Origin of the sequence: Azonexus sp. R2A61 (assembly GCF_021401135.1) — a bacterium.
Classification (GTDB): domain Bacteria; phylum Pseudomonadota; class Gammaproteobacteria; order Burkholderiales; family Rhodocyclaceae; genus Azonexus.
Genome location: NZ_JACBFO010000005.1, coordinates 1 through 115,343, shown reverse-complemented (window position 1 = coordinate 115,343; position 115,343 = coordinate 1). Strand labels below are relative to the sequence as shown.

Annotated in this window: 111 protein-coding genes, 2 tRNA genes and 1 other RNA gene (1 of these 114 running past the window's edge); 44 read left to right on the top strand and 70 right to left on the bottom strand. The window is 62.3% G+C overall.

The features are described from left to right. The 5 genes from tpiA to rlmE form a co-directional block, all read right to left on the bottom strand. Positions 1-365, bottom strand: the 5' portion of a protein-coding gene (tpiA, locus tag L0962_RS15965; protein WP_234087466.1) for a triose-phosphate isomerase. It extends 385 nt beyond the left edge of the window; 365 of the gene's 750 nt are visible here — the first part of the coding sequence; it begins with the start codon at positions 363-365; its stop codon lies off the left edge, out of view. 68 nt (positions 366-433) lie between these two features. Beyond that, a complete protein-coding gene (gene glmM, locus L0962_RS15960; protein WP_234087465.1) occupies positions 434-1,792 on the bottom strand; it encodes a phosphoglucosamine mutase in 1,359 nt (452 codons plus the stop codon). Positions 1,793-1,794: 2 nt separating this feature from the next. Further along, positions 1,795-2,628, bottom strand: a complete 834-nt coding sequence (folP, locus tag L0962_RS15955) for a dihydropteroate synthase (RefSeq protein ID WP_234087464.1) — start codon at positions 2,626-2,628, stop codon at positions 1,795-1,797. A 49-nt stretch (positions 2,629-2,677) separates the two neighbouring features. Further along, positions 2,678-4,558, bottom strand: coding sequence for an ATP-dependent zinc metalloprotease FtsH (gene ftsH / locus L0962_RS15950; protein WP_301332270.1), 1,881 nt, complete (start codon positions 4,556-4,558; stop codon positions 2,678-2,680). 56 nt (positions 4,559-4,614) lie between these two features. Then, positions 4,615-5,232 carry a 23S rRNA (uridine(2552)-2'-O)-methyltransferase RlmE gene (rlmE, locus tag L0962_RS15945; RefSeq protein WP_234087463.1) on the bottom strand — a complete coding sequence of 206 codons (618 nt, stop codon included), beginning with the start codon at positions 5,230-5,232 and terminating at the stop codon, positions 4,615-4,617. A gap of 35 nt (positions 5,233-5,267) precedes the next feature. Here rlmE and L0962_RS15940 point away from each other — a divergent pair, with 35 nt between their 5' ends. Continuing rightward, on the top strand, positions 5,268-5,621 hold the full coding sequence (locus L0962_RS15940) for a YhbY family RNA-binding protein (protein WP_234087462.1): 354 nt from the start codon (positions 5,268-5,270) through the stop codon (positions 5,619-5,621). Here the strand turns inward: L0962_RS15940 and L0962_RS15935 are convergent, their stop codons facing one another. The 7 genes from L0962_RS15935 to L0962_RS15905 form a co-directional block, all read right to left on the bottom strand. Further along, the gene (locus L0962_RS15935) at positions 5,622-6,083 is read right to left on the bottom strand and encodes a DUF4149 domain-containing protein (RefSeq protein WP_234087461.1); all 462 of its coding nucleotides are present in this window, start codon (positions 6,081-6,083) and stop codon (positions 5,622-5,624) included. Positions 6,084-6,087: 4 nt separating this feature from the next. Further along, entirely contained in the window at positions 6,088-6,564 is a 477-nt protein-coding gene (gene greA, locus L0962_RS15930) for a transcription elongation factor GreA (protein WP_234087460.1), read from the bottom strand. 64 nt (positions 6,565-6,628) lie between these two features. Further along, complete coding sequence (carB, locus tag L0962_RS15925) at positions 6,629-9,835, bottom strand: carbamoyl-phosphate synthase large subunit (RefSeq protein ID WP_234087459.1); 3,207 nt, start codon at positions 9,833-9,835, stop codon at positions 6,629-6,631. 21 nt (positions 9,836-9,856) lie between these two features. Further along, positions 9,857-11,011, bottom strand: coding sequence for a glutamine-hydrolyzing carbamoyl-phosphate synthase small subunit (gene carA, locus L0962_RS15920; RefSeq protein ID WP_234087585.1), 1,155 nt, complete (start codon positions 11,009-11,011; stop codon positions 9,857-9,859). A 126-nt stretch (positions 11,012-11,137) separates the two neighbouring features. Continuing rightward, a complete protein-coding gene (locus L0962_RS15915; protein WP_234087458.1) occupies positions 11,138-13,699 on the bottom strand; it encodes a PAS domain-containing hybrid sensor histidine kinase/response regulator in 2,562 nt (853 codons plus the stop codon). 6 nt (positions 13,700-13,705) lie between these two features. Further along, a complete protein-coding gene (dapB, locus tag L0962_RS15910) occupies positions 13,706-14,512 on the bottom strand; it encodes a 4-hydroxy-tetrahydrodipicolinate reductase (protein WP_234087457.1) in 807 nt (268 codons plus the stop codon). A gap of 2 nt (positions 14,513-14,514) precedes the next feature. Continuing rightward, complete coding sequence (locus L0962_RS15905) at positions 14,515-14,937, bottom strand: outer membrane protein assembly factor BamE (RefSeq protein WP_234087456.1); 423 nt, start codon at positions 14,935-14,937, stop codon at positions 14,515-14,517. Positions 14,938-15,088: 151 nt separating this feature from the next. Here L0962_RS15905 and fur point away from each other — a divergent pair, with 151 nt between their 5' ends. Together fur and L0962_RS15895 are read left to right on the top strand one after the other, a co-directional pair. Beyond that, positions 15,089-15,544, top strand: a complete 456-nt coding sequence (gene fur, locus L0962_RS15900; protein WP_234087455.1) for a ferric iron uptake transcriptional regulator — start codon at positions 15,089-15,091, stop codon at positions 15,542-15,544. 6 nt (positions 15,545-15,550) lie between these two features. Further along, complete coding sequence (locus tag L0962_RS15895) at positions 15,551-16,156, top strand: TMEM165/GDT1 family protein (protein WP_234087454.1); 606 nt, start codon at positions 15,551-15,553, stop codon at positions 16,154-16,156. Between the two features lie 3 nt (positions 16,157-16,159). Here L0962_RS15895 and recN read toward each other — a convergent pair whose 3' ends face one another. Next, a complete protein-coding gene (gene recN, locus L0962_RS15890) occupies positions 16,160-17,818 on the bottom strand; it encodes a DNA repair protein RecN (RefSeq protein ID WP_234087453.1) in 1,659 nt (552 codons plus the stop codon). Then, positions 17,818-18,735, bottom strand: a complete 918-nt coding sequence (locus tag L0962_RS15885; protein ID WP_234087452.1) for an NAD kinase — start codon at positions 18,733-18,735, stop codon at positions 17,818-17,820. Before L0962_RS15885 ends, recN begins: the two co-directional genes overlap by 1 nt. Before the next feature lie 47 nt (positions 18,736-18,782). Here L0962_RS15885 and hrcA point away from each other — a divergent pair, with 47 nt between their 5' ends. From hrcA to L0962_RS15860, 5 genes are read left to right on the top strand one after another with little or no spacing between them, the layout of a single operon-like run. After that, complete coding sequence (hrcA, locus tag L0962_RS15880; RefSeq protein WP_234087451.1) at positions 18,783-19,811, top strand: heat-inducible transcriptional repressor HrcA; 1,029 nt, start codon at positions 18,783-18,785, stop codon at positions 19,809-19,811. Continuing rightward, entirely contained in the window at positions 19,811-20,914 is a 1,104-nt protein-coding gene (gene hemH, locus L0962_RS15875; RefSeq protein ID WP_234087450.1) for a ferrochelatase, read from the top strand. Before hrcA ends, hemH begins: the two co-directional genes overlap by 1 nt. Positions 20,915-20,968: 54 nt before the next feature. After that, complete coding sequence (gene trxC, locus L0962_RS15870; RefSeq protein ID WP_234087449.1) at positions 20,969-21,412, top strand: thioredoxin TrxC; 444 nt, start codon at positions 20,969-20,971, stop codon at positions 21,410-21,412. Between the two features lie 57 nt (positions 21,413-21,469). Then, positions 21,470-22,534, top strand: a complete 1,065-nt coding sequence (locus tag L0962_RS15865) for a VCBS repeat-containing protein (RefSeq protein WP_234087448.1) — start codon at positions 21,470-21,472, stop codon at positions 22,532-22,534. Between the two features lie 35 nt (positions 22,535-22,569). After that, positions 22,570-24,189 carry a methyl-accepting chemotaxis protein gene (locus tag L0962_RS15860; protein ID WP_234087447.1) on the top strand — a complete coding sequence of 540 codons (1,620 nt, stop codon included), beginning with the start codon at positions 22,570-22,572 and terminating at the stop codon, positions 24,187-24,189. A 64-nt stretch (positions 24,190-24,253) separates the two neighbouring features. Here L0962_RS15860 and L0962_RS15855 read toward each other — a convergent pair whose 3' ends face one another. Then, on the bottom strand, positions 24,254-25,621 hold the full coding sequence (locus L0962_RS15855) for a protein kinase (RefSeq protein ID WP_234087446.1): 1,368 nt from the start codon (positions 25,619-25,621) through the stop codon (positions 24,254-24,256). A gap of 138 nt (positions 25,622-25,759) precedes the next feature. Between L0962_RS15855 and grpE the strand changes: the two genes are divergently transcribed. The 5 genes from grpE (at position 25,760) to L0962_RS15830 (ending at position 31,966) form a co-directional block, all read left to right on the top strand. Continuing rightward, the gene (gene grpE, locus L0962_RS15850; protein ID WP_234087445.1) at positions 25,760-26,317 is read left to right on the top strand and encodes a nucleotide exchange factor GrpE; all 558 of its coding nucleotides are present in this window, start codon (positions 25,760-25,762) and stop codon (positions 26,315-26,317) included. Between the two features lie 106 nt (positions 26,318-26,423). Next, positions 26,424-28,358, top strand: coding sequence for a molecular chaperone DnaK (dnaK, locus tag L0962_RS15845; RefSeq protein ID WP_234087444.1), 1,935 nt, complete (start codon positions 26,424-26,426; stop codon positions 28,356-28,358). 68 nt (positions 28,359-28,426) lie between these two features. After that, positions 28,427-29,563 (top strand): hypothetical protein, encoded by a 1,137-nt coding sequence (locus tag L0962_RS15840; protein WP_234087443.1) that lies wholly within the window; start codon positions 28,427-28,429, stop codon positions 29,561-29,563. 27 nt (positions 29,564-29,590) lie between these two features. Further along, positions 29,591-30,727 carry a molecular chaperone DnaJ gene (gene dnaJ / locus L0962_RS15835; RefSeq protein WP_234087442.1) on the top strand — a complete coding sequence of 379 codons (1,137 nt, stop codon included), beginning with the start codon at positions 29,591-29,593 and terminating at the stop codon, positions 30,725-30,727. 96 nt (positions 30,728-30,823) lie between these two features. Further along, positions 30,824-31,966 carry an ABC transporter substrate-binding protein gene (locus L0962_RS15830; RefSeq protein WP_234087441.1) on the top strand — a complete coding sequence of 381 codons (1,143 nt, stop codon included), beginning with the start codon at positions 30,824-30,826 and terminating at the stop codon, positions 31,964-31,966. A 61-nt stretch (positions 31,967-32,027) separates the two neighbouring features. Here L0962_RS15830 and cysS read toward each other — a convergent pair whose 3' ends face one another. Then, entirely contained in the window at positions 32,028-33,395 is a 1,368-nt protein-coding gene (cysS, locus tag L0962_RS15825) for a cysteine--tRNA ligase (RefSeq protein WP_234087440.1), read from the bottom strand. 101 nt (positions 33,396-33,496) lie between these two features. Here cysS and L0962_RS15820 point away from each other — a divergent pair, with 101 nt between their 5' ends. The 11 genes from L0962_RS15820 to L0962_RS15770 all read left to right on the top strand — a co-directional run bounded on the left by L0962_RS15820 (position 33,497) and on the right by L0962_RS15770 (position 45,976). Next, complete coding sequence (locus L0962_RS15820; protein ID WP_234087439.1) at positions 33,497-34,582, top strand: tetratricopeptide repeat protein; 1,086 nt, start codon at positions 33,497-33,499, stop codon at positions 34,580-34,582. Continuing rightward, a complete protein-coding gene (locus tag L0962_RS15815; RefSeq protein ID WP_234087438.1) occupies positions 34,582-35,889 on the top strand; it encodes a murein L,D-transpeptidase family protein in 1,308 nt (435 codons plus the stop codon). The genes L0962_RS15820 and L0962_RS15815 overlap by 1 nt, the downstream gene beginning before the upstream one ends. Then, a complete protein-coding gene (locus tag L0962_RS15810; protein ID WP_301332268.1) occupies positions 35,886-36,452 on the top strand; it encodes a peptidylprolyl isomerase in 567 nt (188 codons plus the stop codon). The genes L0962_RS15815 and L0962_RS15810 overlap by 4 nt, the downstream gene beginning before the upstream one ends. A gap of 12 nt (positions 36,453-36,464) precedes the next feature. Further along, on the top strand, positions 36,465-36,962 hold the full coding sequence (locus L0962_RS15805) for a peptidylprolyl isomerase (protein ID WP_234087437.1): 498 nt from the start codon (positions 36,465-36,467) through the stop codon (positions 36,960-36,962). After that, the gene (locus tag L0962_RS15800) at positions 36,959-37,690 is read left to right on the top strand and encodes a UDP-2,3-diacylglucosamine diphosphatase (RefSeq protein ID WP_255680877.1); all 732 of its coding nucleotides are present in this window, start codon (positions 36,959-36,961) and stop codon (positions 37,688-37,690) included. Before L0962_RS15805 ends, L0962_RS15800 begins: the two co-directional genes overlap by 4 nt. Before the next feature lie 4 nt (positions 37,691-37,694). Continuing rightward, complete coding sequence (recQ, locus tag L0962_RS15795) at positions 37,695-39,536, top strand: DNA helicase RecQ (RefSeq protein ID WP_234087435.1); 1,842 nt, start codon at positions 37,695-37,697, stop codon at positions 39,534-39,536. Positions 39,537-39,841: 305 nt separating this feature from the next. Then, positions 39,842-40,723, top strand: a complete 882-nt coding sequence (locus L0962_RS15790; protein ID WP_234087434.1) for an AraC family transcriptional regulator — start codon at positions 39,842-39,844, stop codon at positions 40,721-40,723. A gap of 236 nt (positions 40,724-40,959) precedes the next feature. Next, complete coding sequence (locus tag L0962_RS15785) at positions 40,960-41,919, top strand: DmsE family decaheme c-type cytochrome (protein ID WP_234087433.1); 960 nt, start codon at positions 40,960-40,962, stop codon at positions 41,917-41,919. Between the two features lie 17 nt (positions 41,920-41,936). Further along, a complete protein-coding gene (locus L0962_RS15780; RefSeq protein WP_234087432.1) occupies positions 41,937-44,657 on the top strand; it encodes an MtrB/PioB family decaheme-associated outer membrane protein in 2,721 nt (906 codons plus the stop codon). A gap of 16 nt (positions 44,658-44,673) precedes the next feature. Next, positions 44,674-45,276, top strand: coding sequence for a c-type cytochrome (locus L0962_RS15775; RefSeq protein WP_234087431.1), 603 nt, complete (start codon positions 44,674-44,676; stop codon positions 45,274-45,276). Between the two features lie 16 nt (positions 45,277-45,292). Then, complete coding sequence (locus L0962_RS15770; RefSeq protein ID WP_234087430.1) at positions 45,293-45,976, top strand: c-type cytochrome; 684 nt, start codon at positions 45,293-45,295, stop codon at positions 45,974-45,976. Between the two features lie 77 nt (positions 45,977-46,053). On the opposite strand, the gene L0962_RS15765 is transcribed toward L0962_RS15770, so the two are convergent. Then, complete coding sequence (locus tag L0962_RS15765) at positions 46,054-47,349, bottom strand: DEAD/DEAH box helicase (RefSeq protein WP_234087429.1); 1,296 nt, start codon at positions 47,347-47,349, stop codon at positions 46,054-46,056. A 193-nt stretch (positions 47,350-47,542) separates the two neighbouring features. Between L0962_RS15765 and L0962_RS15760 the strand changes: the two genes are divergently transcribed. Then, positions 47,543-48,634: an ABC transporter substrate-binding protein gene (locus L0962_RS15760; protein WP_234087428.1), complete on the top strand. Its 1,092-nt coding sequence runs from the start codon at positions 47,543-47,545 to the stop codon at positions 48,632-48,634. Here L0962_RS15760 and L0962_RS15755 read toward each other — a convergent pair whose 3' ends face one another. The 14 genes from L0962_RS15755 to L0962_RS15690 form a co-directional block, all read right to left on the bottom strand. Further along, entirely contained in the window at positions 48,635-49,822 is a 1,188-nt protein-coding gene (locus L0962_RS15755) for an O-succinylhomoserine sulfhydrylase (RefSeq protein ID WP_234087427.1), read from the bottom strand. Positions 49,823-49,826: 4 nt separating this feature from the next. Beyond that, positions 49,827-51,365 carry an amidophosphoribosyltransferase gene (gene purF / locus L0962_RS15750; protein WP_234087426.1) on the bottom strand — a complete coding sequence of 513 codons (1,539 nt, stop codon included), beginning with the start codon at positions 51,363-51,365 and terminating at the stop codon, positions 49,827-49,829. Between the two features lie 13 nt (positions 51,366-51,378). Further along, complete coding sequence (locus tag L0962_RS15745; protein ID WP_234087425.1) at positions 51,379-51,870, bottom strand: CvpA family protein; 492 nt, start codon at positions 51,868-51,870, stop codon at positions 51,379-51,381. Then, positions 51,867-52,658, bottom strand: a complete 792-nt coding sequence (locus tag L0962_RS15740; protein WP_234087424.1) for an SPOR domain-containing protein — start codon at positions 52,656-52,658, stop codon at positions 51,867-51,869. The genes L0962_RS15745 and L0962_RS15740 overlap by 4 nt, the downstream gene beginning before the upstream one ends. A 5-nt stretch (positions 52,659-52,663) precedes the next feature. Beyond that, positions 52,664-53,986, bottom strand: coding sequence for a bifunctional tetrahydrofolate synthase/dihydrofolate synthase (gene folC, locus L0962_RS15735; RefSeq protein ID WP_234087423.1), 1,323 nt, complete (start codon positions 53,984-53,986; stop codon positions 52,664-52,666). Continuing rightward, positions 53,983-54,852: an acetyl-CoA carboxylase, carboxyltransferase subunit beta gene (accD, locus tag L0962_RS15730; RefSeq protein WP_234087422.1), complete on the bottom strand. Its 870-nt coding sequence runs from the start codon at positions 54,850-54,852 to the stop codon at positions 53,983-53,985. The genes folC and accD overlap by 4 nt, the downstream gene beginning before the upstream one ends. Next, the gene (trpA, locus tag L0962_RS15725; RefSeq protein ID WP_234087421.1) at positions 54,849-55,655 is read right to left on the bottom strand and encodes a tryptophan synthase subunit alpha; all 807 of its coding nucleotides are present in this window, start codon (positions 55,653-55,655) and stop codon (positions 54,849-54,851) included. Before trpA ends, accD begins: the two co-directional genes overlap by 4 nt. Then, complete coding sequence (gene trpB / locus L0962_RS15720; RefSeq protein WP_234087420.1) at positions 55,655-56,860, bottom strand: tryptophan synthase subunit beta; 1,206 nt, start codon at positions 56,858-56,860, stop codon at positions 55,655-55,657. The genes trpA and trpB overlap by 1 nt, the downstream gene beginning before the upstream one ends. 131 nt (positions 56,861-56,991) lie before the next feature. Beyond that, the gene (locus tag L0962_RS15715) at positions 56,992-57,714 is read right to left on the bottom strand and encodes a phosphoribosylanthranilate isomerase (protein ID WP_255680876.1); all 723 of its coding nucleotides are present in this window, start codon (positions 57,712-57,714) and stop codon (positions 56,992-56,994) included. Next, positions 57,698-58,486: a tRNA pseudouridine(38-40) synthase TruA gene (gene truA / locus L0962_RS15710; protein WP_234087418.1), complete on the bottom strand. Its 789-nt coding sequence runs from the start codon at positions 58,484-58,486 to the stop codon at positions 57,698-57,700. The genes L0962_RS15715 and truA overlap by 17 nt, the downstream gene beginning before the upstream one ends. Next, positions 58,483-59,076, bottom strand: a complete 594-nt coding sequence (locus tag L0962_RS15705; protein ID WP_234087417.1) for a CbiQ family ECF transporter T component — start codon at positions 59,074-59,076, stop codon at positions 58,483-58,485. Before L0962_RS15705 ends, truA begins: the two co-directional genes overlap by 4 nt. 63 nt (positions 59,077-59,139) lie before the next feature. Further along, positions 59,140-62,241, bottom strand: coding sequence for a FimV/HubP family polar landmark protein (locus tag L0962_RS15700; protein WP_234087416.1), 3,102 nt, complete (start codon positions 62,239-62,241; stop codon positions 59,140-59,142). A 42-nt stretch (positions 62,242-62,283) separates the two neighbouring features. Beyond that, positions 62,284-62,631, bottom strand: a complete 348-nt coding sequence (locus tag L0962_RS15695; protein ID WP_234087415.1) for a helix-turn-helix domain-containing protein — start codon at positions 62,629-62,631, stop codon at positions 62,284-62,286. Between the two features lie 115 nt (positions 62,632-62,746). Then, positions 62,747-62,968, bottom strand: a complete 222-nt coding sequence (locus tag L0962_RS15690) for a hypothetical protein (RefSeq protein WP_234087414.1) — start codon at positions 62,966-62,968, stop codon at positions 62,747-62,749. A 173-nt stretch (positions 62,969-63,141) separates the two neighbouring features. Between L0962_RS15690 and L0962_RS15685 the strand changes: the two genes are divergently transcribed. The 7 genes from L0962_RS15685 to L0962_RS15655 all read left to right on the top strand — a co-directional run bounded on the left by L0962_RS15685 (position 63,142) and on the right by L0962_RS15655 (position 68,524). Next, on the top strand, positions 63,142-63,438 hold the full coding sequence (locus tag L0962_RS15685; RefSeq protein ID WP_234087413.1) for a G5P family DNA-binding protein: 297 nt from the start codon (positions 63,142-63,144) through the stop codon (positions 63,436-63,438). Further along, on the top strand, positions 63,438-63,596 hold the full coding sequence (locus L0962_RS15680) for a hypothetical protein (protein ID WP_234087412.1): 159 nt from the start codon (positions 63,438-63,440) through the stop codon (positions 63,594-63,596). Before L0962_RS15685 ends, L0962_RS15680 begins: the two co-directional genes overlap by 1 nt. After that, complete coding sequence (locus L0962_RS15675; RefSeq protein WP_234087411.1) at positions 63,593-64,825, top strand: phage/plasmid replication protein, II/X family; 1,233 nt, start codon at positions 63,593-63,595, stop codon at positions 64,823-64,825. The genes L0962_RS15680 and L0962_RS15675 overlap by 4 nt, the downstream gene beginning before the upstream one ends. Beyond that, positions 64,825-65,052, top strand: coding sequence for a hypothetical protein (locus L0962_RS15670; RefSeq protein ID WP_234087410.1), 228 nt, complete (start codon positions 64,825-64,827; stop codon positions 65,050-65,052). Before L0962_RS15675 ends, L0962_RS15670 begins: the two co-directional genes overlap by 1 nt. Positions 65,053-65,547: 495 nt before the next feature. After that, on the top strand, positions 65,548-67,089 hold the full coding sequence (locus L0962_RS15665; protein WP_234087409.1) for a hypothetical protein: 1,542 nt from the start codon (positions 65,548-65,550) through the stop codon (positions 67,087-67,089). Continuing rightward, positions 67,089-67,421, top strand: coding sequence for a DUF2523 family protein (locus L0962_RS15660; protein ID WP_234087408.1), 333 nt, complete (start codon positions 67,089-67,091; stop codon positions 67,419-67,421). The genes L0962_RS15665 and L0962_RS15660 overlap by 1 nt, the downstream gene beginning before the upstream one ends. Next, positions 67,418-68,524, top strand: coding sequence for a zonular occludens toxin domain-containing protein (locus L0962_RS15655; RefSeq protein ID WP_234087407.1), 1,107 nt, complete (start codon positions 67,418-67,420; stop codon positions 68,522-68,524). Before L0962_RS15660 ends, L0962_RS15655 begins: the two co-directional genes overlap by 4 nt. Before the next feature lie 9 nt (positions 68,525-68,533). Here L0962_RS15655 and L0962_RS15650 read toward each other — a convergent pair whose 3' ends face one another. After that, positions 68,534-68,767 (bottom strand): hypothetical protein, encoded by a 234-nt coding sequence (locus tag L0962_RS15650; RefSeq protein ID WP_234087406.1) that lies wholly within the window; start codon positions 68,765-68,767, stop codon positions 68,534-68,536. Between the two features lie 455 nt (positions 68,768-69,222). Between L0962_RS15650 and L0962_RS15645 the strand changes: the two genes are divergently transcribed. Continuing rightward, entirely contained in the window at positions 69,223-70,113 is an 891-nt protein-coding gene (locus tag L0962_RS15645) for a site-specific integrase (RefSeq protein WP_234087405.1), read from the top strand. 99 nt (positions 70,114-70,212) lie between these two features. On the opposite strand, the gene asd is transcribed toward L0962_RS15645, so the two are convergent. From asd to L0962_RS15600, 9 genes are all read right to left on the bottom strand, one after another. After that, positions 70,213-71,346, bottom strand: coding sequence for an aspartate-semialdehyde dehydrogenase (asd, locus tag L0962_RS15640; RefSeq protein WP_234087404.1), 1,134 nt, complete (start codon positions 71,344-71,346; stop codon positions 70,213-70,215). 49 nt (positions 71,347-71,395) lie between these two features. Next, positions 71,396-72,451 (bottom strand): 3-isopropylmalate dehydrogenase, encoded by a 1,056-nt coding sequence (gene leuB / locus L0962_RS15635; RefSeq protein ID WP_234087403.1) that lies wholly within the window; start codon positions 72,449-72,451, stop codon positions 71,396-71,398. A gap of 9 nt (positions 72,452-72,460) precedes the next feature. After that, positions 72,461-73,102 (bottom strand): 3-isopropylmalate dehydratase small subunit, encoded by a 642-nt coding sequence (leuD, locus tag L0962_RS15630; protein ID WP_234087402.1) that lies wholly within the window; start codon positions 73,100-73,102, stop codon positions 72,461-72,463. Continuing rightward, complete coding sequence (locus L0962_RS15625; protein ID WP_234087401.1) at positions 73,103-73,315, bottom strand: entericidin EcnAB; 213 nt, start codon at positions 73,313-73,315, stop codon at positions 73,103-73,105. Positions 73,316-73,331: 16 nt separating this feature from the next. Beyond that, positions 73,332-74,738 (bottom strand): 3-isopropylmalate dehydratase large subunit, encoded by a 1,407-nt coding sequence (leuC, locus tag L0962_RS15620; protein WP_234087400.1) that lies wholly within the window; start codon positions 74,736-74,738, stop codon positions 73,332-73,334. Positions 74,739-74,797: 59 nt separating this feature from the next. Further along, entirely contained in the window at positions 74,798-75,955 is a 1,158-nt protein-coding gene (locus L0962_RS15615; protein ID WP_234087399.1) for an MFS transporter, read from the bottom strand. A gap of 34 nt (positions 75,956-75,989) precedes the next feature. After that, entirely contained in the window at positions 75,990-76,253 is a 264-nt protein-coding gene (locus tag L0962_RS15610) for a YdcH family protein (RefSeq protein ID WP_234087398.1), read from the bottom strand. Positions 76,254-76,296: 43 nt separating this feature from the next. Continuing rightward, on the bottom strand, positions 76,297-77,403 hold the full coding sequence (gene aroC / locus L0962_RS15605) for a chorismate synthase (RefSeq protein ID WP_234087397.1): 1,107 nt from the start codon (positions 77,401-77,403) through the stop codon (positions 76,297-76,299). Between the two features lie 71 nt (positions 77,404-77,474). Further along, positions 77,475-77,921 carry a CBS domain-containing protein gene (locus L0962_RS15600; RefSeq protein WP_234087396.1) on the bottom strand — a complete coding sequence of 149 codons (447 nt, stop codon included), beginning with the start codon at positions 77,919-77,921 and terminating at the stop codon, positions 77,475-77,477. Between the two features lie 234 nt (positions 77,922-78,155). On the opposite strand from L0962_RS15600, the gene L0962_RS15595 reads away from it, so the two are divergent. Continuing rightward, positions 78,156-78,461 carry a DNA-binding transcriptional regulator gene (locus L0962_RS15595; RefSeq protein WP_234087395.1) on the top strand — a complete coding sequence of 102 codons (306 nt, stop codon included), beginning with the start codon at positions 78,156-78,158 and terminating at the stop codon, positions 78,459-78,461. Between the two features lie 39 nt (positions 78,462-78,500). Here the strand turns inward: L0962_RS15595 and L0962_RS15590 are convergent, their stop codons facing one another. After that, the gene (locus L0962_RS15590; protein ID WP_234087394.1) at positions 78,501-79,337 is read right to left on the bottom strand and encodes a radical SAM protein; all 837 of its coding nucleotides are present in this window, start codon (positions 79,335-79,337) and stop codon (positions 78,501-78,503) included. 43 nt (positions 79,338-79,380) lie between these two features. Between L0962_RS15590 and queD the strand changes: the two genes are divergently transcribed. Both queD and L0962_RS15580 read left to right on the top strand, forming a co-directional pair. Further along, complete coding sequence (gene queD / locus L0962_RS15585) at positions 79,381-79,833, top strand: 6-carboxytetrahydropterin synthase QueD (RefSeq protein WP_234087393.1); 453 nt, start codon at positions 79,381-79,383, stop codon at positions 79,831-79,833. Continuing rightward, on the top strand, positions 79,830-80,981 hold the full coding sequence (locus L0962_RS15580; protein ID WP_234087392.1) for a patatin-like phospholipase family protein: 1,152 nt from the start codon (positions 79,830-79,832) through the stop codon (positions 80,979-80,981). The genes queD and L0962_RS15580 overlap by 4 nt, the downstream gene beginning before the upstream one ends. Before the next feature lie 3 nt (positions 80,982-80,984). On the opposite strand, the gene L0962_RS15575 is transcribed toward L0962_RS15580, so the two are convergent. Next, a tRNA-Ser gene (locus L0962_RS15575) sits at positions 80,985-81,072 on the bottom strand. Between the two features lie 110 nt (positions 81,073-81,182). On the opposite strand from L0962_RS15575, the gene L0962_RS15570 reads away from it, so the two are divergent. Continuing rightward, on the top strand, positions 81,183-81,875 hold the full coding sequence (locus tag L0962_RS15570; protein WP_234087391.1) for a Bax inhibitor-1/YccA family protein: 693 nt from the start codon (positions 81,183-81,185) through the stop codon (positions 81,873-81,875). A 43-nt stretch (positions 81,876-81,918) separates the two neighbouring features. Here L0962_RS15570 and rlmD read toward each other — a convergent pair whose 3' ends face one another. Further along, positions 81,919-83,217 (bottom strand): 23S rRNA (uracil(1939)-C(5))-methyltransferase RlmD, encoded by a 1,299-nt coding sequence (gene rlmD / locus L0962_RS15565; RefSeq protein ID WP_234087390.1) that lies wholly within the window; start codon positions 83,215-83,217, stop codon positions 81,919-81,921. 51 nt (positions 83,218-83,268) lie between these two features. Between rlmD and L0962_RS15560 the strand changes: the two genes are divergently transcribed. Together L0962_RS15560 and L0962_RS15555 are read left to right on the top strand one after the other, a co-directional pair. Then, positions 83,269-83,742: a hypothetical protein gene (locus L0962_RS15560; protein ID WP_234087389.1), complete on the top strand. Its 474-nt coding sequence runs from the start codon at positions 83,269-83,271 to the stop codon at positions 83,740-83,742. 127 nt (positions 83,743-83,869) lie between these two features. After that, positions 83,870-84,118, top strand: a complete 249-nt coding sequence (locus L0962_RS15555) for a hypothetical protein (protein ID WP_234087388.1) — start codon at positions 83,870-83,872, stop codon at positions 84,116-84,118. 161 nt (positions 84,119-84,279) lie between these two features. On the opposite strand, the gene bamC is transcribed toward L0962_RS15555, so the two are convergent. The 5 genes from bamC to L0962_RS15530 form a co-directional block, all read right to left on the bottom strand. Further along, on the bottom strand, positions 84,280-85,422 hold the full coding sequence (gene bamC / locus L0962_RS15550) for an outer membrane protein assembly factor BamC (protein ID WP_234087387.1): 1,143 nt from the start codon (positions 85,420-85,422) through the stop codon (positions 84,280-84,282). Between the two features lie 13 nt (positions 85,423-85,435). Continuing rightward, a complete protein-coding gene (gene dapA, locus L0962_RS15545; protein WP_234087386.1) occupies positions 85,436-86,314 on the bottom strand; it encodes a 4-hydroxy-tetrahydrodipicolinate synthase in 879 nt (292 codons plus the stop codon). 80 nt (positions 86,315-86,394) lie between these two features. Beyond that, positions 86,395-87,324, bottom strand: a complete 930-nt coding sequence (tilS, locus tag L0962_RS15540; protein WP_234087385.1) for a tRNA lysidine(34) synthetase TilS — start codon at positions 87,322-87,324, stop codon at positions 86,395-86,397. 4 nt (positions 87,325-87,328) lie between these two features. After that, a complete protein-coding gene (locus L0962_RS15535) occupies positions 87,329-88,297 on the bottom strand; it encodes an acetyl-CoA carboxylase carboxyltransferase subunit alpha (RefSeq protein ID WP_234087384.1) in 969 nt (322 codons plus the stop codon). 60 nt (positions 88,298-88,357) lie between these two features. After that, positions 88,358-88,975, bottom strand: a complete 618-nt coding sequence (locus L0962_RS15530; RefSeq protein ID WP_234087383.1) for a DNA-3-methyladenine glycosylase — start codon at positions 88,973-88,975, stop codon at positions 88,358-88,360. A gap of 126 nt (positions 88,976-89,101) precedes the next feature. Here L0962_RS15530 and L0962_RS15525 point away from each other — a divergent pair, with 126 nt between their 5' ends. Further along, positions 89,102-90,259, top strand: coding sequence for an EAL and HDOD domain-containing protein (locus L0962_RS15525; RefSeq protein WP_234087382.1), 1,158 nt, complete (start codon positions 89,102-89,104; stop codon positions 90,257-90,259). A gap of 1 nt (position 90,260) precedes the next feature. Here L0962_RS15525 and L0962_RS15520 read toward each other — a convergent pair whose 3' ends face one another. Then, positions 90,261-90,902, bottom strand: coding sequence for an MBL fold metallo-hydrolase (locus L0962_RS15520; protein WP_234087381.1), 642 nt, complete (start codon positions 90,900-90,902; stop codon positions 90,261-90,263). Positions 90,903-91,027: 125 nt separating this feature from the next. Here L0962_RS15520 and L0962_RS15515 point away from each other — a divergent pair, with 125 nt between their 5' ends. Continuing rightward, on the top strand, positions 91,028-91,879 hold the full coding sequence (locus L0962_RS15515; protein WP_234087380.1) for an HDOD domain-containing protein: 852 nt from the start codon (positions 91,028-91,030) through the stop codon (positions 91,877-91,879). 7 nt (positions 91,880-91,886) lie between these two features. Here the strand turns inward: L0962_RS15515 and L0962_RS15510 are convergent, their stop codons facing one another. Further along, positions 91,887-93,809 carry an ATP-binding cassette domain-containing protein gene (locus tag L0962_RS15510; RefSeq protein ID WP_234087379.1) on the bottom strand — a complete coding sequence of 641 codons (1,923 nt, stop codon included), beginning with the start codon at positions 93,807-93,809 and terminating at the stop codon, positions 91,887-91,889. A gap of 61 nt (positions 93,810-93,870) precedes the next feature. After that, positions 93,871-95,913, bottom strand: coding sequence for a methyl-accepting chemotaxis protein (locus L0962_RS15505; protein WP_234087378.1), 2,043 nt, complete (start codon positions 95,911-95,913; stop codon positions 93,871-93,873). Between the two features lie 95 nt (positions 95,914-96,008). Here L0962_RS15505 and L0962_RS15500 point away from each other — a divergent pair. The 3 genes from L0962_RS15500 to L0962_RS15490 all read left to right on the top strand — a co-directional run bounded on the left by L0962_RS15500 (position 96,009) and on the right by L0962_RS15490 (position 97,243). Then, positions 96,009-96,083, top strand: a tRNA-Arg gene (locus L0962_RS15500). A 4-nt stretch (positions 96,084-96,087) separates the two neighbouring features. Beyond that, positions 96,088-96,852, top strand: coding sequence for a fused MFS/spermidine synthase (locus L0962_RS15495; protein WP_234087377.1), 765 nt, complete (start codon positions 96,088-96,090; stop codon positions 96,850-96,852). Positions 96,853-96,985: 133 nt separating this feature from the next. Then, positions 96,986-97,243, top strand: coding sequence for a hypothetical protein (locus tag L0962_RS15490; RefSeq protein WP_234087376.1), 258 nt, complete (start codon positions 96,986-96,988; stop codon positions 97,241-97,243). A gap of 75 nt (positions 97,244-97,318) precedes the next feature. On the opposite strand, the gene L0962_RS15485 is transcribed toward L0962_RS15490, so the two are convergent. From L0962_RS15485 to ffs, 18 genes are all read right to left on the bottom strand, one after another. Next, entirely contained in the window at positions 97,319-98,119 is an 801-nt protein-coding gene (locus tag L0962_RS15485) for an ABC transporter ATP-binding protein (RefSeq protein ID WP_234087375.1), read from the bottom strand. A 10-nt stretch (positions 98,120-98,129) separates the two neighbouring features. Then, positions 98,130-99,065, bottom strand: a complete 936-nt coding sequence (gene ntrB, locus L0962_RS15480) for a nitrate ABC transporter permease (RefSeq protein WP_234087374.1) — start codon at positions 99,063-99,065, stop codon at positions 98,130-98,132. A gap of 25 nt (positions 99,066-99,090) precedes the next feature. After that, positions 99,091-100,272, bottom strand: a complete 1,182-nt coding sequence (locus L0962_RS15475) for a CmpA/NrtA family ABC transporter substrate-binding protein (protein WP_234087373.1) — start codon at positions 100,270-100,272, stop codon at positions 99,091-99,093. Between the two features lie 402 nt (positions 100,273-100,674). Next, positions 100,675-101,250, bottom strand: a complete 576-nt coding sequence (locus L0962_RS15470) for an ANTAR domain-containing response regulator (protein WP_234087372.1) — start codon at positions 101,248-101,250, stop codon at positions 100,675-100,677. 8 nt (positions 101,251-101,258) lie between these two features. Further along, the gene (locus tag L0962_RS15465) at positions 101,259-101,639 is read right to left on the bottom strand and encodes a sirohydrochlorin chelatase (protein WP_234087371.1); all 381 of its coding nucleotides are present in this window, start codon (positions 101,637-101,639) and stop codon (positions 101,259-101,261) included. Positions 101,640-101,742: 103 nt separating this feature from the next. Then, positions 101,743-102,054 (bottom strand): nitrite reductase small subunit NirD, encoded by a 312-nt coding sequence (gene nirD, locus L0962_RS15460; RefSeq protein ID WP_234087370.1) that lies wholly within the window; start codon positions 102,052-102,054, stop codon positions 101,743-101,745. A 26-nt stretch (positions 102,055-102,080) separates the two neighbouring features. After that, positions 102,081-104,549, bottom strand: coding sequence for a nitrite reductase large subunit NirB (gene nirB / locus L0962_RS15455; protein ID WP_234087369.1), 2,469 nt, complete (start codon positions 104,547-104,549; stop codon positions 102,081-102,083). 231 nt (positions 104,550-104,780) lie between these two features. Beyond that, on the bottom strand, positions 104,781-105,770 hold the full coding sequence (gene ybiB, locus L0962_RS15450) for a DNA-binding protein YbiB (protein ID WP_234087368.1): 990 nt from the start codon (positions 105,768-105,770) through the stop codon (positions 104,781-104,783). An 18-nt stretch (positions 105,771-105,788) separates the two neighbouring features. After that, a complete protein-coding gene (locus L0962_RS15445; RefSeq protein WP_234087367.1) occupies positions 105,789-108,512 on the bottom strand; it encodes a nitrate reductase in 2,724 nt (907 codons plus the stop codon). A 127-nt stretch (positions 108,513-108,639) separates the two neighbouring features. Then, positions 108,640-109,068: a ClpXP protease specificity-enhancing factor gene (locus tag L0962_RS15440; RefSeq protein WP_234087366.1), complete on the bottom strand. Its 429-nt coding sequence runs from the start codon at positions 109,066-109,068 to the stop codon at positions 108,640-108,642. A gap of 3 nt (positions 109,069-109,071) precedes the next feature. Then, entirely contained in the window at positions 109,072-109,668 is a 597-nt protein-coding gene (locus L0962_RS15435) for a glutathione S-transferase N-terminal domain-containing protein (RefSeq protein ID WP_234087365.1), read from the bottom strand. Between the two features lie 82 nt (positions 109,669-109,750). Further along, the gene (locus L0962_RS15430; protein ID WP_234087364.1) at positions 109,751-110,470 is read right to left on the bottom strand and encodes a cytochrome c1; all 720 of its coding nucleotides are present in this window, start codon (positions 110,468-110,470) and stop codon (positions 109,751-109,753) included. 14 nt (positions 110,471-110,484) lie between these two features. Beyond that, positions 110,485-111,786, bottom strand: a complete 1,302-nt coding sequence (locus L0962_RS15425; protein WP_234087363.1) for a cytochrome b N-terminal domain-containing protein — start codon at positions 111,784-111,786, stop codon at positions 110,485-110,487. Position 111,787: 1 nt separating this feature from the next. After that, positions 111,788-112,384, bottom strand: coding sequence for a ubiquinol-cytochrome c reductase iron-sulfur subunit (gene petA / locus L0962_RS15420; protein ID WP_234087362.1), 597 nt, complete (start codon positions 112,382-112,384; stop codon positions 111,788-111,790). Between the two features lie 87 nt (positions 112,385-112,471). Next, positions 112,472-113,071 (bottom strand): recombination mediator RecR, encoded by a 600-nt coding sequence (gene recR / locus L0962_RS15415; RefSeq protein WP_234087361.1) that lies wholly within the window; start codon positions 113,069-113,071, stop codon positions 112,472-112,474. Positions 113,072-113,078: 7 nt separating this feature from the next. Then, the gene (locus L0962_RS15410; protein WP_234087360.1) at positions 113,079-113,402 is read right to left on the bottom strand and encodes a YbaB/EbfC family nucleoid-associated protein; all 324 of its coding nucleotides are present in this window, start codon (positions 113,400-113,402) and stop codon (positions 113,079-113,081) included. Between the two features lie 12 nt (positions 113,403-113,414). Continuing rightward, positions 113,415-115,016, bottom strand: coding sequence for a DNA polymerase III subunit gamma/tau (gene dnaX, locus L0962_RS15405; RefSeq protein ID WP_234087359.1), 1,602 nt, complete (start codon positions 115,014-115,016; stop codon positions 113,415-113,417). 23 nt (positions 115,017-115,039) lie between these two features. Further along, an RNA gene (ffs, locus tag L0962_RS15400) (signal recognition particle sRNA small type) lies at positions 115,040-115,138 on the bottom strand. Positions 115,139-115,343: the final 205 nt, after the last annotated feature.

Genomic DNA, 115,343 nt, shown 5'->3' with positions numbered 1-115,343 from the left:
GGTATCAGCGCCGAGTCCACCAAGGCCCGAAACTTGGCAGCGACCCTTGCATCGTCATCGCCATAGAGACTACGCCGCTCCGAATGCCCGACCAATACATAGCGACAACCGAACTCGGCCAGCATTGCCGCTGAGACTTCGCCTGTGTAAGCACCAACCGCAAATTCGCTGACGTGCTGCGCCCCCAGCATTACCCGGCTCGACTGGAGAAGCTCTGCCACCTGAGCCAGATAGGGAAAAGGCGGGCAGACGACAACATCGCAGGAGACATCGCCAAGCCCGGCCAGCACATCAAGCAGCAATTGCCGATTTGCAGCAATGCTCCCATGCATTTTCCAGTTTCCCGCAACGATCTTACGGCGCATGCCCGGTGCTTCCGTTAGCCAAAACCACGGGATTATATCGGTCGCTGGTTTTCATGGTCAATCAACGTTCACCCTGCGGTGATTGCAGAGCGAACCGCACTGGCGATTGCCTCGGCCGCCTGCTGGACATCCTCCGCGGATTCACCCTCAACCATCACCCGTAGCAATGGCTCAGTACCGGACGGACGAAGCAGGACCCGCCCCCTGCCGGCAAGGTCCGCTTCGACTTTGTCGACCACCTGCGCAATCTCCCTGTTTTCACGCCACGGGAAGCCTCTGACGATAGGTACATTGATCAACTTCTGCGGATACAACACCAATTCGCCCAACAGATCTGCCAATGAGCCCCCCGACTCCCTGAGCGCGGCAAGCACCTGCAGGGCGGCCACAATACCGTCTCCGGTGCTGTGGCGATCGAGGGCAAGGATGTGGCCGGAATTCTCTCCGCCGTACAGCCAGCCTTTCTGCTGCAGCATCTCGACAACGTAGCGGTCACCGACGGCCGCCCGCGCAAACGGTACGCCGATCGCAGCCAATCCGTGTTCCAGCGCCAGATTGCTCATCAAGGTACCGACCACACCGGAAACCGGCGCATGGCGGGCACGTGAGCGGACGATCGCATAAAGCAACTGATCTCCGTCATACAAGCCCCCCTCCGAATCGACCATCTGCAGGCGATCGGCGTCGCCATCAAGCGCCACCCCGAGATCGGCACAGTGTGCGACCACCGCTTCACGCAAGGCTGCCGGCGCCGTTGCGCCAAAACCGGCATTGATGTTCAGGCCGTTCGGCTGGGCCCCGATAGCGACAACATCGGCCCCCAGTTCGTGAAAGACATCGGCGGCAATGTGATAGGCCGCTCCATGTGCCGAATCGACGACAATTTTGAGGCCGCGCAAATCAAAATCGTTAGGGAAGGTACTTTTACAGAACTCGATGTAACGACCGCGCGCATCATCGATCCGCCGGGCACGACCAATGGCCTCCGGCGGCACACAGTCCATCGGCGCATCGATTCCAGTCTCGATCGCGGCCTCGACCTCATCCGGCAACTTGGTTCCCGCTGCCGAGAAAAACTTGATCCCGTTATCCTGATACGGATTGTGCGAAGCAGAAATCACGATTCCCGCCTGCAACCGTAAAGCGCGCGTCAGATAAGCAACCGCCGGTGTTGGCATCGGACCGACCAGGCACACGTCGACACCGGCTGCAGCAAACCCGGCTTCCAGGGCGGACTCCAGCATGTAGCCTGAAACCCGCGTGTCTTTTCCAATCAACACGGTCGGCCGCTCGCCAGCCGGCATCAAACAGCGCTGCGCCAGCACACGCCCTGCCGAGTAGCCAAGACGCATCACAAAATCCGGCGTGATTGGCGCCTCACCGACCCGCCCACGAACGCCATCGGTACCGAAATATTTTCTCCCCATCGTCAATCTCCTTGTTCTATTGCCGACCACACCGCCAGTGCGTCCCGCGTTGCCGCCACATCATGAACGCGCAGGATGGCAGCCCCCTTCATCGCAGCCAGCAAGGCAGCGGAGACACTGGCAACCTGACGGCATTCAACAGGCTGGCCGGTAATCTGCCCGAGCATGGTCTTGCGCGACACCCCGACCAGCAACGGCAAGCCGCACCAGATATCTGCGGTCAACGCGCGAAACAACGCAATATTGTGCTCCAGCGTCTTGCCAAAACCGAACCCCGGATCGACCAGCAGACGATCGCGAGCGATTCCCGCCTGTCGGCAGCGATCAACGACACTCCCCAGAAAGCTGCTGACCTCGGCCACCACATCGCCATAAGCCGGCGAGGACTGCATTGTTCCGGGCCGCCCCTGCATGTGCATCACGCACACGGCACAATCACTATCAATCACAGCATCCACAGCCCCCGGCTCGGTCAAGGCGCAGATGTCATTGATCATCGCGGCGCCAGCCTTGATAGCGGCCCGCATGACACGGGGCTTGTAGGTATCGACCGAGACCGGCACGCCCCAGCGGGTAACTTCCGCCAGTACCGGTATCAAGCGCCGCAACTCTTCGTCTTCGGGGGTCGGAATCGCCCCGGGACGAGAGGACTCGGCGCCGATGTCAAGAATCTCGGCGCCTTCCTTCAATTGTTCCTCGGCATGGGCTATCGCTCTGGCGACATCCGTCGCCAGACCATCACCGGAAAACGAATCCGGGGTCAGATTGACGATACCCATCAGTAGCGGACGACTCAGCTCGAGTTCGTAACCAGCGCAGCGCAGAACAGGGGGCATGAAATGAAAACCGGGAGCAGAAGCCCCCGGAAAATGAATCGGTATTGGATCAGGCCGTCGCTGGTGCGCTGGGTTCGGCGCCCGAGGCACTATCGGAAGGCGGCGGCGAAATCGAGGAAGGCGACGGCTTCGGCGGCCTCGGCGGCTTGCCGGCCATGATGTCATCGATCTGCTCGGCGTCGATGGTTTCCCACTCGAGCAACGCCTTGGTCATCGCCTCGACCTTGTCCCTGTTTTCATCCAGCAGGCGGCGGGCCAGCCCGTACTGTTCATCGAGAATACGGCTGATTTCCGCATCGACCTTCTGCATCGTCGCTTCCGAGACATTCTTGTGTTGGGTCACAGAGCGGCCGAGAAATACCTCACCCTCGTTTTCGCCGTACACCATCACACCAAGTTCCGACATCCCGTAACGCGTCACCATGTCACGCGCCATCGAAGTCGCACGCTCGAAGTCGTTCGACGCCCCCGTGGTCATCTGATTCATGAACAGTTCTTCGGCAATACGTCCACCGAAGAGAACAGCAATGCGCGACAGCAGGTACTGCTTGTCGTAAGCGTAACGATCCTGTTCCGGCAATTGCATGGTCAGCCCCAGGGCGCGACCACGCGGAATAATCGTGACCTTATGTACCGGATCGGACTTCGGCACCAGCTTGGCCACGACGGCATGGCCGGACTCGTGGTAGGCCGTGTTCATCTTCTCTTCTTCGGTCATCACCATGCTGCGACGCTCTGCGCCCATCATGATCTTGTCCTTGGCCATCTCGAAGTCGTCCATGTCCACCAGACGCTTGTTCCGACGGGCAGCAAACAACGCGGCTTCGTTGACCAGGTTGGCCAGATCCGCGCCGGAGAAGCCCGGGGTACCACGCGCGATCACATCAGCCTTGACGTCCCCGGCAATGGGCACCTTGCGCATATGCACCTTGAGAATTTCCTCACGACCGCGGATGTCCGGCAACGGCACGACGACCTGACGGTCGAAGCGGCCCGGACGCAGCAGCGCCGGATCGAGGATATCCGGACGGTTGGTGGCGGCGATGACGATGATGCCGGTGTGGCCTTCGAAGCCATCCATCTCGACCAGCAGCTGATTCAAGGTCTGTTCGCGTTCGTCGTTGCCACCACCCAGGCCTGCGCCGCGATGGCGACCGACGGCGTCGATTTCATCGATGAAGATGATGCACGGCGCATGCTTCTTGGCGTTTTCGAACATGTCGCGGACACGCGCCGCACCGACACCGACGAACATTTCCACGAAATCGGAGCCAGAGATCGAAAAGAACGGCACCTTGGCCTCGCCGGCAATTGCCTTGGCCAGCAGGGTCTTGCCGGTCCCCGGGTTGCCGACCATCAGCACGCCTTTGGGAATGCGGCCACCGAGTTTCTGGAATTTGGAGGGATCGCGCAGAAAGTCGACCAACTCCTGGACTTCTTCCTTGGCCTCGTCGCAACCGGCAACGTCGGCAAACGTCAGGTTGTTCTGGTTTTCGTCCATCATCCGGGCCCGCGACTTGCCGAACGAGAAAGCCCCGCCCTTGCCGCCGCCCTGCATCTGGCGCATGAAGAAGACCCAGACACCGATCAGCAGCAGCATCGGGAACCAGCTGACGAAGATGTTCATCAGGAAGGACGGTTCTTCTTCCGGCTTGGCCTCGACCTTGACGCCATTCTTCAGCAGGTCCGAAACCAGCCACAGATCGGGCGGCGCGTAGGTCGTCATGCGCCGGCCTTCGGTCGTCGTCGCCTTCAGCGTACGACCTTCCATGACCACCTTGGTGATCTTGCCTTGCTTGACCTCGTCGAGGAACTGGGAATACTCGACGGAGCCGGGAGCGACCTGCCGGGAATTGAACTGATTGAAGATCGTCATCAGCACCAGGCCAATGACCATCCAGATCGCGAGATTTTTGAACATGTTGTTCAAGCGGGCTCTCCTTTGACTGCGTCGAGCGACAAAAATGCCATTCTAAACAAAATCGGTCAGCGCAAGTTGCGACCGAGCAGGTAAATCTCGGGACTGCGGTCACGCGAGGCGTCCGGCTTGCGTACCGCAACCGTCCTGAAGGTCTCGCGCATCGCCTTGACGAAGCTTTCGTAATCGCTGCCCTGAAAAACTTTGACCAGAAAAGCGCCATCCGGTTTCAAATGCGCCCGCGAAAACTCCAGTCCAAGCTCGGCCAGATGCATCACACGCGCCTGATCGACCAAGGGCACACCGGACATATTGGGGGCCATGTCCGACATTACAAGCCCCACCCGGCGATCGCCGAGGAGCGCTTCGAGCTGTTCGAGCACATCGTCTTCGCGGAAATCCCCCTGGATGAAATGCACACCGTGGATCGGCGCCATCTCCAGCAGATCGAGCGCGAACACCAAACCCTCGCTCCCCACCCGCTCTACCGCAACCTGCGACCAGCCGCCGGGGGTTGCGCCAAGGTCGACGACCACTTCACCGCGCCTGAGCAGTTTGTCCTTGTCGTCGATCTCCATCAGTTTGAACGCGGCGCGTGAGCGCCAGCCTTCTTTTCTGGCAAGCTGGACGTAAGGATCGTTCACATGTTCCCGCATCCATGCCTTGCTGGTTCTGGTTCGCTTCATTCTTCGGTAAAATGCCGTTTTTGAAAGGTTTTTAAATGCCGCAACTGAATTCCGCCCAGGTCCGCGAACTGCGCGCCCAGGCCCATGGTCTGAATCCCGTCGTTTCGATTTCGGAGAATGGTCTCACCGATGCCGTCCTGCGGGAAATCGATCTGTCGCTCAAGGCGCACGAACTGATCAAGATTCGTGTTTATGGCGACAGTCGCGATGACCGCCTGGCCTACCTCGAGCGCATCTGCCAGGAACTCGACGCCGCGCCGGTCCAGCACATCGGCAAATTGCTGGTCGTATTCCGGGAAAATCCCGAAAAAGCTGCGGTCGACCGCAAGAATGCACAAAAACCCCGGGCCGCCGGACCGCGGCGTACCAAGCGCAGCTTCCAGGGCTGATCAGCGCAGCCCGCGCCCGCTCCAGATCACCAGCCACAAACCCAGCAGGCTCTGCACCAGGTAGAGCACGCTGGACACGCCGTGCCAGGTGGCGAAGCGGTCGCGCAGAACGCTCTCCATGACCTCGCGCGGCAAGGCCTGCAATTTCAGTTGCTCCATCAGCGGCTGGATGCCGAACAACTGGACGGCCGCCATCGCCGCCATGACCAGCGCCAGCCAGAACACCGCACGCTTGAGGAAGGCCGCCCCCCAACGTCCGACCAGGAACACCGCCAAATAAGCGGCGGCGCCCAGACCGATCCAGCCGATCAGCGTAAACAGGCGTCCGGCCATCTGGCCGGCCAGTTGCCGGTCACCGAGATGGGCAAACAGCACCGGCGCCACGAGGTAACCGACGACCCACAGGCCGCCGACCCAGAGGGTGATGGCAATCAGATAAAGGGCTTCGGCGACGCGACGCATCGGCTCACTCGTAACGAACGTCGATGATTTCGTACTCACGCATCCCGCCCGGCGCCTGAACCTGAGCGATGTCACCGGCGTACTTGCCGATCAGCGCGCGAGCGACCGGCGAATTGACCGAAATCTTGCCGACCTTGATGTCAGCCTCGTCTTCGCCGACGATCTGGTACGTCACGGTATCGCCGGAATCCTGATCCTCCATCTCGACCGTGGCGCCAAAAACGCAGCGACCATCGGCATCGAGCAGTTTCGGATCGATGATCTGGGCATTCGACAACTTGCCTTCGACCTCCTGGATGCGCCCTTCGATGAAGCCTTGGCGCTCCTTGGCGGCATCGTATTCGGCGTTTTCGGAGAGATCGCCGTGCGAACGCGCTTCGGCGATCGCCGCGATGACGCTCGGACGGTCGACCGTCTTCAGGCGATGCAATTCCTCGCGCAGCTTCTCGGCACCGATTACGGTCAACGGAATTTTGTTCATGGTTTTCCTGCCAAAGGAAAACCGCCGGTGCCCGAGCGGGGCAACCCGGCGGTTCGGGTTGGTCTTAGTGCAACTGTGCGTGCAGCGCCTGGATCGGATATACCACGAGTCCACCCAGATGGCGAATGCCTTCGGCGGCCGCTTCGGCACCCCAGATCGTCGTGTACATCGTCACCCGGGCCTGCAGGCCGGAGGTCCGGATCGAACGCGAGTCGTTGATCGCCCCGCGCTTTTCCTCGACGGTGTTGATGATCAGCGCAATCTCGTTGTTCTTGATCATGTCGACGATGTGCGGACGCCCTTCGGTCACCTTGTTGACCGGCTGCACCGGCAGGCCAGCCGCCTCGATGGCGTGCGCAGTACCGCGCGTGGCGACCAGCTGGAAGCCGGCTTCGTGCAGGTGACGGGCGATCTCGACCGCCTTCTGCTTGTCGCTGTCCTTGACCGACAGGAAGACCTTGCCTGAAACCGGGAGCTTGACGCCAGCGGCCAGCTGCGACTTGACGAAGGCTTCGGCGAAGGTCGTGCCAACGCCCATGACTTCGCCGGTCGACTTCATTTCCGGGCCAAGAATGGTGTCGACCCCGGGGAACTTGACGAAGGGGAAGACGGCTTCCTTGACCGAGTAGTAAGGCGGCACGACTTCCTTGGTGATGCCCTGGGCCTTCAGGCTCTGACCGGCCATGCAGCGGGCAGCGATCTTGGCCAGCTGCAGCCCGGTCGCCTTGGAGACGTAAGGCACGGTACGCGAGGCGCGCGGATTGACTTCGAGCACGTAGACGTCGTTGTCCTTGATCGCGAACTGCACGTTCATCAGACCGCAGACGTTGAGCGCCTTGGCCATCAGCTTGGTCTGGCGGCGCAGTTCGTCCTGGACGGCGGCCGACAGCGAGTACGGCGGCAGCGAGCAGGCCGAATCGCCAGAGTGCACGCCAGCCTGTTCGATGTGTTCCATGACGCCGCCGATGATCACTTCCTCGCCATCGGACAGCGCATCGACGTCACATTCGACGGCGTCGTTCAGGAAGCGGTCGAGCAGCACCGGCGAATCGTTGGAGACCTTGACCGCTTCGCGCATGTAGCGCTCGAGGTCCTTCTGCTCATGGACGATTTCCATGGCCCGGCCGCCGAGCACGTAGGACGGACGGACGACCAGCGGATAGCCGATTTCCTGCGCCAGACGCAGTGCATCTTCCTCGGTGCGGGCGGTACGGTTGGGCGGCTGCTTCAAGCCGAGGTCGTGCAGCAGCTTCTGGAAGCGCTCACGGTCTTCGGCGATGTCGATCGATTCCGGCGTCGTGCCGATGATCGGCACGCCATTGGCTTCCAGCGCCAGCGCCAGCTTGAGCGGGGTCTGGCCGCCGTACTGGACGATGACGCCGACCGGCTTCTCGATGGCGCAGATTTCCAGCACGTCTTCCAGCGTCAGTGGCTCGAAGTACAGGCGATCCGAGGTGTCGTAGTCGGTGGACACCGTTTCCGGGTTGCAGTTGACCATGATCGTCTCGTACCCGTCTTCGCGCATCGCCATCGCGGCATGCACGCAACAGTAATCGAACTCGATGCCCTGGCCGATGCGGTTCGGACCGCCGCCCAGGACCATGATCTTCTTCTTGTCGGTCGGCTGCGCTTCGCACTCCTCGTCGTAAGTCGAGTAGAGGTAGGCGGTGCCGGTCGAAAACTCGGCAGCGCAGGTGTCGACGCGCTTGTACACCGGACGCACGCCAAGGGCGTGGCGGCGGGCGCGGAATTCGGACTCGCTGGTCTTCAAGAGGTAGGCCAGACGACGATCGGCAAAGCCCTTCTGCTTCAGGAAGCGCAGCTCTTCGGCGGTCAACGACGAAAATTCGCGTTTTTCCACGGCCAGTTCGAGATCGACGATCTCCTTGATCTGGGTGAGGAACCACGGATCGATCTTGGTCAGTTCGAAGACGCGCTCGACCGACATGCCGATGCCGAAGGCGTCGGCGACGTACCACAGGCGATCCGGCGACGGACGGGCGAGTTGCTCGTCGATGGTTTCCGGATCGACCGACTTCAGGTTGAAGCCATCGACACCGACTTCCAGACCGCGCAGGGCTTTCTGCAGCGATTCCTGGAAGGTGCGGCCCATGGCCATCACTTCGCCGACCGACTTCATCTGCGTGGTCAGCGTCGAATCGGCCTGCGGGAACTTCTCGAAGGCGAAACGCGGCACCTTGGTGACGACGTAGTCGATCGACGGCTCGAACGACGCCGGCGTCTTGCCGCCGGTGATGTCGTTGGCCAGCTCGTCGAGCGTGTAGCCGACGGCCAGCTTGGCGGCGATCTTGGCGATCGGAAAGCCGGTGGCCTTGGAGGCCAGCGCCGAGGAACGCGAGACGCGCGGGTTCATTTCGATAACGATGCAGCGACCATCCTTCGGATTGATCGAGAACTGCACGTTGGAACCACCGGTATCGACGCCGATTTCGCGCAGCACGGCGATCGAGGCGTTGCGCAGCAGCTGGTATTCCTTGTCGGTCAGCGTCTGCGCCGGCGCGACGGTGATCGAGTCGCCGGTGTGCACGCCCATCGGGTCGAGGTTCTCGATGGAACAGACGATGATGCAGTTGTCCGCCTTGTCGCGGACCACTTCCATCTCGTATTCCTTCCAGCCGAGCAGCGATTCTTCGATCAGCAGCTCGTTGGTCGGCGATGCTTCAAGACCTCGCTTGCAGATGGTCTCGAACTCTTCCATGTTGTAGGCGATACCGCCGCCCGTGCCACCCAGCGTGAAGGACGGGCGGATGATGGTCGGGAAGCCGATGGCAGCCTGCACCTGGTAGGCCTCTTCCATGCTGTGCGCGGTCGCCGAACGGGCGGAACCGAGACCGATCTTGGTCATCGCGTCCTTGAACTTCTGGCGGTCCTCGGCCTTGTCGATGGCTTCCTTGGACGCACCGATCAGCTCGACGCCGAACTTGGCCAGGACGCCTTCACGGTCGAGGTCGAGCGCGCAGTTCAGCGCGGTCTGGCCGCCCATGGTCGGCAGCAGCGCGTCCGGACGTTCCTTCTCGATGATCTTGGCGACGACCTGCCAGGTGATCGGCTCGATGTAGGTGACGTCGGCCATTTCCGGGTCGGTCATGATCGTCGCCGGGTTGGAGTTCACCAGGATGACCTTGTAACCCTCTTCACGCAGGGCCTTGCAGGCCTGCGCACCGGAATAGTCGAATTCACAGGCCTGGCCGATGATGATCGGGCCGGCGCCAATGATCAGAACACTCTTGATGTCTGTACGTTTCGGCATCGTTATCTCTCTCTGTGCCGCTTATTGCGCGTTGTTGAGCGCAGCCACGCCGCGCGTCATGGTGTCGAGGAAGCGATCGAACAGGTAGGCCACGTCGTGCGGGCCGGGGCTGGCTTCCGGGTGCCCCTGGAAGGAGAAGGCCGGCACATCGGTGCGGGCGATCCCTTGCAACGAGCCGTCGAACAACGAAACGTGCGTGGCCCGGAGATTTTCCGGCAGGGAATCGGCGTCGACCGCAAAACCATGATTCTGACTGGTGATCAGCACCTGGCCGGTGTCCATGTCCTTGACCGGATGGTTGGCACCGTGGTGGCCGAACTTCATCTTCAGCGTCCTGGCGCCGGACGCCAGACCAAGCAACTGGTGGCCCAGACAGATGCCGAAGATCGGCACGCCACGCTCAAGGAGTTCACGAATGGCGGCAATTGCGTAATCGCAGGGCTCGGGATCACCGGGACCGTTGGACAGGAAAACGCCGTCCGGCTTCATTGCCAGCACATCGGCCGCCGGCGTCTGCGCCGGCACGACGGTCAGGCGGCAGCCACGCTCGGCCAGCATGCGCAGGATGTTGTGCTTGACGCCGAAATCATAGGCGACCACATGGAAACGGGTGTCGCCAACAGATTTGTAGCCGCCTTCGAGCGCCCATTCGGTCTGCGTCCAGTCGAAGCGCTGCTTCGCCGAAACGACCTTGGCCAGATCCATCCCGGCCAAACCGGGGAAAGCGCGCGCCATGGCCAGCGCCTTGGTCTGGTCGGCATCCGCACCGGTCAGGATACAACCGGCCTGCGCCCCCTTTTCCCGCAGGATGCGGGTCAGCTTGCGTGTATCGATGCCGGCAATGGCGACGATGCCGTGCTTCTTCAGATAGGAACCGAGGTCATCCTCGCTACGCCAGCTCGATGCGCAGCGCGGCAGATCCTTGATGACCAGACCGGCCGCATAATTGGCGCCCGACTCGAAGTCTTCGGCATTACAACCGGTATTGCCGATGTGCGGATAGGTCAGCGTGACGATCTGGCGGCAATAGGAAGGATCGGTAAGAATTTCCTGGTAGCCGGACATCGCGGTGTTGAAAACGACTTCACCACTGGTGACGCCGTCGGCGCCGATGGATTGGCCCTTGAAAACCGTCCCGTCGGCGAGGGCGAGGATGGCGGGTGTGAATGAGGGCAGCAGCGACACGTCGGCTCTCCTGTTATTTTCTGCTTATTCATGTGCCAAGCGGGAAGGCTCTCGCCTCCCCGCTTGTGCAATTTCAAACCCTACTATTTTAGCCGAAAAGGGGCTTTTCAGGCAAATTCAAGGGATTACACGCGTCTCGACAAACCGCTGGAGCAGCGGCCTGATGCATGCCATCTCTGCGCTCAGCTCGGCAAAGCGCTGACGACAGGCGACCCAATCCACGCTACCGCCAGACGCCGTCCGCTGCTCGATATCCATCGCCAGACGACGCGCATCGTCGGCATGAAACATCGCCACCAGACTCTTCAAGGTATGCGCCTGCAAACGGGCAGATGACGCCTCCTCGACCGAAATTGCCTCTTCGAGCCGCGAAAGATGCAGTTCCCACTCCCCGAGGAACATCTGAGCCATTGTCGCCAACAGTTCGGCATCACCGATGTCGTTGAGCGCTGCCTGCAGATTGAGGCCGGAAACCGGCGAACCGGGCTGCGCGGCAGGCAGCCCAACCGAAACCACGCCAAGCTCCTCGCCCCGCGCGCGCCGCAAGGCCGCATAAAGCTCATCCGGATGCAGGGGCTTGGCCAGATAGTCGTTCATTCCAGCCGCCATGCAGCGATCGCGGTCACTGGCCATGACATTGGCCGTCATGGCCACGATATAGACCGGCCTGAACTCATGGGAAACCACCCAACTGCGACGCATTTCACGGGAACGGATGATTTCGGTAGCCTCAACCCCGCCCATGACGGGCATCTGCATGTCCATCAGGATGACATCGAAATTACCGGCCTCGAACAGGTCGACCGCCTCCTGACCATTGTTCGCCACCTTGATCTGATGCCCCTGGCGTTCCAGCAAACGCAAGGCCAGCTCCTGATTGACCGGATTATCTTCGACCAGCAGCACGCGCATGCCTTTGCTTGCCGGTACGCCAGCTTCCTCGACCTGGAAAGGATCGAGCCGGAACACCTCGCGCGCCACCAGACTGTCGGCATGCTCGGCCAAACCGAGCGCCACCTCAAGATCTCCGCCACCGATCGGCTTGACCAAGTGCAATGCGACACCAAGTTCGCGCAAACGCCCCAGATCCTGACGCTGGTTTTCGGTCGTCAAAGTCACCAGCAGACGCTCCGGATTGTCCTTTCCCCATTTTTCGACGAACGCCATCCCGCCTGGTGCCGACATGCCGGCGTCGAGTATCAGATAGTCGTACGGAAACTCCATGGCCCGAGTCTTCTCGATGGCTGCCACCGCCTGCGCCATGTCGCTCACCGCCGTCGCCTGAACCCCCTGCATCGACAGCAACTCGACTAGGCAACGCCCGGCCGCGGCACTGTCATCCACCACCAGCGCTCGCCGCCCGGCATAGAGTTTCACTGCGGCATCGGCTTCCGGTGAACGCTCGCGGTCGACCGCCAGACGCGCGGTGAAATGAAAGGTGGTCCCCTGACCCGGAACGCTCTCCAGCCAGATCTTGCCGCCCATCAACTGGACCAACCTGGCGCAGATGGCCAGCCCCAGACCGGTTCCACCAAAACGTCGGGTGGTTGATGCATCGGCCTGGGAAAAGGCATCGAAGATGACCTGCTGCTTGTCGGCCGGAACACCAATGCCGGTATCGCGGACCGAAAAGCGCAGAACCACCGCATCGGCAAGCATTTCCTGCACGGCAGCCTGCACCGCTACCTCGCCACGCTCGGTGAATTTCACCGCGTTACCGACCAGGTTGATAATGACCTGCCGCAAACGGGTCGGATCACCGATCACCCGCTGCGGCACCTCGGGCCGCAGATCGACGATCAGCTCCAAGCCTTTCTTGTGAGCGGAAACGGCGAGCATGCGCACCGCTTCGAGCATCGCATCGTGAAGTGAAAACGGAACCGATTCGAACTCCATCCGCCCCGCTTCGATCTTCGAAAAATCGAGAATGTCGTTGACGATGGTCAGCAGGGATTCAGCCGAGGATTTGACGGTTTTCAGATAATGCCGCTGCTCGGCATCCAGCTGGGTATCAAGTGCCAACTCGGTCATGCCGATGATGCCGTTCATCGGCGTCCGGATTTCATGACTCATGTTCGCAAGAAAAGCCCCGCGCGCCTTGTTCGCCGCCTCGGCCGCATCCCTTGCCCCGATCAATTCGCCGGCGGCCACTTTCGCCTGACTGATGTCGCGCTGCAGCACCAGCATCCGGACCGGCTCGCCACTGGCATCCCGACCGGCAACCGCCCCGCGAACCAGGAACCAGCGCCACAAACCGTCCTTGCCCTTGAGCCGGCATTCAATCTCGAAATTACGGTCCTGCGTACGGGTATGCGCGGCAATGCTGGACTGCAGACCGCGCAGATCATCCGGATGAACCAGCCGCTGCCATTGCAGGATGCTGTTGTCCAGATCGGTCTGGGTATAACCCAGCATCTCCTTCCATTGGCGACCGGAATCGATCGTTCCGGCACGCAAATTCCAGTCTGACAGCGCATCGCCGGACAACTGGACCGACCAGGCATTCACATTGGCATAGGCCACATACGAAGCGTCGACCAAGCCGAGCAAGCGTTCGAACGCCTTGACCAGGGGTGAGTCCGGCGCCACGCCGGCTTCCACCAGAACGCGCCTGACATCCTCTTCCCCTGCCCCACCAAAGAGCTCTTCAAGCTGGCGCTGCAGCAGGCGGGACTTCATGGTCGATCAGCGCAAACCGAGAACGTCCTGCATGTCGAACAGACCGTTCGGCCTGCCGGCAATGAATCTCGCGGCACGCAGGCTACCCAGCGCGTAAGGCATGCGGCTACTGGCCTTGTGCGTGACTTCGACGCGCTCGCCGAGGCCACAGAACATCACGGTATGATCGCCGACGATGTCACCGCCACGCACCGTGGCAAAACCGATGGTCGACGGATCACGCTCGCCCGTAACTCCCTCGCGGCCGTAGACGGCGCACTCCGCCAGATCACGCCCCAGCGCGGAGGCGACCACCTCCCCCATGCGCAAGGCGGTTCCCGAAGGGGCATCCACCTTCATCCGATGATGCGCCTCGACCACCTCGATGTCATAGCCCTGATTCAGGATACGCGCAGCCGTATCAAGCAGCTTGAAGACGAGATTGACACCGACCGCCATATTGGGTGCGAACACCACCGGGATGTCGCGTGCAGCATCGGCAATCGCGGCCTTGCCCTCGGCATCGAAACCGGTGGTTCCGATGACCATCCCGACCCCCGCCCGACGACAGGCGGCCAAATGATCAAGCGTGCCTTCCGGCCGCGTGAAATCAATCAGACAATCGATCTGCGCCAGGCCGGCCTCAAGATCGTCGGTCACCCGCACATCGCTCGGCAGACCGACCAGCGCACCCGCACGGGTGCCGATCGTTGGATTGCCCGGCTGGTCGAAAACCGCGCCCAGCGCCACACCTTCAGCCTTCAGGGTTGCTTCGATCAACATGCGACCCATGCGGCCGCCGGCACCGACGATGCCAATTCGCGTTGCAGTCATGCTCAGAATCCCAGTTTGCTCATCCAGCGCCGGAAAAAGCCCGGCTCCTCGGGGGGGGTGATCGGTTTTGCGGCCTCTTCAGCCGACAAGGTGCCGAGATCGATCAATTGCGTCCGGGCAACTGGCGCGGTCAACTCGGCTGCCGTGCCGACTTCGACATCGCCGGCAACACGCTCAAGGCGGCCATCGGCATCGAAGAAAACGGAAAACTGACGCGATTCGACAGCGCCGGTCTGCCCGTTTTTGTAGCGATACGGATAATCCCAGCGCTGCTGATGGAAAATATCGGTGATCATCGGCGAGCCGAGGATGAAACGGACCTGCTCGCGCGACTGTCCCGGTTTCAGCTGGGTCACCATGTCCTGCGTCAGAACGTTGCCCTGCTGGATGTCGATCTTGTATTCGTTGACGAATCCCGGTTTCAACGAACAGCCTGCAAATCCCAGGCACAGGAGAAATGCAGGAATGAGAAAAGGACGGCGCATGGGGAGAGGATTTTTCGATCAGCTTTGAAGCGGTATATCATACCCGAAATACACGTATACTCCGCCTCCCCGAGCCTTAGGAAACAGAACGATGAGCGACCCGCAGAGCCTCAAGAGCATCGGCTTGAAAGCCACCTTTCCGCGACTGAAGATTCTTGAACTGTTCGAAAAGGGAACGATGCGGCACATGACGGCGGAAGACGTCTATCGCATGCTGATCGCCGAAAACATGGACATCGGCCTGGCAACCGTCTATCGGGTACTCACGCAATTCGAGCAGGCTGGCCTGCTCGAGCGCCATTTCTTCGAATCCGGCAAGGCGGTCTTCGAAATCAACCGTGGCAAGCATCACGACCACCTGGTCTGCGTGGATTGCGGCCGCGTCGAGGAATTCTACGATCCGGAAATCGAACGCCGCCAGAACATGATCGCCGACGAACGCGGCTTCAAGATCCAGGACCACGCGCTGTATCTCTATGCCAGTTGCACCAAGGAGAAGTGCCCTCACCGGGACGAACAGCAAGCGCTCGAAAACGGCGAGGCCTGATTCCCGGTGCAAGGTTTTTCCCTGGCTGCCGACGGCAGTTGGTTATCTTCGGCCAGCGCCTCCTTCCTGCTGATTGGCCTGGCCGAATTCGGCGATAAGAGCCAGCTTGTCTGCATGACGCTGGCAGCCCGGCACCGCGCGCTGCCGGTCGCCCTTGGCGCCATCTCCGCTTTTGCGCTGCTCAATCTGCTGGCCGTGCTGTTCGGCGCGGCCGTCGCTGCCTGGCTGCCGGAATGGGTGGTCACGTTGGCAGTCGGGCTGCTCTTTGCCGTTTTCGGCGTTCTCGCACTGCGCCACAAAGCGGATGACGACGACGAAACCGTGGACGAGAAGCCCGGACACGGCATCTTCGCCACGACTTTCCTGATGATCTTTCTCGCCGAATTCGGCGACAAGACCCAGATTGCGGTTGCCGGACTGGGCAGCAGCACCGACCTGTCGGCCGTCTGGGCCGGTGCCACGCTGGCCCTGTCCTGCACCTCGTTGCTTGGCATCTACGCCGGTCGACGCCTGCTCAACAAATTGCCGCTGGTCTGGATACACCGTCTCAGCGGCGTGTTCTTCCTGCTGCTGGCGCTCATTGCCGCCGGCCGTCTGCTGCGGTTTTTCTGATTTTCAGTCGGTCGACCGCAGCATTTCGCGGGCATGCTGCAGGGTGATCTCGGTCAGTTCGACGCCACCCAGCATGCGGGCGATTTCGTTGACCCGCCCGGCGGCGTCGAGCGCTCGTATCGACGACAGCGTTACGCCCTCCCGGGTCGTCTTGGCCACCTGCCACTGCCAGTCGGCACGCGCCGCCACCTGCGGCAAATGCGTCACGCACAAGACCTGACGCTCGCACCCCAGTTTGTGTAACAGCCGGCCGACGATCTCGGCAACACCGCCGCCGATCCCGACATCGACCTCATCGAAGATCAGCGTCGGCACGCTGGCCGAACGCGAGGTCAGCACCTGGATGGCCAGACTGATACGCGACAGCTCGCCACCCGACGCCACCTTGGCCAGCGGTTTCGCTTCGTTGCCGGCCAACCCGCCGATCCGGAATTCAACCTGCTCCAGCCCGTAGACCGCACCACCGTCGACCGGTAGCAAGGCCACTTCGAAACGTCCGCTCGACAAGGCCAGCTGACGCATCGTCGCGCTCACCTCGCCGGCCATCTCCTCGGCCGCCCTGGCCCGTGCCGCGGACAGTGCCTGCGCCGCGGCGAAATAGGTCGAACGCGCCGCTGCCGCGCGCGCTTCGAGCGCCGCCAGATCGCTGGCCGCGTTCAGTGCCTCGAAGCGGGAGCGTGCATCGACCAGCAAGGCCGGCAATTCCGCCGGCTGCACCCGATGCCGACGAGCCTGGGCAAGGACCGCCTCGATGCGCCGCTCGACTTCGGCCAGGCGCGACGGATCGAGATCGACGCGATCCGCGTAACGACGCAGCGTGGATATGGCATCCGACAACTCGGCCTGTACCGAATCGAGCAGTTTGGCCACCTCGGCCAGGGCCGGATCGTACTCCGCGAGACCACTGAGGCGGGAAGCCACTTGATCGATCTGGCGTTCGCAGGCGGCATCGTCATCGGCCAGCACCGCCAGCGCGTACTGCGCGCCGTCGATCAGCCCGGCGGCGTGGCCGAGCCGTCGGTGCTCGACGTCCAGCGCCGCCCATTCGTCCTCACCCAGCGCCAGCGTTTCCAGTTCGCCGATCTGCCATTCGAGTTGTTCGCGTTCGCGCTGCAAGGCTTCCGCCCCCAGGCTGGCATCGCGCAGAGCCTTGTCGTCGTCGCGCCACGCCCGCCACGCCTCGGCCACCGTCTTCACCGCTCCCTGCAGGCCGGCATGGGCGTCGAGCAACTGTCGTTGCGCATCGCTGCGCAGCAAGGACTGATGCGCATGCTGGCCATGGATATCGACCAGCCATTCGCCGACTTCCCGCAGTTGCTGCACCGTCGCCGGCGTGCCGTTGACCCAGGCTCGTGAGCGCCCACTTGCATCAACCACGCGCCGCAACAGGATCTCGTCATCGACATCGAGATCGTTGGCGCGCAACCAGTCCTTGACGGTCGACAGCCCGGAAATGTCAAAAACCGCGACGATCTCGGCCTTGTCGCAACCGGCCCGGACGACGCCGGCATCACCGCGTTCGCCAAGCGCCAGCGCCAGCGCATCGATCAGGATCGACTTGCCGGCCCCGGTTTCTCCGGTCAACGTGCCAAAACCACCGGAAAACTCCAGTTCCAGCCGATCGACAATAACGAAATCGCGCAGGGTCAGTTGACGCAGCATTACGGCCCTTTCGGTTTCTCGCTCCAGTGCAGCTTCTGGCGCAGCATCGGAAAATAGCTGTAACCGGGCGGATGCAGGAAGCGGATCGAATGTTCGGAACGACGCAAGCGAACCGAATCGCCTCGCTGCAGATCGAGCGTCACCTGGCCGTCGAAGTGGATGCGCGCATCGGCCGCCTGAACCAGTCGCAGTTCGATGTCGGCATGGTCATCGACCAGCACCGGCCGGTTGGACAATGCATGCGGACACAGCGGCACCAGCGCGATGCCGGTCAGCGTCGGATGCAGGATCGGCCCGCCGGCCGACAACGAATAGGCAGTCGAGCCCGTCGGCGTCGACACGATCAGGCCGTCGGAACGCATGTTGTAGACGAACTCGCCATCGATGAAGAGTTCCAGTTCGATCAGGCGGCCAATCGCCCCCTTGTCGACGACGACGTCGTTGAGCGCCAGGTTTTCGGCCAGCTCACGGCCGTCGCGAATGACCTCGGCCGCCAGCAACATCCGGCTTTCCGGCGTGAAACGACCGTCCAGCAGATCGTCCATGCAGGTCAGCATGTCTTCCCGGGCGATGTCGGTCATGAAACCGAGACGCCCCTGATTGACGCCGACCAGCGGCACGCAGTAACGGGCCAGGCGGCGTGCCGCGTTGAGCATGGTGCCGTCGCCACCGAGCACGATGGCAACATCGGCATGGGCGCCGATATCATTGAAACCGCAGGTCACCCAGCGCGAAAGATCGACCAGCTTACCGATATGCTCGGCCGTTTCCCGCTCGATGAACACCGAAGCCCCGCGCTCGTACAGGTACTCGGCCAGCCGCCGCAGCGACTCGGCGATTTCCGGGCTGTGGTACTTGCCGACCAGGGCGATGGTACGAGGATGGCGCAGGCGATTCATGGGGCCGAATTCTTGCATAAAAAACGCCTTGCCGCCGCCTCGCCGGTTTTCGGTAGAATCGCCGCATGCTGGACGAACGCGCACGCACCCTGCTGAAGACCCTGGTCGAACATTACATCGCCGACGGACAACCGGTCGGCTCGCGCGCCTTGTCGAAATTTTCTGGGCTGGACCTTTCGCCGGCAACGATCCGCAACGTAATGGCCGATCTCGAAGAAGCCGGCTTCGTCGCCAGCCCGCACACTTCAGCCGGCCGCGTGCCGACAGCTCGCGGTTACCGATTGTTCGTCGACAGCCTGTTGACCGTACAACCGCTGGCCGCGCAGCAACTCGGGGAAATGGAAGGCGCCCTGCACGGCCTGCCGTCGAGCCAGATCATCGCCAGTGCCTCGCAACTGCTGTCCGGGCTGACGCATTTCGCCGGCGTGGTGATCACCCCGCGACGCACCAGCAGCCGGATTCGCCAGATCGAATTCCTCAGCCTGGCGGAGAAACGCATCCTGCTGATCATCGTGACCAGCGACGGTGACGTGCAAAACCGCATCCTGACCACCGAACGCAGCTACTCCCCGGCCGAACTGGTCAGCGCCGCCAACTATCTGAACCAGAACTTTGCCGGGCTAGACTTCGAGCAGATCCGCCAGCGTCTGGCGCAGGAAATCCAGCGCCTGCGCGATGACATCAAGCCGCTGATGGCGCTGACGCTGGAGGCCGGCGACGCAGCGCTCTCGGAAAACGCTCAAGCCTACGTCCTGACCGGCGAGAAGAATCTGCTCGATGTCGAGGAGCTCTCTTCCAACATGAAGCGCCTGCGCGAACTGTTCGATCTGTTCGAACAACGCTCCAGCCTGATGCGACTGCTCGATGTATCCAACCGGGCCGAGGGCGTGCGTATCTTCATTGGCGGAGAATCCGGCATCGCGCCGCTCGACGAATGCTCGGTGATCGCCGCACCGTACCAGGTGGACGGACAGGTCGTCGGTTCGCTCGGCGTGATCGGCCCGACCCGCATGGCTTACGAACGCGTCATCCCGATCGTCGACATCACCGCCCGCCTGCTGTCCAGCGCCCTTTCCTCGAAGAACGACAACTGATGTCCCGTTACCGTACCGAACCGCCGCATCGTCACGACATGCCGGCCCGTACCGCTGTCGTGCTGGTCAATCTCGGCACCCCGGATGCCGCCGATGCACCGGCGTTGCGCCGTTACCTGAAAGAATTCCTGTCCGACCCACGCGTCGTGGAAATTCCGCGGCTGCTGTGGTGGCCGATCCTGAACGGCATCATCCTCAACACCCGGCCGAAAAAGTCGGCGGCCAAGTACGCCTCGGTCTGGCTGCCGGAAGGCTCGCCGCTGCGCGTCCATACCGAGCGCCAGAGCAAACTGCTCAAAGGCCTGCTCGGCGAGCGCGGCCACGCGCTACAGGTTACCTGGGCCATGCGCTACGGCACCCCGTCGCTGCCGCTGGTCCTCGGCAAACTTCAGGCCGAAGGCGTTCGCCGTATTCTGGTGCTGCCGATGTATCCGCAATACGCCGCCAGCACGACGGCAACGGTCGTCGACGTCGCGGCAAAATGGCTGTTGAAGACACGCAATCAGCCGGAAATGCGCTTCGTGCGCAATTTCCACGATGACCCCGGCTACCTGGATGCGCTGGAAAAAAGCGTACGGCGACACTGGCAACAAAATGGCGACCTCGGCCACGACGGCCGCCTGCTCATCAGTTTTCACGGCCTGCCGAAGCGCAGCCTCGAACTCGGCGATCCCTACTTCTGCGAATGCCACAAGACCGGTCGATTGCTGGCCGAGCGCCTGGCACTGCCGGAAAATCGCTACCAGATCACCTTCCAGTCCCGGTTCGGCAAGGCCGAATGGCTGCAACCCTACACAGCACCCACGTTGCAGGATTGGGGCAAAAGCGGTCTGCGCCGCGTCGATGTGATCTGCCCGGGTTTCGTCGCCGATTGCCTGGAGACGCTTGAGGAAATCGCCCAGGAAGGTCGCGACGATTTTCTGCAGGCAGGCGGCCGGGAGTATCACTACATTCCGGCACTCAACGAAGACGCCGACTGGATCGCCGCACTCGCCGATCTCGCCGAACGCCATCTCGCCGGCTGGCCAAGCCGCGACAGGCCGGACCCTCACGTGCTGGAAGAAACCACACGACACGCGCGGCAGCTCGGCGCCAGGACTTGAAATCATCGCCAGCTCCCTCACCTGTTGGGAGAAACGGATCAAAGGAGCCCGCCGATGAACACGTCCCTGCATGTCGTCTGTCCGCACTGTGCTGCGGTCAACCGTCTTCCCGCGACAAAAACCGGAGCTGCGCCGAACTGCGGAAAATGCGGCCTGGCCTTATTCACCGGCAAGCCGCTCAACGTCGGCACAGCCAACCTCGAACATCATCTGCAACGGGACGACCTGCCCTTGCTGGTCGATTTCTGGGCCCCCTGGTGCGCCCCCTGCCGGATGATGGCGCCGGTTTTCGAGCAAGCCGCACGGGAACTGGAACCGCAGATTCGCCTGCTCAAGGTCGATACCGAAGCAGAACCGGCGCTGGCTGCCCGTTACGGTATCCGCAGCATTCCGACGCTGGCACTGTTCAGCGACGGACGCGAAATCGCCCGGCACGCCGGCGCGGTCGACCTCGGCACCCTGAAACGCTGGCTGCAAGGGCAACTTCACAAAATTTAACTTAGGCGGCGAGATGCCGTTAATGAGGAGGTCAGCAGAACCATCGCAGGTCCTCCCATGAAAATCGCCAGCGCCGAATTGCAGTTGTCCGCGACCCATGTCAGCGAGCAGCGCCACGAAATCCAGGAAAATTTCCGCTTGTGGATCGGGCAGCGCCCCAACGATGCCCCCCAGGATGCCGCGCCCCGCACCTTGGGCGAGCGCGTGACCTTATCCGATGCCGGCCTTGCTGCGGCCAAGCTGCCGGAGGCGACAGCGCCGGACAACAGCAACGCCGCCCTCGACGAAGACCCGAAAATGCTGCTCATCCGCCTTGTCCTTGAAGCACTGACCGGACAACGGATGCGCGTCTTCAGCCCGGACGAGTTCAGCCAACGGATCGGGCAAACCGCTGGCAGCAGTCACCGGGGACAGGAGGGACAAACCGGACAGAGCGCCCAGCAGCCCGCCGGCTTCGGTATCGAATACGATCGCCGCGAGGTTTACAGCGAAGTCGAGCAGACCAGCTTTGCTGCCAGCGGGCAGGTCAAGACGGCCGACGGACGCGAAATCTCGTTCAGCCTCCAGCTCAACATGTCGCGCAGCTACCGCGAAGAAAGCACGACCAGCATCCGGCTCGGTGACGCGGCACGCAAGGTCGACCCGTTGGTCATCAATTTCGGCGGCAAAGCCGCCGATCTGGTCGACCAGCGCTTTGCGTTCGATCTGGATGCTGACGGAAAAACCGAGCAGATTGCCCAATTGGCAGCCGGTAGCGGCTACCTGGTATTCGATCGCAACGGCGATGGCCAGATCAACGATGGCAGTGAGATGTTCGGCCCGCAGTCCGGCGACGGCTTCGCCGAATTGGCGAAATACGACGATGACGGCAACGGCTGGATCGATGAAAACGATGCGATTTTCTCCCGTCTCAGTCTCTGGAACCCCGGTAGCAAGGCCGAAGGAACGGGGATCGGACTGCTCGCGGCGGGAGTCGGCGCAATATCGTTGAGTCGCGTTGCCACCCCGTTCGACATCAAGAACGATGCCAATGGCTTGCTCGGCCAAATTCGCACTTCTGGAATTTTTTTGCATGAAGATGGTACGGCTGGCACAATTCAGCAAATCGATCTGAGCGCTTGAACAAAGAGCGCAGGGTTTGCGAGGGAGAGTCTGTCATGCCGAGTTTTGCCAACTCCAGAATCTGGGTCCGTCTGACTGCTGCGATCTGGATTGTCCTGGCCCTGATCTGGGCTGGCGCCATTTTCTGGACGACCCAGGTCAACCGCGAAACCGCGATCAATCAGGCCAAGGACTTCGCCCAGAGCATCCACGAAATGACCATGGCCGGGCTGACCGGCATGATGATCACCGGTACGGTCGGACAGCGCGAGGTTTTCCTCGATCAAATCAAGCAACTATCGATCATCAAGGATCTGCATGTCGCTCGCGGCGACGCCGTCGTCAAGCTGTTCGGCCCCGATGCCAAGGCCGGGCGCCCGATGACGCCACGCGAGGAAGAAGTGATGCGCAGCGGCAAGCCCTATATCGCCGTCGAATCGGAAGGCGGCAACTCGTTTCTGCACGTGATCAATCCGACGATGGCGTCGAAGAACTATCTGGGCAAGGATTGCATCCTCTGCCACCAGGTTCCGGAAGGTACCGTGCTCGGCATGGTCAGCATGAAGGTCTCGCTGGATTCGGTCGAGGCCGAAGTCGCCAGTTTCCGTCTGAAGATCGCCGGCGTCGCACTGGTGGCACTGGGTGGCCTGCTGCTGATCATCTACCTGCTGACCAATCATTTCGTGACCACGCCACTTGAAAGCCTGCGCAAGGGACTGGCCGACATCGCCCGCGGCGAGGGCGACCTGACACGCCGACTACCGGTCAAGGGCCAGGACGAGGTCGGACAGGCCGCCGCCGTGTTCAACGAGATGATGGAAAACTTCAACAATCTGGTGCGCCAGGTTCGCGATGCGGCCAGTCAGGTGTCCGCGCGGGTCGCCGCACTCTCCGACAGTGCCGACCGGGTATCGCAGAGCTCCCACCAGCAGAATGAAAAGTCCATCGAGGCAGCGTCTGCGGTCGAACAACTGGTTTCGAGCATATCCTCGATCGCCCAAAGCGCCGAGAACGTTCAGTCGCAATCGCAGGAAAGCCTGGCCCGGGCCAACGAAGGCAGCCGCAATCTGCAGGTACTGCTTGGCGAAATGGACGTGGTCGAGAAGGCGGTCAAGGAAATGGCCGATTCGGTCGAGAATTTCGTGCGCAATACCGATGCCATCACGCAGATGACACGCGAGGTCAAGGATATTGCCGAGCAGACCAACCTGCTGGCGCTGAATGCGGCCATCGAAGCGGCGCGAGCCGGTGAACAGGGCAGAGGCTTTGCGGTCGTTGCCGACGAAGTCCGCAAACTGGCGGAAAAATCCTCGCGCTCGGCCAGTGAAATCGATGCGATCACCGCCAGCCTGAGCGCCCAATCGGTTGCCGTGCGCCGCAGCATCGACGCCGGCATCCACCACCTGGAAAGCAGCCAGGCAGCGGTCTCCGCGGTGTCAGACGTGCTCCAGGCCACCAACGGTTCCGTGACCGAGGTTGGCCACGGGCTTGACACGATTGCATCCGCCACCGATCAGCAGCGCCGTTTCTCGGGCGATGTCGAACACAACATCGAAGCCATCGCCGGCATGGCCCGCGACAATACTGGCGCCGTCGAACAAACGGCGGGCGCTGCGCACGATCTGAAACGTCTGGCCGAAGGCCTCGGCACCCTGGTCGGCCGCTTCAAGGTCTGAACCGGCAAGAAAAAGGCCACCAGCAACTGTTGGTGGCCTTGGCCGACACAGTTCACGTTTACCGCTACGGCGGCGCCAGTTCGAGGTCCATTCCACCGCCGTAACGGGCACCGCCACCGATCAGCGAACCGGTTCCGCTCAACGCTGCAGGCTGCCCCTGGGCCGCCGCGATCTTGTTGACCTCGCGCAAGCGCCGAATCATCCTGCCGAGCAGGGCATTACGCATGCGCTCCAGCAACTCTTCCGACGACAGCGCCAACGCCGAGGCATTGATTTCCAGGAACAGTGTCGGCTCCAGGGTAACCGCCGTGGCATGACGCTGATCGCTATCGGGGTGCAGGAACGCCACCTCGCCGACCGGCTCGCTGGCCCCCAGGCGACACAAGGATTTGCCCTCGATGGAAATCTCGACGCAGCCCGAGATGACGATACCGAACATCCGGTTACGTTCGCCTTCGCGAATCAATGCCACATTCGGCGCAACCTCGCGCCAGACGGAAACACGCAGCACCTCCCAGATCTCGATGTTCTCGAACTCGGTAAAGAATTCGAGACGACGCAACTGGTCGAAATGGCGGTTGTCCCGCTCGGTCGCGTCTTCCTCGAGAATCTGATAGCGGACGGCGGACAGATCCTTGGCCATCTCCGCTGCATTACGGTAGCGACCATACAGGTCCTTCTCCAGCGCTTTCCGGAGAATGGCGTTGAGCCCTTCGGGCAGATTGGGATTGAGCGAGGTGACCGCCGGGGCGTCAGTGTTGATGATCTTGTAGATCAAGGTCGCCTGGTTGTTGGCACGGAAGGGTAAACGCCCGGTCAGCAACTGGAACATCACAACACCGAGCGAATAGATGTCGGTCTTCTGGTTGAGCGGATAGCCCTTGATCTGCTCGGGCGACATGTAGGCCGGCGAGCCTACCCCCATGATGAAGGTGGAATCCCGGTCGAGATTCTTGTTCATGTTGAGGGCCAGACCGAAGTCGGCGATCTTGGGCTCATCGTTGGCCGCGACCATGATGTTGGCCGGCTTGATGTCGCGATGGATGATGCCCTGCCGGTAAGCGGCATCCAGCGCCATGCAGCACTTGAAGATGATGCCGGTGACGCGGTGCATCGGCAGCAGCTTGTCGATCCGGGTATGCTGTTCGAGGCTGAAGCCGTCGACGAATTCCATTGCCAGATACGCGTAATCGTCCTCGACCACGGCATCGTAGACCCGGACGATGTTCGGGTGATCGAGTCGGCGCGACACCATGTTCTCGTTCTGGAACAACTTGCGCATGCGCCGCGACATGGCGGCACAATCCTGGCCGAAGCGGATCACCTTGACCGCAACCTGACGTCCGGCATCGGGATCGTCGCACAGATAGACGGTAGCCGTGGCGCCCTTGCCGAGCTCCCGGATCACGCGGTATTTACCGATGTTTTCCATACGGAAAGCAGTGACGAATTACAAGATTTCATCGTAGCACGGCGGCCAGTCGGACAAGGTAAAGATATTTTCCGGTCGACGCCTTGAAATGCGGGAAAACGTCCCCAGCTTCTTGGAGATTCATAGGGAGATTGACGTATGTCGGATCAGGAAAACCTTCAGCAGGACCCCCAGGAAAACGCCAGCACCACCGCTCAGGAAAACGTCGAAACGGCCGCTTCCGCCAACATCGATACGCTGCCGAGCATCGAGGAACAGTTCAAGGCCCTCGAACAGAAGGCCGCCGAACACCACGACGCCTGGCTGCGGGCCAAGGCCGAAGGCGAGAACATCCGCCGCCGCGCCCAGGAAGATATCTCCAAGGCGCACAAGTTCGCCGTCGAGAAGTTCGCCGGCGAACTGCTGGCCGTCAAGGACAGCCTGGAAGCCGCGCTGGCGGTGCCCGAGCAGACCGTCGAGAACTTCAAGTCCGGCGTCGAGCTGACCCTGAAGCAACTGGTCTCCGCCTTCGAGAAGAACGCCCTGACCGAGGTCAATCCGGTCGGCGAGAAGTTCGACCCGCACAAGCATCAGGCGATCGGCATGGTCGATGCCGAACAGGAAGCCAACACTGTCGTCACCGTGCTGCAGAAGGGCTACCTGATCGCCGACCGCGTGCTGCGTCCGGCGCTGGTCATGGTCGCCAAGGGCAAATAGCAAAAATCGCCGTTTCTTGCGGTCGACCGCAAGAAACGGCTTGAAATCGGGGGCCGCGCCCCCAATTCACGAACATCGGCAATTCAACATTCAAGGAACGTAAATCATGGGCAAGATCATCGGCATCGACCTCGGCACCACCAACTCCTGCGTCGCCATCATGGAAGGCGGCACGCCGAAGGTCATCGAAAACGCGGAAGGCGCGCGCACCACCCCGTCCATCATCGGCTACTCCGAAGACGGCGAGATCCTGGTCGGCGCCCCGGCCAAGCGCCAGGCCGTCACCAACCCGAAGAACACGCTGTACGCTGTCAAGCGCCTGATCGGCCGCCGCTTCGAAGAGAAGGAAGTGCAGAAGGACATCGCCCTGATGCCCTTCAAGATCACCAAGGCCGACAACGGCGACGCCTGGGTCGAAGCGCGCGACAAGAAGATCGCGCCGCCGCAGGTCTCCGCCGAAGTGCTGCGCAAGATGAAGAAGACCGCCGAAGACTACCTCGGCGAGGAAGTCACCGAAGCCGTCATCACCGTGCCGGCCTACTTCAACGACAGCCAGCGCCAGGCCACCAAGGACGCCGGCCGCATCGCCGGCCTGGAAGTCAAGCGCATCATCAACGAGCCGACCGCAGCCGCCCTGGCTTTCGGCATGGACAAGGTGTCCGGCAAGGACAAGAAGATCGCCGTCTATGACCTCGGCGGCGGCACCTTCGACATCTCCATCATCGAAATCGCCGACGTCGATGGCGAAAAGCAGTTCGAAGTGCTGGCCACCAACGGCGACACCTTCCTCGGCGGCGAAGACTTCGACCAGCGCCTGATCGACTACATCATCGACGAATTCAAGAAGGAATCCGGCGCCGACCTGAAGAAGGACGTGTTGGCCCTGCAACGCCTCAAGGAAGCCGCCGAAAAGGCCAAGATCGAGCTGTCCTCCAGCCAGCAGACCGAAATCAACCTGCCCTACATCACCGCCGACGCCTCCGGCCCGAAGCACTTGGCGCTGAAGATCACCCGCGCCAAGTTCGAGTCGCTGGTCGACGAGCTGATCGAACGCACCGTCGCCCCCTGCCTGACCGCGCTCAAGGATGCCGGCTGCAAGATCGGCGACATCGACGACGTGATCCTGGTCGGCGGCCAGTCGCGCATGCCGAAGGTGCAGGAGAAGGTCAAGGAAGTGTTCGGCAAGGAGCCGCGCAAGGACGTCAACCCGGATGAAGCCGTCGCCGTCGGCGCTGCCATTCAGGGCGGCGTGCTGCAGGGTGAAGTCAAGGACGTGCTGCTCCTCGACGTCACCCCGCTGTCGCTCGGTATCGAAACCCTGGGCGGCATCATGACCAAGCTGATCCAGAAGAACACGACGATCCCGACCAAGGCCAGCCAAGTTTTCTCGACCGCCGACGACAACCAGAACGCCGTCACCATCCACGTGCTGCAGGGTGAGCGCGAAGTCGCCTCCGGCAACAAGAGCCTCGGCCAGTTCAACCTGGAAGGCATCCCGCCGGCCCCGCGCGGCACGCCGCAGATCGAAGTCATTTTCGACATCGACGCCAACGGCATCATGCACGTCACCGCCAAGGACAAGGCCACCGGCAAGGAAAACAAGATCACCATCAAGGCCAACTCCGGCCTGAGCGAAGAAGAAATTCAACGCATGGTCAAGGACGCCGAGCTGCACGCAGAGGAAGACAAGAAGGCGCACGAGCTGGCCGATGCCCGCAACCAGGCCGACGGCATGGTGCACATGGTCAAGAAGTCGCTGACCGAATACGGCGACAAGCTCGAAGCGGCCGAAAAGGAAGCCATCGAGGCCGCGATCAAGGACGTCGAGGACGTGCTGCGCGATGGCGACAAGGACGTCATCACGGCCAAGACCGAAGCCCTGTCCGCCGCCGCCCAGAAGCTGGGTGAAAAGATGTACGCCCAGCAGCAAGCCGAAGGCGCCGCTGCCGGCGCGGCCGGTGGCGAGCAGCCGCAGGAAAAGACCGTCGAAGGCGACGTGGTCGATGCCGAGTTCACCGAGGTGAACAAGGACAAGAAGTAACCCACGCTTCCGGCCAGGAAACGGGGGTGGCTCGCCATCCCCGTTGGCCGTTTACCGAGAGACCGCCGATGTCGAAGCTGCCCCTGCTCCTGCTTGCCCTGCTGCTCCCGGCCGCCCCCGCGCTGGCCAAGGGCGCCGGTCACGAGAGCGGCTATACCGAGGATCTCGACCGGCACTGCCAGGTCTGGGCACCGTCGATGCTGACGCCCTACGACTACGCGCTACGCTACAGCGGCGGCTGCCGCGACGGCAAGGCCGAAGGCAAGGGCAAGGCGGAGTGGCTGTACCGCTACGCCGACATGAAGGTCAAGGCTGCCTGGGAAGGCGAATTCCGTAACGGCGTCTTCCTCGATGGCCAGAAGATCAAGGGCAGCATCGAACCAGCCCCCGGCGACCGCTATGTCATCGCCATGGGAAAAGCCGGCGGCACCGATCTGCATTTCGTCAGCCGCAGCCGGCAGGACGGACCTCCCGTGCTCTGCCAGGTCGAACAGGTTGCCCTGCAGGCCGGCAAGACCGATCTGAGCGACGACGATGCGGCCCGGCGCTTGCTCGAAGCGGGCGCCCGCGCCTACCTCGCGGCCTGTCCGAAGGAAACGCGCAGCCCCGACCTCGGCATTTTTGACGAAGCGCTCCGGCCGCGCGCCAACGGCATGCTCCCCAACCCGGTGGTGCGTGCCCGCTACGACATCGAATCGGGCAAGCTGAACGGCTATTCCAACGAACCCGCGCGCAAGGCCCAGCAGGCCCGGCAACAAGCCGAATACGCCGAGAAACAGGCCGCTGCGCGCAAGCAGTTCATGGACCTGAGCCGGCAATATGGCATCGCCACCTGGATCACGCCTCGGCAACTCGATGAAAACCCCTTCCGCTGGGAAGGCCGGACGGTGGGCGTGATCGTCCGCCTGGAACGCATGCTGACCCGCGACACGGCACTGGTACGCAGTGCCCAGCGTGACTGGAGCGCACCGCTGCAACTGAGCGGCATCGACCCGGACTTTCCGGACAGCAAGCACAGCGTGCTGCTCGTCGCCCGCGTCGGCAAACGCGAGCGCTCGGCCGATGGACGGGACGAGGCCAGCTACCTGACCGTGCAGCGCGTCGCCCATCGCACCTGCGAACGCGACGGCTGCGGCGAGTGGCTGCTGTGGTGGCGCGGCAATAACGACGAATTGGTCTGGGGCGAGCCCTTCACCGCCCGCTAAACGATACGCGAACAAGAGAAAGCGATCATGAGCAAACGCGACTTTTACGAAATCCTCGGTGTCAATCGCGACGCCTCGGACGACGAGATCAAGAAGGCCTACCGCAAGCTGGCCATGAAGCATCACCCCGACCGCAACCCGGACAACCCGGCGGCCGAGGAGAAGTTCAAGGAAGCCAAGGAAGCCTACGAAATACTGTCGGACGCACAGAAGCGCGCCGCCTACGACCAGTATGGACACGCCGGCGTCGATCCGCAGGCGGGAATGGGTGGTGCCGGCGGTTTTGGCGGCGGCGGCTTCGCCGATGCATTCGGCGGCATTTTCGACGAAATCTTCGGCGGCAATCGCGGCGGTGGCGGCGGCGGTCGTTCGAACATCTACCGCGGCGCCGACCTTCGCTACAACCTGGAAATCACGCTGGAGCAGGCTGCCCACGGCACCGAAACCAAAATCCGTATTCCGACCATGGAGGAATGCGACACCTGCCACGGCTCCGGTGCCAAGCCCGGGACTCAGCCAAAAACCTGCACGACCTGCGGAGGCTCCGGCCAGGTACGCCTGCAGCAGGGCTTTTTCTCGATCCAGCAAACCTGCCACACCTGTCACGGTACCGGCCGCATCATTCCGGAGCCCTGCAAACAGTGCGGCGGCGCAGGTCGCATCAAGCAACACAAGACGCTGTCGGTCAAGATTCCGGCCGGCGTGGACGAGGGTGATCGCATCCGCTTGGCCGGCGAAGGCGAGCATGGTGTCAATGGCGGGCCGCCGGGAGATCTGTATGTGCAGATTCACCTGAAGGCGCATGCGGTCTTCCAGCGCGACCACAATGACCTGCATTGCGAAATGCCGATTTCCTTCACCACGGCGGCACTCGGCGGCGAAATCGAAATTCCGACGCTGGATGGCGCTGCAGCCATCAAGATTCCGCCAGAGACGCAATCCGGCCGGGTATTCCGCCTGCGTGGCAAGGGCATCAAGGGCGTCCGCAGCCATACCCATGGCGACCTGATGTGCCACGTCGTCGTCGAAACGCCGGTCAACCTGACCGACCGCCAGAAAGAACTGCTGCGCGAGCTGGAAGAATCGAGCAAGGACTCGGACCACAAGCACAACCCGCGCGCCAAGTCCTGGATGGACAAGGTCAGGGCGTTTTTTGGCGAGTAGCTCCCCCGGCGGCCGATCCCCGGATCGGCCGCATTCCCTGCACTGGCATGACGCTGCTAGAATCCAAAGCTGACAACAGCAATAGGGGAGACGATCATGCATGTCCTGAAACGGCTGGCAGCCATCGGCGCCATCACTCTGTCGAGCCTCTGCTGGGCCGAACCCGGAGTCAGCGATAACAGCATCGTGCTCGGCATGTCCGCCCCCTTCTCCGGCCCGAACGGCGCCTATGGCGAAGACATGCGACGGACCATCAAGGCCTATTTCGAGCAGATCAACAAGGCCGGTGGCGTTAATGGCCGAAAACTTGAACTGATCGCGCTTGACGACGGTTACGAAACCGACCGCACGGTCGCCAATACCAAGGCCCTGATCAAGGACAAGAATGTTTTCGCGCTGCTTTCCTTCTATGGATCGAGCCCGACCACCGAAGCAATGAACAGCGTCTTCGGCCCCGCCAAGGTGCCGCTGGTCGGCACGATTTCCGGGGCCGGCACCCTGCGCGAATCGCTGACCGCCAACCCGAACGGCCGCTACATGTTCCATGTGCGAGCCAGCTATGCGGACGAAACCGAAGCGATTGTCAGCCAGATGGTTTCGCTGGGACTGCGCAGCATTGCCGTTTTCTACCAGAACGATGGTTTCGGCAAGGCCGGCCTGGAAGGCGTGACTGCCGCGCTGAAGAAACACAACCTGGCCCCGTCGGCCGTCGGCACCGTCGAACGCAATTCCCTGGAGGTCGGGCCGGCAGTCGCCGCCATCGCCAAGGGTAACCCGCAGGCCGTCGTCATGGTCACCCTGTACAAGCCGACCGCCGCCTTCGTCCGCGCGATGAAACGGGCCGGACAGCATCCGATGTTCATGACGCTGTCCCCGGTCGGCACCGAACAGCTGGTTCAGGAACTGGGCCAGGAAGCGCGCGGCATTGGCGTTTCCCAGGTCGTTCCCTATCCCTGGAACGATACCGTGCCGGTCGTCCGCGACTACCAGAAGCTGGCCGCCAAACCCGGGGCCTATTCCTATTACGGTCTGGAAGGCTACCTAATGGCACGCACGATGGTCGAAGGACTGCGCCGTGCCGGCAAGGATCTCACCCGGGAAAAGCTGGTGGCGACGCTGGAGGGACTGAATGCCGTCGACTTCGGCGGATACCGCATCAATTACTCACCCGCCCAGCGTGGTGGTTCGCATTTTGTCGAACTGACCGTCATCGGACCGGGCGGCAAGGTATTGCGCTGATTGCTGCGGTCCACCAGGAAAAACGGCCCGAAAACGGGCCGTTTTTCTTTACTTGGGCACTTCAGGCCCGGCGCCAGCTGGTTCCCTGCGGACTGTCGTCGAGCACGATCCCGGCAGCCTTGAGTTCGTCGCGCAGACGATCGGCCTCGGCAAAATTCTTGGCTTTCTTGGCAGTAGCCCGGTCGGCAATGCGCTGTTCAATCCAGGCTTCGTCGGGGCCGCCCTGGCTGCCGGATCGCAGATAGACCAGCGGCTCCCGCAGCAACAGGCCGAGCACGCTGCCAAGCGCCCGCAACAGACCGGACAGCGCGGCACTCTTCTGCCGATTGGCTTCCGTCGCCAGTTCGAAAAGTACCGATACCGCCCCGTGCGAGTCGAAATCCTCGTTCAGCGCCGCAGCAAAGCGCGCCGGGAAATCCTGAGCCCAATCGATGTCGACCGCCGCCGGCGGCACATCGCGCAAGGTGAAGTAGAGACTGTCGAGACTACGCTTCGCATCGTCGAGATGGGCGTCCGAATAATTCAGCGGACTACGGTAGTGCGCGCGCAAAATGAAGAAGCGGACGACTTCCGGATCATATTTGGCCAGCACCTCACGAATGGTGAAGAAATTGCCCAGCGATTTCGACATCTTTTCGTTGTCGACCCGGACAAAGCCGTTGTGCATCCAGTAATTGACGAAGGAGCAGCAATTGGCGCCTTCGGATTGGGCAATCTCGTTCTCGTGGTGCGGAAACTGAAGATCCTGACCGCCGCCATGAATGTCGAAATGCTTGCCAAGCAGCTTCGAGCTCATTGCCGAACATTCGATGTGCCAACCCGGTCGGCCATCGCCCCAACGCGACGGCCAGGCCGGCTCACCCGGCTTGGCGTGCTTCCAGAGCACGAAATCCAATGGATCCTGCTTGGCCTGATCGACCTCGACCCGCTCGCCGGCGCGCAAATCATCGAGCGACTTGCCGGACAGCTTGCCGTAGCCCGGGAATTTTCGGACCGCGTAGTTCACGTCGCCGTCGGTCGCCTGATAAGCCAGCCCATTGGCCGTCAGACGATCGATCAGCTCAAGCATTTCCGGCACGAACTCGGTCGCCCTGGGCTCGTGATCCGGGCGCAACACCCCCAGCGCATCGGCATCGGCATGCATGGCCGCGATGAAACGGTCGGTCAGTTGCTGAATCGTTTCGCCGTTTTCGGCGGCACGTCGGATGATCTTGTCGTCGATGTCGGTGATGTTACGCACATAGGTCACGTCATAACCGCTAGCCTTCAGCCAGCGGTAGACCATATCGAACACAACCATGACCCGGGCATGACCCAGGTGACAAAAATCGTAAACGGTCATGCCGCAGACATACATGCGCACCTTGTTCGGCTCGATGGGCTGAAAAACCTGCTTTTCGCGGTGCAGCGAGTTGAATATCTTGAGCATGACGTGTGTAAAGAAAGGAAACGAGCGCTGTCAGACCTATGGCATCGGCGCCTTCTTTGATAGAATCGGGAAATTAGAAACCTCTGAATTGTAACACGGCGATGACCTCCAAATCCCTGTTCCAGCCTCGCTTCCGGACGCTCCGCGCCCTTGTACTCGGCCTGACCGTCGGCTTCTCGGCTTCCGCCTTTGCCGACAATCTTCCCGATATCCAGCGTCTCATCAAGCAGGGGCAATACCCCCAGGCACTGGAGAAAGCCGATGCGTACCTGAGCAGTCGCCCGAAAGACGCGCAGGGTCGCTTCCTGAAAGGCCTGATCCTGACGGAACTGAATCGCCCGGCCGACGCCATCGGCGTATTCACCAAGCTTTCCGAGGATTACCCGGAACTGCCGGAACCGTATAACAACTTGGCCGTGCTCTACGCCCAGCAAAAACAGTACGACAAGGCACGCACGGCGCTGGAGATGGCGATCCGCACCCATCCTTCCTACGCCATCGCTTACGAGAACCTGGGCGATGTTTACGCCAAGCTGGCCAGCCAGGCCTACGACAAGGCGCTGCAACTCGACGGCACGAATCCGGCGACGCAGAACAAGTTGGCCCTGATTCGCGACCTGATTACCACCTCGGGCAAGGGTAACGTTCGCCCACCCGCGCCGCCGGTGGCCGCCGCCCCGGCCGCCCAGCAACCGGCCCCGGTGGCACCGCCGCCAGCCAAGCCTGTCGCCCCCCCCAGCGCCTCCGTCGTCGCGTCGACTCCGGGCGCGGCCGCCACCACCGTGGCACCGGCCGTCGAACGCCCGGTCGAAACGAAACCGGCACCGGTTGCCAATCCGCAGTCCGGCGCCCAGGAAGAAGTAACCAAGGCACTGGCCAACTGGGCAAAGGCCTGGTCCAGCAAGAACATGAAGAGCTACTTCGCCGCCTACGCCAACGACTTCAACACGCCGAAGGGCATGAGTCGCAAAGCCTGGGAAACCGAACGCGAACAGCGTATTGCCGGCAAGTCCGGGAAAATTTCCGTGTCTTATTCCGATCCGAAGATCACTGTTGACGGCGACCGGGCAACCGTCCGTTTCCGCCAGGAATACAGCGCTCCCGGCCTGAACAGCAGCAGCAGCAAGACCCTGGTCTTCGTGCGTAGCGGCAACCGCTGGCTGATCAAGGAAGAAAACGCCCGCTGATGCGCCTGAGAAGAATCATCCTGCCAGGCGTCGCACTCCTGGCAGTACTGGGCATTGCATTCTTCATGCAGCACGACGACGGAAGCCACGCTTCCGTCGCTTCGTTTGCACCGCCGGATCAATCGCCACCGGTATGGCCCACCCACCAGGAAAACCCGCAACCGCAAGCCAGCACACCGTTGCCGGCCACGGTCTCGGATAGCGGCCCGGATGCGCAGTTGGCGCGCATCTTTGCCGAAATCGAAGCAAACCGCCTGGGCAATGCGTTGCAGCTGACGGAAAACCTGATCCAGCAACACCCCAATTACCGGCTTGCCTACCTGATCAAGGGCGATCTGCTGCTTGCCCGGACACAACCCATCCGCACGATGGGCGCGGCCGCCGGCGCCCCGAGCGAACGGGTGGACGACCTGCGGGCGGAAGCCATCGCCCGGCTGCGTGCCTACCGTGACCGGCCACAGGAAAAATTCGTTCCCCGCTACCTGTTGCAGATGCGGCCGGACCAGCGCTACGCCGTGGTGGTCGACTCCGCGCGTTCGCGGCTCTATCTCTACCAGAACGATGTTGCCAACGGCGGGCGGCCGCGCTTTGTCGCCGACTACTACATCACCCAGGGCAAGCTTGGCGCCGACAAGCTCTCCGAAGGCGACAAGAAAACGCCGATCGGGGTTTACCACGTGACCGCCGACCTTTCCCGCCAGAAACTTCCCGACCTCTATGGCAACGGGGCCTTTCCGATCAATTACCCGAACGAATGGGATCGCCGCCAGGGGCGCAGCGGCAGCGGCATCTGGCTGCACGGCACGCCATCCGACACCTTCGCCCGCCCGCCGCGCGCTTCCGACGGCTGCGTCGTGCTGACCAACCAGGACCTCGACGCGATCCGCAACAACCTTCAGGTCGGCCTGACGCCGGTGATCATCAGCCCGCAAATCGAGTGGCTGTCGCTCGATGACTGGACCCGGGAACGCGACGAACTGAACCGGACCATCGACAGCTGGCGCACGGACTGGGCGAGCCGCGACGTCGAGCGCTACCTGTCGCACTATTCGCGCCGCTTCAATGCCAACGGCCAGGATTTCGCACAGTTCGCCGCCCAGAAGCGCCAGGTCAACAACGGCAAGGAATGGATCAAGGTCGATCTCGCCAATCTGTCCGTATTCCGCAACCCGGGCAAGGAAGACATCCTGGTGGTCACCTTCGACCAGGACTATCGCAGCAACAATCTCAACAACCGGATGAAGAAACGCCAGTACTGGATCCACGAGGACGGTGGCTGGAAAATCATTTACGAGGGAGCCGCATGAACAAGTGCAAACAGCTGGGCATTTTTGCCCTTTTCCTGATGTCGACCGCAGGCGCCATTGCTGCGCCGACCGTTGAGCTGAACACCAATCAGGGGCGCATCGTTGTCGAACTGGATGCCGACAAGGCGCCGAAAAGTGCCGCCAACTTCCTTCAGTACGCCAAGGACGGCTTCTATCAGGGCACCGTTTTCCATCGCGTGATTCCCGGCTTCATGATCCAGGGTGGCGGTTTCGATGCGGCGATGAAGCAGAAAACGCCACGCGCGCCGATCGAAAACGAATCGCGCAACGGCCTGCGCAATGTGCGCGGCAGCATTGCCATGGCGCGCACCCGCGACCCCAACTCGGCCACCGCCCAGTTCTTCATCAACCATGCCGACAACGGCAATCTCGACTACCCATCCTTCGATGGCTGGGGTTATGCGGTATTCGGCAAGGTCGTCCAGGGCATGGACGTCGTCGACCGCATTGCCCAGGTACCGACCGGTAGCGCCGGCATGCACCAGAACGTACCGCGCACGCCGGTCGTCATCGAAAGCGTCAAGATCATCTCGGAAAAGTAAGGAAAGCGCTCCATGTCGCAAGTCAAGCTCACCACCAACCACGGCACGATCACGCTGCAACTCGACGCCGAAAAGGCGCCGAAGACAGTTGCCAACTTCCTGGCCTACGTTGAAGCCGGCCATTACGACGGCACCATCTTCCACCGCGTGATCAAGAATTTCATGATCCAGGGCGGCGGCTTTGTCGTCGGCATGGATCAGAAGCCGACCCAGGATCCGATCGAGAACGAGGCTGCCAACGGTCTGCAGAACGTTCGCGGCAGCATCGCCATGGCCCGTACCAGCGACCCGCATTCGGCCACCGCCCAGTTCTTCATCAACACCGTGGATAACGATTTTCTCGACTTCAAGGCACCGTCCGGCCAGGGCTGGGGCTACTGCGTCTTCGGCCAGGTCGTCGAAGGCCTGGAAGTGGTCGACAAGATTCGCAGCGTGCCGACCGGCAACAAGGGATTCCATCAGGACGTGCCGAAGGAAGACGTGATCATCGAAAAGGCCGAGATCGTTTGATCCTTTTCATTTCCGATCTCCACCTGTCGCCCCGGTCCCCCGGGGCGACTGCTTTGTTCCTCGGCTTTCTCGCCGGGCGAGCACGCCAGGCGGAGGCGCTGTACATTCTCGGCGACCTGTTCGAAGTGTGGGTCGGCGACGATGTCGACGATGCCTGGCACCGCAACATCATCGGCGCGCTGCGCAAGGCCAGCGACCAGGGCCTGAAAATCCACGTCATGCACGGCAACCGCGACTTCGCGCTCGGCCCGGCTTTTGCCGCCGCCAGCGGCGTCACGCTGCTGCCCGATCCCTGCCCACTCGACCTTCCTTCCTGGTCCTTCGTGCTATCGCACGGCGATGCGCTGTGTCTGGACGACCCGGCCTACGTCGCCTATCGGCGAAAAGTCCGTGATCCGGCCTGGCTGACGCGCATGCTGGCCCGACCGCGCTGGTTCCGCCGCCTGCTTGGCAGCTACATCCGCTGGCGCAGCGCCCGCAACAAGCAACGCCGCAACACCTATGAAGACCTGACGCCGGCCGCCACCGACGATTTCCTGCGCGAACACGGCTACGCCACCTTCATCCACGGCCATACCCACCAGCCGGCGACGCACGACCATATCGTCGACGGCATCCATGTCGAACGCTGGGTGCTCGGCGACTGGCACGAGGACCGTGGCGACTGCCTGGTCTGGGACGGCGAGACGCTACGACGCGAAGCCGTGCTGCCGGAAAATCCGGCCTGACGCGATGTCGACCGCAAGCTCCGCCCTCGACGTCCTGCGCGACGTATTCGGCTACCCGGCCTTCCGCGGCGCGCAGGCCGAGATCATCGAGCACGTTGCCCGCGGCGGCGATGCCCTGGTATTGATGCCGACCGGCGGCGGCAAGAGCCTGTGCTACCAGATTCCCGCTCTGCTGCGCACCGGTTGTGCCATCGTCGTTTCGCCGCTGATTGCGCTGATGCAGGACCAGGTGGACGCCCTGACCCAACTTGGCGTCAAGGCCGCCGTCCTCAACTCGACGCTCGACTGGCGAACCGCCCAAGCCGTCGAGCAGGCCATGTTCAACGGCACGCTCGACCTGGTTTACATCGCCCCCGAGCGATTGATGCTCGACCGCACACTGGCCATGCTCGATGCCCTGAACGAGGCAGGCAGGCTGGCCTTGTTCGCCATCGACGAAGCGCACTGCGTTTCGCAATGGGGACACGATTTCCGCCCCGAATATCTGCAATTGTCAGCGCTGCACGAGCGCTACCCGGCGGTCCCGCGCATCGCGCTGACCGCCACCGCCGACCGGGCGACGCAGCAAGAGATGCAGCAACGTCTCGGTCTGGCCGAAGCACGCGTTTTCCTGTCCAGCTTCGACCGGCCGAACATCCGCTACACCGTCGTCGAAAAGGACAATGCCCGCCAGCAACTGCTCGGATTCCTGGCCGGCCGCAAGGGCCAGGCCGGCATCGTCTATTGCCTGTCGCGCAAGAAGGTCGAGGAAACCGCCGCCTGGTTGAGTACCCAGGGTTATCCGGCGCTGGCTTACCATGCTGGCCTGCCGGCCGAGGAGCGTGCTGCCAACCAACGCCGTTTCCTGCGCGAGGAAGGCCTGGTGATGTGCGCGACGATCGCCTTCGGCATGGGCGTCGACAAGCCCGACGTCCGCTTCGTCGCCCATCTCGACCTGCCGAAGAGCATCGAAGCCTACTATCAGGAAACCGGGCGAGCCGGACGCGACGGTGAGCCCTCCGAAGCCTGGATGGCCTACGGCATGCAGGACGTCGCACTGCAGCATGCACGGATCGCCGAATCGGCCGCCGCCGAGCACCAGAAAATCCTTGAAGCGCAACGGTTGACCGCACTGCTCGCCTATTGCGAAGCACCGCGCTGCCGGCGCCAGGTCCTGCTCAACTATTTCGGCGAAGCGCGCGAACCCTGCAACAACTGCGACGTCTGCGCCGAACCGCCCGAACTCTGGGACGGTACCCAGGCGGCGCAAAAGGCATTGTCGGCCATCTACCGGACCGGCATGCGCTTCGGCGTCGGACATCTGATCGATGTCCTGCGCGGCAAGGCCAGCGACAAGATGCGCCAGTGGGGGCACGACCAGTTGCCAACCTTCGGCGTCGGCGCCGATCTGGACGAACGTGACTGGAAGAGCATCTTCCGTCAGTTGGCCGCTGCCGGCCTGGTACACGTGGACATGACCGAGCACGGAGCGCTGCGCCTGACCGAGGAGGCCCGCCATGTGCTCAAGGGACAGCGAACCGTCTCCCTGCGCCGCCCGACGAAAAAGCGTCCGACCACGCCGCGCGGCAACCGTAGTGTGCCGATCAGCGACCTCTCACCAGCCGACGAGGCGCTTTTCCAGTTGCTGCGCAAGTGGCGAGCCGACACGGCACGCGAACAAGGCGTCCCGGCCTACGTCATCCTGCACGACAAGACCCTGCGCGAACTCGCCGAATCGCGCCCGGTCAGCCACGGGCTGCTGGCCGGGATCAGCGGCATGGGTTCGGCCAAGATCGAACATTACGGCGAGGAATTGCTGGCACTGATCCGCGACGAGAACTCGGCAACAAGAATTCCTAATACATAAATCGATTCACTATAGTCGAACGCTATTACTGCGAAAGAAAAAAACAATTATGTTTTTCTCTTCGGGCGCGCTAGTGTCTGCGGCAGTTTTCGGAAGCCTTGGCACAAAGGCAAGAAACATCTAGGAGTTCAGCGCAGAAAAGCTTTGAGACCCGCAATCGGCTCGGCGTCAGTCAAAAAATTCCTCAAGGAACCTCCGCCACCGCTTGCTTGCCCAGGGGAGGGGGTATGTCTGCGCAAGAACGTATCGAATTCAGTACGGAACACGTCGCAGCCGGCGACAAACCGGACTGGTGGGCGGCGCACATGCGGGAACACCTCGGCGTCGACAGTCGGGTGGAGCCCTTTGGTGACCAGGCTTTCGAACAATCGATCGCAGCCTGGTCGCTGGGCGAGGTTGCCATCGGTACGCGCCGGGGCTCGGCATTTCGGGCCAGTTGGCAAAACAGCGAAAGCACCTATGCCTTCGCCGACATCAATATCGAAGGCTACTGCGTCCGACGCCACGAGGGACATCCGGAAATGCTGATGGAACCGCGCAGCATCTGCGTCTTTCCGTTGGCTGACAAGGGAATGATCTTTCACCCGGACAACACCACCCACATGATTCTGGCCTTTCCCGGATCCTTGCTCTCGGAATACTGCCCGGATTGGGAAAGCCAGGCAGGCAAACCTCTGGCCGCCGACGGTGGCCCCGCCGGCATGTTGCTGGACTGGGCGGTTTCGTTCCAGCGCAACGCGGAACAGCTCGGCCGCAGTTGCCGTAGCGCAGCCGGCCGCATGCTGCTCGGACTCCTCGGATCGGCAGTTGGCGCCAAGGAAGATGGTGGAAGCGCCGAATCCTCCCGGCTACGCACCTACCATCGGCAACGGATTCGCCAGTTTATCGAAACCCATCTCGCCGACCCCGAACTCAGCGTTGCCAAGATATCCCAGGCCGTCGGGCTGTCACCCCGCTATCTGCACAGCCTGTTCCGGGACGAACCCTTGCATCTGATGCAATGGGTCCAGGAACGGCGCCTTCAACGTTGCAAACTCGAACTCGGCTCGGCGCAAGGATGGACCATCGCGCAGATTGCCTACGCTTACGGATTCAATGATGCCGCGCACTTCAGCCGGCTGTTCCAGAAGCGTTTTGGACGCTCTCCGCGTGAATTTCGCGAAGAAAACCGGGGCGCTACCCGCTGAACGCCTTGTGCACTTACAGGCAACTAATCGTGCACTTTCCGGCAAGACCGACCTTCCTCCCCTCCTCTATTCTGCCTGCCAGGGAGGTCGGCGGAAAAACCTCCCTGTGACAAAAAAAGCCGGTTGCACGCTATCCGCGTAGCGATTGAAGAGACATAAACATGGAGGAGGGGCTTCTCCAGGCGCTGGCCTGGAGAATTCGTTGCGACGAAGCCCCGATGGAGGAAACAGAAAGCATGGCACTCACCACAAGATCTGCGGTGCGCTTCGGCTTGGTCGCCCTCGTCATGATTGCTGGCATGCTCGGCAAGAATGCGCTGACCGCCGACGATCCGATGCACAAGGCCACCTACATCGGCGAAAAGCAGTGCATCGCCTGCCATGGCCAGGAAAACGCACATTTCCGGGACACCCTCCACGCCAAAGTATTCCGGCAGAACCCGAAGAACGATCAGGAGCGTCAAGTCTGCGAAGCCTGTCACGGTCCGGGTTCGCTGCACGCCAAGGATGCGGAAAACAAGAGCCTGATCATCGGTTTCACCAGGGAATGGGGAACACCGGTCGAAAAGCAGACGGCGCAATGCCTGACCTGTCACCAGGGAGGCAACCGGATGCATTGGCCGGGCTCCGCACACGCGGGAAACAAGCTTTCCTGCAGCGACTGCCACAATCCGATGGCCAAATTTTCAGCGCAGGGGCTGCTCAAGAAAGCCAGCATCACCGAAACCTGCCAGACCTGCCACCGCCAGCAGCGTTCCGAATTTCACAAGCGCTCGCACATGCCGGTTCCTGAAGGGAAAATGAGCTGTGTCGATTGTCATAACCCGCACGGCTCGGTAACCAAGCCACTGCTCAAGGCGGACAGCGTCAACGAACTCTGCTACGCCTGTCACGCCGAAAAACGTGGCCCCTTCATCTGGGAACACGCGCCAGTTCGGGAAAACTGCATGAATTGTCATTCGCCGCATGGCTCGAACCACGACAAGCTGCTGCAGACCGCCCGCCCGCAGTTGTGCCAACAGTGCCACGCCAACACCAATCACCCATCGGCCTTCTATAGCGCCAACCAGACGGCCAACCAGCTCGGGGTGGCCGGCGCCAACCTGAATGCTCGCGTGATGAGCCGATCCTGCCAGAACTGCCATTCGCAGATTCACGGCAGCAATCATCCGGCCGGCTCGCGCTTCCAGCGCTAACGAAGGGGGAGAGGGACATGAAAATACGCACAGTCCAGCACGGCGCCGGCGACGGGGAAACGCACTTCCGTAGCACCTTGATCGCCACCTCGGTCGCTCTGGCCATTGCCCAGTACGGAACGGCCATGGCCGATTCCGGCGTCGGCCAGGACACGAGTATCGGTAATGCAATGCATACCAGAGGCGTTGATCCGGCACGCTATGGCAATCCGCCGGACAGCGAAGGCGTCGGCGCTACCTACGATCCGGTCGCGCACACACCAACCGGCCAGATGTACGAGATGCCGACCCAGGTCAGGGCCGCCGAAACGAAGGTCGGCGAATGGTCCCTGCTGGGCCATGTCGAAGCCGGTGTGATTGGCGTGGATGGCGACCGGAAATCGCAAGGCTTCACACGTTACAAGGATCTGGAGAACGGCCCGTATATCAGCAGTTTCGGCATCAACGCGGAAAACCCGCAAGACAACGGTTTCATCGAAGCGAACGGTGGCGCCGTCGGTCAGGGAGACCAGTTCTACAGCCTGCAATTCGGCCAGTACAACCTCTGGAAAATCAAAGCCTTCTACAACCAGACAACACATACCTTCACAACCAGCTACCGATCGCTTTACGACGGCGTCGGCACCGGCAATCTGACCTTGTCGTCCACCGCCCTGGCCAACGGTGTGCGGGTTGGCGGCATCAAGACACCGGCACTTGATGGCGTCGGCGCAAACACCGTCCAGACGCAAGGCGAATTCGTCACAGCCGGCAACGCCGCACTGGCCGCAACCGGCGAATCGCGACTCGGCATCACGCGCAGCAAGGGCGGCGTTCGGGCTGACCTGAGCTTTCTGGACAAATGGAAATTCTTCGCCAGCTTCACCAGCGAAAAACGCGAAGGTGCTCGCCCCTTCGGCGTTACCTGGGGCGGCGGCGGCACCAATGCCAACGTCGAAATTGCCGAACCGATCGACTATCGGACCAACGACCTGATCGCCGGGGTGCAATACGCCGACAAGCTCAACGCCTTCAATCTCACGGTCAACGCCTCCTGGTTCCGAAATAACATCGATACGCTGACCTTCGACAACATCACCTCAGTCAACAACTTCGGGGCGCTGAATCTCAACGGGGTCACGGCGGCCAACGGCGGCTTCTCGCAGGGACGGCTCGACCTCTACCCGAACAATGACTACTACAGCGCCAAAGGAGAATACGCCCGACAACTCCCGGACCTCTGGAAAGGACGCTTCACCGCCGTCGTTTCGCTGGCCACCTCGCGCCAGAACGACGACCTGATTCCGTTTACGGTCAATCCGAATGTCGTGGCCGCCGGCCTGAGCAACTGGCACACCACGGATTCCCTCAGCCGGAAGACGGCCGACGCGCGCATCGACACCAGGCTCATCGATCTCGGCCTGTCGCTCAATCCGCTGGATACGCTCAACGTCAAAGGCAAGGTCCGCTATTACGAAACCAGAAACCATACCGAATTCCTGCTCTGCAACAGCGCGGCCGGCGGCGATCCGGCGAATACCGCCAGCGGCTACGGCTGTACGGGCGTCTGGGGTCGCGTGGTCAACGACGGCAGCGGCACCTCCTTCGGCTCGACGGCGACCGGCAACGCCTACATCCGCAATATCCCGTTCGACTACAAGCAACTGATCTACGCTGTCGATGCCGACTACCGGCTTGGCAAGGCCAGCAGCATCAGCGCCGGCTACGAGCGGGAAATCTATCACCGCGACCATCGGGAGCGCGACGAAACCTGGGAAGACAAATACAAGCTGGGCTACGTCAATCGGGGGGTGCGCGACGGCACGCTGCGCCTTTCCTTCGAACATGACCGACGCCGCGGCGACGAATACCAGACCCATCATCCCTATACGGATTTCTACAGCGGCTATCTGTGGGACCCGTCCACCGCTGTCGGCACCAATCTGACGACTTTCGTGGTGCACATGAATTCGCGGCTACGCAAATACGACCTGGCAGACCGCAACCAAAACATCGTCAATGCCCGCTTCAACTACATGCTTCGACACGACCTCGATCTGGGCATTGCCACCCAGTTCAAGGACATGAAATACCCCGATTCCGAATACGGACGCGTCGACCACCAGCGCCTGGGATCGCTCAACCTTGATCTATCCTGGCAACCCGGCGCCCAGACCAACGTTTACGCCTTCTATTCCCGGCAGCAAGGCAAGATCAAGCAACAAGGCGTGCCCAGCGGCGCGGTGGCCGGCTTCAACTGCAACATCGGCAATAACGGTTTGACCATCGACAACGCCGAATACTTGTGCGCCGATCCGAATACCGGACGAGTATTCAACGCCGCCAATCTCTGGTCGCAAACGCACCGCGACACCAGCGACACCTTCGGGCTCGGCGTCAAGCAGATGATCCGCGACGTGCTGGTCGACATGAATTACACCTACTCGCTGGGCCGCACCGAGATCAGCTACAGCACCCCGGCCAACATGGCCGCTGCACAGGCGGCACTGGCCGGTAGCGGATTCGAGGACCTGAAAACCTCTCAGCACACCCTTGAACTGAACATGCTCAAGCCGCTCAGCAAATCGGTTCTGGTCCGCCTGCTCTACCGACACGAACGCGGCAAGATCGACGACTGGCATTACAACGGCCTGGGCGGCGTCATCCCGATCGGCACCGGTGCCGGCGTATTCATGGACGGCGGCGCACAGGGCTACCGGATCAACATGCTCGGCGTCCTGCTCAATGTCCGGCTGTGACTTTTGGGGAACTAATGTGAAAAGACACCAGATTACCCGCGCTTGCCTGTTCATCGGCGCCTTGTTCGGTGCCACACCGGGTTGGAGCGCCGATGCCGGGGAACTCGCCGGCAGCATCTGCATGGCCTGCCACGGAGAAGGCGGCAACAGCGTGGTACCGAACTTTCCGAAACTGTCCGGTCAACATGCGACCTACCTCGAAAAGCAGCTGAACGAATTCCTCAGCGGCAAACGCCGGAACGATGTCATGGCACCGATCCTGGACAGCTTCAGCAAACAGGACGTGCCGGCGCTGGCAGCCTGGTACGCAGCCCAAAAGCCGACACCCGGCACGGTCGGCGACCCCGGCCTGCTCGCCGCCGGCAAGGCGATCTACGAAGACGGCAATGTCGAAACCGGCGTTCCCGGCTGCATGGGCTGCCACCAACCGCGCGCCCAGGGCAATGCCCGCTACCCGAGGCTGGCCGGTCAGCATCAGGCCTACACGCTGCAACAGATGAACGATTTCAAGAGCGGCGTCAGGGACAACGACAAAGGGAAGGTCATGCGCGCCGTGGCGGAACGGATGACCGAACAGGAAATGCAAGCGGTCGCCGAATACATGGCCAGCCTGCAATAATCGGGGAGAAAGCTTCGTGAAAAAACATCTGTTCATCCTGTCCCTGCTGCTCGCCGCAGCAACCCAGACCGGCGCCGAGGAAAACCAGCCGCACGCCGCCGGTATCGAGAGCGACGGCTATGTCTGGAACGCCATGTACGCGGAAAAGCTGCAGGCGTTGAGCGCTCGCGGCGATGCCCTGCGCGGCGAAATCGCCTTCGAGATCTGCCAGGGTTGCCACCGAGCCACCGCGTTAGGACGTCCCGACGGCAGCTATCCGCGGCTGGCCGGACAACATGCCACGGTACTGATCAAACAGATGACCGATGTGCGCGCCGGACGGCGCGACAACAAGAAAATGTTCCCGTTCATCGACAAGCACGCCGTGACCCCCCAGGAAATCGCCGACATTGCGGTCTACCTGCAGGCCCTGCCGGTTCCTCCCGACAATGGCAAGGGCGATGGCAACAACCTGGCGCGAGGCGAGGAAATCTATGCCCGCGACTGCATCGTCTGCCACGGCAATAAGGGGCAGGGGGACAGCGCCAGATTCTATCCGCGCGTCTCCGGCCAACACTACAAGTATCTGCTGCGCGAATCGATCCTGATCCGCAACGGCGATCGACGCAATGCCAATCCCGACATGGTCAGCACCATCAAGCCGTACGACGACAAGGATTTGCAGGCGGTCGCCGACTACATGTCGCGCTTCGCCCCCTGATCAGCTTTTCGGCTGCTTCCCCCGAAGCCGCCGAGGAAGGTCTTCACCGACCTTCCATCTTTTACTCAGGCAAGCAATCAGTGATGACGCTTGCCGCTATGATGCCCTTGCGGTCGACCGCCCGCGGGGGCATTTTTCCCACTCCCCTGACGGCTCTTGCCGGCATTGCCGGCGGCGGCCGGTTTGCGCGGCTGGCGCGGCGGCTGGACCGGGCGCGGCGCCGCCACGGCAGCCTGCTCGAAGCCATCGACCACCATGCGCTCGAGCGTGCGCCGGATCAGCTTTTCGATGTCCTTCAGCTGCGGACGCTCGTCGTGACAGACCAGCGAGATCGCCTCGCCTTCCATGCCGGCGCGGCCGGTACGGCCGATGCGGTGAACGTAATCCTCGGCCACGTTGGGCAGTTCATAATTGATCACGTAGGGCAAGGCATCGATGTCGATGCCGCGTGCCGCGATGTCGGTGGCGACCAGTGCCGCCAGCTTGCCGTCCTTGAACTCCGACAAGGCCCGCGTGCGCGCGCCCTGCGATTTGTCGCCATGAATCGCCGCCGCCTTGATGCCGGCCTTGTCCAGCGTGCGCGCCAGCGCATCGGCACCATGCTTGGTACGGGCGAAGACCAGCACTTGATGCAGGCTGCGCGTGGTGAACAAATGCTTGAGCAATTCCTTCTTCTGCTCGCGGTTGCATTCGATGACCTTCTGCGTCACCGTCTCCGCCGCCGTATTGCGCGGCGCAACGTCGACCGACACCGGCTGCTCGAGCAAGCCCCCCGCCAGTTCGCGGATTTCCGGTGAAAAGGTCGCCGAAAACAACAGGTTCTGGCGCTGTTTCGGCAACAACGCGATGATCTTGCGGATATCCCGGATGAAGCCCATGTCGAGCATGCGATCAGCTTCGTCGAGGACGAAAATCTCGATGCCGGACAGGTTGACCGTAGACTGCTGCACGTGATCGAGCAGACGGCCCGGCGTCGCCACCAGGATATCGACACCGCGACGCAGATTGGCGATCTGTGGATTGATGCCGACGCCGCCGAAGACGGCCAGCGAATTGACCGGCAGGTATTTGCCGTAGGTCTGCACGCTCTCCTCGACCTGGATCGCCAGTTCGCGCGTCGGCGTCAGCACCAGCACGCGCGGCGTCCGGGCGACGCGGGACAGGCAGTCGTTGGCACCGGCCGTCAGACGTTGCAGGATGGGCAGCGTGAACCCGGCGGTCTTGCCGGTACCGGTCTGGGCGCTGGCCATCAGGTCGTGGCCGGCAAGCACAGCAGGAATGGCCTGCTGCTGGATCGGCGTCGGCGTGTCATAGCCCTGTTCGGCAACAGCGCGCTGGATGTCGGCGCTCAGGCCGAGGTCGGAAAACTTCATGGGAAAACTTTCTTGGAGCCGGCAACGAACGTCGGCCGGATGGCTGCCGCGCACAACCTGCGGCGGCATGATTGGGGTGGCAATTTTACCCTGTCTTGGGGCAAGCCGCGAAACGCCTGTCGCCGGAACGGCATTTCATCGGCCGGCAACATTTCCCGGGCAAAGTGTGCGGCCCGCTTCAGCAAGGCATCACATGAAGTCCCGTTTCATCGCACTGGCAATGCTGCTCGGCAGCCTCAGCGCTGTCCTGCATGCCCAGACCGTACCGCCGACCCCCATCGTGGTCGCCCAGCCACTGGCCCCCCGATCCGGATCGGCTGATTATCAGCGCGACTTCGCGCTGGGTGCCAAGGTCTATTTCGATCACGTCAATCTCGCCGGCGGCATCCGCGGCCGACGCATCGTCCATCGCCTGGTGGACACTGCCGATGCCCCGGCCCGGCGCTTGCTGGCCGAACGCCCGGATGTGCTGTTCGGCATCGTCGGCGATGCAACGATCGATGCCGTGGCGCGCGATCCGGCCGTACGCGCCGGCCGACTGCCATTGTTCGCCACCATCGGCTACGCACCGGCCGCCGGCGATGGCGCAATCGCCCTGCGCCCCTCACTGGACGACGAAATCGTCGCCATGCTGGCGCAACTGCAACAGTTCGGGATCGCCAGCTTTGCGCTGCTGCATGGCAATGATCTTCCGGGCGCGACCATCGCGCAAATCGAGCAACGCGCAACGGGGCTGGGGATCGGCATCGCTGTCCGCCAAGTCCTGCTGAACCGGAGCGCCAATCAGCCGGAAGCGATTCAGGCCGTTTTCGCGCGTCGACCGCAAGCCGTGCTGGCCATTGCCGACACGCTTGGCGTGGCAAACTTTTTCCGGGAATACCGCAAGCGGGATCCGGGCGCTTTCCTGGCCACCTCATCGCAGGCCGATATCCGGACCTTGACCGAGGTGATGGGCCAGCAGGCGGCACGCGGCCTGATCGTCAGCCAGGTCGTCCCTTCGCCCAACGCCCCGAGCGAAATCGCCCGCGAGCACCGGCGACTGATGGCACGTTACGCCGATGAGCCGGCCTCGCCGGCAACGCTGGAGGGCTTCATCGCGGCCCGGGTACTGGTCACTGCGCTGAACGGCGCCAGCGAAATCACGCCAACGGCGCTTCGCCGCGCCCTGAGCGCCAGCGGGAAACTCAGGCTGGGCGGTTTCGCGCTCGATTTCGAGCGTCCATCGCGCCCCTCGGACTTCGTCGAGCTCAGCGTCGTGACACGCGACGGCAAGCTGTTGCGCTGATCAGATCAGCGCCAGCCCGCGCGCCAGGTCGTCCTGCAGGTCTTCGACCGCTTCCAGGCCGACCGCAACACGCAGCAGACCTTCGCTGATTCCCGCCGCCGCCCGGGCTTCCGGCGTGATCCGTCCATGCGTGGTCGACGCCGGATGGGTGATCGTCGTCTTGACGTCGCCCAGATTGGCGGTGATCGACAGCAAGCGGCAGTTGTCCACCACCGCCCACGCCTGTTCGCGTGCGCCCTTCACCTCGAAGGAAACGATTGCACCGCCGCTCTTCTGTTGCTGCATCGCCAGTTGGTGCTGAGGGTGCGAAGGCAGGCCGGGGTAGAAAACCCGGGCAACCTTGGGGTGCGTCTCGAGCCAGGCCGCCAACCGGGCAGCCCGAGCCGCCTGCGCCTCGATACGCACCTGCAGCGTTTCCAGGCCCTTCAGCAGCACCCAGGCATTGAACGCCGACAGGGTCGGGCCGGCGGTACGCAGATATTTGAAGACTTCATCGGTCAGCTTCTTCGCACCGCAGACAGCTCCGCCAAGCACCCGGCCCTGACCATCGATGTATTTGGTGGCCGAATGCACGACCAGATCGACCCCGAGGTCGAGCGGCCGCTGCACGATCGGCGTGCAGAAACAGTTGTCGACGGCGACCAGGATGCCGTGCGCGTGAGCAATTGCGGTCAACGCCGAAATATCGGCAATTTCGGTCAGCGGATTCGACGGGGTTTCCAGGAAGAACAGTCTGGTTTCCGGACGGATCGCCGCTTCCCAGGCGGCCGGATCGGTATGTGACACGAAGGTGGTGGTGATGCCGGTACGCGCCAGGATGTTCGAAAACAACTGAACGGTTGCACCAAACAGGCTGTTCGACGCCACGATGTGGTCGCCCTGCTTGAGGTGAGCCAGCACCAGCGCCATGATCGCCGACATGCCGCTGGCCGTGGCGACGCAGTCTTCCGCCCCCTCGAGCGCAGCCAGCCGTTCCTCGAACATGCTGACGGTCGGGTTCGAGAACCGCGAATAAACGTTGCCCTCTTCTTCGCCGGAGAAACGCTTCGCCGCCTGGGCCGCACTCTCGAAGACGAAACTGGAGGTCAGATACAGCGCCTCGGCGTGCTCGCCGAACTGGCTGCGCTGCTGGCCGGCCCTGACGGCCAGCGTTTCCGGACGGTAGGCCGGCTTGTCGTGTTCGCTCATCGTATCAATCCTGCCCGCCGGCCAGCCCCAGCACCAGCTGCTGCGAGGCCTTGCCGTCTCCATCCTCGTCGTTCTTGCCAGAGGGCTTGCCGCCACGGCGGCCCTCGACGGCGTCGAGATAATGCTGATCGATGTCGCCGGTGATGTAGCAACCGTCGAAACAGGACGCATCGAACACGGTCAGGTCCGGCCGCAGACGGGTGACCGACTCCTTCAGCGCCGCCAGATCCTGGTAAACCAGCGCATCGGCACCGATTTCCGCGGCAATCTGGGCATCGGTACGACCGGTGGCGATCAATTCGGCACGGGTCGGCATGTCGATCCCGTAAACATTGGGATAGCGTACCGGCGGCGCGGCCGATGCGAAGTAGACCTTGACCGCCCCCGCGGCGCGGGCCATTTCGACGATTTCGTGGCTGGTCGTGCCGCGCACGATGGAATCATCCACCAGCAGCACGCGCTTGCCCTTGAACTCCTGGCCGACGGTGTTCAGCTTCTGGCGTACCGACTTCCGGCGCATGGCCTGACCGGGCATGATGAAGGTCCGGCCGACATAGCGGTTCTTGACGAAGCCCTCACGGAACGGGATGCCCAGCACCTGCGCCAGTTGCATCGCCGACGGACGGCTGGAATCGGGAATGGGAATGACCACATCGATCTCGTCGACCGGAATGTTGACCTTGACCTTTTCGGCCAGCAACTCGCCCATGGCCAGCCGGGCCTCGTAAACCGAAACGCCGTCGATCACCGTATCCGGCCGGGCCAGATAGACATACTCGAAGATGCACGGTGCGTAGATCGGCTGCTGTGCGCACTGGCGACTGTGCAGATTGTGTTCGAGGTCGATGAAGATCGCTTCGCCCGGCTCGATGTCGCGCACCGCCTTGAAACCCAGCGTATCGAGCGCAACCGACTCGGAGGCCACCAGATATTCCTTGCCGTCCGGCGCATCGTTCTCACCGTAGATCAGCGGCCGGATGCCGTGCGGATCGCGGAAGGCAAGCAGGCCGTAGCCCGAAATCATGGCGACGACCGCATAGGCGCCACGGCAGCGGCGATGCACCCCGGCGACGGCCTGGAAGATGCTGTCGACGTCGAGTTCGTAACCGTGCGCGGCCGACTGCAGTTCGTGCGCCAGCACGTTGAGCAGCACTTCCGAATCAGAATTGGTGTTGATGTGCCGGCGATCCAGCCGGAACATCTCGTCCTTCAACTGGTCGGCATTGGTCAGGTTACCGTTGTGACCGAGCACCAGGCCGAACGGCGAATTGACGTAGAACGGCTGCGCCTCGGCGAAATTCCAGGCCGAACCGGCCGTCGGATAACGGACGTGGCCGATGCCCCAGTTGCCGGGCAAGGCACGCATGTTGCGCGTCCGGAAGACATCGCGCACCAGGCCGGGCCCCTTGTGCAGATGGAAGGTATTGCCCTCCGCCGTTGCAATCCCGGCCGCATCCTGGCCGCGATGCTGGAGCACCATCAGGCCGTCGTAAAGCAACTGGTTGACCGGCGTGTTCGCCATGACGCCAAGAATCCCGCACATGTGTCTATCCTGCCTAACTGAATCGAATTCGTTTCGAGAGGTCGTGCGGCAGCAGCGGTTTCAGCGCCAGCACGGCTGTTTCGAGAGGGGGCGCCAGCGTGGCTTCACGCCACCATGGCTGGGTCGGTGCCGCAGTCATGCCACCGAGCGCGACCAGCACCAGAATGATCAGCACGCCACGCACGACACCGAAGAACATGCCGAGCAGACGGTCCGAGACGGTCAAGCCAAGCGCCTTGACTGCCTTGAGGATCAGGATGCGCACGATAGCCATCGCCACCAGCACCCCGACAAAAATGAGCACGCAGCCGAGCAGCGCGCGACCGGTCGGATCCTCGACCCCGGAAAAGACTGCCGCACCGGCTTCGACGCCGAACCGGAAGGCGGCGAAAATACCCAGTCCCCAGGCGGCCAGCGCGATCATCTCGCTGACCATGCCGCGCCACAGGCCGAAACCGAGGGAAAGCACGATCACGGTAATGGCCACATAATCGAAAATCGTCATGACTTGGCGGCAACAACGCCGGAAACCCCGATCCGCCGCATCTTGTCGAGCGCCTTCTCGGCCGCGTCACGATTCGGGAAGGGCCCGGCCCGGACCCGCGTTTTCTTGCCTTGCGGCGTATCCAGCGGTTCGGTGAAGGTCTTGATGCCTTGCTCGCCGAGCTTTTTCTTCAGATTGGCGACGTTGACCGGATCGGAAAACGCCCCGATCAGGATGAGGAATTCCCCACCGTTTTTGACCTGCGAAGCCTCCGCCGGCTTGCCGGCAAGAATCGCCGCCGCACGTCGGGCCTCGTCATCGGCCGGTTTGACCTTGTTCTTGTCCTCGGCCGGCTTGTCGACGGACTTGGCGGGTTTGGGTGCGTCCTTGTCGGTGGCTGGCTTGGGCTTCGGCTCGACCTTGGGTTTTTCCTCGACCTTGGGTTTTTCGTCGGATCTGGCAGGCGTCACCCGCTCGCTATCGAGCACACGGGCGGTCGGCGCGAGCGGTCTGGCAGTGGCTTCCGGTGCAGCAGCCGGCGGAGCTTCCCGCTCCGGCCGCGGTAGCGGCGTCGAGCGCGGCTCCTCGGCGGGGCTTTCCTGAGGCGCCGGAGCGACCGCCTGGGTCGGCGCAAAGGCCCTGTCGTCCTGGCCCGGGATGCGAATCTCGACATCCTGAACCGGCGGGCGCGGATCCTGGTCCATGACCATCGGTAGCACGATGGCGACGACGGAGGCGAAGAAGACGGCCCCCACCAGGCGCCGCCGCGCGCGCTTCTTCAATTGCAGCTGTGCGTCGTTGTCTTCCACGAAAATCAGGCTTTCCGGCCAAGCGCCCTGAGCGCCCCGGCCACCGTATAGAACGAACCGAAGGCGACGATTCTATCACTTTCGCCGGCCCGACTCCGGGCTGCCTGCATGGCAGCTTCCGGCGAGGCATGACAAACCGTCTCGCCGCCCAGCACATGCGTCGCAATGATTTCCGCCAACTGCTCTGCCGTCGTCGCCCGCGGCCCGGACAACGATGCCAGATGCCAGACATCGACCCGCCCCTTGAGTACGCTCAGCGCACCGGCGATATCCTTGTCGGCGAGCATGCCGACCACCGCGTGGGTACGGTCGAAGAAACCCATGTTGCCCAGGTTGCCGGCAAGCACGGAAACGGCCTGCGGGTTGTGACCGACATCGAGCACGATGGCCGGTTTGCCGGGCAGCACCTGGAAACGGCCGGTCAATTCGGTTTCGATCAAGCCCGGGCGGATCGCCTGCATGGTGACCGGCAGTCGATCGGCAATCGCTTCCAGAGCGGCCAGCGCGACGCTGGCATTGAGCAGTTGCGTCGGGCCGCGCAGCCCCGGGTAGGCCAGCGAGCGCTTGATCACCTGTTCGCCGTGACGGCACCACCAGCGCCATTGCAGGCGATTCTCGGCGGCTTCGGCGGCAGGACGTTCATAGCCGAAATCCCGGCCGAGCAGACGCAGATCGGCGCCGATTGCCGCTGCCCGATCGAGCAGGCGCTGCGGCGGCTGCGGATCGCCGCACAAGGCCGGTTTGCCGGCCCGGTAAATGCCGGCCTTCTCGAAACCGATGGCTTCACGGTCGGGGCCGAGCCAGTCGGTGTGATCGAGGGCCACGCCGGTAACGATGGAAACATCCGGTTCGTAGGCGTTGACCGCATCAAGACGCCCCCCAAGACCGACTTCGAGCACCAGTGCCTCGACGCCGGCCGCAGCGAAGACTTCCCAGGCGGCCAGGGTGCCGAATTCGAAATAGGTCAGCGCAACGCCAGTCGCCTGGCGCGCCGCCTCGACCTTGGCGAATGCCTCGCACAAGGCCACATCGCTGGCCGGCACGCCATTCAGGCGCACCCGCTCGTTGTAGGCCAGGATATGCGGCGAACTGTAGCAGCCGACCTTGTAGCCGGCGCGATCGAGGATGGTTTCCAGATAGGCGCAGGTCGAGCCCTTGCCATTGGTTCCGCCGACTGTGATCACCGGACAGGACTCGCGCTGGCCGAGCGCCGCCTTGACCTGCAGGATGCGCGTCAGCCCCAGTTCGATGCCGGCCTGCCCCTTGGGGTGCAGGCTTTCGAGATGCGCCAGCCAGTCGGCCAGCGTCCTTGCGTCGGGCGAACTCAAGCGGCAGCCGGCAGTTTCAGCAGCAGGGCGAGCGTGCGGGCGATCTGATCGCGCATCTCGCGACGGTCGACGATCATGTCGATCGCCCCCTTCTCGAGCAGGAATTCGGAACGCTGGAAGCCTTCCGGCAGCTTTTCGCGCACCGTCTGCTCGATGACGCGCGGCCCGGCGAAACCGATCAGCGCGCCCGGCTCGGCCATGACCACGTCGCCGACAAAGGCGAAGGACGCCGAAACGCCGCCCATGGTCGGATCGGTGAGTACCGAGATGAACGGCTGGCCGACATCCGCCAACCGGGTCAGCGCGGCCGTCGTCTTGGCCATCTGCATCAGCGAGAACAGGCCTTCCTGCATGCGCGCGCCGCCCGAAGCGGTGACGCAGATGAAAGGCATTTTCTGTTCGATGGCAACGTTGACCCCGCGCACGAAACGTTCGCCGAGCACCGATCCCATTGAACCGCCCATGAAATCGAAGGCAAACGCCGAAGCAACAACCGGAATGCTCTTGATCGCCCCCTGGATGACCACCAGCGAATCGCTCTCGCCGGTACTCCGGTTGGCGTCCATCAGACGATCCGGATACTTCTTGGAATCCTTGAATTTCAGCGTGTCGACCGGAACGACCTCGGCACCGATTTCATAGCGGTCCTCGGGATCGAGCAGCAGGTCGAGGCGCTGACGGGCATCGACGCGATTGTGATGGCCGCACTTCGGGCAGACGTTGAGATTCTTTTCCAGATCGGTCGCGTAGAGCACCGCCTCGCACGACGGGCACTTGCTCCACAGCCCTTCGGGCAGGCTGTTGCGACGCTGCGTACCCTGCTCGCGCTTGATCTTGGGGGGAAGGAGTTTGTCCAGCCAGCTCATGCTTTCACCTCATCTACGCCGCGGCGGATGTCCGAAACCAGCGCTTTCACGTTGGCACAGGCATTTCCTGCGGTCGACCGTTCAATTTCTTCAATAATCCGGCTGCCCACGACGACGGCATCGGCAAAGGCGGCAATGCGCGCCGCCGTCGCCGCGTCGCGGATGCCGAAACCGACGCCGACCGGCAGGCCGGTCTGTTCGCGGATCTGCGGCAGCTTCTGTGCCACCGCGTCCACATTCAGCGCCCCCGAGCCGGTCACGCCGGCCAGCGACACGTAATAGACATAACCACTGGCGATCTTGGCCGTGTGCGCGATGCGCTCGGCGCTGGAGGTCGGCGCGATCAGGAAGATCGGATCCATGCCGTTGGCCTTCATTGCAGCACCGAAACGCTCGGCTTCCTCCGGGGGATAATCGACCACCAGCACGCCGTCCACGCCTGCGGTCGACGCCGCCAATGCAAACTTTTCCAGCCCCATCGCTTCGATCGGGTTGGCATAGCCCATCAGCACCACCGGCGTCGTCGCATCGGTCTTGCGGAATTCGGCGACCAGTTCGAGGACGATGCGCAGCTTCATGCCCCTGGCCAGCGCACGTTCGGAAGCACGCTGAATGGTCGGACCGTCGGCCATCGGGTCGGAGAAGGGGACGCCCAGTTCGATGATGTCGGCGCCAGCCTCGACCAGCGCCTGCATCAGCGGCACGGTCAGCGCCGCGTCGGGGTCGCCGGCGGTGATGAAGGGAATCAGCGCCTTGCGGCCCTCGCCTTGCAGGCGTGCAAAGGTTTTTTGGATGCGCGACATCAGAATACGATCCCCGACTTCTCGGCCACGGTGTGCATGTCCTTGTCACCCCGGCCGGAGAGGTTGACCAGCAGAATCTTGTCTTTCGCCAGGGTCGGCGCCAGCTTCATCGCATAGGCGATGGCGTGGCTCGATTCCAGCGCCGGGATGATGCCCTCCAGGCGGCACAGGTCGTGGAAGGCCTTGAGCGCTTCGTCGTCCTTGATCGGCTGGTATTCGGCGCGGCCGATGTCCTTCAGCCAGGCGTGTTCCGGGCCGACGCCGGGATAGTCGAGACCGGCCGAGACCGAGTGCGTCTCGATGATCTGGCCGTCCTCGTCCTGCAGCAGGTAGGTGCGGTTGCCGTGCAGCACGCCGGGCACGCCAGCGGTCAGCGAGGCGGCGTGCAGGCCAGTCTCGATGCCGGAACCGGCGGCTTCGACACCGATCAGGCGCACGTCGGGCACGTCGATATAGGGGTAGAAGATGCCCATCGCGTTAGAACCGCCGCCAACCGCGGCGATCACCGCATCCGGCTGACGCCCGGCCATTTCCGGCATCTGTTCGAGGCATTCCTCGCCGATGATCTTCTGGAAATCGCGCACCAGCATCGGGTACGGATGCGGGCCGGCAACGGTGCCGATGATGTAGAAAGTGTTGTGGATGTTGGTGACCCAGTCGCGCATCGCTTCGTTGAGCGCGTCCTTCAGCGTCTTCGAGCCGGATTCGACCGGCACCACCTTGGCGCCGAGCAGCTTCATGCGATAGACGTTGGCCGCCTGCCGGCGCACATCCTCGCTGCCCATGTAGACGACGCATTCGAAACCGTAGCGGGCGGCCACCGTCGCCGTGGCGACGCCGTGCTGGCCGGCGCCGGTTTCGGCGATGACGCGCGGCTTGCCCATGCGCTTGGCGAGCAGTGCCTGGCCGATGCAGTTGTTCACCTTGTGCGCGCCGGTGTGGTTCAGGTCTTCGCGCTTCAGGTAGATCTGGGCGCCGCCGCAGATCTCGGAGAGACGCTTGGCGTGGTAGATCGGCGACGGGCGGCCGACGAAATGCTTGAGTTCGTAGTCGTACTCGGCGCGGAAGGCCGGATCGGCCTGGGCGGCGGCGTAGGCGGCCTTCAGCTCGTCGAGCGCGCCGAACAGGGTTTCAGCAACGAAGACGCCGCCGTAGGGGCCGAAATGGCCGCTGGCGTCGGGAAATTGATAAGGCGATGCAGACATGGCGATACTCCGGAAAAGCAGGAAAACAGGCAACAAACTGACGAACGGAGCAATCCGTCGTCAGAGATGGTCCGCCTGGTGGCGCCGCCAACAGGTCCGGGTGATACCGCCGGCCGATTCCCGCATGTCCTTCATCCTTGGTCGATCGTCGCATCGGCCGCCCTGACGGCGGCCACGAAAGCGGCGATCCGGTCGTGATCCTTGATGCCCTTGCCCGCTTCCACGCCGGAAGACACGTCGACCGCCGCCGGCCGCACGCGCCGGATGGCGTCGCCGACGTTGGCTGCGGTCAACCCGCCGGAAAGCACCAAAAACCCGGGCAGGGCGGGCGGAATCAGCGTCCAGTCGAAAACGTGGCCGCCACCGCCGTAACCCTCGACGAAAGCATCGAGGAGCAAACCGCGCGCGTCGGAAAACGAGCGGGCGAATTCTACCAGATTGAGCTCCGGCCTCACGCGCGCCGCACGCAGCCAGGGTCTGGCGAATTGACAGCAGTAGGCCGCATCCTCATCACCATGGAACTGCAGCAGCGAAAACGGCGCAACGGCACAGGCTGCCCGCACGTTTTCCGGCGTCTCGTTGACGAACAGCCCGACGACATCGACAAACGGCGGAATCCGCCGGGCCAGCTCGGCCGCCCGTGCCGCCGTCACATAGCGCGGACTGTGCGGATAAAGCACGAAACCGATGGCATCGGCCCCGGCCGCAACGGCCGCGTCGACATCCGCTTCACGGGTCAGGCCGCAAATCTTGATGCGGGTCATTCTTGCCTCCTGCTTGCGGTCGACCGCAAAAAACGATGAATTTTCCCGTCGACCGCAGGAATACGCCAAACCTTCATGGCAGCATCGCATCGATCGGGTCGTCTGCCGCTTCCGGCAAGCCCCAGCACGGCTCGTAGATCGGTCCGCGAAAATACAGCCCGTCGGGCGAGAAGGTTGGTGCCGCCAGCCGGCGATCACGCATCTGCAGCAATTCGTCGATCCAGCCCGGCGTTTGCGCCCCCTTTCCGATGTAGACCAGGGTGCCGACCAGATTGCGCACCATGTGGTGCAGAAAGGCCGTCGCTTCAAAATCGAAGACGAACAGGCTGCCAACCTGCCGGACCTGTGCCTCGCGCAGCGTCTTGATCGGCGAACGCGCCTGGCAACCGGCCGCGCGGAAGGCGGAAAAATCATGCTCGCCGAGCAGTCGACCGCAAGCCTCCTGCATCTGCTGCAGATCGAGTTCGCCGTGAAACCAGCCGACCCGTCCCTGCCACAGCCCAGGCCGCTGCGGCCGGTTGAGCAGGAGGTAGCGATAACGCCGGCCGCGCGCCGAAAAGCGCGCATGAAAATCCTCGCCGACCGGTTGCGCCCACAACACCGTCACCCCCTCCGGCAAATGCGCGTTGACGCCGCGCACCCAGGCGCTGAGCGGACGATCCACCGGGACATCGAAATGAACGACCTGCCGGGTCGCATGAACACCGGCATCGGTGCGCCCGGCACACAGCGTCGACACCGGCGTACCGGCAATTCTGGCCAACGCCGACTCCAGCGCGTCCTGCACGGTCCCACCATCGGCCTGACTCTGCCAGCCGCGGAAAGGTGCGCCGAAGTACTCGACGCCAAGGGCAACTCTCATGACCATAGGGCAAATACCAGAATGATCAGCGCCAGCGCGACCAGCCCCTGATCGCGCGGCTGCCAGGGGCTTGACTCGATCCGCAGACTTCCTGCCCCCGCCGGGTCGGCCAATGGCTGTCCATGCAGCATGCGCCGCCACGCACCCTTGGCCGCCGGCGCCTGAACCTGTTCGAGCACCAGCGACAAGCGGACCACCAGGCGCCCGGTTTCCACACCCAGCACGCGCAACGGAGAGAGCGCCCCCCACAGACCGGCCACCAAACCGTCGCGTCCCTGCCGGACAAACAACCAGGCCAGCACGATCAGCATGACAACGAGACGTACCGCATGACGGCTGGCCTCGACCGCCCCTTCGTAGGTCGGCGCCCAGGCCGAATCGCCCAAGGCCTCGCCGGGAGTGTGATAAGCAATGATCAACCACAAGCTGAGCAACAGCCAGCGCGCCCGTTTCACATAGCGCCAGGCAGCTGCCGGACCGCCGCCGGCCCACAAAAAGACGACGGCAATCGCCAGCAACGCCGGATAATCGAGCGACTGGACAGCCAGCGTGACAAGCAGCCAAACGATCAGCGCAGCAGTGGGGTGCACGGGATTCCTTGAAAAACGAACGGCCCCTTTCGGGGCCGTTCGGCTTGAAGGGAGAGCGGTATTTTAACCGCCGATACGGTTCAGGATATCGCTGGCCTGGGTCACCAGATCTTCGCTTCCCTCGCCGACCACTTCCTGCAGCAACTCGCGGGCCCCCTCAAGGTCACCCATTTCCTCGTAGGCCTTCGCCAGGTCAAGCTTGGTATTGACCTCTTCCCAGTGCGCATCGTGCGCCGGCGGCAGCGAAACCGGCGGAACCTCGGCCGGAGCAGGCGCAGCCGGCGGCTCGGAAAGATCCAGGTTGATCGAACCGATATCGAAATCGCTTGGCATCATCGGCTGACCGAGGAAAACGGAATCGCTCAGCTTGACGTCGAAGTCGACATCATCGCCGGCATCCTGACCGGTTACCGGTGCGCCCGGATTGACCACCGTGCTGACCATGTCGGGATGATCGAAATCCAGATCGTCGGCAACCATCGGTGTGACCTGAGCATTAACCACGGTCTGGGCGGCAGCCTCGGGCACCTCCGGCACCAGCACTTCCGGTTCCGGTACTACCGCAGGCTCTGCCTCAGCCAATTCGGAAAGGCCAAAAGCCCGAATTTCGGAATCCGACATCGCCCCCGGCATGACCAGCGTACCGGCCGGCGAAAAATCGGGCAGGGACTCTTCGGCAGAAACCGCATCGATTTCCAATGCCGGCAATTCGTCCGCCGGCGATTCGACTGCACGCGACGGGGCAACCTGGGCGACATCCGGGGAAACGGCCGCGCTCGCAGGCTCATCGCCACCGACCATGCCACTCAGGTCAAAGTCGATCGCGTCCATCGCCTGGTTCAGATCGGCCTCCGCAGCATTTTCCGACTCAACCGGCACTTCCTTCTGCTCGCCGGTCACGACGGTATCGACATAAGGCTCATCAAAACCGGCCTCTTCCGCAGCGGGCGCCACCGAAACCGCTTCTGCGGCAGGTTTCACAGCAAACTCGAAATCGAGATTCATCGGATCCAGGGCTTGCGGCTCACCGACTTCCGCAGTCGATTCAGGTGCAACTGGAACAGCCTCGGTCGCCGATGCATTCAGCGGTGCGTCAGCAACAAGCGGATCAGCGATCGTCGGGGCCGGTGCAGGCGCTTCCGACTGCCGTACGGCACCGGCTTCATCCGCAACACCCGACTGAGCAGCGGCCAGCGCGGCAGCAGCCACCGCCGACGACGCGACAACCGTCTCCGCACCGGCGCTCTTCAGCTTGGCTTGATAGAGCGGATTCCGCGGATCGAGCTCGGCACCGAGTGCAGATACCTTTTCCCATTCCGGCCCGATGCCGGCCGTTTGCGCATAAAGCTCACTGGCCAGGGTTTCGAACTGCTTCAGACTGCGCCGGTTGGCATAAATCTCCAGCAACTTGGCGTGGATGGCCAATCGCTGCGGATCCTTCTGCAAGGCCTCAAGCAGAATTTCTTCCGCCTGAGCATCCCGACCATAGGCCATGTAGACATCGGCCTCGGCAACCGGATCGACTTCGTCGGTATCGATCGTTCCGGGACCGGCCTGACTGAACTCTCCGGTCTGCGGCGGCGTATTGCCGGTATCGACACTCTGACCGCCGGTCATCCGGAAAACCGAATTCGGGCCAAGACTGGAAGGCGCTCGCACGGCCGTCGTTTCCGGAGCCAGCGGGGTATTCGACTTGCGCCGACGATAAACGAACAGGCCAGCCAGCAAGGCCAGAGCACCGACGCCGCCGACCAGCGGCAGCGGATCCTCGAGCACGCTGTCGAGCATGCCAGGTTCGTCGACATCCGGCGCCTGCTCGACTACTGGCGGCGGCGCCTTGGGCTTTTCTTCCGTCTTTTGTTCGACCGGCTCGGCCGGTGCTACCGGCTTTTCCTCGACCACAGGCTGCACGACCGGCTTCTCGGCTTCCGGCTTGACCGACTCGGCGGTGGGCACTGAAGGCACCACCGGCGGCTTGACGCCATCTCCGGCCGGCTGTTTTTCGAGTTCGGCGAGACGTTGGTTCTTCATCTCCAACAGCTTCTGCAGTTCGCCGACATTCTTTTCCAACAGGGTCACACGCTCCTCGGCCTCCTTCAAGGCTTTCTCGCGCGCCACCCGATCAGCTTCGGCAGCAGCCGACGCTTTTCCCGAAGCATCCGTTCGAGCGACCTTGAGCTGATCCTTTGCCGGATCCAGTGCCGGTGTTTTTTCCTCCACCTTCGGCGTGATCTTGCCGCCGGTCCGTTGCTGCGCGGCAGGCGCCTCCCCGGTTTCCGACTTGCTGGCGGCTGCCGCCAGCTTGTTGCGGTAAGCGCCGAAATCACCGGTCTGCACGTAGATGCTGCGAGTTTCCTTGGCCGTCACCGCCTCGACCGCTGATTTCTCCGGCAGATTCAGGATCGCCCCCGCCTTCAGGCGGTTGATGTCGTTACCGATGAACGCGTCACGATTATTGCGGTACAGGCCGACCAGCATCTGCTCCAGGGAAACACCTTCATACTGGTTCAGCGAAGCGATCTTGCGCAGCGTGTCACCACGCTCGACCACATACGCATTTCCCTCCGTGGCAGGCTTGGCAGGCGCCGGAGCTGGCTTGGCAGGCTTGGCAACCGAAACACCGGCGGCTGCCCTGGCTTCGGCAGGCGCACGGGCTGCGGGCTTGGCAGACGCAGCAGCACCGCCACCTTGGACTGTCTCGACGATACGCGCGTCAGCGGAAGTGCGAGCATTCTGCTGCGTCGCATACTCAGGTGGATCGAGCAGAAAGGTATATTCACGAACCAGCTTGCCGGCCGGCCAATTCAACTCGATCAGAAAATCGAGAAACGGCTCGTTGACCGGACGAACCGATGTCACCTTGAGCACCGCACGGCCACCGCTTTTCTTCTCGATGGCAAATCTCAGGTCGGTCAACCCGGATGCATATTCGACACTCGCCTGCTTGAAAACTTCCGCTGGCGCCAGGCGAGCGGTCATTCCGGGCAATTCGTCCTTCTCTCCCGAAATTTCGACTTCTGCCCGGAGCGGCTGCCCCAGACCGGAGAAAACGGTCAGTTTTCCAAGCGACGCCGCCTGCGCGGCCCACGGGAAAGAAATCAGACATGAAGCGACCGCAATGGCAGCGGCACGCAGCTTGAATTGGCAGCGATTGTTTTCGTTCACGGCCAGGCCCTGAGCGTATTATTTGGGACTTTCAAATTAACATCATGCACTTAGCAATGCAAGCTGAATTGTTTTGTTAAGTACCGGGGAAAACATAAAAACAACAGCGAATGACGCGGCCATCCCACCTAGGCTTTTCATATAGTCAGACCACGCTTTTCTGCGACTTTCGTCTTTCTCCGCTGCAGCCCGAACTATTGCAATGACCGTATCCAGGGATTTTCCCGTTGCCTGCGCGATTTTCAGACAAGCGAAGTCGTCCGGCGCTCTTTGGTTGTTGTAGTAGCTGCTGATTGCTTGCTTTGATACGCCTAGGTTTCGGGCCAGTTCGCCGTCCGTCTCAATGCCTAGAGCATTTTTTGTATCGTCTAACAGTTCTGAAATTTTCATAGTTTTCTCCGGTCTGGGTTGGTGCACGATAGTCCTCACTTGAGGTCTTGACAACGTCCACATCCGAGGACTTAAATCCGCCCTGTCTTCACATGAGGACTCACCCAGGGATGGATCAGGAGGAAACCGGATGCCCGCGAGTCACAACCAGCCAGACCCAAAGCAGCATCGCCAGCACGGCGACGATGCGCAGAGCCTCTTTCCAGAATCTGGCCGTTTTCCGGTCGCTGAATCGCGCCGATACCACCAGCATGCCGACGAAGTACACCAAGCCAATCGCGATGAATCCCGCGCCGATGGTCTTGAGCATCTCGATGATGGGTTGAAGTGCGCCCATAAATCCCCCTGTCAAATCCCGGAATCATATCTCAGCGCCTTAATTGCGGTTCTGACTGATCCCGTTTTCACCTTTGTTGCTGGTTTCAGCCTGGGCGCCTTTGTTGTCGTCCATGCGGTCACTGGCGCCCTCGCCGCTATTCCGGCGGCTTTTTAACCAGAGGAGAAGTAACGATGTTGAAAGTAACTGTCGAGACCACTGTGGTCGACGTCAAGAACGGCACCAGCGCCAAAACCGGCAAGCCGTATTCGATCCGCGAACAAGAGGCTTGGATTTACGCCTACGGCAAGGACGGAAAGCCCTACACCCACCCGCAAAAGTTCAAGCTGACGCTGGACGACGATCAGGCGGAACCGTATCCGCTCGGGCAATACATCCTCGACCCGGCTTCGATCTACATCGACCGTTTCGGGCAAGTCGCGATCCGCGCCCGGCTGCGTTCTGCTGCTCAGATCGCCAAGGCTGCGTGATGTTTCTCACCGGCAAGCCCGCCTTCTTCAAAACGTTTCTGCGCTGGTTGAAAGATCAAGCGGAAACGGCGGCGTATGTCGATGACGAAAAGGCACGCGCTGAGTTGGAGATTGTTACCGCTTGGGTCAATCGTTATCTCAAGGCGTTCCAGAAATGACGCTTTGCCCCCTGCCCCTCAACACGTCGGCCCCGCTGTCGGGCGTCGTGCCTTTCGAGGTCGTGGGGGGCACCCAATCGGGTCCGGGTTCCTTTGTAATACCCGGCCAAAGTGCACCAGGGTGCACTTTTGATGCTCCCGAGGGTCTGCTGCTCGACTGGATCACCCTACGGATTTCGGTTAATGAACTGCCCCCGCTCTTGCAGGAACGGCTTTTCGCCAACCTCGATTCCGTCTGTGCCTTTGTCCTCGACGGCCAAGGCAACCCCCTAGAACTGCGCTGGGAGTCCAAGCGCCTGAACTTCGACGCGCTGCGCTCCGATGCCCCCGGTCTGTACATGACCGTGACCTATGTCGGCGCGGAGTGCTTTTTCTACCTCGGCGCTTCGCCCGCCTCGCTGACACAGGATTGCAACGTCTTCGGTTCGCTCGATATCCGAGCCGGCGCGGATGCCATCATCAGCCACGCCCGCCGCTGCTTCGCCTGCTGGCTGCCGCATCTTGAGGATTGGGAGTGCTGCCGCCTCGATGTGACCGGGAACTACGCCCTGCCCGATGCCGCGATGGTCAAGACGGCGCTCCGCACCCTGTTGCAGACCGACAACGCCCGCCGCAAGGCCACCAGTGCCAAGAATGGCGGCGACACGGTGCTGTGGTCGCCGACCTCCGACCGCTTCGCCGGCAAGGCGTACCACAAGGGGCCGCACCTTCGTTATCTGGCAGAGAAGGAACAGATCGACCTTGACCCGGAGCGCCTCGCGCTCGCGGATCGCCTCTTGCGGCTGGAATTGCGCGTCGGTTCGCGCTTCTTCCGCGAAATCAAGAATTCCAAGCGCCACCCGGCTTTTGCCGGGCGTCCATGGCACAACTTCACCCGGTCGGAACTTGCGGGCCTCCACCGGGCTTTTTTCGGCCCGCTCGTTGATGGTGTAGAGGTGAGAAACATGGGACGAGTTGAAGCGATCGCGCTCATAGCAGCCGCGAATGGAATTTCAGAGGGCCGCGCCCGTGCGGCCTATGGGACGTACAAGGCCATCAAGGATAGTGGCCTAGATGAAGTCAAAGCTAGCATGGCAAAGCGCACTTTCCTGCTGCACAAAATGCACCTGCTTGCCGCTGGCTATTCCGACGCCGACCTGTGCGCCGGGAATGTCGTCCAGTTCAAGCCGATCCGTATTGTCCTGGCGCAGCCGGTGTCTGGCTGGGATGATCTTAGGAAGGCCGCCTGATGCCCTTCGCCGCCGCCGCCTTCGTCGCCATCGTTTTCCCCACCTGGGAGCGCGTCACCCCGGAGACTGTAACCAAGGAAGTCCCGGTGCTGCACTCCTACGGCCTGCCCGGTTCCGTCCAGTCGGCCGATTGGCGCAAGCAAAAGCCGTCGACGGACGCCTGCCCGATCTGGGATCACGGCCGCGTCATCGGGTTTTCACTCGGCTGTAAGGACGCTTCCCGGTGATCTGCGCTTTCATCGATCCAGCCACCGGGGCCGTTTTTCCCATGGTTCCCCAGCCCGCGACTGTCGCCGGCTGCGCCCTCGTTATTCAATCAGGGACGGAAGTTACTGCGAACCCGTTCCTGATGTCCCGTGCAGATGCTTCACAGCTTGGCGTTTCCATAGGCGTGCTGTGGGTCACTGTCGCTGTCATTAAAACCGTATGGCGGCGTAATTAACCACCTTTCAAGGAGTTTCAAAAATGGCTCAACTTACCTCCACCATCGAAGGCTTCCTGGCCGACGCCACCTCGGCCGGTGTTGCCATGGCCGTCATTGGTATCACCCTGGGCGTGATCGCGCTCGTCCGTCGCAAGAACTAAGCGGACAGGGCTATCCCCCTCGCATCCCGAGCGTCACCGAAGGGACGCGAGGGGGATAGCCCGCTCGTCATCATGGAAGCTCTCGACGGTTTTTGGATACTGGTCGCCATCCTCGGCACGTGCTGGATCATCGCATCATGATTCGCGTCGTTCTCTATGCCCTGCTGCTTTATATCGGTCTGATCGGTAGTTATCACGCGCGCGCTGATAGCCAATCGGTCCCCGCTCTAACCCGTGAAGTACCGGACTTAGAGGTTTGGATGAGCTTCCAGCACGACTGGGGCTTTTCTTCCCGCTATGATCAGGGCATCTCCGGTTTTATCGCTGGCCAAGGCTATCCCACTACATGCGATTATTCCGAACCGCAAAAAGGGACCGTCTCGCGCCGTGTCGCTGCCGGTACATGCTCACAGCCGTCCCGCGGTCTCACTTTCACCGTTTATCTTACGTCAGGCTGCGCGACTGGCTTTACGGCTTATGGCCAGCAGTGTCTTCGCACCGAAAAATATTGTCCTGATGCCACTTACACGCTCAACACCACGAATAACATGTGCGAGCGGAACACCGAACGGCCCTGCCCGTCCGGACAGTCACACCCCGATTCCTACTATGACCTCGGCGCCGATGGTAGAGGCGGTATTCGTGGATGCGCCACGAATGGCTGTTGGGTCTCGTTCTCTGGCACGTGGCCGGCGGGTATCGACCGCACCAACGGCAAGATTTACGGTAAAGGATCTTGGAACTACGTCGGCGAAAAACAGGGGGAATGCACGCCCGGCGGCGTCAATCCCGCATCAATCGCTCCCGAGTCCCCGAAGCCGCCCTGTAAGCCGTCCGAAGGCGTACTGACGTCGAGCAGCGGCAAAGTCGCCTGTGTGCCCGAAGGCACGCCGGACAGCAGCAAACCCACTGTCAAGAAAGAACAGAAGTCCGAGACTTACCCGGACGGCTCCACAAAGAACACGGAGACGACCAAGACCACCGACCCCAAGACCGGCGCCACGGATACCAGCAGTACGACCACCACCAGCGCCGGCCCGAATGGCGGCACACAAGCCGGCCAGCCCGGCACCAGCACCAGCGAGAGCAGTTCGCAAGGGTCCGGGGGGAAGGACGGCAAGGGCGACGACGAGAACAGCGATTTTTGCGACAAGCACCCCGAACTGAAGGTCTGCAAGGTCTCTGCCGCCAGCGGTGAATGTGACGGCTTCACCTGCGACGGCGACGCTGTGGATTGCGCGGTTGCTCGGGCGTCTTGGGAGAGCGTCTGTATCGAGCGAAAAAAGAAACTCACCGGCGCGGCCGACTGCAACGCCGAACCGACCTGCTCAGGCGATGAGATTCAGTGCAACATCGCGAAGACCGCGTGGAAACAGCGCTGTCAGATGGAATGGGCCGAGCGCGAAAACGACTTCTCAGCCGACTACGCATCCGCCGATGCTGCCTTCAAGTCCGGCAACGGCACCAGCTTGGTGAAAGAAAACGGCGACAACCCCTTCCAGCTTCGCAGCTACATCTCCGGTGGTTCGTCCTGTCCGCAGAACCTCAGCGTCCCGGTGTTCGGTAAGACCATAGACATCGGGTCCAGCATCATCTGTGCATACGCCGGCTTGATCGCCATTGTCCTGAAGATCATGGCTTGGCTGTTCGTTGCCCGCATCGTCATGGGAGCATTCTGATGGCCTTACCGCTCATTGCCACCAGCCTCGGCGGGATGATTATTTCCAGTCTGACGCTGTTTTTCGCCACCCGTCTCCCCGTCATCCTCGCCACGCTCGGCCTGACCGCTGTCGTCTACAAGGGGATCGATGTCTTCCTTGACCAGATCGTTGGGGCCATCCAGTCGGCTATGGTCGGCGGCAACATCCCGATTGGTAATACCGTCGTTGACGGTCTGTCGATCCTTGGCGCGGCTGGCGTCTGGGACGCTATCAACATCGTGCTGTCCGGTTATGCCGCCGTTGCCGCCATCAAGACCGCGAAAGTCTCCATCGAGGCCCTGAAAAAATGATCTACCTTATTACTGGCCTTCCCGGAAACGGCAAGACCCTATACACCCTCTGGCACATTCGGGACCGGGCGAAGAAAGAAAACCGCCCGGTTTTCATTTCTGGCGTCCCCGACTTGGCGATCACCGAGTGGAGCCAGATCGACGAGGACGCAGCGCGGAATTGGTACAACCTGCCGGACGGCGCGATCATCGTCATCGACGAAGCCCAGCGCATCTTCCGGCCACGCGCAGGCCGTGGCGAACCACCCGCCCACGTCTCCCAGCTCGAAACCCACCGCCACAAGGGTTACGACATCTACCTGATCACGCAGCATCCCAGCCTGATTGATCAGAACGTCCGCCGCCTCGCCGGCACGCATCGCCACGTGCAGCGCACCTTCGGCATGCAGCGCGCCACCATTCACGAATGGGGCGAAGTTCACATGGATTGCGAGCGCCGCCGCGAGGACAGCAGTAAGACGCAATGGAACTACCCGAAGGACGTCTATAGCCTCTACAAGTCGGCCGAGATGCACACTCACAAGGTCCAGATGCCGAAGCAAGTGTGGTATCTCGTCGCCTTGCTCTGCGTTCTGTTGTTCTGCGGCGGCTGGCTCTATGTCCGCATGGGTGCCCGCATGTCCGGCGAGGTGCCCGGCTACGAAGCCGGCTCCAAAACAGACAAGAGCGGTGCGCCTGTCGGCGATCAGATGGGCGCCCAGGGTGCCAGCTTCGGCACACAGGACCGTCAGCCACTCACAAAGAAGGAATACATCGACGCCATGATGCCGAGAATTCCCGAGATGGCCCACACCGCGCCCAGATACGACGAAGTCACCAAGCCCGTCGACGCGCCCTATCCGGTCGGCTGTATCCAGACGACAACGTCGTGCAAGTGCTACACCCAGCAACAAACGACCTACAACACCTCGCTGGAGTTCTGCCGAAACTTCGTTCGGAACGGTGGTTTTTTTCGCGACTGGCAACGGCCAGAGCAGGCTTCCCCCGCAGGGGGCGTCCCCGCGATGCAAGCGACCGGGGGACCCGTGCGCAGCATGGGGGACGAGCGCAGCAATCTGGCCGGCGCCGGCCAGTTCGAAGGGCCGATAGGCCCGGAGTCGTAAGGGTTCGCTTTATCTGAAAAGTGGCATCTGCGCGATGCTGTCCAGCTCGAGGACTAGTTGATTCGGTTTTTTCATTGCGCTGGCCATTCGCTTCTGGAATCCCTTCCACCAGGGTGCCACGCTCGCCTTGATGTATTGGGCCACGTCGCGCGCTGCCTTGATGGCCAGGTTTGTGACGAAGTCGAACAGCGGCATCTGCCGTGCCTCGAATTCCGCCCTGTCTTCCACTTTGAACCGTTTCATCTGACCACCTCGAAAAGTGCGCTGCGCTGCGCTTTCTTTCCGAAGTCCGGCGAAAGCCGGAACCGCACAGGGAAAGGAGGAAAATCAAGTGAACGTGGAATAAATGGGGGGTAGCCCGTAGGGGGGAACCGTTTATGCCGCGAAAGTCACTTGATAGGCCCGAAGGGCCGGTTTCGGACGGCCTGTGCGACCGCAAGACAACCCCCACGAGGGGCCGACTTGAGCGGTCGGGAATGGGGTTTATTCCCGAGCGTGATTTAGTCGGGCGTGCCGGCTTGCCGGCCGAGTTGGCTCCTTGCTAGAGGCCATGCGTCCGAACTGGCGTAGCCAGCCGCGCCGTCGTCCGGCGCGGGGATATGGCCGAACGCTGTGTCGGGAATGTTCCGCCGTTTTTGTCCCTGTGCTCCCTCACTCTGCCGGAGGCAGATTGAGGGAGCCTCGTTATTATCTGTCGCATGCAACTGGAACTTCCGGAACCGACTGACACCCTGACCACTCTTCTTGATGCTTACTGCCTCACAGGCGGCCGCGATCATAGAGGAATGCACCGCCTTAAATGGACGCTCGATTTCTGGAAGTCGCGCTACGGTGAAACCCCGGTTAATCAGATCTCGCGCCGCGATCTGAGCCTGCACATCGAGAGTCGTCGCATCCAAGGCAAGAGCAACAGCACGATCAACCGTGAGATCTCGATACTTTCCGCCGCAATCAATTACGCCGTCCGTCGCTGGGGTTGGCAGATCAACAATCCGGCTTCAGGCCTGTATCTGAAGCCACCCCCCGGTCGTTTGCGCTGGCTTAGTCTCACTGAAGCAACCCGACTCCTTGCGGCTGCACGTCAAAGTCAGGCCCCGCATTTACATGATTTCATCGTCCTGGCCATGAACACAGGCATGCGTCGCAGCGAGTTGCTGCGACTTTTTCCGGGCCAGATTGACCTTTTTACAAAAAAAATTTTGCTCGAACCTGAGCAAACGAAAAATGGGAAGAGACGTGTTATTCCGCTGAACAATCGCGCAATTGGTGCGATTCGTTCAAGAATCCAATTCAATCAGGACAATGGAATTACGCCGACACGCCTGTTTATGCAGAAAAATGGGCGTCCTGTGGTTCAGATCAATTCCGCGTTCAAGGTTGCGGTCGACCTCGCTGGCGTCGAGGATTTCAGAGTGCATGATTTGCGTCATACCTTCGCCAGTTGGCTGGTCAGTTCAGGCGTGCCGTTGCCCGAAGTTCGGGACCTGCTGGGGCATTCCAGCATTAAAGAGACTGAGCGATACGCTCACCTTCAACCAGGGTTGTTGCACAAAGCGGTTAGCGTTCTCGACGATATGCCATGCACTTAGCAATGCAAGCTAAACCTGCTTCTCATTCTGAGCATTTTGCATATTCCCCACAAATAAAAAAAGGGGCCGAAGCCCCTTTGTTTTTGCCGATTTTGACGATCAGGCGTCGAGCAGGATGCGCAGCATGCGGCGCAGCGGCTCGGCGGCGCCCCACAGCAACTGGTCGCCACAGGTGAAGGCGGCCAGGTATTCCGGGCCCATCGCCATCTTGTGCAGACGGCCGACCGGCACCGTCAGCGTGCCGGTGACGGCGGCCGGGGTCAGTTCGCGCTCGGAAATCTCGCGATCGTTCGGCACGACCTTGGCCCACGGGTTGGCCTTGGCCAGCATGTCGCTGATTTCGTCGAGCGGCACGTCCTTCTTCAGCTTGATGGTCAGCGCCTGGCTGTGGCAGCGCATCGCGCCGATGCGCACGCACAGGCCGTCGATGGGGATCGAACCGGCGCTGCGGAAAGCCGGCTTGCCGAGGATCTTGTTGCACTCGGCGCCGCCCTTCCACTCTTCCTTCGACTGGCCGTTTTCGTACGGCACGTCGATCCACGGGATCAGCGAGCCGGCCAGCGGCGTGTTGCGGAAGTTCTTCTTCGGGAAAGCATCCGACCGGATGGTTTCGGCGACTTTGCGGTCGATATCGAGGATGGCGGAAGCCGGGTCGGCCAGCAGGTCGGCGACGGACGAGTGGATCGCGCCCATCTGGGAGATCAGTTCGCGCATGTTCTGCGCACCGGCGCCGGAAGCCGCCTGGTAGGTCATCGAGGTGGCCCATTCGATGAGGTCGTTCTGGAACAGACCACCGAGGCCCATCAGCATCAGGGAAACCGTGCAGTTGCCGCCGATCCAGTTCTTGCCGCCCTTGGCCAGCGCGTCCTTGATCACGTGCATGTTGACCGGGTCGAGCACGATCACGGCGTCGTCGGCCATGCGCAGCGACGAGGCGGCGTCGATCCAGTGACCGTTCCAACCAGCGGCGCGCAGCTTGGGGAAGACTTCCTTGGTGTAGTCGCCGCCCTGGCAGGTGATGATGATCTCGCAGGCTTTCAGCGCCTCGATGTCGGACGCGTCCTGCAGCGGCAGGGAAGCTTCCTTGCCGCCGAAGACCGGCGCCTTGCCGCCGGCGGCGGACGTCGAGAAATAAACCGGATCGATATGGGCGAAATCGCCCTCTTCGACCATGCGCTGCATCAGCACGGAACCGACCATGCCACGCCAACCGACCAGACCAACCTTCTTCATGCTAGCTCTCCAAAATATCCCTGTTTAACGCGTCGACCGCAATATTGGTTTACGCCAGCGCCGCCAGCACGGCGTCGCCCATTTCCTTCGTCCCGACCTTGTTGGTCCCGCGCTCGTAGATGTCGCCGGTACGATAGCCTTGGGCCAGCACCTTTTTGACCGCGTTTTCCACCCGCAGTGCCTGCGCTTCCAGGCCAAAGGTGTAACGCAGCATCATCGCTGCCGACAGGATGGTGGCCAGCGGATTGGCCACGCCCTTGCCGGCGATGTCCGGGGCCGAACCGTGCGACGGCTCGTATAGGCCCTTGTTCTTGTCGTCGAGCGAGGCGGACGGCAGCATGCCGATCGAGCCGGTCAGCATCGAGGCTTCGTCGGATAGGATGTCGCCGAACATGTTGCCGGTGACCATCACGTCGAACTGCTTGGGCGCCTTGACCAGTTGCATGGCGGCGTTGTCGACCAGCATGTGGCTGAGTTCGACATCCGGATAATCCTTGCTAACTTCGATCATCACATCGCGCCACAGTTGCGTGCATTCGAGGACGTTCATCTTGTCCACCGAGCACAGCTTCCGGTTGCGCTTCTGCGCCGCCTGGAAGGCGACATGGCCGATGCGGCGGATTTCCGACTCGCTATAGACCATGGTGTTGAAGCCGACGCGCTCGCCGTTCTCCTCGCGCACGCCACGCGGCTGGCCGAAGTAGATGTCACCGGTCAGTTCGCGGACGATCAGGATATCGAGGCCGGCGACGACTTCCGGCTTCAGCGTCGAGGCGTTGGCCAGTTCCGGATAAAGGATCGCCGGACGCAGGTTGGCGAACAGATTCAGATCCTTGCGGATGCCAAGCAGGCCGCGTTCCGGACGCTTTTCCCGCGGCAGGCTGTCCCACTGCGGGCCACCGACGGCGCCGAGCAGCACGGCGTCAGCTTCGCGCGCCAGCTTCTGGGTCGCTTCCGGATAGGGATTGCCGGCCGCATCGACCGCAGCGCCGCCAAGCAGCGCCGTTTCCATTTCGAACTTGAGGTCGAGTGCTTTGAGCACGCGCACCGCTTCAGCGGTGATTTCCGGACCGATGCCGTCACCCGGCAGAACGCAAATCTTCATGTTGTCTCCTTATTGGGCGAACAGCCAGGGCTGCTCGGCACGGCGCTTCTCTTCGAAGGCCTTGATCTTGTCGGCGTGGCGCAGGGTCAGGCCGATGTCGTCCCAGCCGTTGATCAGGCATTCCTTGCGGAAGGCATCAACCTGGAAAGGGATACCGTGGCCGTCGGGACGGACGACCGCCTGCGCCGGCAAGTCGACGACCAGTTTGTAGCCCGGCGTCGCTTCGACCTGCTGGAACAGCGCCTCGATTTCGGCAGCCGGCAGCACGATGGGCAGGATGCCGTTCTTGAAGCAGTTGTTGAAGAAGATGTCGGCAAAGCTCTCGGCGATGATCGCCTTGAAGCCATAGTCGAGCAACGCCCACGGGGCATGCTCACGCGAGCTGCCGCAGCCGAAGTTGGCACGCGTCAGCAGCACTTCGGCACCCTGGTAGCGCGACTGGTTGAGCACGAAGTTCGGATTCTTCGGGCGCTGCGAATTATCCTGGCCCGGCTGGCCGACATCCATGTAGCGCCATTCGTCGAAGGCGTTCGGGCCGAAGCCGGAGCGCTTGATCGACTTGAGGAACTGCTTCGGGATGATCGCGTCGGTATCGACATTATTGCGATCCAGCGGCGCCACCAAACCTTCCAGACGAACGAACTTATCCATTTACTCCACCACTTTCTGCACGGCCTCGCCACCCTTCTTGAGGGTATCGCCGACCGCTTCACCAGTCTTGTTCAATGCCTCGCCGACCACTTCGCCCGTCTTGTGCAGGGCGTGGCCGGTTTTCTCGGCGCCGATCGCCACATCCTTCTTGGCACCTTCCACGGTATTGCATGCGGTCAACCCGAGTGCGACACAAAAAATCAGCACACGCATGGCGTCAACTCCGAACTCAGGAAATGTCCCGCACATCGGCAAAGCGCCCGGCAATCGCTGCCGCTGCCGCCATCGCCGGACTGACCAGGTGGGTACGGCCGCCCGGTCCCTGACGCCCTTCGAAATTGCGGTTCGACGTCGAGGCACAACGCTCGCCCGGCTCGAGGCGGTCGGCGTTCATCGCCAGACACATCGAACAGCCCGGCTCGCGCCACTCGAAACCGGCGGCAACGAAGATCTTGTCCAGACCTTCCTGCTCGGCCTGACGCTTGACCAGACCGGACCCCGGCACGGCCAACGCCAGCTTGACGTTGGCGGCAACGTGTCGCCCCTTGAGAACATGGGCGGCCTGACGCAGATCCTCGATGCGCGAGTTGGTACAGGAACCGATGAACACCTTGTCGATGGCGATCGACGCGATCGGCGTATTCGGATTCAGCCCCATGTACTGCAGCGCGCGCTCCATGCCTTCACGCTTGACCGGATCGCTTTCCCTGGCCGGATCGGGCACCGCTGCATCCACCGCGACGACCATCTCGGGCGACGTTCCCCAGGTCACCTGGGGCCGGATGTCCTCGGCCTTGAGCGTAACCACCTGATCGAAGCGCGCCCCGGCATCGGAATGCAGGGTGCGCCAGTGCGCGACGGCCTTGTCCCAGACCTCGCCTTTCGGCGAGAAAGGACGTCCCTTCAAATAATCGATGGTGACGTCGTCGACCGCAACAAAGCCCATCCGCGCACCGCCCTCGATGGCCATGTTGCACAGCGTCATGCGGCCTTCCATCGACAGACTGCGGATTGCGCTGCCACCAAACTCGATGGCATAACCGGTACCGCCGGCCGTGCCGATGCGGCCGATGATTGCCAGCGCCACGTCCTTGGCGGTGACGCCCTTGCCCAGGCGACCTTCGACGGCGATCAGCATCGTCTTCGACTTCTTCTGCACCAGGCATTGCGTGGCCATCACGTGCTCGACTTCGGACGTACCGATACCGTGTGCCAGGCAGGCGAAGGCGCCATGCGTCGAAGTATGCGAATCGCCGCAGACGACGGTCATGCCCGGCAGCGTCGCACCGTTCTCCGGACCGACGACGTGCACGATGCCCTGCTTCGGATCCTTGAACGGAAAATAGGCCAGCGCACCGACTTCGCGGATATTGCTGTCCAGCGTCTCGACCTGCAGGCGCGAGACGGGATCCTTGATCCCTTCTTCCCAGTGATCGGTCGGCGTGTTGTGATCGGCCGTGGCGACCACGGACGAAATCCGCCACAGTTTGCGGCCGGCCAGCTTCAGGCCTTCGAAGGCCTGCGGGCTGGTCACTTCGTGAACGAGGTGTCGGTCGATATAGAGCAACGCCGTGCCATCGGCTTCCTGATGGACGACGTGATCTTCCCAAAGCTTGTCGTAGAGGGTCTTCGCCATGCTGCTTCTGTCGTGCGGTAAAGCTGGGAATTATTGCACAGGATCGCGTTTTTTTGCCTTCAGTGCCCGTCGACCGCAGGCGTCTCATGGACCCAGCGCCAAATCAGCAGAACACCGATCAGCGCGAAACCGGAACCCAGCGAGTACGTCCAGCCGGCGCCGAGCGAGTCCCAGGTTCGACCGCTGATCAATGCCCCGAGCAAACCACCGGCCCCGAACGACAGACTGGAATAGAGCGCCTGCCCACGGCCCTGGGATTTGCCCGGAAACCAGCGGTTGACCGCACTGATCGCCGAAGCGTGGTAAGCGCCGAAGGTCAGCCCGTGCAGCAATTGCGTCAACACCATCAACGCCACCGAGTCGACGCCCCAGCCCATGATCAGGAAACGCAGCACGGCCGCCCAGAAACAAACGAGCAGGATCGCCCGCAGCGAATAACGGCGCGACAAGCGGGCCATCGCGACGAAAACCGCGATCTCGGCCAAAACGCCCAGCGACCATAACAAGCCGACTTCGGTCTTGGCGTAGCCGTGCGCGGCAAGATGAATGGAGAAAAACACGTAGAAGGCGCCGTGCGCCGCCGACATCATGAAGCAGGCGGCCATCAGGGCGGCCACCTTCGGTTGGCGGAGAATGTCGCCGATCGGCTGGAACGCCCCCTGCCCCGACGCCGTCGGCGCTTCCGGCAGGACCAGCGCGTAAACCAGGATCCCCGCCAGGATGCCGGCACAGACCCACAGAACGCCGACCGGCGGCACCCAGTCGAGCAAGGCGCCAGTCGACATCACGGCAACGATGAAACCGACCGAACCCCACAGCCGTATCCGGCTGTAGCGTCCGCAGTCGTCGCGCAGATGGTCGAAAGTCAGCATCTCGACCAGCGGCAGTGCCGCGCTCCAGAAGAAGGCCAGCACCGCCATCGCAACCAGCATGCCGGGCAGTCGCTCCAGCCAGAAGAAGGCAACGAAGCCGGCCAGCCCGATCAAGGCGGCCAGCCTCACGATGATCATGCGCCGACCAAAGCGATCGACCAGCCAGCCCCACAGATTCGGGCCGAACAGGCGCATCAACTGCATCTGGGACATCAGCAGACCGATATCCCAGGCGGAAAAATTCAGGGATTGGAGATAGAGCCCGAAATACGGGGAGAAGGCGCCGACAAACGCGAAATAGAAGAAGTAGTAGCCCGAAAGGCGCCAGTAGGGCAAAGCGTGCATCCGGCCATTCTAGCGGATGCACGCACGGCAGGAATCAGTTGCCGGCCTGCTGACCGGCACGATAGGCCAGCAACATGTGATAAAGCTCGTCCTTGAGCTTGACGCGCTGCTTCTTCATATCCTCGATCGTGAAATCGGCCACCGGCATGTCATGCTCTTCGAGATCCTCGACCTTGCCGGTCAGGCGGTGATAAGTGGCGAACACCCGGGCAAAATGCGCGTTGCCGACCTTGAGCGCATGAATGGCGTCGGAAAGCTCCGGAAATTCGTGGTGAAGATCGTGGTGATCGACTTGCATGATGGTCTCCCTGTGAATATCCGCCACAAACGCTGCAGCGAAGTTAATTGTTTTCCAACGCCCCCGGGATGCGCGGTGTCGTACACACCACATCGCCGCACTGGGCACGATGGCGCAGTGCATGGTCGATCAGCACCAGCGCCAGCATGGCCTCGGCGATCGGCGTCGCACGGATGCCGACACACGGATCGTGCCGCCCCTGGGTGGCGACTTCGATCGGGTTGCCATCGACATCGATCGAGCGCCGCGCCTGAGCGATCGACGACGTCGGCTTGATCGCCAGATGGGCCACGATACGCTGGCCGGTCGAAATACCGCCGAGCACGCCACCGGCATGGTTGCTGGCGAAGCCCTGCGGCGTCAATTCGTCGCCATGTTCGCTGCCTTTCTGGGCAACCGAGGCGAAGCCATCCCCGATCTCGACTCCCTTGACGGCGTTGATGCCCATCATCGCGTAGGCGATCTCGGCATCGAGCCGGTCGAACACCGGCTCGCCCCAGCCCGGCGGCACGCCATCGGCAGTCACCGTGATCTTCGCGCCGACCGAATCGAGCGACTTGCGCAGATCATCCATGTAAGTTTCAAGCGTCGGCACGATCGCGGCGTTGGGCGCAAAGAAAGCGTTGCCGTCAATGTCGTCGGCGCTGACGAAGGGAATCTCGATCGGCCCGAGCGCACTCATCCAGCCGCGAATCGTCACGCCATAGCGTTCGTTCAACCATTTGCGGGCGATCGCGCCGGCAGCCACGCGAACCGCCGTCTCGCGCGCCGAAGAGCGCCCGCCGCCGCGATAATCCCGGAAGCCATATTTCTGGGTGTAAGAATAATCGGCATGCCCCGGCCGGAACGTGGTGGCGATGTTGCCGTAATCCTTGCTGCGCTGATCCTGATTGCGGATCAGCAGCGCAATCGGCGTGCCGGTGGTCTTGCCATCGAAGACCCCGGACAGGATTTCCACGGTATCCGGCTCGCGCCGCTGGGTCACATGCCGCGAGGTGCCAGGCTTGCGCCGGTCCAACTCGGCCTGGATGTCCGACTCGCACAGCGCCAGTCCGGGCGGACATCCGTCAACCACGCAACCGATGGCCGGACCATGCGATTCGCCAAAGGAAGAGACTGTAAACAGGGTACCGAAAGTATTGCCGGACATGGTTCAGGTATCGCGGGGACAAACGCCTAGTCTACCACGCCGCGGCGCCCTCCCTGCGCTGGGGGCCAGGCTCAGGCGGCGTCTTCGGCGGGCCAGTTCTTGATGTAGCTCTTGAGCATCCGGTTCTCCAGACTCTGCTCCTCGAGCACGGCCTTGGCGACATCGAGAAAGGAAATCACGCCGAGCAGTTGCTCACCGTCGATCACCGGCAGGTAGCGGGAATGCTTGTCGATCATCAGGCGACGCAGGTCGTTGGCCTCCATTTCCTGAGGGACCGTGACCGGATCGAGGACCATCACGTCGCTCACCGTCAGCCCGTCGAGCTTGCCGCCCTGGCGCTTCAATACCTGCATCACCTCGCGAAAGGTAAGCATGCCGACCAGACGGCCGCCATCCAGCACCACCAGCGAGCCGACATCGCTCTCGGCCATCCGTTCCACTGCCGCTGCCAATGCATCCTGCGGGCGGATCGAAAACAGCGCCCCACCCTTGACACGCAAAATTTCCTTGACCTGCATCGCTCTCTCCAGAGTCATGTTTGCCGACGATCTTAGTGTATCCACAGGGAATACGAAAGTTCCCCGCCCGATTCGGTCGTGCGATAAACCCCGCTTATCCCAAGAGCACACACTCATGGCATGCCGACTTGTAGATCGTCATAATCACCTATACACTTCGTACTATTACCTAAGTCATACAACAAAAGTATGAATGGGTAAGCCCATCACTTTTGAGAGACTACGGAGTCCAACATGAGCACTGTCAAGACCATCGAAAAAATCGACGCCCGCGAAATCCGCCGCAAACTCGGCCTGAACCAGCAGCAATTCTGGTCGGCCCTGGGCGTCACCCAGAGTGGCGGTTCGCGCTATGAAAGCGGCCGCAACATGCCGAAGCCGGTTCGCGAGCTGCTGCGCCTGGTACACGTCGAGCAGATCGACATCCGGACGATCAAGCGCGAAGACTGGGAAGTTGTCGACTACCTGAAGTCGCAAGAACCGGAACTGTTCAAGTCGCTGAAGAAGTCGGCGCGCACGCACGCCAAGAAGGCGGCCTGATTTTCTCCCCTTCGGGGGTGTCGACCGCAGGCACGGGCCTCAGGGAGAAACCATCACCCTGAGGCCCGTTTCCTTTGTTATCTCCCCGGCGAAATCATTCAGCACCTCGACTGACAAGCGCCCGAGGCGCTGCGCTGCCGGCTGCATCGACGGACGGGCGATGCCGTAAAGATGAACCCCCGCCAGGTGCCCGGCCAGTGGCCGCAGTACGTTGCAATACGCCGTTCGGGAGGCGGCAGATGGCGCCTCGCCATCGATCGCGAACCAGCAGGTCTGTACCCAGGTCGGCGCCAGGCCGGCGCAAAGCGCGAGATTGGCGGCCGCCCGCTCCGGCGACAGGGCCGAACCGTTGACCCGCTCACACTCCTCCGGCAAGGCCCGGTCCAGCTTGTACCAGACCTCGCCCCCGAATTCGCCGAGCCGGCGGATAGCGTCCTGCACCGGATTCCGATGCAGCAAGGAACCATTGGTGATCAGGCGCAAGGGAATCCGGCCACGCAGCCCGCGAGATTCGAGCAATTCGCAGACGCAGGCCACGGCTTCGGCGAACTCGACGGCGGAGGTCGGCTCTCCATTTCCGGAAAAAGCCACGTCGACCAATCGCCGCGCCTCGGGCGGCGCATTGCGCAGCAGAAAGTCGCCTTCCTGGATGTCGGCCAGCAAACCGGCAAGCTCGCGCTCAAGCTGCCCCAGATCGATCGGCGGTGGCCCGCCGCGCGTCAGCCCCTCGACCTGGCAATAAACGCAGGCCCAGTTGCAGGCGTTGTTCGGATTCAGGTTGATGCCGACCGAAACCCCGCCTGCCCGTCGCGAGACAACAGGATAGACATAGGTCAGGCCGGCCGCATCGCGGCGGTGATCGAGAGTGCTGAGCATGGCCCATTGTATAATCCGCCGCTGTCAAACCGAGCAACGCAACATGCAGATCACCCGCCGCCTGGAATTCGATGCCGGGCACCGCATCCCCGACCACAAGAGCCAGTGCCGGCATCTGCACGGTCATCGCTACGCCATCGAAATCACCCTGTCCGGCCAGATCATCGACCGCGCCGGCGATGCCGCCAACGGCATGGTGATGGACTTCTCCCAGGTCAAAGAACTGGCCAAAACCCATTTGGTCGACCGCTGGGACCACGCCTTCCTGGCTTATGCCGAAGACCGCGCCATCGTCGATTTCCTGAACGCGCTGCCCGACCACAAGACGGTGCTGCTCGACTGCGTCCCTACTGCCGAAAATCTGGCACGGATTGCTTTTTCGACGCTCGATGCGGTTTACCGCGACACTTACGGCAATCACCTTCAGCTGGCACGCGTCCGGCTTTATGAAACGCCTAACTGCTGGGCGGACGCCACCCGCTCCGACGGGGCTTGAACGACACGGCGAACAATCCGCCAGGCGGCACCGCGCTGGTCCTCTCCGGCGGCGGGGCCCGAGCTGCCTATCAGGTTGGCGTACTGCTCGCCGTCGCCAAACTTTCCCGCCAGCGTCGCCACAACCCTTTTCCCATCCTTTGCGGTACCTCGGCCGGTGCAATCAATGCTGTCGGCCTAGCCTGCCTGGCCGACCATTTCGGCAAGGCCAGCGCGCTGCTCGCCAGCTTCTGGCGCAACATGCGCGCCAGCGACATCTATCGCGCCGATGCGCTGGGTGTCGGCCTGACCGGCGCACGCTGGCTGGCCGCGCTGACCGTCGGCTGGGCCATCCGCAATCCGCCGCGCTCGCTGCTCGACAACGCCCCGCTCGCTCGCCTGCTGCGCCGCCACCTTGATTTCGCCGGCATCGAACGCTCGATCGCCAAGGGCAGTTTGCGCGCTGTCTGCGTTACGGCATCCGGCTACGAATCGGGAGAAAGCATCAGTTTCTTCCAGGGCCACCCAGCGGTGCAGCCATGGCACCGCGTCCAGCGCATCGGCATGCGCAGCCGCCTGGACATCGAGCACCTGCTGGCCTCCAGCGCCATTCCCTTCATTTTTCCGGCCACCCGAATTCATCGCGAGTATTTCGGCGACGGCTCGATGCGCCAGCTGGCACCTTTATCGCCGGCCATCCACCTCGGCGCCGAACGGGTTTTCGTGATTGGCGCCGGGCGCAAACGGGAAAACCTGCCGCGCCAACAAGTGGATCGCTACCCGTCGCTGGCCCAGATTGCCGGTCACGCGCTGTCCAGCATCTTTCTCGACAGTCTTGCGGTCGACATCGAAAGAATGGAAAGAATCAACCGCACGCTTTCGGCCATTCCGCCGGAAAACCGCGAACAGGGAAATATTTCGCTGCGCCGGGTCGACACGCTGGTCATTTCGCCATCGGAGCGGATCGACCGGATCGCCGCCGATCATGCGGAAGCCCTGCCCTGGCCGATCAGGGCCTTGCTTGGCGGCATCGGGGCAATGAATCGCCAGGGCGGCGCACTGACCAGTTACCTGTTATTTGAAAAACCCTATACCCAGGCACTGATCGACCTGGGCTACGCGGACACGCTGGCCCGCGACGTGGAAGTCGGCGACTTCCTGAACCTGTGATCCTGGCGGGGCCGGTGAGATTCGAACTCACGATGCCTTTCGGCACGCCGGTTTTCAAGACCGGTGCATTCAACCGCTCTGCCACAGCCCCTTGGGGCGCGCATGATAGCACAGGCCGCCATGCTGCCCGATTTGAAACTTCGGCAAGTCTTGGTTAGTCTAACGGGCCAGAACACATTGGAACAAAGGAGATCAGAACCCATGGCCAACCCATTCGATATCACCCGCCAGGATTCGACCAACTACGCAGTCCAGCAGAACCGCGTCCTGCGCAACACTTACATGCTGCTCGGCTTGAGCATGGTACCGACCGTGCTTGGAGCGCTGATCGGCGTTCAGATGGGCTTTTCGTTCTTTGCCGGCAGCCCGTTCATTTCCTTCCTGCTGTTCCTCGGCATTGCCTTCGGTTTCATGTGGGGCATCGAGAAGAACAAGGACTCCGGCCTCGGCGTCGCACTGCTGCTCGGCTTCACCTTCTTCATGGGCCTGATGCTGTCGCGCATCCTGCAGGTTGCCCTCGGCTTTTCGAACGGCGCATCGATGATCGCGCTGGCCGCCGGCGGTACCGGTGCCATCTTCCTGACGCTGTCGGCCATCGCCGCGAGCAGCAAGCGCGACTTCACCGGCATCGGCAAGTTCCTGTTCGCCGGCGTCATCCTGATCCTGCTGGCCGCCGTCGCCAACATCTTCTTCCAGATTCCAGCCCTGTCGCTGGCCATCTCGGCCGCCGCCGTCGGCATCTTCTCGGCCTATATCCTGTACGACATCAGCCGCATCGTGCAGGGTGGCGAAACCAACTACGTCAGTGCGACTCTTGCGGTCTACCTCGACATTTACAACGTTTTCGTCAGCCTGCTGAATCTGATCATGGCCTTCACCGGCGAACGCGACTGAGCGGATTCAAGCCCTTTGGAAAGGCGGCCCAGGCCGCCTTTTTTCATGCACGCTCGAACAACGAAATGGACTCGACGTGTGCCGTGTGCGGGAACATGTTGAGAATGCCCGTCGCGCACAACCGGTAGCCTTTGAGCGAAGTCAACACACCGGCATCGCGGGCCAGCGTCGCCGCGTTGCAGGACACATAGACCAGACGTCGCGGCGCATCCTCGCCGAAAGCCTTGACCAGCTCGATCGCACCTTCACGCGGCGGATCGATCAACATCTTGTCGAAATGCCCCAGAGCCGCCAGCGAAGCATCAGTGATATCGAACAGGTTGGACACCGCAAACCTGACCTGATCGGCCAGGCCATGCGCTGCCGCCGCTTCCTTGCCGCGGGCGACCAGCGCCGGGCTGCCCTCGACGCCAACCACCGTGGCACCGGAACGGGCAATCGGCAAGGTGAAGTTGCCGAGGCCGCAGAACATGTCGGCGATCCGTTCCCCGGGTCGGGGGTCAAGCAGGCGTAACGCACGCCGAACCATGACCTGGTTCACAGCGGGATTGACCTGCGTGAAATCGGTCGGCCGAAATTCCATATCCAGGCCAAATTCCGGCAAACGGTAGCTCAGCCGCGGCCCGGGCAGAGGATGAAAACGCTGCGCCGAATCCGGGCCCTTCGTTTGCAGATAGACCACCACGGCATGCCGGTCGGCAAAGGCCCGGACCCGTGCTTCGTCGGCTGCGGTCAACGGCGCCAGAACGCGGAAAACCAGGGCCGTACATTCGGCCCCCACGGCAACCTCCACCTGCGGCAGACGATCGGCGATCGACAGTGCGGCAAACAGTTCCCGCAACGGCATCAGCAGATCCGACACATGCGGCGGCAATATCGGACAAACCCTGACATCCGCGATATAACTGCTGCGCTTTTCGTGGAAACCGATCAGTACCCCTCCACGCGACTCGACCCGGCGCACCCCAAGACGCGCCTTGTGGCGATAGCCCCAGGGGTTGCCGTGGATCGGCGGCAACACGTTCTCGGCCCGGGTCCGGCCAATGTGCCACAGACTGTCCTCCAGCACCCGCTGCTTGACGGCAACCTGTGCAGAAGCTTCCAGGTGCTGCATCGCACAACCCCCACAAATGCCGTAATGAGGACAAGCTGGCGTCACCCGCGCCGGCGAAGGCGAGATCACGCTGACCAGATGCGCCAGTTCGTATTTCGGCTTGCGGCGGAAGCTGGCGTACTCGACCACCTCACCGGGCAAGGCACCATCGATGAAAATCGCCTTGCCGTCCTGACGGGCAATACCTCTGGCTTCATGATCCAGCGCTTCAATGATCCCGACAGGCACGGTCGACTCCGCAAAAAGCGCGAATTCTATCAATCGGTTACACTGAAAGCCATGAGCAGGCAATTGATTACCACCTGGGGCGACTACACGGCAGCGGCCGACCGCTTGCTGGCTCACCCGGAACCGCGCGAACTCCTGATCCACGACCAGGATCTGCAAATGCTACGCCTGGAAAGCAGCGAACGAATCGCGGCCCTGTCGCAACGACTGGCCGAGGGCTGCACTTTACGCATCGCCCTGCGCGACGGCTCGCCATTTCAGGGCAGGCAACCACGGCTGAACGCCCTGTTCGAAACCTGGCGACACCGTGTCCAGATCAGAACCCTGCCGGAAACTTTCGCCCATCTGCGGGACAGCCTGCTGATTACCGGCCACGAACTCGCCCTGATCCGCTTCGACAAGGATCAACCCCGCGCCGTCGTACTGGATTCGCAAGAGCCCGACCTTGGCCAGTATCGCTCGCGTTTCGAAGAAATCTGGCAAATCTGCCACGACGACCTGCTGCCTCGCCCGCTGGGACTGTGACAGCGTGTGACATGCGCTTAATTCGCTGCAACGCAACAAGTTTTTTAGGCTATACTTTTCCGCGGTTGGCGTAAGCCTCCAGTCAATTTATTCAGATTTTGCTGTTTCTTGTCGATAAGGAATCACCATGAACAAGTCTATTCTCGCTGCTGCCCTGATCGCTCTGGCCCTGTCCGCTTGCGGTAAGAAGGAAGAACCGGCTCCCGCCCCGGCTCCGGCTCCGGCCGCTGCTCCGGCTCCGGAAGCCAAGCCGGCTGAAGCCGCTCCGGCCGAAGCCAAGCCGGCCGAAGGCGCTGCCGCTCCGGCCGCCGATGCCAAGCCGGCCGAAGGCGCTTCCGGCGCTCCGGCTGCTGCTCCGGCCGAAGAAAAGAAGTAATCACTTCCGGCACAGCGAAAACGGGACTTCGGTCCCGTTTTTTTTGCGCTGCACTCCGGGGAAAGGAAACACAGCCCCGCCGTTGATCGAAAAAAAACGCTCCTGAAGGAGCGTTTTCTTTGGCCGCCGATCGGCTCGGCAAATAGGTTCCGCAGCTGGAACTACTGGAGCTGCTCCTGAAGCAAGCCGAGAATCCGCTTGGCCGTCGCCGACTGATCGATACCGCCTTCGTTGGTCAACACCTGAATCGCGCTCTGCGTACCATTGTCGGCAACATGAATCCGGTATTGCGTCTTCGAGACAGCCGAACCCGGTTCGTTGCCGCCCCAGAAAACCAGTTTGGACAACAGGCCATCGCTCTTCTTGGTCTTGTTGTCGGCATCCGGATCAACGTAGCGGACGAAGTACAAGCCACGCGAACGATCCCGGTCTTCAACGGTGAACCCGACACGATCCAGGGCCAGGCCAACCCGCCGCCAGGCACGATCGAACCGCTCATAGACATCCAGCCTGCCGCTGCCGTCCTCGGCCCTGGCCAGACGGGCACGCGGTTCAGACTTCGCGGCAGAAGCCGCCACCGAGGCTTCCGCGCGCTTTTCCTCGGCCCCCAGGCGAACCATCATCCGCCGAAGCATTTCCGCTTCCAGTTCGGGATCGGGAGGGCGCGGTTGCCAGCGGGTTTCATCCTTCGCCGCCGAAGTAAAAACCTCCTCCATCCCGCGGTGACTGATGTAGATTTCCGTCGTTCCCGGCTGGCTGCCCGGCTCGAAACGCGTCCGGAACTTGTCGCGTTCGCCTGACGAATACAGGGAATCCAGCAACTTGCCGAAAGTGTTGCGGATGATGTCGTCGCCGATCTTGGCCCGGTTCTCGGCCCAATCGGTTTCCATCACGCCGGCTTCCGGGCGTTCGATGTTGACGACGAAACCGGTCTCCTGCCAGAACTCCTTGACGTTGTCCCAAAGGGCATCGGCCGGTTGGGCAACGACCAGCCAGCGCTGGCTGCCGGAACGCTCGACGCGGATTTTTTCCACCTCGGGCAGCACGGGCGAATAGCCGGCCTGCGCCTCGGGGGCGCGTTCGGCCGAATAGGCCGAGAAGGTCGCACTGCCCTTGCCGCCGGCGTCCGGTACCAGATAACGATCGTCGCGGGTCACCTGCGACAGGTCGGGAGGCACTTCCAGGGTGGGAGCCTTGCCGGCCGACTTGTAATCGATCTTGCGCGAATCCGGCAGGATACCGCAGCCGGCAACGGCAACCGCAAGCAGGGAAAGGGTGAGGCCGGAAGCTAACCGACGATTCATGAAACGGTCTCCGTCAGACATTCAGGCCGGCCTGGCGCATCGCGGCCAGAACTCGCGGCTGGTTTGCTTCGCTCAGGGCGGTCAGCGGCAGGCGAATGCCGTTGGGCATCAGTCCCATCTTGTGCACGGCCCACTTCACCGGAATCGGATTCGCTTCGCAGAACAGATCGCGATGCAGGCCGAGCAGCCTGAAGTGGATTTCCTTGGCTTCGGCAACCTTGCCGGCTGCAGCGGCGACGCACATCTCGTGCATCAGGCGCGGCGCCACATTGGCAGTCACCGAGATGTTGCCGTGGAAGCCCATCAGGATGGACAGTACGCAGGTCAGATCGTCGCCGCTGTACAGCGCAAAACCCGCCGGCGCGCGCTGGATCAGATCGTAGGCACGATCCAGGTTTCCGGTGGCGTCCTTGACGCCGACGATGCCCGGCACGTCGGCCAGACGCAGGATGGTGTCGTTCGACATGTCGGCGACGGTACGCCCCGGCACGTTGTACAGGATCACCGGCAGGTCGACCGCTTCGGCAATCGCCTTGAAATGGCGATACAGGCCTTCCTGCGTCGGCTTGTTGTAGTAAGGCACGACCGACAACGCCAGGTCGGCGCCGGCTTCCTTGGCGAAACGGGTCAGTTCGATGGCTTCTGCCGTCGAATTCGCACCGGTACCGGCGATGACCGGAATGCGCCCGGCGGCATGATCGACCGTCAGCTTGATCAGTTCACAATGCTCGTCGACGTCGACCGTCGGCGATTCGCCGGTCGTTCCGACGATAACGATCGCGTCGCTACCTTCGGCAACGTGAAAATCGATCAGCTTGCGCAGCGACGGCAAATCGAGGCTGCCATCCTCGTGCATGGGCGTTACGATGGCGACAATGGATCCGGTAATCATGACCTGTAGAAAAGGAAGCAATCGGACGATTGTAACTGATGGGCCGAAGACGGCAAACGTCGCCCCGTAACAGTTTGTTGTTATTTACACGCGAGCCAGGTCAGGCGCCCGCGCGACAGACGCATCGTGCCCTCGGGCAGATTCAGGCAGGGATGACGGTCGACCGCAGCCGTAAGCAGTTGCCGGGCGAATTCCGTCAGCCGCTCGCTGTCCGGCACCCGCCATCCGAGTTGGCGCAAACGCCAGCGCAGGAGATTCTTCAGCCGGGCCGACGACAATTGTCGCAGCACCTCCAGCCGTGCGGCATCGCCATCCGCCGCATCTTGCCAGTCGTTTTCCGCCAGTTCATCGAGCAGGTCGGCGGCTTCGGCAAAATGTGTCGCAGCGCGTGCCAGTGCCGCTTCGCCCCCCGGGAAACGCGGCGCGATTGCGGTCAACACCTCGTGACGGAGGAAATTGCGGCTGAACCGCCGGTCATCGTTGCTTTCGTCGTCAATCCAGGTCAGGGAATGCTGTTGAGCGTAGTCCCGGATTTCCGCCTTCGACACATCAAGCAAGGGACGCAGGATACGCAAGGCGCCATGCTCACGAGCCGGGCGCATCGCCGCCGCACCGTGCAATCCGGCACCGCGCAACAAATTGAACAACAGGGTTTCGGCTTGATCCGCCCGATGCTGAGCCAGCAGGATTGTCGCAAAGCCACTATCGGAGAATGCCTGGTAACGCGCCAGGCGGGCCGCCGCCTCGATGCCGCCGCCGGTCGGACTGACCTGGACGGGCACGACGGACAGCGGGATATTCAGCGAAGCGCAACGATCGCGGCAGAACACCGCCCAGCGCTCGGCATTCGGTGACAACCCATGATTGACGTGAATCGCCGCGAACTGCCCGGCCGGCAACAAGCGCGACAGAAGATGCAGCAGCACGACGGAATCGATGCCGCCGGACAAGCCCAGTGCCAGGCGCCCGTCCGTGACATGATCGGCCAGGAAACGACCGACCCGGGACAACAGGTCAGTCGACAGCCTGTTCCTTGAAGCGGCCATAACTCATCAGCCGCTCGTAGCGCTGGGCCAGCAGTTCTTCGGTCGTCAGCCCGGACAACTGCTTCAGGGAGTCCTGCAAGGCCTTCTTCAGGTGCTGGGCCATCGCCGCGTGATCGCGGTGGGCACCGCCGAGCGGCTCGCTGACGATCTTGTCGACCAGTCCGAGCGACTTCAGTCGCTGCGCGGTAATGCCCATGGTTTCGGCAGCTTCCGGTGCCTTTTCAGCGCTCTTCCAGAGAATGGAAGCACAGCCTTCCGGCGAGATCACGGAATAGGTCGAATACTGCAACATCTGCAGGACGTCGCCGACGGCAATCGCCAGCGCACCGCCGGAACCGCCCTCGCCGATGATGGTGACGATGACCGGCACCTTCAGTTCGGCCATCACGTACAGGTTACGGCCGATCGCCTCGGACTGGCCGCGCTCCTCGGCATCGATGCCGGGATAGGCACCGGGCGTATCGACGAAGGTCATCACCGGAATGCCGAATTTCTCGGCCAGCTTCATCAGGCGCAGCGCCTTGCGATAGCCCTCCGGACGCGGCATGCCGAAGTTGCGATGGATCTTTTCCTTGGTATCACGGCCCTTCTGGTGACCGATGACGACGACCGGCTGGCCGTTGAAGCGGGCCAGACCGCCGACGATGGCGTGATCGTCGGCAAAGGCGCGATCGCCGTGCAGTTCTTCGAAATCGGTGAACAGGTGTTGCACGTAATCGAGCGTGTAGGGACGCTGCGGATGGCGCGCCAGCTGGGAAATCTGCCACGGCGTGAGCTTGGCGTAGATTTCCTTGGTCAATTGCGCACTCTTCTTCTCCAGCCGCTCGATCTCTTCCGAGATATCGACGGCGGAATCGTCCTGGACGAAGCGCAGCTCTTCGATCTTGGCTTCGAGGTCGGCAACGGATTGCTCGAAGTCGAGGAAAGTTGTTTTCATGGACAGCCCGTTCTTGAAACTGGCGCGCATTTTACCCCAAAGGTCTGAGGGTCAGACCGCCTAGTATTCGACAGCGATCGGGTCCAGGCTGCGCCAGAGGTACCAGGTCGCCACGGAACGCCACGGCCGCCAGCGTTCGCCGAGATCGCGCAATTGCCGCAGGGTCGGCCTGGCTCCGGAAAAATAATGCAACCCGACGGCTTTTTGCAGTCCGATGTCGTCGACCGGAAAGACATCCGGTCGCATCTGGTTGAAGATCAGGAACATTTCGGCCGTCCACCGGCCGATGCCGCGCACGCGACATAACTCGACGATCAGCGCTTCGTCGTCGATGCCCTGCCAGCCGTCGGCAACCAGGCGACCGTCGACGAAATGCGCCGCCAGATCCAGCAGGTATTCGATCTTGCGCCCGGACAGGCCGCAACCGGCCAGACCTTCGGCGGCACAGGCCAGCACGACAGACGGGCGAACCTCGCCGACGCGGTCGACAAAGCGCGCCCAGACGCTGTCGGCCGCCTTGACCGAAATCTGCTGGCCGACGATCGAACGTACCAGCGTCGAGAAAGGATCACCGCGCGACGCCAGCGACAATCCGGCGAACTGCTCGACCAGCGTCGCCATCGTCCGGTCGCGGGCTGCCAGTTCGGCAGAAGCCTGAAGCCAGTAATCGGGTTGCATCGGGAAATTTTAACGTTTGCTGCGGTCGACCGCGGAAATGCCGAAAAATTGTTGCAAAAACGCCGGCACGACGCCCGGCGGATTTGCTAACATCGCTCGCATCCACGCACAGCCCCGGCCCTGACGATGCACGGTTATCCCTTCATCCACCCACTCCTTGGCACGGAAGAAGTCTTTTCCGGCTACCGCCTGGAGTACGCCCCCGGCACGGTCGCCTCGGCGTGCCGGCACGCCGTTGAAACGGTCGAGCATTTCGACGAATTCGACCACCGTCATCCGTGGTTCGTTCCGGCCGGACCGTTCGCCGCCGCCACGCCGGAACGGGTGATCGCCACTTTTTCCGCGCACGACGGCAAGCACGGCGAAGGCGACGAACTCGAAGCCGAACTGCGCAAATCCTGCCGCAAACTGGCCTTTGCCAGCAGCCCCGACAGCAAGCTGCCGGCCACCGGCACCTGGGACTACCTGCTGATTTCCGCCAGCCACGCCAGGAGTCTGCCACCGTTTGGCCTGCACGGCATGGCCTCGCGCACGCAGATCGTCGCCACCGATGTACACGGTCATGGCGACCGCGACTGGCTGATGGCCAACGCCTGTGCGATGACGACCGGCGAATATCTTCAATCGCGGGCGCAGATCGGCAAAAAGGCTGATACCACGCGGCAGAAGATGCTCGAACTGCTGAGCCTGATCGCCAACGATGCCGATACCGAAGCCCTCGAAGCCATCTTCCGTCAGGAAGCCAAGCTCTCTTACAGCCTGCTGCGGCTGGTCAATTCGGCGGCCATCGCCCCGCGCTCGCCGATCACCAGCTTCGCCCAGGCCATCAACATGCTTGGCCGCCGCCAACTGGAGCGCTGGCTGCAACTGCTGATCTACGCCGACCCGAACAACGGCCAGCATCCCAACCCGCTGCTTTACAAAGCGGCTGCCCGCGGCTTGCTGCTCGAACAGTTGATCAGCCATGTGCCAACCCGGCCGGATGTCGCCAACGCCGGCGACAGCGCCTTCATGGTCGGCTCCTTCTCGCTGCTCGACGTGCTGCTCAACATGTCGATGGGAGAAATCCTGCAGCAACTGCCCCTGTGCCAGCCGGTGCACGATGCGCTGGCCCGCCATGGCGGGCCGTTGGGCCAGTTGCTGGCGGCCATTGAGGCCGCAGAAGGCCGCGACCTGACCAGTGCCGACCAGCAACTGCACGAACTCGGCATTCCGCCGGATTTTTTCCTGGCCGCCCAGATGAACGCGCTGGCCTGGGCCAACCGCATCCGCCCGGGGAGCTGAATCAGCCGTAACGCCCGCTGAGGAAAGGGTTGTAGCGGCGTTCCTCGCCGAAAGAGGACATCGGCCCATGACCGGGAATGAACTCGACATCGTCGCCGAGCGGGAACAGCTTTTCCTTGATCGAGGCAATCAACGCGGCATGATCGCCGCGCGGGAAATCGGTACGCCCGATCGATCCCTGGAAAAGCACGTCGCCAACCTGCGCGAGCTTGCTGTCAGCGTGAAAAAACACGACATGCCCCGGCGTATGCCCCGGGCAATGCAAAACAGCCAGTTCGACCTCGCCGAAACTCACGCGGTCGCCATCCTGCAGCCAGCGCGCCGGGACGAAGGGGGCGCATTCAGGAAAGCCGAACATGCGACTCTGTTGCGCCATGCCCTCAATCCAGAACGCATCGTCGGGATGCGGTCCCTCGATCGGCACTCCCGTCCGCTCGGCCAGGGCGGCGGCCCCGCCGGCATGATCGATGTGGCCATGCGTGATCAACACCTTGCTCAAGGTCAGGCCTTCGGCGGCCAGCACGGCCAGGATCCGGTCAACATCGCCTCCGGGATCGATAACGGCGGCCTGGCGGGTTTTTTCGCACCAGAACACGGTGCAGTTCTGCTCGAACGGCGTGACGGGAAGAATGCGGTAACGCATGGGATTCGGCCGGCAATAAAGGTAGGCGGCATTATCTCACGGGGGATTGCTTGCCCGCGCCACGCCGGCCACTTACACTGCGGGCCATCGACAAAGCAATAAAACGCAGCGAGGACGACAAGACGATGATCGAACAAGCCCTGCCGAATCTCGGTGCCTGGGTTGCCCTGTTCGGCGAGAACACGCTGCCCATCCTGCGCGTCACCCGCCGTCGCCTTGACGAGATGCGCGCCGACCTGGACCGGGTGGATGCCCGCGAACTGGCCCGCGTCATCCTGCAAGATCCGATCATGACCGTCCGCGTGCTGGCCTACATCCAGCCCTTCCGTGGCCGCGCATTGCAACACGACATCACGACCATCGCCGGCGCCGTGATGATGTCGGGCATCACCCCCTTCTTCAATCGCTTCACCGAATTGCCGACGATCGAGGAAATGCTCCAGGGCCAGGACCGGCATGCCCTGCTCGGGGTGCTGCAGATCATCCGGCGCGCCCAGCGGGCAGCCGATTACGCTCAGGAATGGTCGATCTGGCGCCACGACATCAATATGGAAGAAGTGCGCATCGCTGCGCTGCTTCACGATCTCGCGGAAATTCTCGTCTGGTGCTTCGCGCCGAAACTCGGGCTGGACATTCATGCCCAACAGACCGCCAATCCGACCATGCGCAGCGCCGACGCGCAAATGACGACGCTCGGCCTGACCTTCCAGGACATCCAGCTCGAGCTGTGCAAGGAATGGCACTTGCCCGAACTGCTCGGCCGCCTGATCGACGACCACAACGGCGAGCAGGCGCGAGTCAAGAATGTTTCGCTGGCCGTCCGCCTGGCCCGGCATTCGGCGCACGGTTGGGACGACCCAGCCCTGCCGGACGATTACCGGGACATCGGCGAACTGCTCAACATCACGCCCGAGGCGGTTCGCCAGCGGCTGGGGCTGGAGCCCTTGCCGGGGCGCGACACGTCGGCCGACGAATAAGACCGGCTCAAGCGCCGCCGGCCCTCGCCTCCAACTGTTCCCAGCGTTCGAGCAAGGCCATCAGTTCATCGTCGATGGCAGCCAGACGCTCGGCCGAGCGCTGTGCCGCTTGCGGATTGTCCTGATACAGCGCGGGGTCCTCCAGCAACCGGGTCAACGTCGCCTGCTCGCCTTCCAGCGCGGCAATCCGCTCCGGCAATGACTCCAGTTCGCGCTGCTCCTTCCAGCTCAGCTTGTCGGTCTTGGCTTTCACCGCTTCGGCGGGCTTCGCCAGCGGCTTGGCCTCGCTCTTCGGCTTGTCGGCCGTGACCTTGGTCTGGCCCGCCTGGTAGTTGGCCCAGTCGCTGTAGCCGCCGGCGTATTCTTTCCAATGGCCATCGCCTTCGGCAGCGATGGTCTGGGTGACGACGTTGTCGAGGAAGGTCCGGTCGTGGCTGACCAGGAACAGCGTGCCGTCGTAGTCCTGGAGCAGTTGTTCGAGCAGTTCCAGGGTGTCGATGTCGAGATCGTTGGTCGGCTCGTCGAGCACCAGCACGTTGGCCGGCTTGGCGAACAGCCGGGCCAGCAGCAGCCGGTTGCGTTCGCCGCCGGAGAGCGAGCTGACCGGCGAGCGGGCGCGCTCCGGTGCGAACAGGAAGTCTTCGAGGTAACCGATGACGTGCTTGCGGGCGCCGCCGATCTCGACCCAGTCGGAGCCCGGCGAGATGACGTCGGCCAGGGTGGAATCCGGATTGAGCTGGGTGCGGAACTGGTCGAAGTAGGCGATTTCCATCTTCGTGCCCTGGCGCACGCTGCCGGCATCCGGCTGCAGTTCGCCGAGGATCAGCCGCAGCAGCGTCGTCTTGCCGGCGCCATTGGGACCGATCAGGCCGATCTTGTCGCCGCGCTGGATGCGTGCCGAGAAATCGGCCACGATCGCCCGTTGACCGTAAGATTTGACGACATGGTCGAGTTCGGCGACCAGTTTGCCGCTCTTGTCGCCGACTTCGAGCTGCAGGTTGACCTTGCCCATGCGCTCGCGCCGCGCCTGGCGCTCGGCGCGCAGGCGATCGAGCCGCTGGACGCGGAACACCGCGCGCGTGCGCCGCGCCTCGACGCCCTTGCGGATCCACACTTCCTCTTCCTTGAGCAGCTTGTCGGCGCGCGCGTTGGCCAGCGCCTCCTCGTGCAGCATCGCTTCCTTGCGCTGCTGGTACTGGCTGAAGTTGCCCGGAAAACTGGCCAGCTTGCCGCGGTCGAGCTCGACGATGCGGGTGCTGACCCGGTCGAGGAAGGAACGATCGTGGGTGATGAAGAGCAGGGTCACGCCGGATTCGATGAGCAGCGTTTCCAGCCATTCGATGGCGGCGATGTCGAGGTGGTTGGTCGGCTCGTCGAGCAGCAGCACTTCCGGCGCCACGGCCAGCGCCTGGGCCAGCGCCAGGCGCTTCTTCTGGCCGCCGGACAAGCTGCCGACCTGCGCTTCCGGATCGAGCCCGAAACGGGCGATGACCTTTTCCGCCTGCGCCTCGTAGGCCCAGGCGCCGCGCGCTTCCAGCTCGTGCTGCAGTGTATCCATACGCGCCAGCAGGGCATCGTGATCACCCTGCCCTTCGCCCAGGCTGTGCGACACCGCGTGATACTCGGCGAGCAGGGTCGACGTCTCGCCCATGCCGGAAATCACCGCTTCGAAGACCGAGTGCGCCGGATCGAAGGGCGGCTCCTGCGGCACATAGCCAACGCGGATGCCCGGTTGCACCCAGACTTCACCGTCGTCCAGCCGGCCTTTGCCGGAACCGGCGGCCATCGCCGCCAGCAACGACGATTTGCCGGTGCCGTTGCGGCCGATCAGGGCGACCCGCTCGCCGGGATCGAGCTGGAATTCCGCGTGATCGAGCAGGGGAACATGGCCGTAAGCCAGGCAGGCATCTGTGAGTTTGAGATAAGGCATAGCGTCAACGAAAGCGGCGCCCCGCAAGGCGCCGCGTTGGGAATGCCGGGATTTTAGCCGCTCAAGTCGTGAAGCGGGCAAGCTGTGCCTGCAGTTCGCCAGACAGACGTTGCAGATTCTGGGCCCGTTCGCTGTTGCGGACCGCCCGGCTGCTGCTGCCTTCGGCTGCCTGAACGATGGTCTCGACCAGGCGGGCAATTTCCTGGCTGGCCGCACTCTGCTCGCGGGTGCTGTCGGCAATGCCATGCACCACGGCCACCGTCTGCTGCGCCTGCTGGTCGATACTTTCCAGCGCCTCGCCCGCACCGCGCGCCATGTCCACGCTGCCGCCCATGTTGGCGCTGACCGTCTGCATGCGCGCCACGGCTCCGGCCGTTTCGTCGAGGATGGCATTGACCGTCGACGCGATCTCCTGCGTCGACAAGGACGTGCGTTCGGCCAGTTTGCGGACTTCGTCGGCAACCACCGCGAATCCGCGCCCCTGTTCGCCGGCGCGCGCCGCTTCGATCGCGGCATTGAGCGCCAGCAGGTTGGTCTGCTCGGCGATTTCGCGAATCACCCCGACCACGCTGGATATCTGCTTGGAACGCTCGCCGAGCGATTCGATCAATTGCGCCGAGGTACCGATATCGCCGGCCACCCGTTCCAGTTCGCCCATCGTTCGCGTTACCACTTGCCGACCTTCGTCGGTGATCGCCTTGGCCTGTTCGGAAATCTGTGCGGCATGCATCGCGTTGTCCGCCACCTGGGTGACGCTGACCGACAGTTCCTCGACCGATGCAGCGATGCCGGAAGCGGATTGCGCCGCCTGTTCCGAGCCCTGCATGGCCAGGCGGGCAGCTTCCTGCAATTCGTCGGCGGCCTTGCCGACTTGCGCCGAGGTTTCCGCAACGCCCCCGACCAGTTGCCGGATCGATGCGGCCATTTCATTGAAGGCGTGGCCGATCGCATGAACCTCGTTGTGACTGTCGGCCTCCGCATCGCGAACCGTCGCCCGCAGATCGCCCGAGGCGATGCGGCGCACTTCGCCGACCAGTTGCGTCAGCCCCTGCAGGCGGAACTTGATCAGCACGAAGATGAAGAGTGCCAGCAACAACGCGGCAAATACGCTGATGCCGACGAACAGGTTGCGCAGCGACTGGCTTTCCGCCAGATATTCGTCGACCCAGCTACCGGTTACCACCGTCCATCCCCAGCCGGTCGAGGTCGCCGCAACGACGAGCTTTTCACGCTCCCGCCCGTCGCTGTCGGGCATCGCATAACGGTAGGCGCCATCCTTCTTGACCAGCAGATCGCTGACCGACTTGCGGGCGCTGTCCGGCAGTTCGGCCTCGGCCACCGTACGGTCCTGGAATTTGGGATGCAGCACGAATTCGCCGATCGTCTTTTCATCGGTCGGCCGGACGATGTACACATAGCCCGTCTGCCCGGCAACCAGACTGCCGAACTGGCCGCGGATACGCTTCAGTTCATCTTCCAGCGAAATGCGCAACGAGTACGCCCCCCAGGCCTTTCCGGATTCGTCGCGAAGCAGGCGCACGGTACTGAAATTGTATTTGCCGGCGCGAATGGCCAGCCCCTGGTAGTCCTTGCCGGCCAGCACCGAGCGGGCAACCGGATCGCCGTCCGGCAGCGGCACACCGTGCATCGGCTTGCCGTCCTTGGCGCGCAGCAGCGTACTCAAGCGGTAGACCTTGCCCTCCTTGATGACCAGAAAGGCAGCCTCCTCACCGGTCAGGTTGCGGAAAGCGGCCAGTTGCCGTTCGTTGCCGTTGAGCACCTCGCCGCCCAGGCGAACCGCCGGCAAATCGACCTCGCCGGTACGCACCAGCTCATGCCCGAGCACCGGCCTGGCCCCCAGATACTTGATCAGGAAATCGGATTGCCGGCTACCGCGCTCACGAACCGCTTCGAACAGCGCATCGAGCGTTCCGGCCATCAAGCGGGCTTCGTGCTGCAGGTTGGCTTCCGCCATCGTCAGCGCCGCGGTCTCGGTCCGCTTCTGCACGATCAAGGCCATCGCCGCAAATACCACGACCAAGGCCCCGATGATGGCCAGGATCAATTGCATGGCGATCGGACGTCGCCTCATGAATGCGAACATTGGGGTCTCCTCCCGATTATTGGTTTTCGTGGCGGCCAATCTATCACAAGCCCGGCCTTGGCCGGTACAATGCGCGCCTGCCTTTTTCGCAGTCCGCCTCCATAGTTAAATGGATATAACACGCCCCTCCTAAGGGCGAATTGGTGGTTCGATTCCACCTGGGGGCGCCAGCGCATGAAAAAACACCGCAAACCACCTCGCCACCCCGTCGATATCAGCGAAGCCGACGGCATCCGCCAGCTGCATTTCGGCTCCGACTGGGTCCAGGGCGCGATGCGCATCGCCCGCCCGTGGTCGCTGGAGCTCGAATACACACGCGACATGATGGCCGGCCTGCTGCTGCGGTCGACCGCCGGCTGGCCGAAAAAAGCCCTGCTCGCCGGGCTCGGCGCGGGCTCGCTGGCCAAGTTCCTGTTCCGTCATTACCCGGGTTGCCGGATTACCGTGCTGGAGATCAATCCGCAGGTCGAATTCGTCGCCCGCCAGTATTTCCGCCTGCCGGACGATCCGCGGCTCGACGTCCGCATCGGCTGCGCCGCCGAATTCATGCTGGCCGGCGGCGAACGCTACGACCTGATCCTGTCCGACGCTTTCGACGACGACGGTCTGCCCGTCCTGCTCGACAGCGAAGGCTACTATCTGGCCTGTCGCGCCCGGCTGACCGACAGCGGGCTGTTCTGCGCCAACCTGTTGCGCGAAAAAGGCTTCGCCGCCAGCGTCGACCGCATCCGGCAAGCCTTCGACGGACACCATCTGGCGCTGCCGGCCTGCAGCAGCGGCAACACCATCCTGATCGGCCGTGGCGACGACGCCGTCGACCGCTCGCTGGCCGAGCTCGCCGCCAACGCCGATGCGTTGCGCCGTGCGACGCGACTCGATCTGCGCCCGCTGGTCCGCCGGCTGGCCAACGACCATCCCGACGGGCTACTGCGCTTCTGAGCGACCCGTTTGGCCTTCCCGGTCAAATCGGCTATAAAGGGGTTAACCCGGCACCGACAACAACGACAAGACGGGCATAACAACGACAACGCAAGTCCTTTACCAATCACTGATGGAGGAGCCCATGTTGTCCATGCAAGATCTTCTGGATTACTGCGATCTGGAGCACGGCGAAATCGAAGCCATCGCCGAACACGAGCACATTCCGATGGCCGTTGCGGCCGAAATGAGCGAAGTCCTGCTGTGCTCGCCGGAAGGCGTCTGCCAGCTGCATGCGATGATCATCGAGAACATGCAGCATGCGCTGGACGCCGGTCATTACGAACGCGTCCGGCAACTGGCGCAAACCTACCAGCACCTGCAGCGCCGGCACCCGATACCCGGCGCCTGAACCGGGAAACGCCGCCACACGGACAGCGTTTCCCCGGCGGCCTTTTCCGGATTTTCCCGACGTTGACCGCAGGAATCAGGCCGCCATCTTCTCGACGTGCGCCTGCTTCTCGTACAGGAACTCGAGCACCCTGGCGCGGCAGTCGATGTAGGCCGGATCGTGCGCCAGCACCAGTCGGTCGCGCGGCCGCGGCAAATTGACGTCGAGGATTTCGCCGATCGTCGCTGCCGGGCCGTTGGTCATCATCACGATGCGGTCAGACAGCAGGACGGCCTCGTCCACATCGTGCGTGACCATCACCACGGTCGACTGCGTCTTGTCGCAGATTTTCATCAGCTCGTCCTGCAGCTTGGCGCGGGTCAGCGCGTCGAGCGCGCCGAACGGCTCGTCCATCAACAGCACCTTGGGCTCCATCGACAGGGCGCGGGCAATGCCGACGCGCTGCTTCATGCCGCCGGAGATTTCGTGCGGATACTTGTACGCGGCATGGGCCAGCCCGACCATCTCGATCGCCGCCTGCGTGCGCGCCTTCAGCTTGGCCTTGCCCTCCTTGCCCGAGAACACCCGCTCGACGGCGAGGTAGATGTTCTCGAAACAGGTCAGCCAGGGCAGCAAGCTGTGGTTCTGGAAGACCACGGCGCGCTCCGGGCCCGGCCCGGCGATTTCGCGGCCATCGCAGATCAGAGCGCCGGTGGTCGGTTTGGTCAGCCCGGCGATCAGGTTGAGCAGCGTCGATTTGCCGCAGCCGGAATGGCCGATCAGGGCGACGAACTCGCCTTTCTTCAGGCTCAGGTCGATGTCGCGCAGGGCGATGAACTTGCCTTTTTTGGTGTCGAAGGTCTGGCCGACCTTCTCGATCTGGACGAATTTTTCCATGACGGGCTCCTCAGGCAGCTTCCTTGGTCAGTTTGCGGGCGAGCAGGATCAGCGCCTGTTCGAGAATCAGGCCGACGATGCCGATGATGAAGATGGCGATGATGATGTGTTCGACCTTCAGGTTGTTCCATTCGTCCCACACCCAGAAGCCGATACCGACGCCGCCGGTGAGCATTTCGGCAGCGACGATGACCAGCCAGGCGGTGCCGATCGACAGGCGGATGCCGGTCAGCATGTAAGGCAGTACGGCCGGGAACAGGATCTTGGTGATCACCTTCCATTCCGATAGCGCGAGCACGCGGGCGACGTTCAGGTAATCCTGCGGCACGCGCTGCACGCCGACCGCGGTATTGATGATCATCGGCCAGATCGAGCAGATGAAGATGGTCCACGTCGCTGCCGGGTCGGCCTTCTTGAACACCAGCAGGCCGATCGGCAGCCAGGCCAGCGGCGACACCGGACGCAGCAGGCTGATGATCGGGTTGAGCATGTCGGACAGGAACTTGAAGCGGCCGATCATGAAACCGAGCGGAATGCCGACCAGCGCCGCGATGCCGAAACCGATCCCGACCCGCTGCAACGACGACAGCACGTTCCAGCCGATGCCCTGGTCGTTCGGCCCGTTGTTGTAGAAAGGATCGGAAAACAGCACGACCGCTGCATCCCAGACCGTACCCGGCGACGGAATGGCGCCGCCGGACTGCGTGGCAACGTGCCAGATGCCGATCAGCAGGAACAGCCCGAGCACCGGCGGCAAGGCGCTGCGGAACAGGTTGCGCAAGGTTTCGGCAAACGGTGTCGCGGTTTCGCCGACAGCCGGCGCGCTGGATTTCTGCATGGTCTTGTCCTTGATCGAATCAGTGACCGGCTCGGCGAGCGCAGCCGGCGGCTTGCGGTCAACCGCCCCGGGGCCGGGAAAATCCTGGGTCAGCGTCAGGGTGTTCATCGTCTTTCTCTCCGCGAACCGGTGCTCAGACCTTGACCTTGAAACCGTCGGCGTACTTGGCCGGGTTGCTGCCGTCCCAGACGACGCCGTCGATCAGTTTGGACGTCCGCAGCGGACTCTTCGGCACGCTGACACCCAGCTTCGCCGCCGCCTGCGCGTAAAGCTCGGTCTGGTTGATCTTCTTGGCGACGCCGAGGTAGTCCGGGTGATCCTTGAGCAGGCCCCAGCGCTTGTGCTGGGTGAGGAACCACATGCCGTCGGAGAGGTAGGGATAGTTCACCGCACCGTCGTTGAAGAACTTCATGTGGTTCGGATCGTCCCAGGTCTTGCCCAGGCCGTTCTGGTAGCGGCCGAGGATGCGCTGGTTGATGGCATCGACGCTGGTATTGACGTAAGCCTTCTGGGCGATGACCTCGGCCATCTTCATCTTGTTGCTGATGCTGGCGTCGATCCAGTGGCTGGCCTCAAGCACCGCCATGATCACCGCGCGGCAGGTGTTCGGGTTCTTCTGGACGAATTCGGCGGTACAGCCGAGGATCTTTTCCGGATGATCCTTCCAGACATCCTGCGAGGTCGCCGCCGAAATGCCGATGCCGTCCATGATCGCGCGATGGTTCCAGGGTTCGCCGACGGAAAAGCCGTCCATGTTGCCGACGCGCATGTTGGCGACCATCTGCGGCGGCGGCACGACGATGGATTTGACGTCCTTGAGCGGGTTGACCCCGGCCGAAGCGAGCCAGTAGTAGAGCCACATCGCATGCGTGCCGGTCGGGAAGGTCTGGGCGAAGGTGTATTCGCGCGGCTCCTTCTTCATCAGTGCGACCAGCCCGTTGAGGTCGGTCGCCCCCTTGTCGGCCAGCGCCTTTGACAAGGTCAGGCCCTGGCCGTTGTTGTTGATCGTCATCAGGTTGGCCATGTCCTTCTTCGGCCCGCCGATGCCCATGTGCACGCCGTAGATCAGGCCGTAGAGCACGTGCGCCATGTCCAGCTCGCCATTGACCAGCTTGTCGCGGACACCGGCCCAGGAGGCTTCCTTGGTCGGGACGATCTTGATGCCGTACTTCTCGTCGAACTTGTTGACCGCCGCCATGACGACGGAGGCGCAATCGGTCAGCGGAATGAAGCCGATGCGGACTTCCTTCTTTTCGGGGGCGTCCGAACCGGCAGCCCAGGCTGCACTACGGACGCCGGGGGGAACCATGGACATGAGGGATGCTCCCAGGGCGGCGGTGACGAAATCGCGACGCTTGGTCGAGACCGGAGATGCTTCAGGGGCTGCGACAGCCGGTTTCTTATCTTCCATTGCGACTACTCCAGATGGCGAGAAAACAAAAAAGGCGTCACATCCAGGCCGCACGGGGCAGCGAGGATGGACGCCATTGTCCTGATAAACCGGAACACCCGGTTTTGTGCCCGGCCGCCTTTGACCGTGCGATGCAAGGATTAACGCAACGCCCGTGCCAGCTTTCGACCGGCCGGCCCAGCCGGCTGATTCACAAGGGTTTTCTCGGATTTTCGGGATTTTCCCGCGTCGACCGCAGGCCTCGAGGCGCACTGTTGCAGTGCAACAGGCGGTGCTTCCGCACAAGGAACGGGAACGCGCGTCAGCTCAGAGCAGGACCCGGGCCATGTCGATGACGTCGCGCGCCACCCGGGCCATGTTCTGGCCGCGCTCCATCGCCAGCTTGCGCATCGCGTGGTAGGCGGCCTCTTCGTCCAGGCCGCGCGCCTTCATCAGGATGCCCTTGGCCTTGTCGACCAACTTGCGGTCGGACAGCTTGCGCGAGATTTCCGCGAGCTCGCGGCGCAGCGCCAGCGTGTCCTCGAAACGGGCCCGGGCGACATCGACGATGGGCTTGATCCGCTTCGGGTCCAGCCCATCGACGATATAGGCCGATACGCCGGCCTTGAGCGCGTCGCGGATCGAGTCCTGGCCGTCCTCCTGGGTAAAGATGACGACCGGCCGCGGCATGGCCTGGTTGAGCACGGCGAGATTCTCCAGCGTATCGCGGCTGGGACTTTCGGTATCGATCAGGATGACGTCCGGCTGCAGCTTCTCGACTTCACCGCTGAGATTGGCCGAGTCGGCCAGGATCGCCGCGACCTGGTAACCGGCGAGCGCCAGCCCCGAGCAGATTTCGGCAGCCCGGCTGCGGGACTCATCGATGACCAGAACGCGCAACATGCCGATTTTCAAGCAAGCGTTGCGCCAGTCCGGCAGAGTGCCGCCTCGGCCATCGCGGCAATCACGCCATCGTCCTCGCCGATCGCGCGATCGAGCAGGAATTCGACATCCGGCCAGGTCGACCGCAAGCTTTCGACCAGCGCCGGCAATTCCTTTTTCAGGTGGCCGCCCTGGGCGATGAACATCGGCTGCACCACGATGCGGCGCGCACCGCCGGCGATCAGCCCGGCGGCGCAGGCGCGCAGGTCCGGTGTCATGAATTCGAGAAAGGCCAGGTCGACGGCAAGCGCCGGTGCGCGCTCGCGGATGGCGGACTGGATACGGCGGATCGGCGCCGCCCATTCGGGATCGCGGGCGCCGTGGGCGAACAGGATGATGGCAGTGGTCATGATGGCAACTGTAGCGGAAAGCGGCGGCAGCGGCTGTCCGCCGAAAGGCGTATTGACAGCCGCCGCGACAAATCGTGCGCCGCCATTCCGTGGAATTTTCCGGTCAACAGGCCAGCCAGACGTCGCCCTGTTCGACCTTCACCGAGAAGCGCTCGCAGTGGCCGACATCCGGCGCCACCACTTGGCCGCTGTCCAGTTCGATGTTCCAGCCATGCAGCGGACAGGCCACGCGCTTGCCATGCACCAAGCCCTGCGACAACGGCCCGCCCTTGTGCGGACATTTGTCGTGCAGCGCAAATACCTCGTCGTCGGCGGTGCGGAAGATAGCGATGTCGCCGCCCTTTTCCGGGCGGACGATGCGCGAACCCAGCGGGGGAATGTCGTCCAGCTTGCAGATCAATGTCCAATGGCTCATGTCGGTTTCCTCGTTTTTCCGGGTTTTCACGCGTCGACCGCGATCGGGATGAACTGCTTCTTCGCTTCGCCCTCGCGGCTGGTCTGCCACGGGTCGCGGGCATTTTTCAGCGAATCGAGCAGTCGACCGTGCAAGGCCTTGCGCTTCTCGTCATCATCGACCACCTGCCCCTTGACGTAGTCGAGGCCGACCCGTTCGAGCCAGTGGCAGGTGCGTTCGAGATACCAGCCTTCCTCGCGGTAAAGCTGCAGGAAGGCGCCGGCGTATTCCATGACCTCCTCGTCGGACTTGACCTTGCAAAGGAACTGCGCGACCTCGGTCTTGATACCGCCGTTGCCGCCAACATAGAGCTCGTAGCCGGAATCGACGCCGATCACGCCGACATCCTTGATGCCAGCCTCGGCGCAGTTGCGCGGGCAGCCGGAGACGGCCAATTTGACCTTGTGCGGCGCGTACATGTCGAACAGCATCTTCTCCAGCTTGACGCCCATGTCCATCGCCAGCTGCGTGCCGAAGCGGCAATGCTCGGCGCCGACGCAGGTCTTCACCGTGCGGATGGACTTGCCGTAGGCGTGACCGGAGACCATGCCGGCGGCGTTGAGGTCGGCCCAGACGCCGGGCAGGTCCTCCTTCTTGATGCCCAGCAGGTCGATGCGCTGGCCGCCGGTGACCTTGACCGTCGGCACCTGGTACTTCTCGGCGACGTCGGCGATGGCGCGCAGTTCGTTCGGCGTCGTCAGACCGCCCCACATGCGCGGCACCACCGAGTAGGTGCCGTCCTTCTGAATGTTGGCGTGCGAGCGTTCGTTGATCAGCCGCGACTGCGGATCGTCCTTGGCTTCGTGCGGCCAGGTCGAGATCAGGTAGTAGTTGATCGCCGGCCGGCATTTTTCGCAGCCATTTGCGGTCGACCAGCCCAGTTCGGCAAAAACCGCTTCCTTGGTCGTCAGCCGACGCTCGCGGATCGCCGCGCGGACGGCCTGATGCGAGTGCTCACTACAGGTGCAGATCGGCTTCTTGTCGGACGCGGCCGGCGTGTAGGCGCCGCCGATGGTCGAAGCAAGGATCTGCTCGACCAGCCCCGAACATGAGCCGCAGGAAGACGCCGCCTTGGTGTGTTTCTTGACCTCGTCGAGCGAGAACAGCCCCTGTTCCTTGATTGCCTTGACGATGGTGCCCTTGCACACGCCATTGCAACCGCAGACCTCGGCTTCGTCCGGCATCGATGCGGCGCGGCTTTCGCCCTGGTGGCCCGCATCACCAACCAGGGACTGCCCAAAAATCAGTTGATCCCGGATGTCGTGGATGTCGCGCTCGTCCTTGATCAGCTGGAAATACCACGGTCCTTCGCTGGTGTCGCCGTAGAGCACGGCGCCGACCAGTTTGTCCTGACGCAGTACCAGCCGCTTGTAGACGCCGCCGGCCGGGTCGTTGAGCACGATGTCGTCGGTCCCCTCGCCGCCCATGAAGTCGCCGGCCGAAAACAGGTCGATGCCGGTCACCTTCAACTTGGTCGAGGTCACCGAACCGGTGTAGCGGCCGATGCCGTAGCCGGCCAGGTGATTGGCGGCGACCTTGGCCTGCTCGAACAGCGGCGCCACCAGGCCGTAGGCGATGCCGCGATGGCTGACGCATTCGCCGACCGCGTAGATCTTCGGGTCGTAGGTCTGCATCGTGTCGTTAACCACGATGCCGCGGTTGCAGTAGATGCCGGACTGCTCGGCCAGCGCGTAGTTCGGGCGGATACCGGCGGCCATCACCACGAGGTCGGCCGGAATCTGCATGCCGTCCTTGAAACGCACCGCGGCGACCCGACCGCGCTCGCCCTGGATCAGCGCTTCGGTCTGCTTCTGCAGCAGGAATTTCAGGCCCTTGGCTTCGAGCGACTGCTGCAGCATGCGGCCGGCCGTCTCGTCGAGCTGGCGCTCCAGCAACCACGGGCCGATATGCACGACGGTCACGTCCATGCCACGCAGTTTCAGGCCGTTGGCCGCTTCCAGCCCGAGCAGGCCACCACCGATCACCACCGCGTGCTTGTGTTGCGTGGCGGCGGCGATCATCTCGTCGGTGTCCTTGATGTCACGGTAACCGATCACGCCGGGCAGGTCGTTGCCGGGAATCGGCAGCATGAAGGGCGTCGAGCCGGTGGCGATCAGCAGGCGGTCGTAGGGGACTTCGCTGCCGTCATCGGCGACCACCTTGCGGGCGACGCGGTCGATCTTCACGACCTGCTTGCCGGTGTGCAGCGTGATGCCGTGCTGCCGGTACCAGTCGTATTCGTTGAGGATGATGTCGGAAACCGTCATCTCGCCGGCCAGCACCGGCGACAGCAGGATGCGGTTGTAGTTGGGATGCGGCTCGGCGCCGAAGATCGTGATGTCGTAACGATCCGGCGCGATTTTCAGCAGTTCCTCGACGGTACGGACACCGGCCATGCCGTTGCCGATCAGGACCAGACGAGGTTTGACAGCGGGGGGAACGGGGATAGTGCTCATGCGAATGGCTCCAAGACGTTGCGCGCACCTCGCGGTGCAATCTGTTTCAGCGCATGACGTCTTTGCCATCGGACCGTCCCCGTTGACGGTCGAATCGCTGTTGCTGGCAATCCTGTTGCAATCGGCGTGCCACCGATGCACCACATTGATTTTTATCGATTTTCCGGCGTCGACCGCAAAACTGCCGCACCAATCCCGTGCATCGTTCGCCGGAACGGTGCGGCGCCGCCCTCAGTTGCCGCCGACCAGCAGACCGGTCGCCTCGACGGCCACGATGGCCTTGGCCTGATTGACATCCTCGGCATAGCCGCTGGCGTGCAGCAGGCAGGCCAGCTGGTTGGCGATCGGCTTGGGCAACGGCACCTGCTTGTCGAGCACACGGCGGATCCAGTTTGCCGTGGACAGCGCATCGGTCGCCTCCGGCAAGTTAGGCAAGGTGCGCAGGCTTTCGTGTTCGGCCTCGAACAGGGTTTCGCTCTGCCCGTCGCGCAGGTATTCGAGCCGCGGCCGACGTTTCGGATTGGCATAAGGTTCGCCCTCCGTACCGCGCAGCAGCAGGCCGCGCTGCCCCCGGGCGAGCAGGATGTTGCGCATCAGGTCGAGGAAATCGGGATGCGTGGCGGGCGCCACCATCACCGCATCGCCGCGGAACGGGTTGAGCAGCTTGACCAGGCTGTGCGCACTGTTGCGCAGGCCGAGCCGGCTGCGCAGCGACAGCAGGTTGTGAATGCCCGGGCACAGCGCGGTCAGCGGCACGAAGGCCAGGCCTTTCTGTTCGAGCGCGAGCTGCGCCTGGGTCACCGTGGTCAGCGGCATGATGCCGAGTTCGCGGAAGATCAGGCCGGTGGTCACTCGGCCGTAGCCTTCGAGCAGGCCGTGGATCAGCACCGGTACACCGAAACGCTGCAGCAGCAGGGCCAGCAGTGGCGTCAGGTTGGCTTCCTTGCGAGCGCCGTTGTAGGTCGGCAGGATCACCGGCCGGACACGGCCGTGCGGCATGTCGAGATGATGCGTGCGTTCGTCGATGGCTTCCAGGAAACCCAGCATCTCGTCCAGCGACTCGCCTTTGACGCGCAGGCCAAGGATGATCGCGCCCAGTTCGAGATCGGGAACGCCGCCGTCGAGCATCGCTCCGTAGAGCTGGCGGGCATCCTGCAGGCTGAGATCGCGAGCCCCCTGGGCTCCGCGGCCGATCTCCTTGATGTAGTTGGCGTAACTCACAGGCTCCTCCCCTCGCGACTACGCGGCCGCGGGTTGTTGTGCATTGCATGCGGCCGCCAGCCGCCGGATTTCCGGCAGGCAGCCGCCGCAGAAGGTACCGCATTTCAAGCCGTCCTGCAGCGCCGCCAGATCGGCGCCGCCGGCCAGTGCGTCGCGAATCTGCACGTCGCTAACGTCGGCGCACTTGCAGACGATGTGGCGTGCGACGGCGGCCATCGGAGCCCGACGGCTCGGGGCCAGGGCATAGCGCAACAGGGCCGCGTCGAGTTCATCTTCGGCCATCGCTCCGCGCAGCCAGTCCAGAGCCGCCGTTTCGCCCGACAGCCGGACGGCTTCGAGACGACCGTCGACCGTCATCGCCTTTTTGGCGATCCGCCGCGCATTATCGACAAAGGCGATCGCCCCTCGCTCGCCGCTCAGGCCGAACAGCGCATCCAGCGCAGCCAGGGTTTCAGCGTTCGGCGCCTCGGCAAGCGCCGCGCGGAAAACGACCAGCGCGTTGCGTCGACCGTACAAGCCGACCGTCGCATAGGGAAAATCGTCCAGCTGGCGACGTACCGCCGCCAGCAAGGCCAGCGCCTCGTCGCGGTCGGCACAGCGCCGGATCAGCGCCAGCGGCCAGTCGAGCGCCAGCCGTTCGACCTGTACCGCGGCGTGCTTGAGTTCCGGCTGCATCGAGTAGGGATCGACGGCATCCGAAACCACCGCATTGGCGCCCGGCGAATTCATGAAGCGGCTGCCCCAGTGCATCGGCGTCCACAGGCAGCCCTGGCGCAATGCGGCATCCTCGGCGACACGCACGGCAAACGCGCCGCGCAGGCCGGAAACCCGGGCGATGTCACCGTCGCGCAAACCACGCTCGTGCATGTCGTCGGCGTGCATGCCGAGCAGGGGTTCGTCTTCCAGGTTGAACAGGCGCGGCACCAGCCCGGTCCGCGTCATGCCGTGCCAGTGATCGCGCATGCGGCCGGAAATCAGGCTGAGCGGACGGTCGACCGCAAGACTGTCGGCCGTCGGCCGGAACTCGACCGGCACGAAGCGGGCGCGGCCGTCGGCCGTCGGGAAACGCCCGTCTTCGTACAAGCGTTCGGCGCCGTGGCTGGCGCCCGCCGGAAACGGCCATTGCTGCGGCCCCCGGCTTTCCAGAATGGCGTAGTCGAGCCCGCCGATGTCGAGATCGCGGCCGATGGTGGTCGCCCGATGTTCATCGAAAATTTCTGCGGTCGACGTGTAGGGAAAGCGTTTTTCCGCATCCTCGTGCCCCAGGGCGCGCCCCAGTCGATGCGCGAAATCGACGGCGATGCGCCAGTCGTCCCGCGCCTCGCCGGACGGCGCCAGCGCCGGAAAGACACGGGTGATGCAGCGCTCGGAGTTGGTCACCGTCCCCTGCTTCTCGCTCCAGGCGGTGGCCGGCAGCAGCAGATCGGCAAAGGCCGCGGTGTCGGTGTCGGCAAAAGCCTCCTGGACGACGACGAATTCGGCCGCAGCCAGCGCTTCACGCACCAGCCTTTGGTTAGGCAGCGAATGTGCGGGATTCGTGCAGGCGATCCAGACGGCCTTGATCTCGCCGGTTTTCAGCGCCTGGAACAGGTCGACCGCAGCCTTGCCCGGTTTCGCCGGCACTTCCGGAACGCCCCACAGCTGGGCAACTTCCGCACGATGCACGGGATCGGCCAGATCGCGGTGCGCCGACAGCAGGTTGGCCAGTCCGCCGACTTCGCGACCGCCCATGGCATTCGGCTGGCCGGTCAGGGAAAAGGGCCCGGCGCCGGGCTTGCCGATCTGGCCGGTGGCCAGATGCAGATGGATCAACGCGACGTTGTTGTCGGTCCCATGCACGGACTGATTCAGCCCTTGGCAGTAGAGCGACAGGGCCGGCCCGCTATCGGCGAACCAGCGTGCCGCCTGGACGATATCGCCGACCGGCACACCGCACAGCTCGGCGGCGACGGCCGGCGGATAGGCGGCGACGATTCGTTCGAGCGCGTCGAAGCCCTCGGTGTGGCGGGCAACATACGCCCGATCAACCTGGTTTTCGGCCAGCAGCACGTGCAGCATTGCGTTGAACAGCGCCACGTCGCTGCCCGGCCGGATGGCCAAGTGCAAGTCGGCGATCGCCGCCGTTTCGCTGCGCCGTGGGTCGACGACGACGATTTTCATCTCTGGATTCGCCGCCCGGGCATCTTCGATCTGACGAAAGACGATGGGATGGGCGACCGCCGGATTGGCCCCGGCAATCAACAGGCTGCCCGCCAGGGCGATGTCGCGGTAGGTGCACGGCGGCGCATCGGCACCCAACGTACGCTTGTAACCGGCGACCGCCGACGACATACACAGACGCGAATTGGTATCGACGTTATTGGTGCCGACCAGCCCCTTGGCCAGCTTGTTGAATACGTAGTAGTCCTCGGTCATCAACTGGCCGGAAATGTAGAAGGCGACCGCATCCGGACCGTGCCGCCGAATGATCTCGGCAAAGCGTTCGGCCGCCATGTCGAGTGCCCGGGACCAATCGATCCGCTCTGCCGGGGCATTCCTGTCGCGCCGCCAGGCCGGGTAGCGCAGACGTTGCTCGCCGACCAGCGTTTGATCCAGCGAGGCTCCCTTGGTACACAAGCGACCGCCGTTGGCAGGGTGCGCCGGATCGCCGCGGACGCCAAGAATCTTTTCGCCGTCGGTACGGATCAGTACGCCGCAGCCGACGCCGCAATAGCAACAGGTGGATTTGACTTCACGGTCCATGATTTTCCTTCCGGACGGCATTCAGCAACAGCTATGCCAACGTGGAGAATCATGGCTTTACCAAGAAAAAAGGGAAATTCGCCTGGCAAATTTCCCTTTTTTGGTGCGTAGACCGCAGGCAGCGTCCCTATTTGATGCGCTGCAGTTTCGGACGACCGCCTTCGGGGCGCGGCGGAGGCTCATCCGGCCCCTTGTCGTCGACCGCCGGCACTTCCTCGGCATCGCCCACGCCGCCTTCGTCTTCCTCGATCTCGAACGCCATGCCTGCGCCGTTTTCGCGGGCATAGATCGCCGACACGCGCGTGATCGGCACCGACAACTGTCGGGCCACGCCGCCGAAACGCGCCTGGAATTCGATCAGTTCGTTGCCCATCTGCAACTTGTTGGTGGCATCCGGACCGACGTTGAGGACGATCTGGCCATCCTTGACGAACTCCCGCGGCACCAGCGTACGGGCATCGACCTGGACGGCGATGTAGGGGGTATAGCCGTTATCGCAACACCACTCCCACAGGGCGCGCAGCAGATACGGCTTGGTCGAGGGCAGTTGCTCCATCGCTTACTTGCGCATTGCCTTTTCTGACGGGGTCAACGCGTCGATGAAACCCTGACGGCTGAAGATGCGCTCGGCGTACTTCATCAGCGGCGCCGCCGCCTTGCCAAGATCAATGCCATAGTGGTCGAGACGCCACAGCAGCGGCGCGATGGCCACGTCGAGCATGGAAAACTCATCGCCAAGCATGAACTTCTGCTTGTTGAAGATCGGCACGATCTCGGTCAGGCGCGCCTTGATTTCCTGACGCGCCTTGTCGGCGGTCTTGCCATTCTTTTCCAGAATTTCCATGTGCGCGAAGATTTCGCGCTCCATGCCGATCAGCAGCTGACGGGCACGCGCACGCATGATCGGATCAGCCGGCATCAGCTGCGGATGCGGGAAGCGCTCGTCGATATACTCGTTGATGATGTTCGGTTCGAACAGCACCAGATCGCGCTCGGCCAGCACCGGCACCCGGCCGTGCGGATTGACGGCAGCCATTTCGTCGGCCTTGGAGAACAGGTCGACGTCGATCACCTGAAAATCCATGCCCTTCTCGTACAGGACGATACGGCAACGGTGGCTGAAGGGGCAGGTCGTGCCCGAGTAGAGGTTCATCATGTTTAGCAACCCTCAAAATGAGATTCGGCACCGGGGGCCGGCCGAAGCCAAACCCGCGATGCCGGCAACCGATCCTCAGGGATCAGTGAATGTCTTTCCAGTATTCCTTTTTCAAGGCATAGGCGACCACGAACAGGACAGCCAGGAAGGCCAGCACGAAGAAGCCCAGCGTGCGGCGGAACTCCTGTTGCGGCTCGGCCATCCAGACCATGAAGCCAACCAGGTCGGAAACTGCCTTGTCGTACTCGGCCGGCGACAGCTTGCCCGGGACTTCCAGCTCCAGCTTGTGCGTCTCGTGATTGAGTACTTGCGTGCCCTGAAGTTCCCACAGGATGTGCGGCATGCCGACATTTTCGAACACCACGTTGTTCCAGCCGGTCGGACGCTTGTCATCGCGGTAGAAAGAACGCAAATAGGTGTAGAGCCAGTCGGCACCGGCACCCGGCGCACCCGCTTCGCCACGGGCACGAACGATGATGCTCAGATCCGGCGGCGTAGCACCGAACCACTTCTTCTGCTCGTCGGCACGGGCGGCGATACCCATCAGGTCGCCGATCTTGTCGGAGGTGAACATCAGGTTGTCCTTGACCTGCTGCTCGGTCAGACCGAGATCGAGCAGATTCTTGTAGCGGACATACGACGCACCATGACAGTTCATGCAGTAGTTCACGAACAGTTTGGCACCGTTTTGCAGGGCCGGCTTGTCCTTCACCGAGCCCGGCCAGGTGTCGAGGTGGACGTTGCCGCCGCTGGCCAGGGCGACGAGCGGAGCGAAAAGCAATGCAATCAGGATTTTTTTCATGATGTTGTCCATCCTCACTTCATCGTCACACGGTCGGGGACCGGCTTGAACTTGTCCATGCGGGACCACCAGGGCATGGCCAGGAAGAAGGCAAAGTAGAAGACCGTGCAAACCTGGGAAATCTTTTCACCCCAGTAGGAAGGCGACTGGGTGCCCAGATAGCCGAGGATGAAGAAGCAGATCACGAAGACGGTAATCATCACCTTGGTAATCGGACCACGGTAGCGGATCGAACGCACTGGCGCGCGGTCCAGCCACGGCAGGAAGGCGAAGATCACGACCGAAGCCCCCATGGCGACGACGCCCCAGAACTTGGCATCGAGACCGAAGAAGTTCCAGACCATGGCCCGCAGGATCGAGTAGAACGGCGTGAAGTACCAGACCGGTGCAATGTGCGGCGGGGTCTTCAGCGGATCGGCCGGGTAGAAGTTCGGCGTTTCCAGGAAGTAGCCACCACCTTCCGGGGCAAAGAACAAGACCGCGGAGAAGGCCATCAGGAAGACGACAACGCCGACGATGTCCTTGACCGTGTAGTAGGGATGGAACGGAATGCCATCCAGCGGGATGCCGTGTTCGTCCTTCTTTTCCTTGATGTCAATGCCGTCCGGGTTGTTCGAGCCGGTTTCGTGCAGCGCCAGGATATGTGCAGCTACCAGGCCCAGCAGGATCAGCGGGAAGGCGATCACGTGGAAAGAGAAGAAACGGTTCAGCGTGGCATCGCCGACGACGAAATCGCCGCGGATGATGAGCGACAGATCGTTACCGATAACCGGAATGGCACCGAACAGGTTGACGATGACCTGAGCGCCCCAGTAGGACATCTGCCCCCAAGGCAGCAAGTAACCGAAGAAGGCTTCACCCATCAGCACCAGGAAGATGCCGACGCCGAACAGCCAGGTCAGTTCGCGAGGCTTGCGGTAGGAACCGTAAATCAGACCGCGGAACATGTGCAGGTAGACGACGATGAAGAAGGCAGAAGCGCCGGTCGAGTGCATGTAACGGATGATCCAGCCACCCGCCACATCGCGCATGATGTACTCGACCGAGGCAAAGGCCACCGGCACGCCATTGGCGTTCAGGGCAGCATCGGGCTTGTAGTGCATGACCAGGAAGATGCCGGTGACGATCTGGATGACCAGAACCAGCAAGGCCAGCGAGCCGAAGAAATACCAGAAGTTGAAGTTCTTCGGTGCATAGTACTCGGACAAGTGCCCCTTCCACATCGAAGTGGCGGGGAAGCGGGCATCGACCCATTCCAGCAGATTGCCGGCCAGGGAGCCATCGGACTTGTACTTTTCGAAATTTCCACCAGCCATGTCATGCCCCCTTCTTGTCATCGCCGATCAGGATGCGCGTATCGGACAGATACACGTGCGGCGGAACTTCCAGATTGGTCGGAGCCGGCTTGGCCTTGAACACGCGACCGGCGAAATCGAAAGTCGAACCGTGGCAGGGGCAGAGGAAGCCCCCCAGCCAGTCACCTGCCATGCCTTCTTCGGAGCCGTGCTTGAACTTCTGCGAAGGCGAGCAGCCGAGGTGGGTACAGATACCGACCACGACCATGATTTCCGGTTTGATCGAGCGCGTATCATTGCGCGCATATTCCGGTTGCTGGTTTTTCTCGGACTTCGGGTCGGCAACGGCGTCGTTGAGCTTGGGCAGCGTGTCCAGCATTTCCTTGGTGCGATTGATGATCCACACCGGCTTGCCGCGCCACTCGACGGTCATCATCTGACCGGCTTCGAGCTTGCTGATATCGGCTTCGACCGGTGCACCTGCTGCTTTGGCACGTTCGGACGGAAGCAAACTGGAGACGAACGGAACGAGCGCGCCTAACGCACCCACTCCGCCCACGGCCGCGGTTGCGACAACCAGACGGCGCCGTCCGCAGTCCACTTTTCCTTGATTGCTCATAACGCTGACCCCTAAAGGAATTGGATGGGAGTTGAAAAAACAAACACTAAATTATACGCTCAAGGGAACCTCGCTTCAAAGCCGATGTCAGTCTTCGAATCGTTTTCTTTCCCGCAGCGCCTGAGCCAACGTCCCACTGTCGACGTATTCCAACTCCCCGCCGACGGGCACCCCGCGAGCAATACGCGTCACTCCGATACCGTGTGGTTTCAGCATTGCCGTGATGTAGTGCGCCGTCGCCTCGCCTTCGTTGGTGTAATTGGTTGCCAGGATCACCTCCCGGACTGCGCCGTCCATTGCGCGCGCCAGCAGACGCTCCAGGCCGAGTTGTCGGGCGCCAACACCGTCCAGAGGGGAAATCTTTCCCATCAGGACATAGTAGAGCCCCCGATAGGCAAGTGTCTGCTCCATCATGTTCATGTCGACTGGAGTCTCCACGACACAGAGCAGGGAATGATCCCGCTTGTCGGAAGAACAGCGTTCGCAGACATCCAGCTCGGAAAAAGTGTTGCAGCGCTGACAATGGCGGATTGCCGTCAGCGCATGCTGAATGGCATCGCTCAGTCGCGACGCACCACTCCGGTCGTGCTGCAGAAGATGGTAAGCCAGACGCTGCGCGGATTTCGGCCCGATACCGGGCAAACAACGCAGCGCCTGAATCAAGGCCTCGAGGCCGGACGGATTCACAGGACTTTCAGAACGGCAGCTTGAATCCGGGAGGCAAGTTCAAACCAGACGTGAACCCGGCCATTTTTTCCTGGGAAACCGCCTCTCCCTTACGCACGGCGTCGTTGAATGCCGCTGCCACGAGATCTTCAAGCATCTCTTTGTCGTCCAGCACAGATGGATCAATTGCCACCCGGCGGACCTCGTGCGAGCAGGTCATCGTAATCTTGACCATCCCCGCGCCCGACTGCCCTTCAACCTCGGTCAGGGCCAACTGCTCCTGCGCCTTGCGCATGCTTTCCTGCATCATCTGGGCCTGCTTCATCAGGCCGCCCAAACCGCCCTTCATCATCGTCAATCTCCGTCAAGCAATGGGTTTAATGGAAGAATCCAGGATTGAGGCACCGAGAATATCCTGTGCCTCGCGAACAAATTCATCATCGAGTATCGCCGCTTCGGCATCGGCCTGAATGGCCTGCTTCTGCCGGCCGGTAATCTGCGCCGGCGTATCGCCGGAAACTTCGCCGACCTCGATTTTCAATTGAACCTGCCGTCCCAGATACTCTCCGAGGGCCTGGTGCAATTTATCCAGGGCGGGTTTCATCTGCAGATGCGCTTTGCCTGGAGCCAGACGTAGCAGGCAAGCGCCCTCATCGAGCTTCAGCAGTTCGCAGTTGGTCGCCAGTTCCCGCGCCAGTCCGCTGACTGACAAACGATCAATCAGGCTACTCCAATCTTCATGCCGCAGCCCTTCCTTAGGCAGACTAACCGCAGCGACCTTTGCCACCTCTTCCCCCGAAGAAACAGGAGGAGCACTAGCAAGAGGTGCCGAAACCGCCTTTAGCGACCCAATCCGGGCAAGTTGTACCAGTTCCCCAACCTTTTGCGGACGGAAGGCGTGAAGGCGCAGCAGCGTCATCACAAAACCAGCGTATTCATCGGGCGCTAGCGGAAGTTCCTGTCGCCCAACCGTGACGATCTGGTAAGCCAATTGAATGAACTCTGGATGAAATGCCGCAGCAAGTGCAAGCAGGCGGCTTTTTTCCGGATCTTCATCGTCGACCGCAGCAGGGGCACTCTGTACGATCTGCATACGGACGAGCAAGGCAGCCAAGTCCTGCAGAGCGGCACCAAAAGACAGGCTCCTGACCGAAAGAGCCGCAGCAACACCCAGCAGTGCAGCGGCATTTCCTTCCTGCAATGCCTCCAGTATCTCGTACAGGTGATCCTGATCAAGGCTGCCCAGCATGGCGCGGACTTGAGGCTCGTCCACCCGGCCCGCACCATGCGCGATTGCCTGGTCGAGCAGAGAGAGCGAATCGCGCATGCTGCCGGCTGCCGAACGGGCGATCAGTGACAGCGCCGGGATATCGTAAGGAATCCCTTCTGCCTGCAGAATCGCCGCGAGATGGGAGGAAATCGCTGGCGCGGGCATCTGTTTCAGATTGAATTGCAGACAGCGCGACAAGACCGTGACCGGAATCTTCTGCGGATCGGTCGTTGCAAGAATGAACTTCACATGCTCGGGAGGCTCTTCCAAGGTTTTCAACATTGCATTGAATGCCGACGTGGAAAGCATGTGAACTTCGTCGATCACGTAGACCTTGAACCGCCCGCGAGTCGGTGCATAGACCGCATTTTCCAGCAACTGCCGCATCTCATCGACACGGGTATTGGTCGCCGCATCGACCTCAAGCAGATCGACAAAGCGCCCCGCATCAATCTCTTGGCAAGCGGAACACTGACCACAGGGAGTTGCGGTGATTCCCGACTCACAGTTCAACGACTTGGCAAGGATGCGCGCAATAGTCGTCTTGCCAACACCACGAGTGCCGGTGAACAAATAAGCATGATGCAGGCGCTTCTCGGTTAACGCATGAGTCAAAGCACGTACGACGTGCTCTTGTCCGACAAGTGTCGAGAAATTGCGCGGCCGCCATTTGCGCGCAAGCACCTGATAACTCATGCGCCGAAACCTCGAAAAATGAAAATGGCGAGCCTAACCCCCGGCACTTGCAGTTAATGGCTGTGGCTGCTTCCTTCCGGACCTGACCAGGTTCACCATCCTGCAATGCGGGGAGACCCGCCGACGCAGATTCTAGCACAGCAGCGCCTCGGCCGGGTTTGGTTACAGCAAAAACGGGCAGTTACGGATGAGCGATCAGGGCAGTATTTTTGAGTAGACGCACGGAGGCCCGTTACGTATTTGTAACGGGCCTCGAGTGTTATGGGGAGCCTGGCGGTGACCTACTTTCGCGAGCGGAAGCTCACTATCATTGGCGCGTTGCTGTTT

Bases quoted from the DNA above. Each gene is read 5' to 3' on its own strand.
- recQ (WP_234087435.1), top strand. From the start codon at position 37,695: ATGTCGACCGCAAGCTCCGCCCTCGACGTCCTGCGCGACGTATTCGGC.
- nirB (WP_234087369.1), bottom strand. From the start codon at position 104,549: ATGAGCACTATCCCCGTTCCCCCCGCTGTCAAACCTCGTCTGGTCCTG.
- L0962_RS15555 (WP_234087388.1), top strand. From the start codon at position 83,870: ATGAACAAGTCTATTCTCGCTGCTGCCCTGATCGCTCTGGCCCTGTCC.
- L0962_RS15790 (WP_234087434.1), top strand. From the start codon at position 39,842: ATGCGGGAACACCTCGGCGTCGACAGTCGGGTGGAGCCCTTTGGTGAC.
- cysS (WP_234087440.1), bottom strand. From the start codon at position 33,395: ATGCTCAAGATATTCAACTCGCTGCACCGCGAAAAGCAGGTTTTTCAG.
- ntrB (WP_234087374.1), bottom strand. From the start codon at position 99,065: ATGAACACCCTGACGCTGACCCAGGATTTTCCCGGCCCCGGGGCGGTT.
- L0962_RS15530 (WP_234087383.1), bottom strand. From the start codon at position 88,975: ATGCAACCCGATTACTGGCTTCAGGCTTCTGCCGAACTGGCAGCCCGC.
- carB (WP_234087459.1), bottom strand. From the start codon at position 9,835: ATGCCGAAACGTACAGACATCAAGAGTGTTCTGATCATTGGCGCCGGC.
- L0962_RS15765 (WP_234087429.1), bottom strand. From the start codon at position 47,349: ATGAAGTTTTCCGACCTCGGCCTGAGCGCCGACATCCAGCGCGCTGTT.
- L0962_RS15435 (WP_234087365.1), bottom strand. From the start codon at position 109,668: ATGATGAACCTCTACTCGGGCACGACCTGCCCCTTCAGCCACCGTTGC.
- L0962_RS15780 (WP_234087432.1), top strand. From the start codon at position 41,937: ATGAAAATACGCACAGTCCAGCACGGCGCCGGCGACGGGGAAACGCAC.
- L0962_RS15595 (WP_234087395.1), top strand. From the start codon at position 78,156: ATGAGCACTGTCAAGACCATCGAAAAAATCGACGCCCGCGAAATCCGC.
- L0962_RS15505 (WP_234087378.1), bottom strand. From the start codon at position 95,913: ATGTTCGCATTCATGAGGCGACGTCCGATCGCCATGCAATTGATCCTG.
- L0962_RS15625 (WP_234087401.1), bottom strand. From the start codon at position 73,315: ATGCGTGTGCTGATTTTTTGTGTCGCACTCGGGTTGACCGCATGCAAT.
- L0962_RS15425 (WP_234087363.1), bottom strand. From the start codon at position 111,786: ATGGCTGGTGGAAATTTCGAAAAGTACAAGTCCGATGGCTCCCTGGCC.
- L0962_RS15785 (WP_234087433.1), top strand. From the start codon at position 40,960: ATGGCACTCACCACAAGATCTGCGGTGCGCTTCGGCTTGGTCGCCCTC.
- folP (WP_234087464.1), bottom strand. From the start codon at position 2,628: ATGCCCCCTGTTCTGCGCTGCGCTGGTTACGAACTCGAGCTGAGTCGT.
- L0962_RS15470 (WP_234087372.1), bottom strand. From the start codon at position 101,250: ATGTTGCGCGTTCTGGTCATCGATGAGTCCCGCAGCCGGGCTGCCGAA.
- leuD (WP_234087402.1), bottom strand. From the start codon at position 73,102: ATGGATAAGTTCGTTCGTCTGGAAGGTTTGGTGGCGCCGCTGGATCGC.
- truA (WP_234087418.1), bottom strand. From the start codon at position 58,486: ATGAGAGTTGCCCTTGGCGTCGAGTACTTCGGCGCACCTTTCCGCGGC.
- L0962_RS15715 (WP_255680876.1), bottom strand. From the start codon at position 57,714: ATGCGATGCTGCCATGAAGGTTTGGCGTATTCCTGCGGTCGACGGGAA.
- purF (WP_234087426.1), bottom strand. From the start codon at position 51,365: ATGTGCGGGATTCTTGGCGTCATGGCGAACACGCCGGTCAACCAGTTG.
- accD (WP_234087422.1), bottom strand. From the start codon at position 54,852: ATGAGCTGGCTGGACAAACTCCTTCCCCCCAAGATCAAGCGCGAGCAG.
- L0962_RS15490 (WP_234087376.1), top strand. From the start codon at position 96,986: ATGCAAGATCTTCTGGATTACTGCGATCTGGAGCACGGCGAAATCGAA.
- glmM (WP_234087465.1), bottom strand. From the start codon at position 1,792: ATGGGGAGAAAATATTTCGGTACCGATGGCGTTCGTGGGCGGGTCGGT.
- L0962_RS15590 (WP_234087394.1), bottom strand. From the start codon at position 79,337: ATGCTCAGCACTCTCGATCACCGCCGCGATGCGGCCGGCCTGACCTAT.
- L0962_RS15650 (WP_234087406.1), bottom strand. From the start codon at position 68,767: ATGAAACGGTTCAAAGTGGAAGACAGGGCGGAATTCGAGGCACGGCAG.
- L0962_RS15760 (WP_234087428.1), top strand. From the start codon at position 47,543: ATGAAGTCCCGTTTCATCGCACTGGCAATGCTGCTCGGCAGCCTCAGC.
- L0962_RS15745 (WP_234087425.1), bottom strand. From the start codon at position 51,870: ATGACGATTTTCGATTATGTGGCCATTACCGTGATCGTGCTTTCCCTC.
- L0962_RS15695 (WP_234087415.1), bottom strand. From the start codon at position 62,631: ATGAAAATTTCAGAACTGTTAGACGATACAAAAAATGCTCTAGGCATT.
- L0962_RS15560 (WP_234087389.1), top strand. From the start codon at position 83,269: ATGAGCAGGCAATTGATTACCACCTGGGGCGACTACACGGCAGCGGCC.
- L0962_RS15570 (WP_234087391.1), top strand. From the start codon at position 81,183: ATGGCCAACCCATTCGATATCACCCGCCAGGATTCGACCAACTACGCA.
- L0962_RS15515 (WP_234087380.1), top strand. From the start codon at position 91,028: ATGATCGAACAAGCCCTGCCGAATCTCGGTGCCTGGGTTGCCCTGTTC.
- trpB (WP_234087420.1), bottom strand. From the start codon at position 56,860: ATGTCTGCATCGCCTTATCAATTTCCCGACGCCAGCGGCCATTTCGGC.
- L0962_RS15520 (WP_234087381.1), bottom strand. From the start codon at position 90,902: ATGCGTTACCGCATTCTTCCCGTCACGCCGTTCGAGCAGAACTGCACC.
- grpE (WP_234087445.1), top strand. From the start codon at position 25,760: ATGTCGGATCAGGAAAACCTTCAGCAGGACCCCCAGGAAAACGCCAGC.
- L0962_RS15805 (WP_234087437.1), top strand. From the start codon at position 36,465: ATGTCGCAAGTCAAGCTCACCACCAACCACGGCACGATCACGCTGCAA.
- greA (WP_234087460.1), bottom strand. From the start codon at position 6,564: ATGAACAAAATTCCGTTGACCGTAATCGGTGCCGAGAAGCTGCGCGAG.
- L0962_RS15655 (WP_234087407.1), top strand. From the start codon at position 67,418: ATGATCTACCTTATTACTGGCCTTCCCGGAAACGGCAAGACCCTATAC.
- L0962_RS15645 (WP_234087405.1), top strand. From the start codon at position 69,223: ATGCAACTGGAACTTCCGGAACCGACTGACACCCTGACCACTCTTCTT.
- L0962_RS15685 (WP_234087413.1), top strand. From the start codon at position 63,142: ATGTTGAAAGTAACTGTCGAGACCACTGTGGTCGACGTCAAGAACGGC.
- L0962_RS15670 (WP_234087410.1), top strand. From the start codon at position 64,825: ATGCCCTTCGCCGCCGCCGCCTTCGTCGCCATCGTTTTCCCCACCTGG.
- L0962_RS15830 (WP_234087441.1), top strand. From the start codon at position 30,824: ATGCATGTCCTGAAACGGCTGGCAGCCATCGGCGCCATCACTCTGTCG.
- L0962_RS15690 (WP_234087414.1), bottom strand. From the start codon at position 62,968: ATGGGCGCACTTCAACCCATCATCGAGATGCTCAAGACCATCGGCGCG.
- L0962_RS15865 (WP_234087448.1), top strand. From the start codon at position 21,470: ATGAAAATCGCCAGCGCCGAATTGCAGTTGTCCGCGACCCATGTCAGC.
- bamC (WP_234087387.1), bottom strand. From the start codon at position 85,422: ATGAATCGTCGGTTAGCTTCCGGCCTCACCCTTTCCCTGCTTGCGGTT.
- nirD (WP_234087370.1), bottom strand. From the start codon at position 102,054: ATGAGCCATTGGACATTGATCTGCAAGCTGGACGACATTCCCCCGCTG.
- leuB (WP_234087403.1), bottom strand. From the start codon at position 72,451: ATGAAGATTTGCGTTCTGCCGGGTGACGGCATCGGTCCGGAAATCACC.
- L0962_RS15600 (WP_234087396.1), bottom strand. From the start codon at position 77,921: ATGCAGGTCAAGGAAATTTTGCGTGTCAAGGGTGGGGCGCTGTTTTCG.
- L0962_RS15615 (WP_234087399.1), bottom strand. From the start codon at position 75,955: ATGCACGCTTTGCCCTACTGGCGCCTTTCGGGCTACTACTTCTTCTAT.
- L0962_RS15820 (WP_234087439.1), top strand. From the start codon at position 33,497: ATGACCTCCAAATCCCTGTTCCAGCCTCGCTTCCGGACGCTCCGCGCC.
- L0962_RS15665 (WP_234087409.1), top strand. From the start codon at position 65,548: ATGATTCGCGTCGTTCTCTATGCCCTGCTGCTTTATATCGGTCTGATC.
- L0962_RS15465 (WP_234087371.1), bottom strand. From the start codon at position 101,639: ATGACCACTGCCATCATCCTGTTCGCCCACGGCGCCCGCGATCCCGAA.
- L0962_RS15755 (WP_234087427.1), bottom strand. From the start codon at position 49,822: ATGAGCGAACACGACAAGCCGGCCTACCGTCCGGAAACGCTGGCCGTC.
- hemH (WP_234087450.1), top strand. From the start codon at position 19,811: ATGTCCCGTTACCGTACCGAACCGCCGCATCGTCACGACATGCCGGCC.
- dapA (WP_234087386.1), bottom strand. From the start codon at position 86,314: ATGATTACCGGATCCATTGTCGCCATCGTAACGCCCATGCACGAGGAT.
- dnaK (WP_234087444.1), top strand. From the start codon at position 26,424: ATGGGCAAGATCATCGGCATCGACCTCGGCACCACCAACTCCTGCGTC.
- petA (WP_234087362.1), bottom strand. From the start codon at position 112,384: ATGAGCAATCAAGGAAAAGTGGACTGCGGACGGCGCCGTCTGGTTGTC.
- aroC (WP_234087397.1), bottom strand. From the start codon at position 77,403: ATGTCCGGCAATACTTTCGGTACCCTGTTTACAGTCTCTTCCTTTGGC.
- L0962_RS15410 (WP_234087360.1), bottom strand. From the start codon at position 113,402: ATGATGAAGGGCGGTTTGGGCGGCCTGATGAAGCAGGCCCAGATGATG.
- trpA (WP_234087421.1), bottom strand. From the start codon at position 55,655: ATGTCGCGCATCCAAAAAACCTTTGCACGCCTGCAAGGCGAGGGCCGC.
- L0962_RS15495 (WP_234087377.1), top strand. From the start codon at position 96,088: ATGAAAAAACACCGCAAACCACCTCGCCACCCCGTCGATATCAGCGAA.
- hrcA (WP_234087451.1), top strand. From the start codon at position 18,783: ATGCTGGACGAACGCGCACGCACCCTGCTGAAGACCCTGGTCGAACAT.
- dapB (WP_234087457.1), bottom strand. From the start codon at position 14,512: ATGACTGCAACGCGAATTGGCATCGTCGGTGCCGGCGGCCGCATGGGT.
- L0962_RS15430 (WP_234087364.1), bottom strand. From the start codon at position 110,470: ATGAAAAAAATCCTGATTGCATTGCTTTTCGCTCCGCTCGTCGCCCTG.
- L0962_RS15510 (WP_234087379.1), bottom strand. From the start codon at position 93,809: ATGCCTTATCTCAAACTCACAGATGCCTGCCTGGCTTACGGCCATGTT.
- L0962_RS15610 (WP_234087398.1), bottom strand. From the start codon at position 76,253: ATGCAAGTCGATCACCACGATCTTCACCACGAATTTCCGGAGCTTTCC.
- L0962_RS15940 (WP_234087462.1), top strand. From the start codon at position 5,268: ATGCCGCAACTGAATTCCGCCCAGGTCCGCGAACTGCGCGCCCAGGCC.
- L0962_RS15855 (WP_234087446.1), bottom strand. From the start codon at position 25,621: ATGGAAAACATCGGTAAATACCGCGTGATCCGGGAGCTCGGCAAGGGC.
- L0962_RS15485 (WP_234087375.1), bottom strand. From the start codon at position 98,119: ATGGAAAAATTCGTCCAGATCGAGAAGGTCGGCCAGACCTTCGACACC.
- L0962_RS15885 (WP_234087452.1), bottom strand. From the start codon at position 18,735: ATGCAAGAATTCGGCCCCATGAATCGCCTGCGCCATCCTCGTACCATC.
- dnaJ (WP_234087442.1), top strand. From the start codon at position 29,591: ATGAGCAAACGCGACTTTTACGAAATCCTCGGTGTCAATCGCGACGCC.
- L0962_RS15810 (WP_301332268.1), top strand. From the start codon at position 35,886: ATGAACAAGTGCAAACAGCTGGGCATTTTTGCCCTTTTCCTGATGTCG.
- L0962_RS15535 (WP_234087384.1), bottom strand. From the start codon at position 88,297: ATGAAAACAACTTTCCTCGACTTCGAGCAATCCGTTGCCGACCTCGAA.
- dnaX (WP_234087359.1), bottom strand. From the start codon at position 115,016: ATGAGTTATCAGGTGCTTGCGCGCAAATGGCGGCCGCGCAATTTCTCG.
- queD (WP_234087393.1), top strand. From the start codon at position 79,381: ATGCAGATCACCCGCCGCCTGGAATTCGATGCCGGGCACCGCATCCCC.
- trxC (WP_234087449.1), top strand. From the start codon at position 20,969: ATGAACACGTCCCTGCATGTCGTCTGTCCGCACTGTGCTGCGGTCAAC.
- L0962_RS15915 (WP_234087458.1), bottom strand. From the start codon at position 13,699: ATGAAGTCCCGCCTGCTGCAGCGCCAGCTTGAAGAGCTCTTTGGTGGG.
- recN (WP_234087453.1), bottom strand. From the start codon at position 17,818: ATGCTGCGTCAACTGACCCTGCGCGATTTCGTTATTGTCGATCGGCTG.
- L0962_RS15935 (WP_234087461.1), bottom strand. From the start codon at position 6,083: ATGCGTCGCGTCGCCGAAGCCCTTTATCTGATTGCCATCACCCTCTGG.
- L0962_RS15440 (WP_234087366.1), bottom strand. From the start codon at position 109,068: ATGGAGCAACTGCCCTCGACCAAGCCGTATCTGCTGCGCGCCCTGTGG.
- L0962_RS15525 (WP_234087382.1), top strand. From the start codon at position 89,102: ATGCACGGTTATCCCTTCATCCACCCACTCCTTGGCACGGAAGAAGTC.
- rlmE (WP_234087463.1), bottom strand. From the start codon at position 5,232: ATGAAGCGAACCAGAACCAGCAAGGCATGGATGCGGGAACATGTGAAC.
- asd (WP_234087404.1), bottom strand. From the start codon at position 71,346: ATGAAGAAGGTTGGTCTGGTCGGTTGGCGTGGCATGGTCGGTTCCGTG.
- L0962_RS15475 (WP_234087373.1), bottom strand. From the start codon at position 100,272: ATGTCCATGGTTCCCCCCGGCGTCCGTAGTGCAGCCTGGGCTGCCGGT.
- fur (WP_234087455.1), top strand. From the start codon at position 15,089: ATGAGCGACCCGCAGAGCCTCAAGAGCATCGGCTTGAAAGCCACCTTT.
- L0962_RS15445 (WP_234087367.1), bottom strand. From the start codon at position 108,512: ATGGACCGTGAAGTCAAATCCACCTGTTGCTATTGCGGCGTCGGCTGC.
- L0962_RS15675 (WP_234087411.1), top strand. From the start codon at position 63,593: ATGACGCTTTGCCCCCTGCCCCTCAACACGTCGGCCCCGCTGTCGGGC.
- L0962_RS15815 (WP_234087438.1), top strand. From the start codon at position 34,582: ATGCGCCTGAGAAGAATCATCCTGCCAGGCGTCGCACTCCTGGCAGTA.
- L0962_RS15860 (WP_234087447.1), top strand. From the start codon at position 22,570: ATGCCGAGTTTTGCCAACTCCAGAATCTGGGTCCGTCTGACTGCTGCG.
- L0962_RS15660 (WP_234087408.1), top strand. From the start codon at position 67,089: ATGGCCTTACCGCTCATTGCCACCAGCCTCGGCGGGATGATTATTTCC.
- L0962_RS15840 (WP_234087443.1), top strand. From the start codon at position 28,427: ATGTCGAAGCTGCCCCTGCTCCTGCTTGCCCTGCTGCTCCCGGCCGCC.
- L0962_RS15680 (WP_234087412.1), top strand. From the start codon at position 63,438: ATGTTTCTCACCGGCAAGCCCGCCTTCTTCAAAACGTTTCTGCGCTGG.
- leuC (WP_234087400.1), bottom strand. From the start codon at position 74,738: ATGGCGAAGACCCTCTACGACAAGCTTTGGGAAGATCACGTCGTCCAT.